A 106376-nucleotide genomic window follows, 5' to 3' on the forward strand; every position below is an offset into this window, starting at 1 on the left:
AGGTAGTTCAGCGAGAGGCCCACCGCCTCGGGCGCGAATTCGGCCATCTCGCGGTCGAGCAACGAGCGGGAGAGTACCTGCAGGTCCACCACGCGGACCTCGTGGCCCGCGTTGCGGACCGCGGCGGCGACCCGTTCCAGGCCCAGCGGCTCAAGCCGCAAAAAGATCTCCGAGTACATCAGCGCACTCGGGTGGACGAGCATCACGCGCATCTCAGTTCTCCAGCCACAGGCAACGAAATGACCACATCCGTGCATTTCATCCCTGTTCGGCCGTCAGATCTCAGCGGCGCGCCGCAGGGCCCTCACCGAGCGTCGAGGCCCGGCCGTCGCAAGCGGGGGCGCCGCCGCACGCGCGCGCCTGGGGATCGAGAGGCACGCCGTTGCTGCGCAGCACCTCTCGGAGGTCGAGGATCAGCGGGAAGATCTCGTGGTTCAGGTCCCGGCCCTGCTCGTCCCACGCCCGCTGCTCGGCCTCGACGGCCAGCCGGTCCTCGGCGAACACCCGCTCGGTGAAGCGCCTGATGAGCGGCCAGGCCAGCTGGAGGGCGCCGGGGATACCGGGCTTCTCGATCATGAGCAGGCCGTACGCGTGACACCGGCGCTGCTCGGCGTCCTCGGGCACGTAGGCGACCCAGAGGCGGAAGGCCGGATGGTCGGCGGCCTCGGGGACCAGGTCGAGTGTCTGGTAGGGATACCCGGTGCGGATGGTCATGACGTCGCTGGAGTCGCTCCCGCCGATCCCCTCGTTGGCGAGCAGGCCGGCGCCACGGTTCCGCTTCCCCCCGGTGTGGGTGAACAGGTACCTGGCCTCCACCGACCGTGCGTCGGTCTCGTACCCCAGCAGCTCGGGGTGGAGCTTGCCGACGACGCCGCGGTGGAGGAACTGGTGGTTCATGTCGAGCAGGTTCTCGTGCATGAACGAGTAGTGGCAGCGCACGGTCCGGGAGAAGGTCATGGTCTTGTACTTCGGTGAGCCGAAGGCCGGCAGCTCGGGCAGTGGGGTGGCCACCGCTCTCGCCGGATCGCCGGGGAAGACGAACACCAGGCCGTACGCCTCACGGACGGGATAACCCCGTACGCCACGCGGCGGACGCCCGTCCCCCTTGGAGAGATACGGGATCTGCGAGATACGGCCGTCGCCCCGGTAGGCCCACGCGTGGTAGCAGCAGCGGAGCTTCTCGCCCTCCACAACGCCCATGCTGAGCGGCACCTGACGGTGGGCGCACCGGTCCTCGATCGCGTAGACGGTGCCGCTGTCGCCGCGGTAGAGCGCGATGCGTTCGCCGGCGAACGTGGCCGCGAGCACGCGTCTCCTGCGCACCTTCTTGGACAGTGCGACGGGGTACCAGAAGTCCGGGTTGGCGCCGACGAGCCGCAGGTCACGTACGGGGGCGGGACTGGGGTGCGCCGAGGGCAGACCGTTCCCGGCCGTCTCGGATTCGGTCTCGGTCATACCTCTCCCTCGCACGGGGAACACCGGCACGGACGGTCACGCGTACGCCGGGCGTCGCCGACCTCGCCCGTGCGGCGGGAGGGGCCCAGCACGCTCCATCCTGGCGGCGCGGGCCCGCCGGGGCCCTGCCCAACGCGTCCGGTCGGGTGATCGGCTCCGACCGCGCGGGCCGGCCGCCGGGAAGGCCCGGCAGCCGCCGCCCGGATCTCACACGTCGCCGCCGGGCCCGTCGTCGCGCAGGTCGGGGAATCGTTCGATGTTCGCCTCGACCCAGGAGAGCAGCGCCCCCAGCGGGACGACCGCGTCCTTGCCCAGGTCGGTCAGTTCGTACTCCACGCGCAGCGGGACCTCCGGGTAGACGGTCCGGGTGATGAGGTCGTGTTCCTGGAGCTTGCGCAGCACCCCGACAGGACCTTGGGGCTGATCCCGTCGAGCCGCGTCCGGATGACGCCGAATCCGACCGGCCCCTCCGCCTCGGGAGTGGGGTTCGCGGTGGCCGAGGCGGCCGCCGACGAGAACGCGTCGGTCGTGGTCGCCTCAAGACGCCGCGACGGCGTCGGCAGGGCGGTCGCGGCGCTGCCCGCCGGCGCCGAGGGACGCACCGTCGACGTCACCGACGAGAACGGGGTCCGCGCCCTCTTCGACGAGCTCGGCGCCTTCGACCACCTCGTCTACACGGCGGCCGAGCCCCTGCTCAGCAGCGCACTGGCGGACACGGAGATCGATGTGGTCCGCCGGTTCTTCGAACTGCGCCACTTCGGCGCGCTCACCGCCGTGAAGTACGGCGCCCCGCACATCCGGCCCGGTGGTTCGGTGGGCCTCGTCGGAGGCACCGCCGCCGGCCGGCCGGAGCCCGGGACGACGGCGGTCTCCAGTGTCCTCGCCGCGATGGAGGGGCCGGCCCGTGCGCTGGCCGTGGAGCTCTCCCCGCTGCGGGTGAACGTCGTGGTGCCCGGGATCCTCCGTTCGCAGATGTGGAGCGGGCTGCCGCAGGCGGCGCGGGAGGCGATGTACCAGGCGCTGGAGGACACGCTCCTGGTCGGCCCGCGGGTCGGCGAGCCCACCGATGTCGCCGATGCTTTCGTCTTCCTCATGCGCAACAGGCACATGACCGGCTCCACGCTCACCATCGACGGCGGACAGACCCTGACCTGAGGGTCCGGGTACCGAATCTGAAGGGAACAACGCGCATGGCGATGACCGCTCTGGACTACGAGGAAATCCGCCAGTTGCTGGCGCGCTACAGCCACGGACTGGACTTCACGGACATCCGGGCCTTCGGGGAGTGCTTCGCACCGGACGCCGTCTTCTCCGAGAAGGGGCTGCCGCCGGCTTCACCGGGCGGAGCGCCGACGGAGATGCGCTTCGAAGGGCGGGCGAGCATCGTCGAGTTCGCCGCCGGGTTCACCGCCCGCGCGGGCGGGCACCTGCGGCACTGGTCGTCGCCGCCGGTGATCGAGGGCGACGGGCGGAGCGCGACGGGGACCAGCTTCCTGATGGTCCTGCGCCCGGGGGCCGCGCCCGGCTCGGGAGTCATTCTGACGGGCGTCTACCACGACACGTACACCAAGACCGACGGCAAGTGGTACTTCGCCCACCGGGAGTTCACCGCCGATCCGGGGCCCGGCGACGCCCCGGAATCGGGCGATCCGCTGGTGGCCCGGTTCGACGCGTTCGTCGCCGGCCTGATCCGACAGGGAGCCGACCGATGAGTGACACCGAGGAGAGCCGGGCGGCCATCGCCGTGGTCCGGCGGTGCATCGAAGAAGTCGAGCCGACCGGCCGGAAGATGCGCTTCGAGGCGATCGACGCCATGCGTGTGGTCGACGGCAGGATCATCGCGCACTGGGGAGTGGGCAATCTCTACTCCCTGGCCAGTCAGCTCGGCGGGATCCCCGAGTCGGGGCAGTCCATCTGACGGGGCGACGTCAGATTCCGGAGCCGTGAGCCGGGTCTCCGTGCCGTGGAGTCCACCACTCCGTGAGTCCCCAGATCCCGAGCGCCAGCGCGGCCACACCCACGAGTACCGCCACCCAGGGCCTGCCCGACCAGCGCCGGGTCAGCGCCCAGGCCAGGAGAGGTGTCAGAGCGCCGCCGAGCGCGATGAGCGGGAGGTCGACGTAGAGCACGCTCAGATCACGGGCGTTGCCCTCGAACCCGCCGCCGATACTCAGCCGGGCCCGTGGTGCCCATACGAGCGGGGCGGTCGCCGCGCCGAGGACGGCAAGGAGGCATCCGGCGCCACCGGTCGTCCGTGAAGAGGTACTCATGTCCCGTCCAGCCACATATCCGCGCATGCCAGCGACAGACGCATCCGGCGGGTGATCGGTTCCGCCGGGGCGGTCAGTGCGTGCCGCGGCACGGGCGCGTTGGCGGTGCGGACGGACTCGTTGCCGGAAGACCCGGGTGGCGGACAGGGCCACCCGGGTCTTCCGTCGGCGTACGGTCTCCCCGCTGCCCAAGGGGCTCAGCCGGAGCTCAGTGGAGCTTGGTCCGGGACGCGTGCACGGCGCCGTCGCCGGCGAACGTCACCCGCGAGCCACGCCAGTTGACGGCCGGCACGGTCGCGCAGCCGCCGTCGGCGGTGACCAGGTCGAGCTGCTTCTTCCAGCCCTTGGTGAGCCGCACCGTCTTGCCGGGGAATCCGAGCCCGTTGTCGGCGTTGACCAGGCAGACCTCGCTGGAGTGGCCGCCCTTGGCCCGGCGGACCCGGAGCCGGGAGTCGACCGCCTCTCCGGCCGCCGCGACGACGAGGGCGGGCTGGTTGGTCTGCACACCGTCCGCGCCCATCTCCCGGGCGAGCTCGAACTGGGCGACCTCCTGGTCGCCGCCGGCGTCGTAGGCGTGCGGCATGACGATCCCGCACGAGTCGTGCGCCGCGACGATGGACTCCGGGGTGTACTCGTCGAGGCGTGACCCGTACACCTTGGAGACCTGACCGATCTCGTACAGGAGGTAGTTCGGCTCCCAGGAGTCGCGGTTGTAGATGGTCCGGGCGCCGGGTTCGGCCTGGAAGACACGCGGGTCGGCGGAGTTCCAGATCGACTCCTCGATGAGGCCGTACCTGCCGACGAGTTCGGCGAGCTCACCCTCCTCGGTCACCGAGCCCTTGACGTCGAGCTCGACGCCGGCGCCGACCCGCTTCGCCAGAGCGAGGATCTCTTCGAGGGAGGCGATCTGCGCCGGGTCGTACTCGCCGCCCTTCCAGGGCTCGTAGTCCGCGGCGTTGAGGGCCCGGACCTGCTGGTAGGTCAGGTCCGTGATGTTTCCGGTGCCGTTGGTCGTCCGGTCGACGGTGGAGTCGTGCAGCGCCACGAAACGTCCGTCCTTGGTCTGCTGGACATCGACCTCCACGAGGTCCACGCCGTAGGCGAAGGCGTACTCGTAGGACTTCAGGGTGTTCTCGGGCGCGAGGGTGTTGGCTCCGCGGTGGGCGGAGATCACCACGTTGGAGGAACCCTTGTCCGGTGTCCCGGCGTCGAGCCACCGTTCCGGCTCCGGCACCTGGTCGCACGGCGGCTGCTGCACCAGCGGCTTGAGCGCCGCTATCGCCTGCCGGATCTCCTCGACGCGGGGGTCGTCCTCGGCGTGTGCCGTGGCGTTGCCGGCGATCAGGCCCGCCGTCACCACGGCGGTGGTGAGCAGCGTCCGCGCGGTGCGACGGCTGGTTCGGTACGTCATGTCCGGTCCCCTCGACGATCTTGCTGACCGGTCGAGTATTCGGGCCGTTCAGGACTTTCCGGTGAATGGCTCCTGACGGACTGGAGGACAGGTGTCGGGCATCGCTTCCACCGCGACGGAGCCCTCGGGGGTGGTTGCCCCGAGGGCTCCGCCGGTGGACTCACCGGCTCACGCCGCGGACTGGACCCGGTAACTCAGGGCCGGGAAGGGGAAGCCCGCGGTGTGGAGGCTGCCGAGTACGTAGTAGGTGTCGCCGGGCGCGGCGGGTGTTCCGGTCTCGCAGCCGGGGCGGAAGAAGACGTCGATGTTCTGGGCGGAGAGATTGACCGCCGACCGGGCCGACCGCGGCAGTGACTGGCAGACGCCGACAGCGTCCAGGTCGACCGCCGTCTCGTCCCCGGTCTGCTGGGCTCCCGTGTAGAAGGAGGCCTCGCCGACCGGTGCGCTCGCCGTGGCGGAGGGTGCCACGCCCAGCAGGCCGAGCAGAGCGCCGGCCGTCACGGCGGCGGCTGTTCCGGGGAGTCGCAGCATACGCAGGGTCATGTCATCCGCCTTCGTGGGGAGATGGGGAGGGCGCTCGGACCGTCGGCCCGAGACCGGGCAATGGTTGCACTTTCAACAAGGCAGCGGGAGCCTGTAACCAGCCAACGCGTCGAACGTGACCACTCACCGAAGTCCCCCGCCCGGCCCGTCGGTTGACCTCCGCACCCCCCGGGGAGAGAGCGCCGCCCCAGGCGCTATTTAGGTTAGGCTAAGCTAACGAAAGCATGGGCGGGGCCTCCCGCGGCCTTCTCCCGCACCGTGCGCGGGGAGCCGAAGAACGCATGACGCACGGACACCACTGGAGACGGAGACCATGACCGAACGGGCCACGACGACCGTGCCGGAGCACGTACAGCTCGTGAACGACACGAGTTCCGGACCTCGCCCCGTCGGCGCCGTCGTCGTCGTCAAGTTCGGCGGCAACGCCATGGTGGACGCCGGACTGCGGCGGACATTCGCCGAGGACGTCGTGGAGTTGTGGCACGCGGGCCTGCGCCCCGTCGTCGTGCACGGTGGCGGCCCGCAGATCAGCGCGATGCTCGACCGCCTCGGCCTGGAGACCCGGTTCGAGGCGGGCCTGCGGGTGACCACGCCGGAGACCATGGACGTCGTACGCATGGTGCTGGCCGGCCGGGTACAGCGGGAGTTGGTCGGCCACATCAACGCCTGCGGGCCTCCCTTCGCCGTGGGTATGACCGGTGAGGACGCGCACACGATGACGGCCGTACGACGGCCGGCCCGGGTGGACGGCCGGCCGGTCGACATCGGCCTCGTGGGCGACATCGTCGGCGTGAACCCGGGCATGGTCCACGCCCTCCTGGAGGACGGTCATATCCCGGTGGTCTCCCCCGTGGCACGCGGCGAGGGCGGAGAGGTCTACAACGTCAACGCCGATCTCGCGGCCTCGGCCCTGGCCGTGGCGCTCGGCGCCGAACGGCTGGTGATGCTCACCGACGTGGAGGGGCTGTACGCGAACTGGCCGCACAGCGCCGAGGTGATCGGGCGCTTGACGGCCGACGCGCTGGACGGGCTGCTGCCCGGACTGGCCGGCGGGATGCTGCCGAAGATGGAGGGTTGCCTGCGGGCCGTCCGAGGCGGTGTGCGCCGGGCCGACGTGCTCGACGGGCGCGTGCCGCACGCCGTCCTGCGGGGCGTCCTCGACGAGATCAGTCCCGGCACCACCGTGATTCCTGGCGCGGTCTGACCCCGGGCCCGCCGGCCGGGAAACCGAAGGCCCCAACCGGCGCGATCGTTTGGGGAGTTGGGCGGCCAGCGCCCCCGGGACCCGGCCCCGGGGGCGAGTGGAGAGATCAGAGGACCTTCGCGAGGATCCGCGCGTCGCGCCGGGGGTCCAGCGACTCGGCCCACGACGCGGGCGCCAGAAGCGCCGTCGTGGGCGCGAAGCCGTACCGGAGGAAGAGGCCGCCACCGCCGGTCGTCGCCGTGTAGAGCGCGCCGAGCGACCGGGCGCGGGCCACGGCCAGCACGGCGCGCAGAAGCGCGCCCCCCACTCCGTGTCCCTGCCGCTGCCCGGCCACGCAGAAGTTGTACAGAACGCCCACCGCTCCGCGACCGCCTTCCCCGAGACCCGCCGGGTGCACCCGCAGGCCCGCGCACCCGTCGAGCGGGCCCCCGGGCCGGCCTTGCGTCACCAGGAAGTCCGCGGCGTGGGTGGCGTAGAGCGAGGCGGGCCGCTCCCTCAACGCCCCCGAACGCACGAAGGGTTGGGACAGCTCGGCGAGTGCGGCCGCGTCCTCCGGGCGTGCGGAGCGTACGGGGGGCGCCGGCGCGAGGGGCGCGTACGGCGCATGCGGCAGCGGGGCGGGCGGCGTAGCCGTGATCAAGGCTTTCCTTCCTCGGTTCCACGATCGGAGAAACGGCTTGATGCCGTGCCACTCCGACAAACGAAATAAGGTTAGCCTTACCTTACTAACGAGTCCAGCGCGGGGAGGCCGGGTCCGGGGCCGTCTTCTCCGCCGGACTGCCGTCGACGTACGTCGCCACCACCTCGATGTCGCCGATTCGCGAGGTGTCGACGCGCCTGGGGTCGTCCCCGAGCACCACCAGATCGGCGGACTTGCCCGGGGTGAGACTACCCACCCGCTCCTCCCAGTGGCACGCGTAGGCACCGGCGACCGTGTAGGCGTGCAGGGCCTCGTCGACGGTGATGCCCTCGTCCGGGCCGATCAACCGGCCCGACTCGGAGGCGCGTTCGACCATGAACTGCACGGCTCGCAGCGGGGACCCGTCCGTGACGGGCCGGTCGGAGCTGCCGACGAGGGGGACGCCGTGGTCCAGGAACGCCCTGCCCCGGTAGAGCCACGGGGCCCGTCGCTCGCCCATGATCGCCGCGTAGTCGTCGCCGAAGTGGCGGAGGAAGTTGGGCTGGACGACGGCGCTGACGCCGAGCCGCGCGAAGCGTGGAAGCTGGTCGGGACGGATCAGTCCCGCGTGTTCGATACGGTGCCGGGCGCCGGGGCGCGGCCGTAGGCGCTGGGCCCGTTCCAGGGCGTCCAGGGCGAGTTGGGCCGCCCGGTCGCCGATGGCGTGGACGGCGAGCTGCCACCCGGCGAGATGGCCGTCCACGATCGTCCCGGCGAGCACGTCCGGGTCGTCCTGCAACTGGCCGCTGTGGTCGAGTCCTTCGTACGGCGCGCTGAGCGCGGCGGTCCGCGCCATCATCCCGCCGTCCGTGTAGATCTTCAGCGCGCCCACGGAGAGCCGGCCGTCGCCGAACCCGGTACGCAGGCCGAGGTCGAGCGCCCGGGGAATGCCGTCGGCCTCGTGCCCGGCCGCCGTGCGCAGCCGCTCGGCAGCCACCATGAGCTGCACCCGCAGCGGCAACAGACCTTGCTCGCGGGCGAGTTGGTAGGCGCCCAGCTCCACGGGACTGTGGCCGAAGAGAGTGCCGCCGATGCCGGCCTCGGCGCAGGCCGTGATCCCCTCGGCCAGACAGGTCCGGCCCGCGCGCCCGATCGCCTCGGCCAACTCCCCCTGGGAGTAGGGCGGCCGCAGGGCGCGGGCCGCGCCCATGGCGCCCTCGGCGAGGAAGCCGTTCTCGTGCGGAAGACCGGCGGGAAGGAGGCCGAGGACGGCGGAGTTGACGACGCAGCCGTGCCCGGAGTCGTGCAGCAGGAAGACCTTGTGCCCGTGGCTGACCGTGTCCAGTTCGGCGGCGGTCAGATGACGGCCCAGGGCCCGTTGGTCGTATCCCGCGACACTCACCCAGCCGCCGGGCGAGCCCTCCCGGGCGACGGCCTCCGCCACGACGGCGAGCACGTCGTCGATCCGTGTGAGGCCGGCGATGCTCGGGGTGTTCTCCTGGAGCCCCGCCCAGGCCAGATGGACATGGGCGTCGACGAAGCCGGGCAGCACGGTGGCGCCCTGAAGGTCGATCACCTCGCGGGCCGGCAGAGAGGTCACGGCCTCGTCCAGACCCACGATCCGGCCCCGCCAGATGCCCAGGTCGTGGGCGACGGGGTGGTCCGGATCCATGGTGAGGAAGCGGGCGTTCGTCAGTCTGGTGCTGAGCATGCCTGGCGTGCCCCTCTCCGAGAGGTCAGCCGTCCGTCGACGCCGCGAGGGACCGGGGACGCAGATCGGTCCAGTGGGTCTCGATGAACTCCAGGCACGCGTCACGGGAGTTCTCGCCCAGGACGGTCCTCCACCCCCCGGGCACCTCGGCGAACGACGGCCAGAGCGAGTGCTGCCCCTCGTCGTTCACCAGGACCAGGAAACGGCCTTCGGGGTCGTCGAAGGGGTTGGTGCTCATGTCTCAGTGCCTCCTAGGGTCCAGCAGAAGGGAGTCTAACGTTAGGTTAGGCTCGCCTAATTCCAGGGGAGCCTAACGTTTCCCCCTCCCTCTCACAAGGAGACGTCCATGCGCCTGGCGGCCGACGAGGACAACGCCTTCGTGGCTTTCGGACTGTCCGGCGAGCCGGGCACCGACGAGTTCTGGGCGGCGGCTCGTACGCCCGTGCCGGTGCCCGCCGACGACGGCGGCTGGCTGACCTTGTTCCTGTGGCGCGGATCTCCCGCGAGCATAGTCTTCGAGAGCTGGTCGGAGCCGGTTCCCCTGCGCAGATGGCGCGAGACGGACTGCTGGTACGCCGAGGTGCCCATGCCCGCACGGCTGCGGGTGACCTACCAACTCCTCGTGGGAGACGCCGCGTACGCCGACCCGTTCAACCCGGACGGCGCCGGCGGTGACCGGTCCCTGGCCGCGACTCCGGACAGCCCTCCTCAGCCGCACTGGCCGGCCGTCGGCGGCGATGACGTGCTCCCGCTCCCCCGCACCCGGCTCCGCTGGAGCAGCGAACGGCTCGGCGGACGGCGCACGGTACGGGTCCACCCGGTGGGCGGCGGTGGGCCGGTGGTCCTTCTGCTCGACGGGGACGACTGGCTGTATCTGCACCCGGCCATGGCCGCCTTCGACTCGGCCGTCGCCAGTGGCGAGATGCCCCCCGCCACCCTTGTCTTCCTGCCGGCCAAGGACAGGGAGGCCGAGTTCGGCTGCCGGCCCGAGCTGTGGGAGGCGGTACGGGACGAACTGCTGCCGCTGGTCGCGGAGACCGGCGTACCGGCCGGCCGGGAGGGGCTGGTGGTCGCCGGGCAGAGCCTCGGCGGGCTGAGCGCGATGTACGCGGCGCTGGAGTTCCCGGACCTGGTCTCCCGCATCGCCTGCCAGTCCCCTTCCTTCTGGTGGACGCCGGACGCCAGGGCTCTGCCGGACCCCTTGGGCGGCCCGGTCGGCGGCACCGTCGCGGCGCGTCTGCGGGAGGGCCCCGACCTGTCCGGTCTGCGGTGCGCGTTCGACGTGGGGGAACACGAGACGGGGATGCTGCCCCACTGCTCACTGACCGAGACCCTGGTCGAAGAGGCCGGTGCGACCGTGCGGGTCTCCAGGTCGCCGTCGGGACACGACCGGGTGGGCTGGCGGCACGCGCTGGTCAGGGATGTGGCCTGGGCGCTCGGCTGAGCCCAGGGGCTGTCCCGTCGTCGTGCGCCCGACGGGGATGACAGGACAGCCCGGGACACCGCTTCGCGAAGTCCCGGGCCGCTATCGGCCGTTCACCGCGCCACGGCCAGGCAGTAGTCCTCGTCCGTGGCGAGGAGGTTCCGGTGCGTGTCCTCGGCGGTGATTGTCCCGTCGTCCAGGACAAGCACACGGTCGGCGGCGTCCAGCAGCGCCGGGCTGCTGGTCAGCACGACGGTGGTGCGGCCCCGGCGCAGCTTCGCGACGTTGCGCGCGATGAGCTGCTCGGTGACAGCGTCCACGGCCGTCGTCGGATCGTGCAGGACCAGCACGTCGCTGTCGGTGGCCAGGGCGCGGGCCAGGGAGAGCCGTTGGCGCTGCCCGCCGGAGAGGTTCGCGCCGCGGTCGCGGACGCCGTAGTCCAGGCCGTCGCGGTGCAGTGCCACCACGTCGGTCAGCATGGACGCCTCGACGGCCTCGGGGACCATCGGGCTGGTGCCCGACGGGTCGATGTTCGTACGGAGCGTGCCCGCGAAGATCTCCGCGTCGTACGGGTTCACCAGCATGTGCGCGCGGACGGCCTCGACCGACAGGTCCGTGATGGCCCGGCCGCCGACCCGTACCGTTCCCTCGTACGCGTCCGGCGGGACGTTGACCGCGAGGATCGACGCGAGGTCCGCGGCGGCGCGCGGCTGGTAGACGGCGATCGCCACGAACTCGCCCGCCGGCACCCGGAACTTGAGCTGACGCAGGGTCCCGTACCGTACGCAGTCGATCTCCAGGTCCCCGCCCGGGGCCGGGCGCTCCGCCCCCGGGGCCGTCACCGGCGGCGCGGACAGCACCAGCGCCATGCGCTCGGCCGACGCGCGCGCCATCATCACGTACTTCGGCATCTCCGAGAAGAGTTTGAGCGGTTCGATGATGAACTGCGCGAGGCCCACGGCCATGACGAGTTCCCCGATGGTGATCCGACCGCCGAACGCCAGCCAGCCCGCCGTCAGGGTCACCGCCCCGGCGAGGACCGCGTTGAGGGCCAGCGCGGTGCCCGCGTACACGCCGTTCACCCTTGCGACGGTGACCGCCTGACGCTTCGCGTCCGAGCTGACCCCGCGGTACGAGAGGAACGCCGCGTGGTTGCCGCCGAAGCCGTGCAGCGGGCGCAGTCCGGTGATCAGGTCGGCGACCTTCGCGCCCGCCCGCGCGACCCGGGCCTGCTGTTCCTGCGTACTGGCGCCGATGCGCCGTGACATCACGGCCAGGATCGACAGGATCGCGACGGTCCCCGCGATCACCAGCAGACCGAGCCGGATGTCGGCCAGGCCCAGCGCCACCGCCGCGACGAGCACCGCGACCAGGGAGCTGATCAGCAGCGGCACCACCTCGATGATGTCGGCGGTCTGGTCGGCGTCCTCGGTGGCGATGGTCAGCACCTCGCCGGACTTCAGGTCGACGTCCCTGGCCACCGGCTGGAGTCCGCACTCCGCCACCCGTACCCGCCAGCGGTGCGCCTCGGTCGTGTTGGCCTTCTGCAGGGTGCGCATGCCGAAGCGCCACGACAGCGACACGGTCGTGATGATCACGGCCAGCGCGGCGATCGACAGACCGAGCGCCCGGGGGCTCCGGTCCTGCATCGTGTGCTCGACGATCAGGCCGAGCGCGATGGGGAAGGCGGTCTCCCCCGCCTGGTACAGGCCCATGAGGACGGTGCCGCGGGTCATGGCTCCGACGTTGCGGCGCAGCGCGGTGCGGAGGATGTCGGCCCCGGGGCGGGGCCGCTGGGTGTCAGCTGTTTTCTTCAAGGTGGCGGGCAATCGCTTCCGGGGTTCGCAGGGTCAGCAGATCACGGATCGTGACCACAGGTCCGTACTCGCGGCGGAGCAGCCCGATCAGCCGCACCGCCAGCATGGAGTGCCCGCCGAGGGACACGAAGTCGCTCTCCGCGCTCACCTCGTCGTCGTCCAGGTCCAGTGCCTCGGCGAAGAACTCGCACACCGTGGTCTCGGTCTCGGTCTCCGGGCCGCGCTCGCGGGCCGTAGTCAGCGCGCCGAGCGGTCTGGCCTCCGGCAACGCCTTCGTGTCAGCCTTCCCGTTCACCGTCAGCGGGATGCCGTCGACCTGGGCGTAGTGCGTCGGGCGCAGGAAGTCCGGAAGCACGGCGCCGACTTCGCCGGCGACCTCCGCAAGGTCGGAGCCGTCCAGCACGAGATACGCGGCCAGCCGGTAGGCGCCGTCGACCTGGGGGTCGGGCTGGGCGACAGCGGCGGCGAACCGTACGGCCGGGTGCGCCGCGAACGCGGCCTCGACCTCGCCCAGTTCGACCCGGTGCCCCCGGATCTTGACCTGCTGGTCGGTGCGGCCCAGATACGTCAGGTTCCCGTCGGGCCGCCGGAGTACGAGGTCGCCGGTGCGGTACATGCGCTCGCCGGGTTCGCCGAACGGGCAGGCGACGAAGCGGTGCGCGGTCTGGGCGGGCTGTCCGAGATAGCCCCGCGCGATGCCGATGCCCGACACGTACAGCTCACCGGGGACTCCGTCCGGCAGGGGACGCAGCCACGGGTCCAGCACGTACACCTCGGTGTTGTCGATCGCCACCCCCACCACCGGGTCCTGGCACTCGAAGGTGCCGACGCCGAGGGTGTTGATGGTGTACTCGGTGGGTCCGTACAGGTTGTAGCCGGCCGTTCCCCCGGTGTCGGCGAGCCGCTGCCAGAGCGTCGGGGTGACGGCCTCGCCGCCGAGCAGCACCAGCGCCGGACGCCGGTCCGGGTTGTCGAGCAGCCCCTCGGCGACCAGTTGCTGCGCGTAGGTCGGGGTCACGTTGACGACGTCGATGCCGTGCGCGAGGCAGTACTCGACGAGACGGGGCGCGTCACGGCGCAGTTCCTCGTCGCAGATGTGCACCTCGTGGCCGTCGGCGAGCCACAGCAGCTCCTCCCACGACATGTCGAACGCGAAGGACACGGTGTGCGCGATCCGGAAGGTCCGGTGGCCGTGTTCCGCGAGGACGGGCTCGAAGATACGGCGCTGATGGTTGATCAGCATGTTGGTGAGCCCGGCGTATTCGGTCACCACGCCCTTGGGTTTGCCCGTCGATCCTGAGGTGTAGATCGTGTACACGGGGTGCCGCAGACGGTCCGGGTCGTCCGGTGCGAACGTCGTGTACGGCTCCGCCTCGGGCAGCGGGCGGTCCAGTTCGATCAGGTCGCCGGTGAGCCGGGGCGACACTCCGCTCACGGTGAGGGTCACGTCCGGGCGGGCGTCCGCGACGATCGCGGCGATCCGCTCGTCCGGGTGGTCCAGCTCCAGCGGCACATAGGCCGCGCCGACACGCAGTACGGCGAACAGCGCCACGATCGAGTCGAGCGAGCGCGGGATCGCGAGAGCCACGGTCGTCTCGGGGCCGATGCCCCGCCGGGCCAGTACGCCCGCGAGCGCACGGCTGCGGTCCCGGAGCCCCGCGAAGGTCATGGTGGAGCCCTGGGCGACGAGCGCGACCCGCCCCGGATCGCGGTCCGCCGCGAGGTCGAACCGGTCGACGACGGTGTCCGTGCCCACGTCCGTGCGCCCGGCGGGCCGGGGCTCGCGCCCGACCCCCCGCAGAGCGCCCACCGGACCGGTCGACCGGGCCAGGTCGTCGAGCACGCGCAGATAGTCGTCCAGGAGACGGCGGGCGTTGCCGGTGTCGCCGTCGCGGTGCTCCAGCTTGACCGTGAGCCGGTCGCCGGGGGTGACGACCCAGGTGAACGGGTAGTGCGTGGAGTCGTCGGCCTTCACCGACTCGATGCCGTGCCGGGCGTTCATCGCGGCGAAGGCGTCCATGTCCAGGAAGTTCTGGAGGACGAACAGATTGTCGAACAGGGTGTCGTGCCCGCTGGCCCGCTGGATCTCACCGAGTCCCAGATGCTCGTGCTCCATCGCCTCGACCCTGGCCGTCTGCACGGCCGCCAGGTAGTCGCGGACCGAGTCGTCCGGCCGTGCCCTCGTCCACATGGGCACGGTGTTGAGGAGCACGCCGACGATGTCGGACAGCCCCTCGCCCTCGCGGCCCGAGACGGTCACACCGAACACGGCGTCGGCGCGGCCCGTGTGCGCGCCGAGGAGAAGGCCGAAGGCACCGGTCAGCACCGAGTTCAGCGTGACGCCGTGCGCCTTTGCCGCGTCCCGGAGCCGGTCGGAGAGTTCGGCGGAGAGCGTACGCGTGAGCGCGTCCGGCAGGTCGTCCGAGAGGGACGGTGCCACACCGGCCAGCAGCGTCGGGCCGGGGAGGCCCGCCAGGTGCTCCGCCCAGAAGCGTTCCGATACGGCGGCGTCCTTGGCATCGAGGGCCCGGGCGTACTCCTCGAAGCTCGGCGTGGCCGGGGAGGCGTCCAGCGGCTCGCCCGCGACGACGGCCTCGTAGGCGTCGAACAGGTCCCGCAGCAGGATCTCGCGGGACCAGCCGTCCCACAGCAGCAGGTGGTAGCTCAGGAGCAGGCCGTCCCGCTCGCCGGGCAGCCGCACCACGGTCAGCCGGATCAGCGGCGGCTCGCCGGGGTCGAATCCCGTGTCCCGGTCCTTCTCGCGCACCGCGTCGACTTCGGCGTCCGTGGACAGCTGGACGGTGCGGACCGCGGCCCGGCGGCCGGCCCTGAGGATCTGGACAGGGTTGCCGTCGTCGTCGGTGGTGAAGCCGGCGCCCACGACCGGATGCCGCGCGATCACGTACGCCATGGCCTCGGCCAGCGCGTCGGAGTCCAGTCGCCGGTCGAAGGTGAAGTAGCTCTGCGCGACGTAGTGGCCGGCCTGGCCGGCCATCTGGGCCTGGAAGAACAGGCCCCGCTGGAGGGGGGTGACAGGCGCCGTGCGCTCGGCCGTCGCGGCGGCGTCGGCGACGTGCTCCAGCGCGCTCAGCCAGTGCCCGGTGATCTCGTCGGGGATGCCGTCGGTGAGGGTGAAGGCCGCGTGCAGGGACCCGGTGGTCTCGTCGGTCCAGGCGTTGACCTCGACGGCGTACGGGCTGCCCTGATCGCCGGGAGTGAGGTGCGGGGCCGCCGACTCGCCGCCCCGGCCGAGGTAGTTGAAGAGCACCTGCGGGCGGGAGTTGAGCAGCGGGGCCGTCTGCGGGTTGAGGTACCTGAGTTGGCCGTACGCCACATGTCCGCGCTCGTCGGGCTGGCGCTCGGCGACCTCGCGTGCCGCCGCGACCGGGTCGGTGTGCGCCGTGAGCCGTACGGGCGCGATGGACGTGAACCAGCCGACCGTACGGCTGTAGTCGTGGTGGTCGAGAGCGGGGACCCGGCCGTGCCGCTCCAGTTCGATCGCGAGATCGGTGGGCGCCGGCTGGATGTGTGTCAGCGCGGTACGCAGGGCGCCGCACAGCAACTCGGTGAGACCCACGCCGAGCGCCGAGGGCGCCGTACGGGTCACGAGGTCGCTCACAGCGGGCGGCAGTACGACGGTGGTCTCGCGCGGACTCCCGACCTCGGTCAGCAGCGCGGGGGCGTCGAGTGTGCTGATCCAGTGGCCGAGACCGTCGATCTCCTGGACCGACCGTGATGCCAGTGCTTCGGCGTACTCGGCGTACGAGGTGGTGGGCGGCGCGAGTTCCCTCCCGCTCATCGCGGTGGCCAGGTCGTCGAGGAGGACCAGCCAGGAGACGGAGTCGACCGCGGTGTGGTGGACGGTGACCACCAGGGTGCGGCTCGCCTCCAGCCACGAGAACGCGACGACGTCACCGGCCTCGGGGTCGAGCCGTCCGGCGGCTTCGTCGGCCGCGGCCGACGCGTCGGTGGTGTCCGCACGCAGGACGGTGACCTCGCGGGCGGGTTCGGTGCGCGGTGCCCACACACCGTGCTCGACACGCAGCCGGAGGCGGAGTACGGGGTGCGCCGCGACGACGGCGTTCGCGGCGCGCCGCGCGTCGGCGAAGCCGGTGCCCGGCGCCGCGACCAGCGTTCTGGCCTGGGCGAACCGGTCGAGGGATCCGCCCAGTTCGCGCTGGCGCAGGAAGATCGGTGTCGGTGTGAACGGGCCGTCCTCCCGGCGGGCGGGCGCGGGCGCCTCGGCCCGCGGTGCGCGCGTGGCCAGATGTCCGGCGAGGGCGCGCGGGGTCCGGAAGAGGAACACGTCACGGGGCGCGATCGGCAGGCCGAGAGCCCTCGCCCGGTTGATCACGGTGATGGCGACGATGCTGTCGCCCCCGGCCATGAAGAAGTCGGTGTCCGCGTCGACGGCGGTGCCGGGAAGCGCGCCGGGCAGCGTGTCGGCGAAGATGCCGACCAGAGCGGCGAGCGCGGAATCGGTCGGCGCCGGAGATGTGCCGTCCTGGGCCGGGGATCCGGTCAGGGCAGGCGTCCGGGCCTGGGGCCGCGCCGGGGCTTGCGCGGCGCGCTCGGCCAGGGCCTTACGGTCCAGTTTGCCGTTGACCGTCAGCGGCAGGGCGTCGACGGTCAGCACCCGGCCGGGCAGCATGTGCGCGGGCAGTTTCGTGGCCAGCAGACCGGCGGTATCGCCGGGCACCCGGCCCACCACGTGCGCGACGAGATGGTCGCCGCTGTCCGCGACGGTGACGGCCACATCGACCACACCGTCCAATTCCCTTACGGCGGACTCCACTTCACCCAGCTCGATTCGGAAGCCCTTGAGCTGCACCTGGTCGTCGGCGCGGCCGGTGAACTCCAGCTCGCCGTCCAGCGTGCGGCGGGCGAGGTCGCCCGTGTGGTACATCCGGGAGCCGTCGTCCGCGAACGGGTTCGCCACGAACCGGCCCGCGGTGAGGCCGGGCCTGCCCAGATAGCCGAGCGACACCTGGTCCCCGGCGACGTAGATGGCGCCCACCCGGCCCGGCGGCACCGGCCGCAACCACTCGTCCAGCAGATGGGTGACCAGCCCGGGGATCGGGCCGCCGATCGGGCTGACGTCGTCGCCGGGGCCGAAGTCCTCGTCGGTCAGGACCCGGTGGGTGACATGGACGGTGGTCTCGGTGATGCCGTACATGTTGACCAGCTCAGGCGAGCCGGTGCCGTGCCGCTCGACCCAGCCGCGCAGCCTGCCGGGGTCCAGTGCCTCGCCTCCGAAGATGATCCGGCGCAGGGCCGTGACCGGTTCGTCCGCGTGCCGGTCGGCCTCGATGAACTGGTAGAAGGCCGAAGGTGTCTGGTTGAGCACGGTCACCCCGCGCTCGCGGACCAGCCGGTGGAAGTCGACCGGGGAGCGGGTCAGCCCGTACTCCGGCACGAGCAGTTCGGCGCCGTGCGCCAGCGCGCCCCACAGCTCCCAGACAGCGAAGTCGAAGGAGAAGGAGTGGAACTGCACCCATACGTCGCGCGGGCCGAAGTCCATGTCCGGCCGGGTGTTCGCGAGCAGCGACACCACGCTGGAGTGCGGGACGACAACACCCTTGGGCCTGCCGGTCGATCCGGACGTGTAGATCACGTACGCGGGGTCGTGCCGGCCGGCCGGCGCTGACGCGGGCGGGCCGGTCTCGGCGCCGCTCGGCGGTGCCTCCCCCGGCTCCTCCCCGCGCACGAGTACGCGGGCGGGCACACCCGCGCGGGCGAGCAGGCCGGTGAAGCGGTCCCGCTGTTCGCGGTCGACGAGAACGACCTGCGGAGCGGCGTCGGCGAGGATGTACTCCAGCCGTTCGTCCGGGTACGCCAGGTCGAGCGGTACGTACGCGCCGCCCGCGGTGACGACGGCGACCAGCGCGACGACCTGCTCGACGGAGCGCGGGACGGCGACGGCGACCCGCTTGCCCGGGCCGACGCCCTCCGCACGCAGGACCGAGGCCAACTCGTCCTTGGCGTCTGACAGTTCGCCGTAGGTCAGGGAGCGCGTACCGCCGTCCAGGGCGCACTGGGTGACGGCGGTGGCGGCCGGGTCACGGTCCGCGGCGGCGTCGAAGAGCCCGCCGAGGGTCGTCGGGGTGAGCGGCGCGGGGAGCCGCCGGGTCCCGGATGCCGCCTCGGTGACAAGGGCGTCCGGCCGGCCGAGCAGGCCGGTGAGGGTCCGGGTGAACGTCCGCAGGATCGCCCGGGCGCCCCTCTCCCGCAGCAGTTCACCGTCGTAGATCAGATTGAAGCGCGGGCGTCCGTCGCCCGTGCGCTCCACGACCAGGGTCAACGGGTAGTGCGGGGCGCCCTCGTTGACGATGGCGGTGATGCCCAGCCCGTCTCCGGGGCCGCGCAGCGCGTCCACGTCGGTCGCGACGTCGAACACCACGAGGGTGTCGAACAGGGCGCCGACGCCTGCCTGTCGGCCGATCCGCGCCAGTGAGACGTGCTGGTGCGGCAGGACCGCGCTCTGGTGCTCCCGGACGGCGGCGAGCAGGTCGCGTCCCGTGTCGGCGGCTGTCCAGCGGGCGCGTACGGGAATCGTGTTGATGAACAGTCCGACCATGTCCCCGATGCCGGGCACTTCCGCGTCCCGCCCGGACACCGTGGAGCCGAACACGACGTCCCTGGTTTCCAGAATGCCGCCCAGCGTCACCGCCCAGGCGCTGTGCACGGCCGCGCTCAGCGGTACGCCGGCGGACCGGACGGCCGCGTCGATGTCGTCGCCGTCCGCGCCGGGGACCACGGCCGTGTCGGCGAACCGGTCGGACGGGGTGTGCCCCTCGGCGACCAGGGACGGGCCGGGCAGCCCGGCGAGCTCCTCGCGCCACACCCGGTCGCTCTCGTCCTCGTCACGACCGGCGAGCCAGCTCAGATAGTCGGAGAAGCCGCCGAGCGGGTGGACGGTGCCCGGCGCGTCGTACTCGGCCAGCAGCGCGCGCAGCATCGGCGGTACCGACCAGCCGTCGGCGATGATGTGGTGCACGGTCTGCACCAGGACGTCACGGCCGGCGCCGGCGCGGATGAGCGTGTAGCGCATCAGCGGCCCGGTGGCCAGGTCGAATCCGGCGAGGCGGTCCCGTTCGGCGTGGTCGCGGATTTCGTCCTCGGTGATACCGGGGCGGTCCAGCGTGGTGAAGGGCGCTTCCACACCGCTCTCCAGGACGGAGACCACGCGGCCGTCGGCGAGCGCGGTGAACCGTGCGGCCAGGTTGGGGAAGAGGGTGAGCAGACGGGTGGCGGCCGCCGCGAGCCTGTCGGCGTCCACGTCGCCGTCCAGCGTGAGCAGTTGCTGCTCGACATAGCTGCCCGTCGAGTCGTCGTCGAAGACCGAGTGGAAGTACAGGCCCTCCTGCAACGGGGTCAGCGGCAGGATGTCCCGCAGCGCCGGGCCGTCGAGGTCGTCGACATCGGCCTGGGTGAGCGGCACCAGGGGGAAGTCGCTGGGTGAGTGGCCGCCCTCGTCGAGTGCGGCGAGCCCGGTGAGGGCGCCCCGGAAGTACTCGCCGAGGGCCGAGACGGACTCGTCGGGGAACATTCCGTCGGGCCAGGAGACGGTGGTGACCAGCTCGTACTCGCCGGTGGCGGACGGTTCGGCGATCGCGTTGAACTCCAGGGCGCGCGGCAGGCGCATCCTCGGGTCGCGCTTCTCGCCCAACTGCCCTGTCGTGCGGGCCAGTTGCCAGTCCCCGGAGGCTCCGGCGTCGAAGCGGCCGAGGTAGTTGAAGAGCACCTGCGGCGCGGGCGCGTCGAACTCGGACCGGGCCAGATACCGCAGCGCGCCGTAGGAGACGCCGTTGTCCGGTACGTGGGCGAGGTCCTCCTTGACCGCCTTGAGCGCGGCGGCCAGATAGCCGGGCGCGGTGAAGTCGTCCGCCGTGCCGGGGTCGACGGTCACCGGGAAGAGGGTGGTGAACCAGCCCACGGTGCGCGAGAGTTCCGGCTCGAAGCCCGCGGATCCCGCGACGAACCGCCCCTCACGGCCGTGGCCTTCGAGTTCGATGTGCGCGTAGCTCTGGTCCTGCCCGAGATCGCGGCGCCACCGGGCGAGGGCGACGGCGAGGGCGGTCAACAGGACGTCGTTGACGCCCGCGTGGAACTTCGCGGGGATCTCCCCCAGCAGCGCGGCCGTGACCTCGGGTCCGGCCGTGACCGTCCTCGTACGCTCACGGGCGACGGTGTCGTCCCCGGACAGCGCCCGCGTGCTCAGCGGTCCGTCGGCTCCCGGCAGGGGACGCCGGAAGTAGGAGCTGTCCGCGTCGAAGGCGGCGCGCTCCAGCAGCTGGGTCCAGCGGCGGAACGAGGTGCCGACGGGGGGCAGTTCCACCCGCGCGCCGGAGCTGAACTGGCGCCAGGCGGTGGCGAGGTCGTCCATCAGGATCCGCCAGGAGACGCCGTCGACCACCACGTGGTGGACGGCGACGACCAGTTGCCGCGCCTCGCGGCGCCAGACCGCGCGCAGCATCACGCCGTTGTCCGGGGCGAGCCCGTCGGTGGCGAGTGCGACGCACTCGTCGAGCGGGAGGCCGCTCTCCTGCCATCCGGTGACGCCCTGGCCGGTCTCCTCGGCCGCCTGCGGGATGTCGAAGCTCCAGCTGTCGCCACGTACCAGCTTGGCGCGCAGCATGTCGTGACGTGCCACGACGGCGGCGAGGATCGTGTCGAGTGCTTCCGGGGTCAGGTCCGCCGGTGCGTTCAGCACCACGGACTGGACGAAGCCGTCGATCGCGTCCGTGGTCTCGCCGAGCCACTGCACGACGGGCGATCCCACGACGGGGCCGGTCGGAGTGTCGCGGTGGTCCACGGTGGTGACGTCCTCGCGGCTCGCGACCGCCGCCAGCGCCCGTACGTTGCTGTGGGCGAAGATCTGCCGGGCCGTGACGTAGAGGCCCGCCTCGCGCAGCGCGCTCAGCAGCGAGATCGCCAGAATGCTGTCTCCGCCGAGCTGGAAGAAGTCCTGGTCGACTCCGACCTCTTCGAGCCGCAGCAGCCCCGCGACCGCCTCGCACACCACGCGCTCGTCCTCGGTGGCGGGCGGGACGACCGCGCCCGTACCGATCACGGGCTCGGGCAGCGCGTTCCGGTCGAGCTTGCCGTTCGCGGTGAGCGGGAACTCCTTCATGACGACCGTGTGGGCGGGCACCATGTACTCGACCATGTGCTCGGTGGCCCATGCCTTGACCTGCTCGGCCCGCAGATCCTCGCTCCCGGCGGCCGGGATCACGTATCCCACCAGATAGGTGCCGCCGGCCGCGTTCTTCTTCGCGACGACGCAGGTGTGCCGTACGGCGGGGTGTTCCGCCAGACCGGCCTCGACGTCCTCGATCTCCAGCCGCATGCCGCGGATCTTGATCTGGTTGTCGGCCCGGCCGAGGAAGTCCAGCGAACCGTCGGGGGCGTACCGGGCGAGGTCGCCGGTGCGGTACAGCCGGGAGCCGTCGCCGGCGAACGGATTGGCCACGAACCGGGACGCCGTCAGACCGGGCGCGTTGACGTAACCGCGTCCCAGGAGGAAGCCTCCCGCGTACAGTTCGCCGCCGACCCCGACGGGGACCGGGCGCAGTTCGTCGTCGAGCACGTACAGCTGGGTGTTGGGGTTGGCCTTGCCGATCGATGTCGACAGGCGTTCCGCCTCGCCCCGGTAGATGACGTGCGAGACACCGATCGTCGTCTCGGCCGGGCCGTAGCCGTGGTAGAGGGGGATGTCGAGCTTGGTGCGGAAGCGCTCGTAGAGCTCCGGGGTCAGTACCTCACCGCCGCACCACACATGGCGCAGGCTGTCGAGGCGCCCGGAGTCGCCGGCCATCTCCAGCAGGACGTCCAGCATGGACGACACGAGGTAGGTGAAGGTGACGCGCTGTTCGGCGATCACGCTCAGCAGGTGGTGCGGGTCGCGTTCGCCGCCGGGGCGCAGGACGACGAGCCTGCCGCCGGACACCAGGGGCAGGAAGATCTCGTTGATGGAGATGTCGAAGGACAACGGGGCCTTGAACAGGGACGCGTCGTCGTGGCCGAAGCCGAGGATCTCGTTGATCTGCCACAGCAGGCGCTCGCTGATCGCCTCGTGCCGGATCATCGCGCCCTTGGGGCGGCCGGTCGAACCGGAGGTGAAGATCACATACGCCAGGGCCGCGCCGGACACGGATATTCCGGTGCCATCGGCGGGGTAGGACCCGTACTTCCAGGCGTCGAGGTCGACGGCCTCTGCCTCCGGCTCTCCGGAACCGGGCTCGCCCGTGGCGTCGAGTTGCAGTACGACCCGGGCGTCCTCGACAACGACGGCCCGGCGCGCGGCGGGCCACTGCGGATCGAGCGGGACGAAGGCGCAGCCCGCCTGGAGCACGGCGAGCAGCCCGATCACCATCTCGGCGGAGCGGCCCAGGGAGATGCCGACGACCTGTTCGGCGGTGAGCCCGCGTTCGATCAGACGGTGGGCCAACTGGCTTGAGAGCTCGGCTGTCTGACGGTATGTCAGGGATCGGTTGTCGTCCACGACGGCGACGGCGTCCGGCCTGGTACGCGCCTGCTCGCGGAACATCTCCACGATGGTGGGGCGGTGCCGGTCGGCGGTGGTGTCGTTCCACTCGGTCAGGGCCTGAATCCGCGCCGCCGCGCCGGACGGGGTGATGGTGCCGAGGGGCCGGTCGGGGAAGTCGGCGAGGTCGTCCAGGGCGAGTTGCGCGTCGGCCGGCGTGACACCGTCGGGAACGGCGACGGTCCAGGCACCCGTGCCGTCCGGGCCGGTCCTCCAACCGCCGGGCGCGGCGCCGCCGTTGTCCACCCGGCCGAGGACATCGGCGAACAGCGTGCCGGGGGTGAGGTCCATACCGTCGGGGCTTCCGCCCGTCGCCCAGTACGACAGGCCGACGGCGCACGCTTCGGCGATGGTCCGGTCGGAGTAGTCACCGGCCCGTCGGCGTACGTCGGCCAGATTCGCGGCGGAGAGCAGTACGAGACGAGCGCTCGGTTCCATCATCGAAGACTCAGCATCCCTTCCAGACATGAAAGTTAGCCTAACCTAACTTAGGCTCGCCTAATCAAGGCGGCCTAGCTACCTTCTCGCCACGCCCGCCACAGTCGTGCGTACCGGCCTCCCAGGGCCACCAGTTCGTCGTGGGTGCCACGCTCCACCACGCGCCCCGCGTCCAGCACCGCGATACTGTCCGCCGCCATCGCCTGGGTCAGCCGGTGCGCGACGAAGAGCGTGGTGCGGCCCGAACAGGCGGCCAGGACCGCCCGTTCCAGCTCGGCGGCGCCCTCGCTGCCCGCCTCGGCGGTCGACTCGTCGAGGACCACCACCGGCGACCGGCTCAACACCAGCCGGGCCAGGGCGATCTGGGCGACCTTGGTGACGTCCAGGCGTTCGCCGCCCTCGCCGACAAGGGTGTGCAGCCCCTCGGGCAGCCCGTCGACCCAGGCTCCGGCACCGACCGTCCGCAACGCGTCGACGAGTTGGGCATCGGTCGCCTCCGGCGCGGCGAGCCGCAGGTCGTCGGCGAGCGGACCGGAGAACACATGTGTCTCCTGCGTCAAAATGCTCACCAGGGCGCGGGAGCCCGCCTCGTCCAGAGAGGCGAGATCGTGGGACCCGATGCGCACCGACCCCGCCTGCGGGGTCCCGATACCGGCGATCAGCGCGGCCAGGGTGGACTTGCCGGCGCCGGTCGCCCCCACCAGGGCGAGCGAACCGCCCGCCGGAATCGTCAGGCTGACGTCCCGCAGGACCGGCTCGTCGGTGTCGGGATAACTGAACGTCAGCCCCTCCACCGTCACCGGATACGGCGCGGACCGGGCGGAGGCGACCGAACGGTCACCCACCAGCCGGTCCTCCGTGTCCTCCGCCAGCACCCCGACCAGCCGGGTCAGGCTCGCGCCCGACTTCTGCGCCTCGTCGAAGGTGAACATGATGGCGCCCAGCGGGGTGAAGAGCCGGTGGAACATCAGGGGGGCCGCCGACACCTCGCCCAGACTGGCGGCGTCCGCCTCCAGCAGGGCGTACCCCACGACGAGGATCAGGACGAGCCCGATGAACTCGGCGCGGTTCTCCCTGCCGACGAATCGGCCGAAGAACCGGAACACCTCGATACCGAGATCGCGCACCCGCCAGGACTCACGGGTCACGGTCTCGCGGACGGACTCCTCAAGGCGGTACGCCCGTACGGTGTCGATCCCGTTCAGTCCGCTGATCAGCGCCTGCGCGCGGTCGGCCTGGGCCACCCGCTGTTTCCGGTAGAGGGGGGCGGACCGCGGGAGATACCAGCGCAGGGCGAGCGCGTACGCGGGCAGGGCGCCGGCGCCCGCCAGGCCGAGCCGCCAGTCCAGTCCGAACATGCCGACGGTGGCGATGAAGACGAGCACGCCCGCCGAGAACACGGTGGGGATGGCCGTCCGGATGCCTCTGGAAAGCACGGCCACGTCGTCGCCGACGCGGGACAACACATCGCCCCTGCCCACCTGTTCGACCCGTGCGCTGGGCATTCCCAGGACCGCCCGGACCGCGTGTTCCCGCAGCCGTGCGAGCAGATCCGCGCCCAGCCGGCCGATCAGATAGGTCGATGCGGCGGTGGCCGCCGCGCCGAGCAGCGCGGCGGCACCCATCAGTACTCCGACGGTGACCAGGACCGAGCGGGATTCGCCTTCGACCACCGCGTCGACCACCCGGCCGAGCAGCAGCACCGGAAGCACCTGGAGCGCCGCGCCCGCCACCGTCGTGAGGACGGTGGCGAGCGTCAGCCATGGCGTTTCGCGGCAGTGCGCCACGACCCACCGGGTGGCCTCGCCTCCGCTCGCCGTACGCAGTGTCGCCGTACTCGGTGTCTCCGGGGCGACGGGGGTGCCGGTGGCGCTCACCCGGCGACCGGGCCGGACGGCGAAAGGGACAGGGACCGGGACAGGTTGACCACCGTCGTCATCTCTACTTGACCGACTTGACGAGCTCGTCGATCGCGTACGGCAGGGAGAGCAGGGTGCCCTGGGACATGGCGGCGCCGATCGCGGGGCCTTCACTGTCCAGCAGGTACGACACCTTCTTCTCCTTGACCGCGGGCAGGTTGGCGAACAGCTCGGACTTGTTCAACGCCTCCGTGTCCGCCTTGTCGTTGACCACGAAGATGCGGTCGACATCGATGAGATCGACGCGCTCGGGCGAGAGCTCGGTCGAGAAGTCGCCGCCGGCGATGTCGTCGATCTTGGTCTGGTACTTGAACCCGGAGCCCGTCACCAGCTGTCCGCGTACATCGGTGGAGGTGAAGGGGTAGATCGCGTTCTCGTACCAGGAGATGACGACCGCGGTCTGGTCGGCGAACTCGGGGTACGCCTTCTTGGTCGCGTCGAGCTTCTCCTGGATGCCCTGGACCAGTTCGGTGCCCTCGTCCTCCTTGCCGAGCGCCTTGGCGATGTGGACCGCGTTGTCCTGCCAGGGGGCGCTGAAGGGCTCCTTCTCGGCCTTCGTACGGCCCACGGTCGGGGCGATCTTGGAGAGCTTGTCGTAGGCGGCCTGGTCGATCTCGGAGTAGACCGCGATGATCAGGTCCGGGCGCAGGGCGGCGATCTTCTCGTAGTTCGGGCCCGAGTCACCGTTCTTCATGATGACTTCGGGGCGGGCGTCGCCCCACTTGTCCTTCACCCAGGGCCACTGGGTGTTGATGTCGGGGGACTTGCCCGCCGGGTTCGGGTACTGGTCGACCATGCCGACCGGCTTGATACCGAACGCCAGGATGGCCTGGTCGTCGGTGTAGCCGACGGAGACGACCCGCTTCGGGGCCTTGGTGACCTCCGTGGATCCGAACGCGTGCTCCACGGTGACCGGGAAAGCGCCGGAAGCGGCGGCGGGGGCGTCGTCGCTCGTCTTGTCCGCCGAGTCGTCGGAACCACATCCCGCGAGGAGGCCGACACCGAGCGCCGCGGCGGACAGTGTCGCCGCCAGTCGCCGCCACGGCGTCACGAGCGTCGTTCTATGGAGAAGCATCCGGAGTCCCTTTGCATTCGCGCTACCCGCTGCACCCTTGTCTTAGGGCAGCCAAACCTTAACCTGCGTTGGTGAGGTTAGCCTAGCCTAACCAAAGAATTCTCTTTACCTCGCCTTGGGTTGCCCCGGGGGACGCCAACGCCGGCCGGATCCACGGCGGTTCGGCCCGAGCCGAATGACCGGCCTCAGACGTGCGTGCGGCCCAGCGGCACGATGATCGGGCTGTCGCCCACCGGCGCGTCGATCACCTGGGCCCGCAGCCCGAACGCCTCGTGCAGCAGCTCGGCGGTGATCACGTCACGCGGGTGCCCCTGCGCGAGGATCGCCCCCTCCCGCATCACGACGAGGTTGTCGCTGTAACGCGTCGCCAGATTGAGATCGTGCAGCACCATGACCACGGTGCGCCCCGACTCGTGCAGATCGTCCACCAGGTCCAGCACGTCGATCGCGTGCGCCAGATCCAGATAGGTGGTCGGCTCGTCCAGCAGCAGCAGATCGGTGCCCTGGGCCAGCGTCATCGATATCCAGACACGCTGGCGTTGCCCGCCCGACAGCGAGTCGACCGGACGCTCGGCCAGATCGGCCACCCCGGTCATGGCCAGCGCGTGCTCGACGACATCGGCGTCGTCCGACGACCACTGCCGCAGCCAACTCTGGTGCGGATGGCGCCCCCTGGCGACCAGGTCGGCCACCGTCAGCCCCTCGGGCGCGACCGGCGCCTGCGGAAGCAGACCCAGCTTCTTCGCCACGTCCCTGGTCCTGAGCCGGGCGATGTCCTCGCCGTCCAGCACGACCGTCCCGCTGGCCGGCCTGAGCAGCCGGGTCAGGGTGCGCAACAGGGTCGACTTGCCACAGCCGTTGGGGCCGATGATCGTGGTGATCACTCCGGGCGGGATCGTCACGTCGAGACCGTCGATGACGGTCCGGCCGCCGTACCCGACCGTGACACCTCTGGCTGCCAGCCGTACGACCTCGTCGGCGCCGGAGCCGATCCCGGAGCCGGCCTCCGACCCGGTCTCTGTCTCGGTGATGTACTGAGCAGCCACAAGCCCCCCTTATTAGGTTTGCCTAACCTTTTTATCATCTATCTGTCTGTCTGAGGTTCGCCCTCACGAGCAGATAGACGAGGAAGGGTCCGCCGATCGCGGCGGTGACCACACCGACGGGGAGCGTGATCGGCAGCGCCGCACGCGCGACCAGGTCCGCGCCGATCAGCAGCAACGCGCCCACCAGGCCGGAGGCCATCAACGGCGGTGTCGGGCTTCGCATCAGACGCATCGCCACCTGCGGCGCCACCAGCGCGACGAACGCGACCGGGCCCGCCACGCTCACGCCCACCGCGGCCAGCAGAACGGCGCACAGCAGCAGAACCGCCCGTACGACCGTGTACCGCACCCCCAGTCCCGCGGCGACCTCGTCGCCGAGGTGCATCGGCTTGAACTGGAAAGCGGCGGCCGCGACGACCGCCATGAGGACGAGCGTGCACCAGAGCGCCACCCGCACGTCGTCCCACGACCGGTTGTCGAGCGAGCCGACCAGCCACACCTGGGCCCGCGCGACATCCCTGATGTCGGCCTTGACCAGCAGCCAGGTGGTGATCGCCTGCATCACCGCGCTCACCGAGATGCCGATGAGGATGAGGCGGAAGCCGTCGATCCCGCGCCGCCACGCCAGGAAGTAGACCAGAAGTCCCGTACCGAGGCCGCCCCCGAGCGCCGCCGCGGACAAGCCCACGGAGCTGACGACCGCCTCGGTCGTACCGCTCGACACCGTCACCAGGAACACCGCGACCGCGCCGGCGCCCCAGGTGATCCCCAGAATGTCCGGGCTGGCCAGCGGATTGCGCGCGACGGACTGCGTGATCGCCCCGGACACCCCCAGCGCGATCCCGACGACGAGGCCGGCGAGAGCACGCGGCAAGCGCAGATCCATGATCACGAACTCGTCGACCTGTTCACCCCGGCCGAGGATCGTGGCGATCACCCGGGAGAGGCCGATGGGGAAGTCGCCGACGCCGATGGACACGCAGAAGACCAGGAAGGCCGCCCCCGCGAGCAGCAGCGTGACCAGCACCATCCAGGGGCGCCACACGAACGACATCCGGCCCAGGCGCGCGCCCTGAGCCACCGACCGCCTCGCGTGCCGTACGTCGGTCCCGATGTCTTCCGGGCCGCCGGTCCGGGCGCCGGTCCCCGTTTCCGTCCCGCTCATGAGCTCTTGAACTTTCCACGCCACACGAGGCCCGCGAAGAACGGGGCGCCGAGGAGGGCGACGACGACGCCCGAGTCCAACTCGCCCGGCCGCACCACCAATCGCCCCACGGTGTCACTGACAAGAAGGATCAGGGCGCCGAGCACACCCGCGTACGGCACCAGCCAGCGGTAGTCCGGCCCGGTGAGATAGCGCGCCACGTGGGCCACCATGAGCCCGAGAAACGCGATGGGCCCGCACGCCGCCGTCGCCGCGCCCGCCAGCAGTGTGATGGCGACGATGCCGACGGTCCGGCTCAGCGCGATGTTCACACCCAGCCCGCGCGCCACGTCGTCACCGAGGTTGAGCAGGTTGAGAGCGGGCAGCGTGGTCAGCGCCAGCACCAGCCCGACCACGATGAACGCGGTCACCGGCCAGATGACGCCGAATCCCACACCGGACACGGAACCCGAGTTCCAGAACCGCAGCGCGTTCAGCGACTTCTGGTAGGAGAGGGAGATCGCCGTGGTCATCGCCGCGAGGAACACCGTGACCCCCTGCCCCGCCAGCGCGAGCGTCAGCGGGTTGCCGGCCCCTCTGCCGATGCTCGAAAGACCGAACACGACGACACCGGCGACACCGGCCCCCAGGAAGGCGAACCAGACGTACTGGAAGGGGTCGGTGAGCCCGAACAGGGCGATCGCCGTGACGACGGCGAACGAGGCGCCGGCGTTCACCCCGAGCAGGCCCGTGTCGGCGATCGGGTTACGGGTGTACCCCTGGATCAGCGCCCCGCCGACCCCCAGGGCGATGCCCGCCACGATCGCGAGCACGGTCCGCGGCACCCGCACGGTGTGCACGATCAGTCTGATCTCGGTGAGCCGCTGGTCGGATTCCGGCGCCGCGAACAGCCCGTGCCACACCTCGGTGGGGCTCAGCGCGCGGGCACCGACGGCCAGCGAGACCACCCCCACGACCAGGAGGATCACCACCAACGTGCCCAGCCCCAGGGCCCGGTGCCGACGGGCCTCTGTTCTCATCTTGGGTATGGGGCGCCCAACCGCAGTCGTGCTCATGTCGCCGTACGTTATCCCTTTGATCTACGAGGAGAGCTTGCCCGGTCGGGCCTCTCAGGCCCCACGAGCGGGCTGGCGGGCGGCGCCCGGGGCGGACTTGGCCGCGCGGTCGAGCAGCGAGTCCAGGATCTCACCGACCCGGATCGCGGTGTTCGACAGCAGGGACGACGTGATGCCGTGCGTGTGCTCCGTACCGCCCTGGAGATAGATGCCGCAGCTCAGACCGAGATCCGTCGCGACGCGGTAGTCGCGCTCGACACGGACACGGCCCTCGTCGTCCCTCAGGCATCGGTCCGCGACCTCGCCGAGAAGACCGACGGGGTCGGCGGGGCCGTAACCGGTGGCGAACACCACGACGTCGGCGTCCAGGAAGGTCTCCTCGCCCGTGACGAGGGACTTCACCGTGGCACGTGCCCTGTCCCCCGTCTCCTTCACGTCGACCAGCCGGGAGACGTTGATGAAGCGCAGCCGCTCCGTGCCGAGGACCTTCTCCCGGTACATCTGCCGGTAGAGGTCGTCGATCAAGTCGATGTCCACCACGGAGTAGTTGGTGTTCCCGTGGTAGTCCATGAGCCGGCCCTTGACGTCCTCGGGAGCCGCGAAGTACTGGTCGACGGCCTCGGGGTCGAAGATCCGGTTGGCGAACGCGCTGTCGTCGGCCGGGCTGTAGCCGTAGCGCGAGAAGACGGCGCAGATCTCGGCCTCGGGGAAGCGGCGGTGCAGGTAGGCGACATTCTCGGCGGCGCTCTGACCGGCGCCGACGACGACGAAGCGGGAGGGCGAGGAGCCCTCCAACTCGTCCACCCGCTTGAGCAGTTCGGAGTTGTGCCAGACGCGCTCGCCGCGCTCTACGCCCTCGGGCATCCGGGGACGCAGCCCGGTGCCGATGACGAGGTTGCGGGCGCGGTGGACCGCGAGCCCCTCGCCCGACCGGACGGTGACGTCCAGATACTCCGTGGCCCCGTCACGGACCACGGGCGTGACGCCGACGACCTCGTGGCCGTAGGAGGCCGAGTCGTCCACCTTGGCGGCGGCCCACTCGAAGTAGTCGTGGAACTCGACCCGCAGCGGGAAGAGGTTCTTGTGGTTGATGAAGTCGATCAAGCGCCCCTTGCTCTGCAGGTAGCAGAGGAAGCTGAACTCACTGGTCGGGTTCCTGAGCGTCACCAGGTCCTTGAGGAAGGACACCTGCATGGTCGCGTCGTCGATCAGCATCCCCCGGTGCCAGCCGAAGCGCGGCTGCTGCTCGAAGAAGTGAGCGGTGACCGGCTCCTGCCTGCCGACGCGTGCGTTGTGCTCGCTGACCGCGATCGACATCGCCACATTGGACGGCCCGAAGCCGATGCCTATGAGGTCGTAGACCGGTGCTGCGTCGCCAGGAAGAACCTGTGACATGTCACTCCCATTCATACGGGGGAAGCCGCCTGTCAGGCGTGGGGGTACGTGAGAACACACAGAAGGTGGGCACGCCGAGGAAGCGATCCCACCCTGAACTTAGGTGAGCCTAAGCTAATCCCGCACGGCTGTCGAGTGGGGCACCGGGCGTCGGCGCCCGCCGACTGGGCCGCCGGGCAGGCCAGTTGCACACTAAGGTAAGCCTTGCTTAACTACCTTCGGTCATTCCCTGCTCTGAGGAGGAACCCCCATGCGGGTCGTCATGTTCGGTTACCAGACCTGGGGCCACCGCACCCTGCAAGCCCTTCTGGACTCCGAGCACGACGTGGTGCTGGTCGTGACGCACCCCAAGAGCGAGCACGCGTACGAGAAGATCTGGAGCGACTCGGTCGCCGACCTCGCCGAGGAGCACGGCGTCCCGGTGCTGATCCGTAACCGCCCCGACGACGAGGAGCTGTTCGAACGCCTCAAGGCGGCCGACCCGGACATCATCGTGGCCAACAACTGGCGGACCTGGATCCCCCCGCGGATCTTCGGCCTGCCCCGGCACGGCACCCTGAACATCCACGACTCGCTGCTGCCGAAGTACGCGGGCTTCTCCCCGCTCATCTGGGCCCTGATCAACGGCGAACCCGAAGTGGGCGTCACCGCGCACATGATGGACGACGAACTCGACGCCGGCGACATCGTCCGGCAGGAGGCGGTTCCGGTCGGGCCGAAGGACACCGCGACCGACCTCTTCCACAAGACCGTCGACCTCATCGCGCCGGTCACCATCGGCGCGCTCGGCCTCATCGCGGCCGGACAGACGGAGTTCACCAAGCAGGACCGCTCGCGGGCGAGCTTCTTCCACAAGCGGTCCGCCGAGGACATCCGCATCGACTGGACCTGGCCGGCGGAGGACCTCGAACGCCTGGTCCGCGCCCAGTCGGAGCCGTACCCGAGCGCCTTCGCCTTCCACAAGGGCAAGCGGCTCGAAGTCCTCGCCGCGGTGGTGTCCGAGGGCCGCTACGGCGGTACGCCGGGCCGCGTCTTCTACCGCGAGGGCGAGGGCGTGGTGATAGTCGCCGGGGCCGACGCCCGTACCGGCCGCAACCACGGTCTGGCGATCACGCGCGTACGTACGGAGGACGGCCGGGAGCTGCCCGCGACGGAGTACTTCACCACCATGGGCGGCTATCTGACGAGCCGTCCCTGACACGTACGGCCCCCGGACCGCCGGGGGCCGCGGTGGCGCCACTCGCAGGCCCGGCCCCTCAAGGGCCGGGCCTGCGGCGATCGAGGGACGGTTCGAGACGCCGCGGCCGGCTTCGGCCGCGCGTCGAAGACCTCACGGCAGACCGAGGGCGGTGTCCGGCCGGCAGACCTCGCACGCCGTCAGGCCGCCGCGGGTGAGGGCGTCGATCGCCTGCTCCCGGCTGATCGCCTGGGCCACCGCGCCCAGGGTGCTGCGTACGGCGAAGCATCTGGGGTCCTGGTGGACGGCACGGAAGGCGCGCTTCCCGCCGTCGAGCGTCCACTCCGGCGACGGGGAGCCCGCCTCGGGAGCGGTCCCGGCGGCGGCCTCGTCGGCGCGTTCCTCCCGCTCCCCGGCACGTTCTTCTGCGCGCTCGATCCAGCGCCGGATCTGGGCGAGTTGCTGGAGCTGAACGCGTTCGAGGAAGCGCAGCATCTCGATACGTTCCGGGTCGCTCACACGTTCGATTCTAAGGCCCGCCGGTCCGGAGGGCACGCGGCGCCAATCACACCCTCGCCGAAAAGGGAAAAAACGGCCAAACCCCTCTCATCGGCCGTCTACTGTACGAACACACCCCGCCGCCACCCGTCGCGGCCGTCCGAGGAGGAATCCTGTGTCATCGCCCTACGGCCCCCAGAACGCTCCCGCCGGCGATGTGGGCACGGCACTCCTGATGGTCGATTCCAGGCTCAGGACCATCCACAGCGGCAAGACCGAGACGGACCCCGAACAGCGGGAGCTGATCAAGCAGTTCGCCGCCTCGCTCGGCCCGAAGGGGGCCAACGACGTCCTGGACGGCGCGTGCACGCTCATCTATCTGTTCATGACGTGGCTGCGGAAGGCCCACGAGGAGCACGACAAGGACGTCATCGAGTACGTGGTGCCCAACCTCGTGGCCACGATGCGCAGGATGCCCCAGAGTGTGAGCCCCGAGGCCGTGCCCACCATGGCCGGCCTGGTCATCGCCGCGGGCACGGGCCTGAGCCCCAACCTGTGGCGCAAGCAGTACGGCGACTGGACCAAGGCGGAGATGACTCCCCTGGAAGCCACCGCTTTCCTGCTCGCGGAGCAGATCAACCGCATCACCGAGGATCCCGACTTCGCCACCCGTATGGTCAGCGAGGCGCTGTCCGGGGCGGACCGGGAGTGAGACGCGTCAACACCTCGCGTCAGTGTATTGAGGCGAGGTCGACCCTCAAGGGTTGACCTCGGCCTCTCCATGAGGCCGGACAAGAACGCTCGAAGGGACAGAAGGCTTGCTGGCGAGTGGCACGTCTCTCCTGCCCGTCAACCTCACACTGGGCGTACTGCTCGCGGTACTTCTCGTTGTCGCGGCCGGGGCCGCCGCCCTCTTCCGGCTGGCACCGGACTCCGGCACGGGACGCTCGCGCCAGATCCTGACGGCGGGTCTGCGCGCCGCCGTTCAACTGGCCGTCGTCTCCGCGCTCATCACCTGGGTGATCCACCGCGCGCCGGCGACGGCGGCCTTCATCCTGCTGATGTTCGCCGTCGCCGTACGTACGGCCGGACGCCGCATCACCACCGACGACACCTGGTGGAAGACGGCCGCGCCCATCGCCGCCGGAGTGGCGCCGGTGGTGGGTGCCCTTCTGCTCACCGGGCTGGTACCGGTCAGGGGCATCGTCCTGATCCCGATCACCGGCATCCTCATCGGCGGCGCCCTGACCGCCACGGTCCTGGCCGGCCGCCGGGCGCTGGACGAACTGGAGCTGCGTCACGGGGAGGTGGAGGCGGGCATGGCCCTCGGTCTCCTGGAGCGGGAAGCCCGTATGGAGGTCGCTCGCCCGGCGGCCTCCGACGCGCTCCTCCCGGGCCTCGACCAGACGCGTACCGTCGGGCTGGTCACCCTTCCCGGCGCCTTCGTCGGCATGCTCCTGGGCGGCGCGGACCCGCTGTCGGCCGGGGCCGTTCAGCTCTTCGTCCTGATCGCGCTGATGGCGATCCAGGCGGTGGCGGTGGCCGTCACCGTCGAGCTGGTCACCCGGGGCCGGCTCCACCGTCCCGCGAGAGGTTCCGGAGGCACGGCCGAGCGCGCCACGCCACTGGATCGCCTGACCGGCTCCGTCAGGGCCGTCCTGACCGTCCGCCGACGGCGCCCCCGCGCACGGCGTTAGCAAGGGGCCACGCGAGCGGGGCCGGTCCGTCGCCGCGGTCGGGCTTTCAGCCCAGGTCGAGGAGTTCTTCGTAGAACCCGCCGAAGCCGCGCTCGCGGTCCACGAGGTGGATCTCAAGGATCCAGTGGCAGACGCGTCCGGCGCGGTCGGGCCGGCGCAGCCGGGTTCCGTTGCCGGGTGCGATGTACGACTCGATGTCGGCGCCGTCGATCTTCTCGTGCGGGAACTCCCCCACCGGATGCCCGGCGTGCCAGCCACCCAGCTCCCAGCCCCGTTCGCCGGCCAGCCGGCTGATCTCGGCGTAGAGGACGGCGCCGGTGATGTCCGGGTCGGCGTCGAAGGCGCGGCGTCCGGCGGCGAAGACCTCGGGCAGGTCGTCACGGAGCCGGTGCTTGACGGGGTCGTCGCCGAGGACGAACGTACGCCCGAAGTCGGCCTCCCACTCGTCGAAGATCGGGCCGAAGTCGGCGAAGGCGATGTCGTCCTGGCCGATGGGCCGGTCCGGCGGGTTCTCCCGGTACGGGTGGAGGGTGTTGGGTCCGGAGCGGACGATGCGCTTGTGCCAGTGACGGGTCGGGCCGAACAGTTCGTTGGCCAGATCGCGGATCCGGTCGCTGACCGCCTGCTCGCCGACGCCGGGTGCGACAAGCCCGCGCGACTCGATCTCGGCGAAGAGCTCGGCCGCCTTGGCCTGGGCGTGCAGCAGGCGCTCGGCGCGGGTCGTCTCCTCGGTCATCTGTCCCCCATCGTGCTGGACGCCGCTCGCGGTGAGCGGCGTTCTTCGTGGTGTGTGGTGCGGTCAGGGTTGAAGTCGCCGCCAGGGCCAGGCCGCCAGGGTGTCCGTACGGTCGTAGCGCAGGCGCCGGTGCGGACGGTCGAGTCTGCCGTACCAGAACTCGCGGAGGGGCGGGCGGCGAAGAGACGGTCCGACTCCTCGGCGGTGAGGGTCTCGACGGGGCCGGCGAGGGTGAGCTGCTGGAGGGTCTCCCGCCTGCCGGGCCGCGCTGTCCAGCCACTCCTTGAGGAGGATCGGCGGATCGGCGGGCGGGGCGTCGAATTCGGGCAGAGGCAACGAGGAATCGCCACTCGACGTCTCGGGCTCACGTGTGGTCATACGCGATCCGTCCCCTCTCGTTCAAGTGGCCAGCCTAAGGGCTGTCCCGGACGCCGCAGGAGCGTCGGGACGGGGACCGATGCCGTCAGCCGGTTCGGACGGCGCGGGTCAGGAAGTACGAGCGGGCGTCGTCGTAGCAGTCCGTACGCCAGCCAGCGGCGTCCAGCATCGGCCGCAGGTTCGCCTCGGCCAAGGGGTCGCCAGGGCTCAGGGGACGGCCGTGGCGGGCGGCGCGTTCGGCCCGGCCCGAGGGGTGGAAGAGGAGGAGGGTGCCGCCCGGTCTGACGACGCGGGCCCATTCGCGCAGTGCGGCGGGCGGGTCGGGGACGTGGTTGAGGAGCCCGGCGGAGAAGATCCCGTCGACCGTCTCCGAAGGCAGAGGAAGGCCCAGGCAGTCGGCGATCAGCAGATGCGCGAAGCCGCCGCGTCCTTCGCGGACCGCCGCCGCGAGCATGGCGCGGGTGACGTCCACGCCGAGGACCGTGCCCCGGTCCCCGACCTCCGCGCGCAGCGCGGGCAGGACGCGTCCGGTGCCACAGCCCAGGTCCAGCGCGGTCTGTCCGGGGCGCAGTCCCATGCGGGAGACGGCGGACGCGTACACCGGGGTGTCGGCGGCGAAGCGCTCCTCCCAGCGGTCCGCCCACGGGGTGAAGAAAGCGCGGCTCGCGGTGTGTCCGGCCCGCGCCACGACCAGCGCGGCGAACCGGGCGAGGACGCCGTCCCGGTGCGGAGCCAGCGCGGCCAGGGCGGCCGGCGTGGCCTCCCGCAGGCCGGGATCCGTGGCGGCTTCCGACGGGAACGCCGCCACGAAGGCGTCCACGGTCTCCTCGTCCGCCTCCAGATGGAACTGCAGTCCCCACGCGGCGGCGCCGACCCGGAACGCCTGCACGGGGTAGCGGTCGCACGAGGCGAGGAGGACCGCCCCGTCGGGCAGGTCCATGGTGTCGCCGTGCCAGTGGAGTACCCCCAGCCCCTCGGGCACTCCGGCGAACAGCGGATCCGTGGCGGCGGCACGTCGCGTACGGACCTCGCTCCATCCCACCTGGAATCCCGAGCCGGCACGGGCGCAGGCGCCCGCCGCCACGGCCAGCAGCTGCGCGCCCAGACACACTCCCAGCACGGGCACCTCGGCGGCCAAAGCCGCGCGCAGCAGCGCGAGTTCGGCGGAGCGGGTGGGGAAGCCGTCGGGCCCGTGGGCGGCCATCGGTCCGCCCATCACGACCAACGCCTCGACCCCGACGAGGCTTTCGGGCAGCGGATCCCCCGCCCACACCCGGCACAACCGCGTCCGCAGCCCGGCCGCGTCGAGCGCGGCGCCGATCGCGTACGGCCCCTCTCCCGGTACATGCTGCACCACCAGCACCGCCACGACCCGCCCCCTGTCCGCAGATGCGGCCCTGACCGCCGACATCAGACAGTACATCCAAGGCTGATATGGCCTGTTGGATCGCACCTGCGTTCACGCCATCGAGCTGCGCGGTAAAGGCGTCGAGCCGGGTTCGGGCCGGGCGGGTGTGCCGGCCGGCCCGTTGGCTTCCTACGCCTGTCGCGGAGGGATGTTGTGGTTCACACGGAACCTGTTCTCGGGGTCGTAGAGCGCCTTGGCCGCCTGGAGCCGTTCGTACACCGCCGGGTCGTAGGCCTCCCGGGTCCGCTGGACCGTGGCGTCGGCCGGTGCGAGAAAGCCGGGGTGTTTTCGCGGGCTCAGCCAGGGCCTGAGGATGTCGAACAGTTCCCGGCCCGAATTCGCGTACGAGGACACCTCCTGGCCCGGGGGGACCACGGCGATGGTGAGTACGGAGAACGCGGCGTCGCGTCCGCCCACCGCGTGGGGCGTCGCCGGCGGGCGGCTGTACGCGCCTTCCAGCTGCCGGATGTTGACCAGGTTGATCCGGCTTCCCGAGTCGGCGCCGACGGTGTCGATGATCACGCGGACGGTCTCGGGGGTCATCTCGTCGAGGAGCCCGAAGTGCTCCACGGCGGCGATGGGGTCGGTGGGATCCATGCCGATGGACCCGAACTCGGCGTAAGGGATGGTGGAAACGGTGTCCAGCAAAGGCGTGGCCGCCTGACGCAGGGGCGCGATCAGGCGCTCGCCCTCCGCCTCCTGGCCGACGTAGGAGAGCTGGACCGCCAGCGCCAGTCTGCCCCGCATGAATTCGGGAAGGTCAGGCAGCGGCGGAAAGTTGAGGAACGCGATTCCCGACGTCATGTCATCGGGAGCCGTCGAGGTGAAGCGCCGGTAAGCCTCAAGGACCGCACCGGCGTCCGAACCGGAGAAGAAGAGGGCGCCCGCGTAGAGGTGCGTCACGGGAAAGAGGCCGAACTCCATCGCGGTGACGACGCCGAAGTTGCTCTTGCCCCCGAGCAGGGCCGAGAACAGCTCGCTCTCCGATGTCGCCGAGGCGTGGCGAAGTTCGCCGTCCGCCGTGACGGCCTCGATGCGGGTGACATGGTCCGAGGCCCATCCGTACTTGCGGCCCATCGTGATGCTGCTCCCGCCGGCGAGCGTGTAGCCCACGACTCCGACGCCCGGCGAGGAGCCGGGGAGCGGAGCGAGGCCGTGCGCGGCGGCGTCGGTGACAAGCTGCCCGAAACGGGCTCCGGCCTGGACGCGCGCGGTCTGCGCGTCGGGGTCGATCGTGATGTCCGACATCCGCGACGTGGTGATCATCAGCGTGTCTTCGGTCGCGGGCAGGACGGGGCCGTGGCCCGTGTTGAGCACCGCGATGTTCAGCCCGAGCCTCCCGGCGCCGCGTACGGCCAGAGCCACGTCTTCAGGGCTCGTCGCACCGACGACCACCGCGGGGTGGTGTGTGACGGCCAGGTTGAAGACCGCCACCTCCTCCTCGTAACCCTCCTCGCCGGGCGTCAGGACCGGGCCGCCGGCCTCGGCGGCGAGGACGGCCAGCTCGCGTTCCCACAGGTCGCGGTCGGGTGCGCCGTTCGGTTCGCCTCGGGCCATGACAGTGCCTCTCCGCGCCGGGCTGCCGACGCTGTGCGTGCTCGACCGTTGATCCAGCGCGCACATTATCATCATATTTGTCCGAGTTTAACCGTGGGGATCGGTCGCTGCTCCTCGGTGGATGACGTGCGGGCCTACCACCCATGGCGTGCCTACCAGGCGGTAGAATCACCTGATCCTGATCAGAAAGGGATGCGTCCCGCGGGGGCGTGACGGAGGAAAAGATCGGTGAGTCGAGCAGTGCGCAATACGGCCGAGCCGGACCTCGGCGTGCTGGCCGGACGACTCCTGTTCGCGGCCCAGGGCGAACTCTTCCTGCGTCTTCGTGCACTCGGCTTCGACGACATCAAGCCCCGTCAGGGCGCCGTTCTCGCCTACCTTCAGCCTGACGGCATCCGGGCCACCGAACTGGCCCGGATATCCGGAACGCACAAGCAGGTGATCGGCACACTGGTCGACGAACTGACCGCGCTGGGCTACGTCGAGCGGCAGAGCGATCCCGCCGACCGGCGGGCCAAACTCGTCTGCCCGACCGAACGCGGTCGCGCCCAGATGGCAGCGGCGGATCAGATCATGGCGGAAATGCAGGTTCGCCACGCGCGGCGTCTCGGCGAGGATGTCTACGCCGAATTCAAACGGGTTTTCATGGACGTGGTCGAGCAGCAGCGGCGCGATCTGAGGAACGCGGGCGACGACGCGTCAGAATCCGTGGATTCCTCGCTCGAATGAGGGCCTTCGCACCGCTGAAGCACGCCTGACCTTCTGTTCGTCGGTCTCGTGGGCGCCGGATCCCGACCCTGTACGCCGTGTTTTCCGGATCCTTTTCCGCCGCAGGCCGCATTGCCCGCCCGTCGGCCATTCACGGTGGTACACGTTGGAGCGGCCAGTTCGGGACCGGGCAGGAGTGAACACCATGAGTGACCCGACCGCGGTCGATACCGGCTGGACCTGGTACCGGCCGATGAGGGCGCGCAGTACCGAGGAACAGGTCCGCAGTTCGACCGAGTTGGAGCTTCTCTTCGACCTGTGTTTCGTCATCGCGGTGGCCCAGGCCGCTGCCGCGTTCGAGCACGAGGTCGTGGCCGGGCGTATCGGCCACGGAGTGCTCGGTTACGCGATGGTGTTCTTCGCGATCTGGTGGGCGTGGATGAATTTCACCTGGTTCGCCTCCGCGTACGACACCGACGACGTCTTCTACCGGCTGCTGACGCTGGTTCAGATCGGTGGCGCGCTCATCGTGGCCGCCGGTGCGGCGCGGGCGCTCGAGGATTCCGACTTCGTCCTGGTCGCCGTGGGGTATGTGGTCATGCGGCTTGCCATGGTGGCCCAATGGCTGCGCGCCGCCTACTCCGACCGCGAACGGCGGAAATCCAGTCTGCGTTACGCGGTGGGTATCCTCATCGTTCAAGTCGGCTGGGTCATCGTCGCGTACGGCATCATTCCCGATCTGCCGGTGGCCTTCGCCGTCCTGGCGGTGGGCGAACTCACGATCCCCCCGTGGGCGGAGCGGCCGGCGCGGACCACCTGGCATCCTCAGCACATCGCGGAGCGCTTCGGCCTGTTCACCCTCATCGTTCTCGGTGAGACCGTGGCCGCGGCCGCCGCCGCGATGCGAGCCGCCCTCGACACGGACGTCTCCTTCGCCGACGTCGCGTCGTTGTCGATCGGCGGCCTCGTGACCGTCTTCGCCATGTGGTGGCTGTACTTCGCTTTCGACTCGCCCAGCCAGCTCACCTCGCTGGCGGCCTCGCTGCGCTGGGGATACGGCCACTACGTCGTGTTCTCCTCCGCGGCGGCGGTGGGCGCCGGGCTCACCGTGAACATCGCCGAGGCCACCGGTCATGTCGAGATCAGCCGGACCGCCGTGGCGGCCGCCTACACCATCCCGGTCGCCCTCTACATCACGGCGCTCGCTCTGCTGCGCCGTGCCTCGAAGCCCTCCAGGACCCTTGATGTGGTGTGGCTGCTCGCCCTGCTCGGTCTCCTCGGGTGCACCTTCGCGGACGACCCCGTCCTGTTCACCGGGCTTGTCACCGCCGCCCTGGTCGCGGCGGTGGTGACGGACCTTCAGCGGAACACGGCCCGCTGAGGCCCGCTGAGGACGCCCCGGGCCGAGAAGGCGCCCGGGGCGGGGACGCCCGAGACCTACAGGTCGATGACGACTCGTCCTTTCGCGCCCGTAGCCTCCGCGGCGTCCTGCGCGTCGGCGATCCGGTCGAGCGGGAACCGTGCGGCGATCGGGTACCGCAGGTCCCCCGCCGCCACGGCCGCCGTCAGGTCGGCTGCGGCCGATTCGTTGGCGGGCTCGGGGAAGTCGTCGTTGCTCAGGAAGTGGACGGCGATGTTCTTGGTGGCGAGGGTCCAGTAGGGAAGCGGCGCGTTGGCGTCGCCCGTCGCGTAGGTGGCGATCGCGCCGTTGTACTTGAGCACCTCTAGGTCCGCCTCGATGTTGCCGGCCAGATCCGTCTCCGCGATCCGGTCGACCCCTTCCGGGGCGATCTCCTTGATCTGCTCGACCACATCTCCGTCGTACAGCCCGACCACGTGGTGCGCTCCGGCGCTCAACGCCGCGTCGACCTGCTCGGCGTGCCGCACCGTCGCGATCACGGTGGCGCCGCCGCGCCTCGCGACAGCCGTCGCGGCCCGGCCCACTCCGCCGAGCGGCGCCGTGACGATCACCGTCAATCCGTCGACCGGACCACCGGCGAAGACAGCGCGGTGCCCGGTGATGCCCGCGATTCCCAGCAGAGCGCCCTGATCGAACCCGGCCCCTTCGGGCAGTTCGACCGCGTGATGGCCGGGGACGACCGTGTACTCCGCCGCCGTGCCGAACGGACGGTACGACTGGGCGAGATAGACCCACACCCGCTGACCCACTCTGGCCGTGTCCACGTCCGCGCCCACGGCATCGATGACCCCCGCTCCGTCACCGTGAGGAACGACGCGGGGGTACGCCATGGTGGACCCCCAGTAGCCCTGCCGCTTGCCGACATCACCCACGTGGATGCCCGAGACGGCGACGCGCACCCTGACCTCGTCCGGCGCCGGCTCGGGAACGGGCATCTCCCCGACCCGCAGGACCTCGTGGGCCGGCCCTTGTCTCTCGTAGTAGGCCGCCCGCATCATGGTCGGGTGAGTAGCCATGACGTGCCACCTTTCCGGTGTCGGATTCCTCGGTGAGGTTCGTTCCCATTCGTGGCTCGCGATGCCCGTGGCCTCAGCCGCGGTCGCGGTCGCGGTCGCGGTCGGCCAGCTTCTCCTGGATCCACTCCGTGACCGTCCGCCACCTGGGGTGGGCCGGGTTCATCGTGTCGAAGTGGGTGCCGCCCTCGACCTCGACGTAACGGGCACTCCCGCCCTCGGCGTCGGTCTTCTCCGCGTAGCGGCGGCTCCACTCGCCGGGCACGGACTCGTCCGCGCTGCCGTGGACGGCCAGGACGGGTACGCCGGCGCCGGGCAGTTCGACGGGGGACGCCCAGTCGTAGCGCTCGGGCCGTTCGGCGGAGTGCCCGCCGAGCAGGAGGTTCACGATCCCTTCGCCGACGGCGTCGGCGACCGCCGCCCTGGCTTCGGGGTTGCTGAGCCCGGGTGCGTCCTTCGGGTGCTCGGCGTCCGGGTCGCCGAGGGAGACGCCGAAGCTCGTGGCGTCGGCGGCCTTGAGGTCGAGTACGCCGGCGAGGGAGACGACGCCGACCGGGGTGATCCTGGGACCGGCGCCCGGTGCTTCGGGAGGCAGTACGCCGCGGTGCGCCGTCCACGTGGCCAGGTGGGCGCCCGACGAGTGGCCGAGGACGAGGGTGCGGCTCGTGTCGAGTGCGGGATCCATCCCGTCGAGGGCGTCCACAGCGGCCGCGACGTCGAGGAAGGTCCCGGGCCACCCGCCGCCGGGCTCCCCGACGCGACGGTATTCGACGTTCCAGACGGCGTACCCCCGGCCCACCAGGTCGTCCGCGACCCCGGTGATCTGACGGCGGTCCCACATCGCGGCCCAGTAACCCCCGTGGACAAGGACGACGACCGGGAACGGACCGTCGCCGTCGGGCAGATACAGCTCACCGACCTGCGACGGCGCGGGGCCGTAGGCGATGGTGCGGACCGGGCGGCGGCCGTCCTCGGAGTCGTCGTAGCGCACACCGCGCTCGGCCCCGACCAGCTTGCCGATCGTGCCGAAGAACGCCGCGATCGCCGGCAGGTTCGCCCCCTTGGCGATCGACTCGTCCCACGCGGAGTCGTCGGTCCACTCCACGACATCGAGCCAGGTGTCTTCGGCCACGCGCACCAGACGGGCGGAGACGAACCCGCGCCGGTCTGCCCGGAACGCCTCCACCATGCCGGGACGCGCGTCCAGCATCGCCCGCGTGTTCTCCGGGGCAACGGTGAACGTGGTCATCTCGATGACGGACATCTTCGAACTCCTTGATTCCTGCGTCGGACCGTCGGCCAAGCGGAGACCGGCCTCACTCAATACAGTAATGCATCGTGACTGTATATTTTCTTTACTAGTTCACGGGACGGCGCCAGAGCGCGGTGCCGCTTCACGACCCGAACCACCCACCTAGTTTCTGATAATCTGACCGATAGTCACCAATTGTGGGGTAATGGAGTGTTGTGCGCGATGATCTGACGTTCGGTGTCTCGTTGGCGCCGACCACCGATGTGGCGGGCAACCGCGCTCTCGCCCTGGCGGCGGACGAGAACGGCCTGGATCTGATCGGCATCCAGGACCACCCGTATGTACCCGACTATCTGGACACCTTCGTGCTGGCCGGCGACCTTCTGGCCGCCACGCGGAGGATCAGCGTGTTCCCGGACGTGGCGAATCTTCCGCTGAGGCCACCCGCGCTGCTGGCCAAGACCGCCGCGGCGCTCGACCTCGTGTCGGGCGGACGGTTCGAGCTGGCTCTCGGCGCGGGAGGCTACTGGGACGCCATCACCCGCCTCGGGGTGGACAGGCGCACCCCACGCGAAGCCAACGCCGCGCTTGCGGAGGCGATCACCGTGCTGCGCGCCCTGTGGGCCGACGGGACAACCCCGGTCCATCTGGAGGGCGAGTACTACTCGGTCTCGGGAGTACGCCCGGGCCCCTCTCCCGCGCACCCGATCGAGATCTGGACCGGCTCCCAGGGACCGAGGGCTCTGGCGCTCGCCGGGCGGACGGCCGACGGGTGGGCCGCGCCGATCGCCGCCTATCTGCCGTACGAGAAGTGGGCCGAGGCCAACCGGCTCATCGACGAGGCGGCCCTGGCCGCCGGCCGGGACCCCCGGTCGGTCCGCCGGATCGCGCAACTGGTCGGCACGATCACCGGAAAGCCGGGAAACGTGCGCGCCGACCGCGGCGCCGACCCCGTACGGGGCACCGCAGGACAGTGGACGCAGCTGCTGGCACGCCTGGGGCGCGAACAGCCGTTCACCGCTTTCGTCTTCTGGCCCGAGGAACAGTCCCTCCAGCAGGTGACCGCTTTCGCGCGAGAGGTCGCGCCCGAGGTACGCCGGCTGGCATCAGTGCGGTGAATCGCCGTCGTCCGGCCGGGGGGCACCTGCGTGGTGGGCCGATTCGGCCGCTCCCGCCGTCTCCCGCGCCTCGGCCGCTTCCGTCGTGATCACGACCACCTGGTCCTCCGCGCTCCACTCGCGCCGCTCCCCCTTGTGGGGGTTCAGCCGGACCCCGTGGTCGGGTGCCGCCGTGCGGCGGTCGGCCCGGCGGTAGCCGATGGCGCATTCACCCCGGTCGCGCGCGGCGGCCACGACAGTGGCGAACGTCGCCTCGCCGCCCGGCCGGACATAACTCCCGGCGGGCCGCAGACAGATCGAGCTGCCGTCGGCCGAGAACAGCTCGTCGAACACACTCGCCAGATGCCGGTTCTGCGCGATCTGTGCCATGAGCAGTCCGGTCAGTTCACCGCTGACGATGACGTCCGAGCCGGGGTTGACGGGTGCCAGGGGCCGGTTGCGGTCGTCGGTCAGCTCGCTGACCACCCGTAACTCCCTCCCTCCCGTGCGTTCTTGCGCCAGCCGCAGGGCGAGCAGGGTGACCAGTGTCCAGTCGTCGGGGCGGTCCGGGCCGTCGCCCGGATCGGGGCCGAGGACGATCAACCCGTCGTACGGGGCGAGGTCCGGCCCGAGCAGGGTCTCGGGACGGGACAGGGGCGCGGACCGGAGCCGTACGGCCAATCGGTCCTCGGCGGACGCGCCCGGCTCCGCCTCCGCCTCGCGTGGTCCGGGCACGGCCCTGTCCGTCACCACGTCCAGAACGGAACCGGGCCGGGCCGTACGCCGTAACTGCCCCACCACCAGCGGCGCACGCCGGTTCCAGCCGAGCATCAGCAGGCGCGCGGCGCCCTCCCCCGGGAGGCGGTCCGTGGCCTTCGCCGACGCGTCGACAAGGTGCCGGCAGTCCGCCGGCCGCGCCGTGCCGTCGTCGCGGGTGAGGACGATCAGCCGGCTCCCCGGCGCGACGACGGTGTCGGTCGGCGGATTGAGCAGCGTACGGCCCCGAGGGGTGAGCAGCCCGACCACACAGGAGTCGGCGTGGCCCAGCAGCGTGGCGCCGAAAGGGCGGCCGTGGAAGGCGGTCGCGTCGGCGAGGTGGAACTCGTCTCCGGCGAAGTCGAGCAGGTCGCGCAGGACGAGGGAGAGTCCGGGGCGGCCGACGCACTGCGCGATCAGCCGCGCCGTGACGGTGTCGGTCTCCAGGACCGTGCCGCGCGATCCGGCCGCCATCCGCGCCGCCGCGTGGTACCGGTCGTCCCGTACGGCCGCCAGCACCGGCGGCCCGGCCGTCCCCTCGCCGATGACCGCCCGCAGCGCGAGCAGGGTCCGCAGGACCTCGGCGTCCGCCCCCGGCTCCCCGGCGGGCAGCACCAGCACGGTGCTCGCCGTACCCGGGCTGACCAGCGCGAGTACGGCCGGGTCGCTCGCGGGGCCACTGCGGCAGATGAGGCGCGTACGTCCGGTCGGACCGATCCGGCCCCCCAGCGCCCGCTCCATCTCGGTCTTGTCCCGCTCCGCGAGCACGACGACGGCCCGTGGCCGGTGCGCCGCCTGGGCGGCGACCAACTCGCCCACCACCGTGCCGATCTGGTCCGACCAGCCGAGTACGACGACATGCCCCTGTTCCAGTACCGTCGACCGCCCACGGCTCAGCTCGGCCATCCGCTCGGCCAGGCTGTTGGTGATCACCCCGACCAGGGTCGACACGCACAGCAGGGCGACCAGCCCGAGGAGGGCGGACAGCATCATGCGCAGCGGCGTCCCGGTCATCGCACCCAGGCGAAGCGTCTCCGCGCTGGTCCGCCACGCCGCCGTCAGCCGGCCCGACAGCGACCGCGGCGAGCCGGGATCCGTCCACACCAGCAGCACGCTCACCGGTACGACGACGGCCAGGCAGGTGATCACCAGCCAGCCCATCAGCGTGCCCGTACTGCGGGCCAGCGTGCGGTCGAACCGGTAACTCGCCCGGTCCCGCAACGAGACCCGCCGCGGCCCCTTCCCTCGTCCCACTCCCCCGCCTCCCCCGTGCCCTGTGCGGCGGGCCGTGCGCTGGTCGGCCCGCCATCGCACCCTGCTGCCTGCGGCAACGGAACACGCCGTATTCAGCGGCCGGTTCACCCTTTCGGGCGGGCCGCAGGAAGGACATGCCGAGTTCGGCCCTGAGGAGCCGGGCATCGTCCGGACGGCGGACCGACGAGGTCTCCGCCTCAGGTCACCGCCGCCAGAACAGGTGGTGCGTCACCCCGCTCGGGCTGGGCACGACGTCCAGGTGGAAGCGGTCGAGAAGTTCGTCCGGTGACTCCCAGAGCCGTACGCCCGAACCGAGCTTCAAGGGCGAGACCGTCACATGCAGGGTGTCGACAAGATCCGCGTCGAGGAACTCCCGGATGGTGGTGGCCCCGCCGCCGAGCCGGACGTCCTTGCCCTGAGCCGCTTCCCGCGCCTGCGCGAGAACCGTGGCCGGGTCGCCGTCGACGAAGTGGAAGGTGGTGTCGGAGAGAGTGAACGACGGACGCCGGTGGTTGGTCATCACGAACACCGGCGTACGGAACGGGGGTTCGTCACCCCACCAGCCGAGCCACTCGTGGTCCTGCCACGGCCCGCGCTGGGGCCCGAACTTGTTACGGCCCATGATCTCGGCGCCGATGTTGCGGGCGTAGTCCCGCGTGAGGTAGTCGTCGAGGCCCCGGCTCCCCCCGGGGTCCGTCCGCATCGGCCAGCTCGCCGTGGCGCCGGCCCAGGCGAACAGCCTCTCGGGCTCGACATGGCCGAACGGTCTTTCGAGGGTCTGATCCTCGCCGGCGGCGATTCCGTCACTCGAGACGTTGAAGTTCTGGACTCTCAACAGCTGAACCACGTGTTCCTCCTGCTCATGGTGACAACAGTGGTGGGACTCCCCGGGCCCGAGAAACTCATCGCGGAACCCTAGGCGCCGTCCGAAGGCTGCTGGGCGAAGTCCTTGGTGCGGATCGTCGCGAAGGAGATCACGCCCGCGGCGATGGCGATGATCCCACCGACGAGGAGGATCTCGTTGAGGCCCGAGGTGAAGGCCGCCGCGGTGAGCTGTCTGACCGGGGCGCGGACCTCGGCCGGGAGGGAGGCGAGGATCTGGGAGACCGTTCCCGATTCGACAGCGGTGGAGATCCGCGGGGCGAGGTCGCTGAGGCCGGGGATGGCGCCGATGTGGTCGGCCACATAGGACTTGATCTTGCTGGAGAACAGGGTGCCGAGCAGCGCGATGCCGGTGGCGATGCCGATCTGGCGGAACGTCGAGTTGATGCCCGAGGCCATACCGGCGTGTGCGGGCTGGACGACACCCACGGCGGTCGACGCCAGCGGTGGATTGACCAGGCCGACTCCGGCGCCGGACATGATCATGCCGGGGATCAGATGGGTCCACTCGCTGGAGGCGTCCAGACCGCGCATCCACAGCAGCCCGCCGCCGGTCAGCAGCAGCCCGGGGCCGATCAGATACCGCACCGGCATCCTTGAGGAGAGCCGTCCCGACACCGTGGACACCACGAGGATGCCGGCGGAGATCAGCAGCAGCCGTACGCCCGCGCCCAGCGCGCTGAATCCGAGTACGTCCTGGAGATAGAGCACGAGGTAGAGCAGCATCGACAGGATCGACGCGCTGAGACCGAAGGCCGCCACCAGGCCGCCGGTGAAGGTCGGCTTCCGGAAGAGCGAGAGGTCGAACATCGCCTGCGTGGTGCGCAGCTCGACCGCCACGAAGACGGCCATCAAAACGACCGCCGCGGTCAGACACCCGATGACGACGGAGTCGGAGAACGAGTCGTGACTGGACTTGATGAGCGCGTACACCAGGCTCGACAGCGCGGCGGTGAAGAGCACGAAGCCCGCCCAGTCGGGGTGGCGGGCCCCGGGCTGGCGGGACTCGGCGACCTTGACCACGGTGATCGCGACGGCGATCACGCCGATGGGCAGGTTGACGTAGAAGATCCACTCCCAGGACAGACCCGTGGTGAGCGCGCCGCCGAGCAGCGGTCCGATGGCCACCGCCAGTCCGGTGATCGTGCCCCAGATCCCGAAGGCGACACCGCGGTCCTTGCCCCGGAAGGCGTCCGCGAGCAGAGCGAGTGAGACCGAGAACATGATGGAGCCGCCGATTCCCTGAAGGCCCCGGGAGAGTTGCAGCATCAGTGAACCGTCGGAGAGACCGCAGAGCAGCGAGGCGAGACTGAAGATCGACAGTCCGACCAGATAGAGCTTCCTGCGGCCGTACATGTCGGCGAGGCTGCCCGCGGTGAGCAGCAGCGCGGCCAGCGTGAGGGAGTAGGCGTCGACGACCCACTGGAGGTCGGAGAAGCTGGCGTGCAGGGACCGCTGGATGTCGGGCAGTGCCACGTTCACGATGGTGATGTCCAGCAGCAGCATGAACGTGCCGAGGCAGACGGCGGTCAGCGTCCACCACTTGTCCGGGGTGGGCGGCTTGCGGGCCGCCCGGGTCCGGCCGTGCGGAGCCTTCCCGGAGGTGTCGGCGACATCGGAACGGCCCACGTCGGAGCCGTCGGAGCCGTCGGGTCCGGAGCGGTCTCGTCCGGGGCGGTCCGGTCCGGACGCGTCGGGCTCGCTGCCACCCATGCGCGCTCCTCTTTCTTCGCCGGTCGGGCATATCGGTCGAACCGACTATCTCCTCCCCAGGGGCTCCGACCAGCTCTCACTGTGCGGGCCAGTCGGGCGAAACCCGGCACATGGCTCGACAGGTAAGAATCGGGGGGAATGGATGGAAAGGTAATGGGTGACGTCAGAGGGGTTCGTCCCGCAGCGGGAGCCCATGGTCGACGTCCTGTATCGGCGCGGCCCCCGAGGGGGCTCGAATCGTTCGGCGATTGCCCCGGTCGAAGGAGGAGCGCCGAAGTATGTCCCATCACCTCGATTCACCCCTCGCCCGCCAGGACCCGCGGCTGGACATCACCGACCTGTTCGTCTTCCGGGGGGGGCGTGGCACGGTCTTCGTCACCGATCACAGCCACTCGCTCGCCGGCGAGGGCATCCCGCGCGGGTTCCACCCCGAAGGCCGGTACGAGATCAAGATTGACGCGAACGGTGACGCCGTCGAGGACCTCACCTACCGTTTCACCTTCACCGAACAGGACGAGGCCGGCGAGCAGAGTTACGAGCTCCGCCAGCTGGCCGGACCCGAGGCCCACGATCCGACCGCCGAGGGAGCGGTGATCGCCCTGGGCCGTACCGGTGAGAGCGTCGAACTGCCCGACGGCGGGCGCGTCTGGGCCGGCAAGGCCGGTGACCCCTTCTGGATCGAGCCCAACGTGCTGCAGGCCGTCGGCCACGCCTTCCAGGACGGGACGACGGTCGACCTGTCCGGCTGGAACCCCGCCGAGGCGCAGAACCTCTTCGCGGGGCACACGGTCTACTCGCTGGTCCTGGAGGTCACGGACGCCGAACTGCTGCCCGTGGCCGGACCGGACCGCCGGATCGGGGTGTGGGCACTGGACTCCCTGGCCACCGACGCCGACGGCTGGCGGCCGATCAACCGCGCGGGCCTGCCGATGATCCACCCGCTGTTCACCCAGTTCGACGAGGACCTCGGCGATCGCCTCAACGGCAACCCGCCCCGAGGACCTGCACATCTACGGCAAGGCGCTCACCGAGTCCGTGGCGTCGGTGGTCCGTGCGTACGGCACCTCCCAGGACCCTGACGCGTACGCGAGCGTCGTGGTCGACGCGATCCTGCCGAATCTCCTGCCGTACACCATCGGCACCCCGGGCTGTCTCGGCTTCGCCGAGTGGAACGGCCGTGCCATGACCGACAACGCGCCGGAGGTGATGTTCTCGTTCGCGACCAACACTCCGTTCACGCTCGGCATCACGAAGGAGTCGGTCACATCGAACCCGTCCAGGACGTTCCCCTACGTCCCGGCCGCCTCCTGACCGGCGTCTCCCGCGCGCCCGCGAGGGATCGCGCCCGGTCGGGCCGGACGCGGAAACCTCGCGGGGGTTCGGGCGGTGGTGGGCGCGTGGGTCAGGTCTGCTGCGGGTGGAGGAGCACCTTGGAGTAGCCCGGCTCGCGCTTGTCGAAGCGGGCGTACGCGTCGGGCGCCGACATCAGGGGCAGTTCCTGGGAAACCACGAAGCTCGGCTTCGCCTTGCCCGCGATGATCATGTCGCGCAGTTGGTGGGCGTAGCGCTTGGCGTCGGTCTGGCCGGTGCCCATCCGCAAGCCCTTCTCGAAGAACCTGCCGATGTTGAAGAGCAGGAACCCCTTCGCCGAGTCCTGGTCGGGCGCGCCGGGGTCGGTGGGCACGTACAGCCCGACCGTGCCGATCGAGCCCGTCGGACGCACCGTCTCCACGAGCTGGTTGAGCACCAGCGCGGGCTGCTCCTGTCCCGCGGGCACCGTGGCCTGATAGCCGACGGCGTCGATGCCCCGGTCGACGCCCACGTCGCCGAGCGCGTCCTTGATCTGCTGGATCGGGTCGTCCACGGTGTAGTCGATCGGCGTGGCGCCCATCTGCTCGACGAGGTCGAGGCGGCTCTTGACGCGGTCGACGACGAAGACCCGGGCCGCGCCCTTGAGCATCGCCGAGTAGGCCGCCATCAGGCCGACCGGCCCGGCCCCGAAGACCGCGACGGTCTCTCCCGGCTGGACGCCCGCGAGCTCCGTGGCGTGGTAGCCGGTGGAGAAGATGTCGGCCAGCAGTGCGAAGTCGGCCTCGTGCTCCTCGCCGGGCGGCAGGGGTACGCAGTTGAAGTCCGCGTACGGCACCCTCAGGTACTCGGCCTGGCCGCCGGGGTACGGGCCCATCGCCACGTAACCGTAAGCGCCTCCGGCGAACCCCGGGTTGACCGTCTCGCAGAACGCCGTCTTGCCTGCCCGGCAGTTGCGGCAGAAGCCGCACGCGACGTTGAACGGGATGACCACCCGCTGGCCGGGCTTCAGGCTGGTGACACCCTCGCCCACCTCCTCGATGATGCCGAGGTTCTCGTGGCCGAACACCAGGCCGGACTCGGCGGCCGTACGCCCCTCGTACATATGCAGGTCGGAACCGCATATACAGGTGGTCGTCACCCGCAGCAACACGTCCTGCGGGGCCTCGATGCGGGGCTTCTCCACCTCGTCGACCGAGACCTCGTACGGACCGTGGAAAACCACTGCCTTCATGGTGCTCTCCCCTCTTCGTCCGGGCCTCCTGCTGACGGCCCACACCCCGAGTACCCCACGCTCGATACCCGTGACTCGATGGAGAAATCTCCGATTTCTTCCCTTTGTTTGGTTTGTCTTGGGCAGATGACGGAGGGGCGCACCTCGGCCACCAGGAGCGACCGCGGCCCGCCGACTCCGAAGGTGCGGAGTCCGGGCGGGCTTCCTGGCGGACACTTTATGTGGTTGTTCGCTTACTTTAAGCGATGTGCCAGTTGGCGCATCGTGCGGCTCCAGGCGGGCCGGGTGGTGGGCCTTGGCCGGGCTGGTGACGGTGTTGGCCGCGGTCTTCATATCTTCGTGTGCGCTCACGGGCCCCAGTCGCCCGGGGCGAGGGGTGTCGACTCCCTGAGTGCCGTACCGCCGATGGCGGCGGCGCCCGACCTGGTCGACCGGGCGACGGACGGGTCCCTCTTCGCGCACTGCCCCGGTGACGACCAGCCCGGCTGGATGCAGCAGGACTGCCGGCCAAGGCCCCCGGCCGCGGTTCATGGCGAGACCGTTCTCCTCTCGCCCGGCGTCTCCTCGACCGGTTCGCCGGCGGGTGCCGGCACCGGCAGGAGGGGGCCGCCGGGCGGCGGGCGGGCAGGGCTCGGGGTCTGGCGGATCCAGGAGGAGCCCGCCGCCCCGTGCGCGGAGCCGAGGACGACCACGTCCCCGGCCTGAGCGAGCGGAGCCGTACGGACCACCTCCTCTCCGATCTCAAGCGGCCGGTCCCGTCGATTGCCGGACGTTGAAAGAGAACCCGTTGAACACCATGACCTCCCTGACTCCCCCCTGCCCGCCCGCCGGGCTGCTCGCCGCGACCGCGCCGAGCGTACGGACCGCCGCCGGACTGGTCGGCAACACCCCGCCGCTGTGGGTGGGCGAGCCCTTCGCCGATCCGGGCCGTGGTTTCTGGGCCAAAATGGAGGGCGCCAACCCCGGCGGGATCAAGGACCGCACCGCCCCGCACATGGTCCGGGCCGCGCGAGGCAGGGGCGAACTGCTGCCCGGCGCCCCGATCGTGGAATCCACCTCCGGCACCCTGGGGCTCGGACTGGCCCTGGCGGGGAGCACCTTCGGCCACCCCGTCGACGTCGTCACCGACCCCGGCATGGAGCCGATGATGACCAGCCTGCTGGGGGCGTACGGAGCCACCGTGCACGTCGTGTCGCAGCCGCATCCGGTGGGCGGCTGGGCCGGGTGTGCGGCGGCGGTGGGCGCCCTGGCCCGCACCGGCCGACTCGCCGGGCCGCTGCCGCGACCGGCCAACGCCTGACCGGTCGGTGGGTAGAGCGCCTCGCCCTGATCGAGCCATGCCGCATCGCCGGCCTGCGCATTCGTGACTCCATCAGCATCGTGGCGCCACCTTCAGCACACCTCGCGCCACCAATGACTCCTCATGGCGCCATTTATGTGCCATGATAACGCCAAGGGGGGCGCACTCCTCGGCCTCGCAGCCGAGGAGTGCGCGTTTCGCGGAGTGAGCCGTCAAGCCAGTCAGTCGTCAAAGGGGTCGAACCATGGAGACAGCACAGAGCCGGCAGCAGCGGGAGCGGGGCGCCGTCACCGCGTTCGCACGCTTCGTGCTCTGCGGCGGCGGGGTGGGGCTCGCCTCCAGCTTCGCCGTGGCGGCCCTCGCCTCCTGGATGCCCTGGGTCTTCGCCAACGCTCTGATCACCGTGGTCTCCACGCTCCTCGCCACCGAACTGCACGCCCGCTTCACCTTCGGATCCGGCGGACGAGCGACCTGGAGCCAGCACGCCCAGTCAGCCGGATCCGCGGCGGCGGCGTACGCGGTGACCTGTGTGGCGATGCTGGTCCTGCACCAACTGGTGGCGGCGCCCGATGCGTTGCTCCAGCAGGTCGTCTATCTGTCCGCCTCCGCACTCGCCGGTGTCGCGCGGTTCGCGGTGTTGCGTCTCGTCGTCTTCGCACGGAACCGCTCGGGGGCCGCGGCCCCCGGCAACCCCGTGCGGGCGACCGTGGCCCGCGCCTCGACCCCGGCCGACCCCGCGATGCTCTGCCACGCCGCCTGACCGTTCGGGGTCGAGGTATCCGAGGGGCAGGATGCCGAGGCCCCACATGCTTCCGCCGGACAGGACGACGCCATCGCGTACCTCGTCGGCGGCCTGCATGGCCTCCGCCCCGAGGAACCACTCCAGGGCACCGGGCTCGGCTTCCGCGCGCTCGGCCTGCCGGTGAATGCGGTGCGCGGCATTCACCTGCCGCGCGGGACCAACTTACCGATCGCGGCGGCGACTTGAACGCGCGCAGCACACCCCCTGAACCTCCGCAAGAGCGCGCCTCCGGACGTATTCACGCCTCGTAGCGGACACGTTCTGGAGGCGGAGTCAAAGATTCGGCCATCTCGACCGCACGGGTAATTCACCAGAGACGACGCACATACCGCGGACGCGGAAGCTGCACCAACCGGCGCAGACACCCCATCAGACTCGGTACACACCAGCCGTACCGTGCGACCGACCGAGCCGTGAACGGTGTGTGTTCGCGATGTGAACCCGCCGCGACCTTTCGCAAAGGGACTGCAAACAGGCTCAAACCCGCGCCCAGCCACGGGAGTTCGGCGCGTGAGGCAGACAAGCCCCACGGCCCGCACACGTTTTGCAGCAAAGCCGGGACGCCGGGAGGTGCGCCCAGGTTCGGGGCCGGGAGCGCCCCCGCCGGCACCCGGAGCGGTTCTCCGCCCACGGTCCGGAAGTCGGCCTTGTATCCGGAGCCCTGGCCGTCAACGATTCCAACCGCACAGCTTGACAGGTCCACGTCCAGCTACCGCCGGCCCCGGACCTGCACGCACCGACTGCCCGCCCAACCGGTGGGCTGTCCATCCCCCATGCCTACGGAGGATCTCGTGATCTTCAAGCGCTTTTCCCCCCTCAGCGGTACGTCGAGACGGGCTCGGCTCCTCGCCGTGACATCCGGTCTCGTGACCGCCGTCGCGCTCGCGGCCCCCTCGGCCGTCGCCGCCCCGGCCCCCGAGGTCAAGGCGACCGCCTCGCAGCTCGCCGACGCCAGCTCCGCCGTTCTCGAAGCGGACGTGGCCGGCACCGCCTGGTACACCGACGCGAGCACCGGCAAGATCGTCCTCACCATCGACAGCACCGTGTCGACGGCCGAACTGGCTGAGGTCAAGGGCGCGTTGGCGGACTCCAAGGCGGACCTGACGGTCAAGCGCACCAACGGCAAGTTCAGCCCGCTGATCGCCGGCGGCGAGGCCATCACCACGAGCGGCAGCCGCTGTTCGCTCGGCTTCAACGTCTCGGTCCGCGGTGTGGCCCACGCGCTGACCGCCGGCCACTGCACCAACATCGGCAGCAGCTGGTCCATCGGCACGCGCACCGGCACCAGCTTCCCGACCAACGACTACGGCATCATCCGCCACTCCAACCCGTCGGCGGCCGACGGCCGGGTCTACCTGTACAACGGCTCGTACCAGGACATCACGTCCGCGGGCAACGCGTCCGTGGGCCAGTCCGTGCGCCGCAGCGGCAGCACCACCGGCTTGCACAGCGGTACGGTCACCGGCCTCAACGCCACCGTCAACTACGGTGCCAGCGGCATCGTGTACGGCATGATCCAGACCAACGTCTGCGCCGAGCCCGGCGACAGCGGTGGCGCGCTCTTCGCCGGCAGCACGGCCCTGGGCCTCACCTCCGGCGGCAGCGGCAACTGCCGCACCGGTGGCACCACGTTCTACCAGCCCGTCACCGAAGCCCTGAGCGCGTACGGCGCGACGGTCCTCTAGACCGTGACCTCGGAGTCCCGCCCGGCCCGCGACACGGCGCCTCCCTGCGGGCGGACGGCGCTACTTTGAGGACAGGACCTGACAGCACCTCTCACCGGTGCTCCGGTGGCAACGGCCGGCCGACCCCCCGGAGCACCGCTCGGTGACGTACCACCGGCGGACCGCGCCTCGCGCGCGGTCCGCCGTCGCCGTACCGACCCGACACCGCCGGGGAGTTCCACCGGCCCCGGACCCGGGGCGTACGACGCGTGCGACACCGCGAGCGGCGTCCGGAAGGCCGGACCGCTACGACCGGGCGTCGCTCACCCGGGCGTTGTGGGCACGCAGCGTCAGCGCTGCCGCTTCCAGGCGGGGCACGGTGAGGCCGAGGGCGGCGGCTCGGTCGATCAGGTCTCCGAGTACGTTCTCGACCTCGGTCTCCCGGCCCGCGACGAGTTCACGCGACAGCGACGAGGTCGTCGACGACCCCTCGGCGGTCACCAGTCCACGAAGGCCGTCGAGTTCATCCGCACCGACTGGATGTCCGGCCGCCGCGGCGATCGAGGCCGCTTCCTCAAGGGTCCCCGCCGCGAAGCCCGCGCCGTCCCGCACGGCGACGGCCCCACCGATCGGGCCCCGCACCAGGGTGGTGACCGCGCCGATCGTCGCGATCATCACCCACTTCGACCACATCGCGTCGACGATGTTCGCGGGCGCCGTCACGGTGAAGCCCGGTACGGACAAGGCCGTCGTGACCGCAGTGACCCGGCCGGAAGGCGCGCCGTCGAGTTCGCCGACCTGGATCTGGCCTCCCGGGGCGAACTGACGGATGTCGCCGTTCGGGTCGAGCTGCGTGACGACTTTCAGTACGCCCCCGAGAATCGCGTCGCCGAATCGCCCGGTGAGCAGGTCCACATGGGCCATTCCATTGAGGAACGGCACGATCGCCGTGTCCCTCTCGACGGCGGGCTCGATGTCATCCATGACCGAGGACAGGGCGGCGGGCTTGACGGAGAGCAGAATGAGTCCGTACGGACCCGCCAGGCTCCCCGCGCCGACGCAGCTGACGTCGACGGCCTCGACCTCCGCGCCATCGACGATGCGCAGTCCCCGCTCACGCAGCTGAGCGGCACGTCCGGCCCGGACGAGGAAGTCGACCTCCCGTCCGGCTCCCACCAGCCGCCCACCCACGAAGCCGCCTACGGCACCGGCGCCGACCACCAGAATCTTCATGGCACTCCCGCTTCCAGCAACGGACGGTCGACGGGCGGACGTGGGAAGACCGCCCGCGGATCAGCGGATGTAGCGGGCCGCGAGTTCGGCTCCGGAGAAGTGCGGGGAGACTGCCCTCAGGGTCTCCTCCAGCGTGGCCCACTCCGAGTCGGGCAGCGAGGGGACCGTCACGCTCTCCCCGGCGTCAAGGCCGGCGAAGGCCGCGGTCACCGCGTCGTCCAGCGACATGATCGCCCGATCGGGAAGGGCGGAGAGTTCGAGGCCCGAGCCGTCCCAGAACTTGGTGCGCGTCGCGCCCGGCATGAAGGTCTGCACCCTGACCCCGGTGTCGGCGAACTCCTGCCGGAGGGCCTGGCTGAAACTCACCACGTACGCCTTCGTACCGCTGTACACCGCGCTGACCGGCAGAATACCCACCGCCAGGCCCGACGAGACGTTGAGGATGACGCCGTCGTCGCGGGCGGAGAACGCGGCGGCGGCCGCCGTCGCCAGCCGGGTGAAGGCCGTGACGTTCAGCTTGATCAGCTCGTCGGCGGCGGCCGGATCGGCCGTGACGATCGGCCCGAACAGTCCACCGCCGGCGTTGTTGACCAGTACGTGAACGGCGTCGTCGGTACGCAGCCGCTTCTCGACACTCGCGAGGTCTTTGTCGCGCGTCAGATCGGCCGCGAGAGTCTCCGCGCGCCGGCCGGTTCGTTCGGTGATGCCGGCGGCGAGGGTGTCCAGCCGCTCCTTGTTCCGGGCCACCAGGACCAGGTCGTATCCACGGTCGGCCAGCCGCTGCGCGAATGCCGCACCCATACCGCCGGACGCTCCGGTGACAAGGGCGGTCTTGGTGTCCTGAGGGGGCATCGGGTCTCATTTCTCGACGATGGGGATGTCGGGGTGTGCGCGGACCACCCGGTCGACCGGTACCGAACACCACCGCGGCTTTCCCCCCGAGCGTGCAAGGTAGATCCTCTCCTCCGGTCCGCCGGAGAACCGGGAAGCGCGGGGGTCGTGTCGCCCTTCCCCACGGCATCGGTCCGCGATCCCCGTGCTTCCCGCGACTCCCGGTGTCCCCGGGGGAAGCCTGCTTCGCCGTTGTGCTCGGATCCTCAGACGGACCGGCGGTGCCGCTCCCACCAGTCGGCGACCAGCGCCGCGTATTCAGCGGGTTTCTCCTCCCAGCAGAAGTGGCCCGCGTCGAGGTAATCCACCTGGCTGTGCGGAAGGCGCTCATGGAGGTATTCGGCGTTCGCCCTCGGCACCACCTGGTCGTGATCGCCCTGGATGATGCGTACGGGTGTCTGGATCCCGGAAAGCAGATCACCGAGGATCGGGAGCTGCTCGGGATAGGCGCGGGCGTATCGCATGGATTCGGCGAATCCGTCGCCCTCGTACGAAGTCCGGTAGTCGTCGCGGATATGGTCCGGCGGCTGGTACCCCTCGATGGTCGAGAGCGCAATATCCACGATGTCCCGGCCGTCCATTCGGCGGTAGGGCTCCAGATCGGCGGCCTCGACCCAGTCCTTGAGGACTCCTGTCAGATTGAGTGGCACGGCCGCTCCCCCACTGCCCACGACAACACTCCTGAACCGGCCCGGCCGCGAGGCAGCGGCGAACAGCGTCGAAGAGGTGCCGATGTCCGGCCCTACGAGATGCGGCTGCTCCAATTCGAAAATGTCGGCGACGCGGACGATGAAATCGCCCATCGCCCGCGGAGACAACAGAGCCCGGGTGCGTTCGGACCGGCCGAATCCCGGCGGATCGATCGCGAGGAGGTGAGTGTCCTGACCGAGCCGGGCCCACACCTGGTCGAAGGCATAGATACTCTCCGGCCACGGACTGAGCAGAATGGCGTCCTGACTTCCCGCCCCGCTCTCCGCGAAACGGATGGTCAAACCATCGACGGTCGTGGTCCGGGGACGGATGAGGCCCTGCTCACTCCTGGCCATAACGACCTTCCCTCGTTTATCGCCGCGCGCTTTCCGAGTCGTCTTTGGCGACAATACCCACACCATTCCGCCCCCCGCCGTCCGGACGGCTCCGACGGCGAACCCACGGAGGACCGACCCGCTCGACCGGCTCCGGAACCCGGCGAATTCAGGTCATCCGGTGTTCACCAGCTGATTCCGGCCGCCACCGGCAGGTGGTCGCTGCCGGTGGCCGGCAGTACCCAGGAGCTCCGCGGCTCCACGCCGCGGACGAGTATGTGGTCGATCCGGGCCACCGGGAACGCGGTCGGCCAGCTGAGGCCGAAGCCGTCCCCGGCGGTCTCCTGGGCCGAGCGCAGCTGTGAGGTGATGCCGTCGAAGGCGCGGTCGTCCATCGTGCCGTTCAGATCGCCGAGCAGCACCACCCGCTCGTTCGGCTCGGCGGCGATCGCCCGGCCGAGTGCCTGCGCTCCGGCGTCCCGCTGCCCCGTCGAAAGGCCCGCCCTGGGATTCACCCGTACGGAACCCAGATGGGCCACGTACACCGCCAGCGGCCCCCGGTCCGTGGCCACCGTGGTCCGCAGCCCCCGGTTGTACGCCATCTTGACGTCGGCGGGCTTCGTGGCCGCCAGCGGCCCCTGGTCCATCTTGACGTCGACCGGCCGGGTGTCCGACAGCGGCAGCTTGCTCCACAGCCCGACCGTGCCCCGCACCGTGTGGTGCGGGTACGTCTTCGCCAGCACCTTCTCGTAGGTGTCCCGGGCCTCCGCGGTGATCTCCTCCAGCGCCAGCACGTCCGCTCCGGAGGCGGCCAGGTCGCGCGCGGTGCCGGCCGGATCGGGGTTGTCGGCGCCGACGTTGTGGCCGGCCACGGTGAGGTCGCCGCCCGGTCGGGACTTGTCGCCGAGCAGCCCGCCGAAGAGGCTCAGCCACGCCACGACCGGCAGCAGCAGCGCGACCACCGCGGAGGCGGAGCGGCGCAGCAGCGCCCCGGTCAGCAGGACCGGCACGAACAGGCCGAACCACGGCAGGAAGGTCTCCACCAGGCTGCCGGCGTTCCCGATCCGGTTGGGGATCCTCGCGTGCAGCAGCAGGAGCAGGCCGAGCAGCGACGCCAGCGCCGCGAGCACGGGGCCGCGCTTCCAGGGCTCGGGCCGGAAGCCGGCGCGGATCGCCCGGCGGACGCCCGCGTGCCATGTCCCGTCGCCGGTGTCCCGGCGCTCGGCGTCGGCGTCGGCGTCGGCGTCGGCAACAGGGCGCCCTGGTGCTGATGGTGCGGTTCGGGTCATGCCGCGATTCAAGGCAGCGTGGTGTTGTCAGCACGTATGAGGATTTCAATACGCGGACGATATGCGCCGCCTCGTAGCATCAACGGAATGCGTGTGCTGATCGTCGAGGACGAGCCCTACATGGCGGAGGCCATCCGCGACGGTCTGCGCCTGGAGGCGATCGCGGCCGACATCGCGGGTGACGGTGACACCGCCCTGGAACTCCTCGGTGTCAACGCCTACGACATCGCCGTCCTCGACCGCGACATCCCCGGACCTTCCGGTGACGAGATCGCCGAACGCATCGTCGCCTCCGGCAGCGGCATGCCGATCCTCATGCTCACCGCGGCCGACCGTCTCGACGACAAGGCCTCCGGGTTCGAACTCGGCGCCGACGACTACCTCACGAAACCCTTCGAGCTCCTGGAACTCGTCCTCAGGCTCAGAGCACTCGACCGCAGGCGCGCGCACAACAGGGCGCCGGTGCGGGAGATCGCGGATCTGCGGCTGGATCCGTTCCGCAGAGAGGTCTACCGGGAGGGCCGGTACGTCGCGCTGACCAGGAAGCAGTTCGCGGTACTCGAAGTCCTCGTCGCCGCCGAGGGCGGTGTCGTCAGCGCCGAGGAGTTGCTGGAGCGGGCATGGGACGAGAACGCCGACCCGTTCACCAACGCCGTACGCATCACGGTCTCGGCGCTGCGCAAGCGTCTCGGTGAACCCTGGATCATCGCCACGGTGCCGGGCGTCGGCTACCGCATCGACACACGACCAGGGGCGGCACATGACGGAGCGGACCGTGGATAGGGCGCCCGGTATGAGTGTTCGCCTCAAACTCACCCTCAGCTACGCCGGATTCCTCATGCTCGTCGGCGCTCTGCTGCTCGCGGCGGTGTGGGTGTTCCTTCTGCGTTACGTCCCCGAGCGCGCGCTCATCATCCCCGGGAGCACCGACACCCATGGTGTCTTTCCCGTGCGGTCCAGCCTTCTGCACGTCTTCGCTCCGAGGGCCGCCGCGGTGTTGGCGTTCCTGCTGGTGTTCGCCTTCGTGGGAGGGTGGATACTCGCCGGCCGGATGCTCGCCCCGCTGACCCGCATCACGGACGCCACCCGCCTGGCCACGAACGGATCCCTCTCCCACCGGATCCGGTTGCCGGGCCGCAAGGACGAGTTCCGCGAACTCGCCGACGCCTTCGACGCGATGCTCACCCGACTCGAAGCGCACGTCGCCGAACAGGGGAGATTCGCGGCCAACGCCTCCCACGAGTTGCGCACCCCGCTGGCGATCTCGAAGACACTTCTCGACGTGGCCCGCACCGATCCGAACCACGACACCGGCGAACTCGTCGACCGGCTCCACGCCGTCAATACCCGGGCCATCGACCTCACCGAGGCACTGCTCCTGCTCAGCCGCGCCGAACAGCGGTCGTTCGCCCGGGAACACGTCGACCTGTCCCTCATGGCGGAGGAAGCCACCGAGACACTCCTCCCGCTCGCGGAGAAGCACGGCGTCACCGTCGAGACCTCCGGCGACATCACTCCCACGACCGGATCGGGGGCGCTCCTGCTGCAACTGACCACGAACCTCCTGCACAACGCGATCGTCCACAACGTGCCCGACCGGGGCACCGTGTGGGTCAGTACCGGCGTCCGCCCCAAGACCGTGGTGCTCACCGTCGAGAACACCGGCGAGAAGCTCACCCCACAGCTGGCCTCGACACTCACCGACCCGTTCCAGCGCGGCTCCGAACGCCTGCACACCGCCGAGGCCCACGCGGGCGCCGGCCTGGGCCTGGCGATCGTCAAGACCATCACCCACGCGCACGAAGGCACCCTCACCGTCACCCCGCGCGCCGCCGGCGGGATCCGCGTCACGGTGGAACTGCCCGCGACAACCGCGCACGGCGAAAGGTGACGCGAGGCCCCTTCCTGAAGGGGTGAACCCGGCACGTTCCCGTGGGATCGGGGTCTCGGGCCCGCAAGTCGGTGCGTCCGAAGGGCACTTGTGCGTCCCTCGCGCCCCGCCCGAATCCCGGCTGTGGCAAAGTCCTACAGGTGGATGAGCTGCGACCCCAAGACCCCGCGCGAATAGGCGCCTGGCAGATTCTCGCCCGGCTCGGCGCCGGCGGTATGGGACAGGTGTATCTCGGCCGCTCGCCCGGCGGCCGGCTGGTGGCCGTGAAGGTGATCCGGGACGAGATCAGCGACCATCCCGAGTCGCTGGCCCGGTTCCGGCGAGAAGCCGCGACGATGGAGACCGTACGCAGCCCGTACACCGCCCAGTTGATCGAGGCGTCGCTCGACGCGTCGCCGTACTGGCTGGCCACCGAGTACGTGCCGGGACCCACGCTGCGCGAAGCGGTGCGCGCGAGCGGGCCGTTCCCGCCCGAGAGTGCGCTGCGGCTGTTCGCCGCGCTCGCCGAGGGGCTGGCCACCGTCCATCGTCATGGGGTGACGCACCGCGATCTGAAGCCGCAGAACGTCATCCTCGCGCCGCAAGGACCGCAGCTGATCGACTTCGGCATCGCCCGAGGGCATGAGTGGACGACCCTCACCCAGGTCGGAATGGCGCCGGGCACACCCGGGTACGCCGCGCCCGAGGTGCTCCTCCGTAACGAGGTCGGCCCCGCTGCGGACATCTTCGCGCTGGGAGCGGCGATCGCCTACGCAGCGACCGGCCGGCCCCCGTTCGGCGGCGGGGACGCCTCGGCGGTGAGCTTCCGGACCGTGCACGAGGACATCGACCTGACGGGCGTACGGGACGACCTGGCCGCGCTGATCCGGCGCTGCGTCGCCAAGGAGCCGGGGGAACGGCCCGAGTTGGCCGCCGTGATCGCCGGGTGCGCGGTGGACTCGGCGTTGACCGCGGACGCGCACTACCGGTCGGTGACCCGCGACGCCGAAGCCGTACCCGAGCGGACGAGTGAGGCTCCGGCATCCTCCGGAGAGGGTCGCGGCCGGCCGGAGGCCGTGTCCACCGAGCAGCCGGCCGAACCCAGGCGCTGGGGAGACCCCGAGACCACCCCCTACGCCGTGCCGGACCGGCAGCCGCCGCCCGCCGCTCGGCGCGGGCGTCGTAAGGGCCTGCTCGCGGCGTGCGCGGTGGCACTCGTCGTACCCGTGGCGCTCTGGCTGTTCCCCGAACAGGGCGACAAGGATCAGGACACCGACGCGGCGCCCACCACCGAGACCAGCGCCGAGACCAGCGCTGAGCCCACCACACCCCCGCCGGCGGCCAAGGACGATCCGGCGGAGGGCCCACCGGACCACATCGCCAACGACCGTGTGTCGCACGACCGTTGGGCCCTCTCGGAGGATCCGGAACAGGCCGCCCAGGGCATCGGCACCTGCGACTTGGCCAGTCTCACCGACACATTGCCACCTTCGGGCCTCCGGTCCTCCGTCTCGCACACCACCGGCTCGGGCACCGCGTCGGTGGCCGTCCGCCCCAAGTCGGCAGGGAGCGGAAAGCGTCCCGCGCCGTACTACGTGTCCGTCGGGATACGCCCACCGCACGAGACCGACCGCACCACCGGTCGCCCCCTCAAGTCGGCTGGGAAGGGTATCGGCTTCACCAGCGAACCCGTCGACCTCTACTCCCGATGGTCCTCGGGAGGAACCGTCAAGTGGGAGTATCCCGACGACTTCCGGGCCCACTTCGAGGGCGGGTCAATCGACGCGATCCCGGTGAGCGACGACCCGGGCGACTGGACGGTGGTGCTCTACCACGTCGAAGGCGGGCCCAAGGAGTTCAGCACCATCGGGTGCAACGGCTTCCATGCCTGAGCCCTGCCTCCTAGGTCCGGTAGCGGGAGTGGTGGATGTGCCACACGTAGGAGGACGCGACGGACTTGAGAGCTCCCGCGTGATCGGAGAGCGGGCCTCCACCGGCGGACAGTTCGACGATCCGGGCGGCGGCCACCGCCGCCCGCTCTTCGCACATACGGGAGGCCAGCCGGAACGCCTCTTCGGTGTCGCAGTCGTGCTCCCGCATCAGCAGTGCGGGCAGATTGAGCGTCCCGGCCCCGCCGTGGGCTGTTTCCTTCGCGTACGAGGCGAGGTCGTTGATCCAGCCGGCGAGATCCGCGACAGCCGTCTGGAGTTCCCGGACCGGCTCCAAGGCCCTGTCGCTCTCCCTCAGTTCGTACCCGAGAACGACCTCCGCCATGGCGATGACGGTCCGCACGAAGACCGTGTGCGGACGCATCGCGCGATAGTCGGGCATGGTGATGTGATCGGGCCTGTGGACGTGGTGGGCCTCCCAGAGGATGCCGAAAAGGTTGTCCCGCACGTGTGCGGTGAGCCGCAGATACTGAAGGGGCGTGGCCCGTTCCCTGAATCGGCCCAGGAGATCACGTAGCGCGGCGGTGAAGGCGCCGGCGCTGCCCGGTGGCTCGTCGTGGCCGGCGAGGAGATGGACGAAGTCACCGATCGTGCGGGCCAGGAGGGCCGGGTCGCGGGCCCCGGTCGCCTCGCCGTGCGCGTCGTCGAACGCGGTGAGCCACAGGAAGAGGTCGGCGCAGAGAAAGAGGTCGTCCCGCTCGGCCGTCGGGAAGGTACGGGCCACCCCCTGGCCGGTGATCTGCGACAGTGCGCTCAGCGCGCGCTCCGAACCGACGAGCGGGAACGTCCGAAGCCACCGCCCGGCATGCCGCTCGATGTCATCGGCGTACGCGCTGACCTCGAAGGGACCGGGGAAGGAGTCCCGCAGGTCGGGCATCGGCAGAGCCCGCGAGTCCGTGGTGACCGCGTCGTTCATCGGGTCTTCCCCGCGACGGCGTGGTGCCGGAGCTCGGGCACCATGTGGAGGGACGAGGGGTGTGTGGTGATCGCTCCGACCGGGCGTACGGTGCCGGGCGTCGGCCGCAGCCGCCAGCGGTTCGCGATCAGCGCGGTGATGATCGTCGCCTCGGTCCAGGCGAACGCGTCCCCCATGCACATGCGTTTACCGGAACCGAAGGGGATGAAGGCGCCCTTCGGTGGCTGGGGGCGCTCGGGGAGCCAGCGGTCGGGGTCGAAGCGCAGGGGGTCGGGGTAGATGTCGGGATCGCGGTGCAGCGCGTAGGCGCTCCAGATCACGTCCGAGCCGGCGGGCAGGGTGAACTCGCCGAGTGTCACGTCCGAGATGGCCTGTCGGGTCACGAGCCACGCGGGGCTGTACAGCCGCAGGGTTTCGCTGACGAGCCTGCGGGTGTGGACGAGGCGGGGAACGCGCTCCGCGGTGAGCGGACCTTCCGCGAGCACGGAGTCGACCTCCTCGTGGAGTTGGCGCTCCATGTCCGGGTTGCGGCCCAGTTCGTGGAAGAGCCAGGCGAGGACGACCGCGGTGGTCTCGGAGCCCGCGGCGAGCAGTCCGGTGACCTCCGAGAGGATCTCGTCGTCGGGCAGCGTCGCGCCGGTTTCGTCCTGTGCGGTCAGGAGCAGCGACACGATGTCGTCGTACGCGTCGGGGTGCGCACGGTGTTCCGCGATGATGCCGGTCACCGCGGTGCGCAGCGCGATGCCGGCGGCGTCGGCCCTCCGGTTGCGCCGGGTGGGCAGCCGCTCCAGGGCTGATATCGGCAACAGGGCTCGTCGCAGGGCGGTCTTGAAGACGGTGTCGACGCTGTTGAGGATCTCGTGGGCGGGTTCGCGCCGGGGCGTCGAGGAGAACAGGGCCGACATGACGACGCCCTGCGTCATGAGTTGCATCTCGGTCTTCAGGTCGAGTGGCGTTCCGCCGTCCCAGGCCGTGATGTACGGCTGCACGGTCTCCCGCATCGTTGTGACGTAGCCGGCGATCTGCTCGCGGTGGAAGGCCGGCTGCATCAGGCGCCGCCGGCGCAGGTGCGGCTTGCCTTCCGCGACAGGCAGGGCGTCCTTGCCGAAGAGTTTGAGCTTCTCGAAGAGCAGCCCTTTGGTGAATTCGTCCGCCTGGCTGGTGAGCATCTGGTGGATCAGCTCGGCCGAGTTGACCACCGTCAGCGTCTTCGGGCCGACGGTGACGCGGACGATGGGGCCGTGCGCGCGCAGGCTCTGGACGAAAGCGAGACGGTCCTTGATCAGAGGTACGGCGTGTCCGATGAGCGGCAGCTTCCCGGGCGCGATCGGTGGAACGTGTCTGCTGGTCACGTGTCTGTCCTACCTTTCCGCATCTGTGGGTGTGTTGGTCTCCCGCCCGGGCCGGCCGTCACGTGTCCGCAGCAGCTCCCGCACGGCGAGGACCTCGGCTTCGATCATGGCGCCGGGGGCGTACAGGGTTTTGTCGTGCCAGAGCGCCGGGTGGTGACCGGTACTCGTTCCGCCGTTCAGGTAGGTCTCCGCGCGGTGCAGGGCGCGGTCATGGCGCGGCTGGCGCTCGGCGGTGGAGAGCAGGATCTGCGCGGCGTACGCGGTCTCTTCCGCGGTACCGCCCCACACCCCCCAGGAGCCGTCGTCCCGCTGGGTGTCGACGGCCCAGGCCACGGCGGCCTCGACCGCCGCGGCCGCGTGGTCCTCGCCGTACTGCCTGAGCGCGGACACACACCGTGCGGTGGCGTAGTAGGGGGAGGCGTGCCATTTGTCGGGCCACGTCCCTTCGGGCCGCTGCCTGCCGATGAGCCAGTCGCGCAGCTTGTTCGTCCGGGGAGCGTAGATGTGCCGGGTCTCGGGGTGGCGGCGCTGGTAGTCGCCGAGCGCTTGGAGGGCGTGGGCGTTCGCGGTGATGGACCCGGTGTCCTCGCCGATGTAGCAGTCGTAGTGGCTGCCGTTGTGAAACAGGTCGAGCGGCTCCGGGCTGTGCGGCAGACCGACCAGTGAGGACACCAGGACGGCCATGGCGGTGTCGTCGGCGTCCGTCATGAGCCCGGGTGCGCCGCGTACTCCCCGGGGATCGTAGATGTCGGCGGCCCATCTGCGGACGGTCGGGAGGCTGGCTGCCGGCAGGTTCGCGCGAGCCAGTGCGGCGGCGACCCACAGGCGCTCGAAGACGAGGATCGGGGCGGCCTCGGGGAAGCTACCCGCGTAGCGCCGCGCCACCGATTCGAGGGCGGCGACGGTCTCCGCCGCGGGTGACGCCGGGACCCGCGCGGCCCGGGCGGCTGTCGCGGCCGGTGAACTGCCCAGCAGGTCGGGCCTGTCCGGTATGAGGGCCCCCGGTATGTATCCGGCTATCCCTTCGAACGTGTGGTGCAGCTTGACGGGGAGGCTGCCCGCCGAAACGTACCGCTTCGCCGCGTACTCGGGCACGGCTTGGTCGTAGCCACGGGGCAGCGCGAGTCCGGGCCCGGGGCGCCACCCGTCGATGACACGTGTCTTGTCGTCGGCGATGAGCGGGAGCTGCTCGTTGATCCTCGCGACCAGGCCGGGGACGAGGATCTCGGCCGCGGCGGTGTCGGGCCATGGTCCCGCCGGGGGCAGCGCGCGCAGCGCGGCGAGGCCTCTGTCCACCGCCGTGGCGAGTCGCCTGGTGGTCTCCTCGGGCATGGCGCCCCGCCGGAGGACCGCCAGCGCGGCTTCCACGGCGCTGAGTGTCGGCAGCAGCCGGTAGCGCTCCGGCCCTTCGCCCCAACTGCCGTCGGGCGCCTGCTCGTTCAGCAGATACGCGATCCGGCCCGGTTCCCCCGGCAGCCAGGGGGCCGCCGAGATGACCCGGGCGGTCTCGTACAAGGAGGGGCGGACGCTGCCCCACCGGTCCCGGTCGACCCTCGCCACCAGGTGCGCCGCCTGTTGGGAGTAGGTCGCGTTCACGACCGTGTCGCTCATGGGCTGTTCCCACCTCTCGGTTGCGGTGACGGCATGGGGGCGGGCGGTCATGTCCGGCGGTCCGTCGCGGCCAGCGCGATCTGGCGCAGCTGGGCGGAGGCCGCTTCCGGGAAGGGCGCCTCGTCCAGTGCGGTGAGGGCCGCGTCCCGGCGTTCGGTGATCATTTCCTCCACGGTCCGCCGGGCGCCGGTGGACTCCAGGACGGCGCGCACCTCGGCGGCCTGGTCCTCGTCGAGGTCGCTCCGGCCGACGAGACCGCGCAGGGTCTCGCGCTCGGTGGGAGAGGCTCGTTGGACGGCGAGGGCCATCAGTACGGTGGCCTTGCCCTCGCGCAGATCGTCCAGTACCGGTTTGCCCGTCTCGGCGGGATCCCCGAACACACCGAGCAGGTCGTCGCGGAGCTGAAACGCTTCTCCTAGCGGTATACCGAACGCGGTGCAGGCATCCAGCACGGCCGGGGCGGCCCCGGCCACCGCCGCCCCGATATGAAGGGGGCGTTCAACGGTGTATTTGGCGGTCTTGTACCGGATCACGTGCAGGGCCGTTTCGATGTCGCCGGTCAGCCGCCCGGTCGTCTGAAGGTCCAGCAGTTGGCCGTACATGACTTCGCTGCGCATGTCGGCCACCAGGGGCATCACCTGGGCGAGCGTGCCCGGGTCGAGGCCGGCCGAGTGGAGGAGCTCGTCGGACCACACGAGTGCCAGATCGCCGAGGAGGACGGCCGCGCCGAGCCCGTGTGCCTCGGCACGGCCGCGGGGACCGCCACCTTCGGTGTACGCGGCGGCCAGCGCCCGGTGCGCGGACGGCTGGCCGCGGCGGACATCGCTGTTGTCCATCACGTCGTCGTGCACCAGGGCGAACACCTGGAACAGTTCGAGGCTCGCGGCCGCGCGCAGGGCGGCCGTCATCTCGCCGTCCCCTCTGGCGGCCTGCCATCCGTAGACGCACAGCACGGACCGCAGCCATTTCCCGCTGGTGAGGAACGTACGCAGGGTTGTGGTCAGATAGAGCAGCTCTGTTCCTGGCGCGGCCTCGTCCTTGGCGTCGAGGAAGCCGGTCAGAGCCGCCCCCACCTTGTGCCGTACGGACGAGAAGCCCGGCGCACTGGTGCCGGGACGTGTGTTGGTCATGGTGATTGATCCCCTTTCGGTCGAGAACCGTCTTGGCGGTTCCGTTCGGGCAGAGGACAGGGCCAGGACATTGCTGTCCCAGCGGTGTCACGGTGGTGCGGGTCCTTGGCCGACGGCACCACCGCGACACGGCATGGGAGGACGGACCAGGAAGCTGTTACGACGCGCGGTCGCCCGCGGCCGAGGGCGACCCGGTGTCCGTCTTCGGACTGGCGGAACCGCGGCTCCAGGGGGTGACGCCCTTGGCGTCGGGGGTCAGCGGAGTGAACTGGGCGGGAAGCGACGTGAGCGTCCGGTGGATGGGCCCGTCGCGATAGGTCAACTGATCCGGTGCGACGGCCAGTTCGATGTCCGGCAGATAGCTGGCGAGCCTTTCGATCGCGGCGGTGGCGATCATCAGAGCGAGATCACGAGCCGGGCAGGCGTGCGGCCCGGCGGCGAACGCCAGGTGCGCCTTGGTGCCCGAGCGGTAGCCGTCGGCCGGTATCCCGGCGTGAGGGCAGGTGTTCGCGGCGGCGTACGAGACCATGACCGGGGAGCCGGCGGGGATGTGCGTACCGTGGAAAGTGACGTCCTTCCTGGGGAAGTGGAAGCTGTAGTTGGCCAGCGGCGAGTCGTGCCACAGCGCGTCGTCGATGGCGTGCTGGACAGGCAGACTTCCGGTGGTGAGCGTGCCGAAGTACCGGTCGTCGCTGAGCATTCGGACGCACGTGTTCGCTATGAGGTTGGCCGTCGTCTCGTTCCCCGCGCCGAAGACGATGATGACCTGATTCATCACCTCTTCCTGGTTCAGCCCGTTGGGGTGGTCGATGAACCAGGACGTCAGATCGTGGCCGCGCTGTTCGACCTTGGTCTGGTAGAGGGTCCCCAGGTAGGCGCCGAACGCCTGGGCGCCGGCCGCCTTCCGTGCCGGATCGGTGTCCACCATGGCGGCGAGAGCCCCCACCAGCGGGGGCCCGTGTTCGTCATCCATACCGAACAGGCCGTTGAAGACCATCAGCGGCAGCTGCTGTGCGTACTGGCTGACGAGGTCGACCTTCCCGGTGTCCGCGAAGTCCTGGAGGAGCTTGTCGGCGTGACGGAACGTCAGGACCCGCACGTCGTTGGGATCGAGGAGCGAGAAGCTGTCGGTGATCACCTTGCGCAGATGCGCGTGCTCGTCCCCGTCGGCGAAGAAGAGACTGGGCCGCCACTCCACCAGAGGTCTGATCGGGCTGTTCTCCGGAACCTGGGACAGCCAACTGCGGGTGTCCTTGGTCCAGGTGGCCGTGTCCTGGAGAAGTTCGAGCGCCGCGCGGTAGTCGGTGACCAGATGGACGACGAGACCGGTGTCGATCTCCGCGACGCCGACCGGCCCCTGGAGGCGCAGCAGTTCATAGCTGCGCTGCGGATCGGCCGCGTGCTCGGGCCCGTGCAGCGGCACGGCTGTGACGGCTGGTGGTGTGATACTCACGAGGCTCCGACTCCGGCCGAGGATATGGAATGGGCGGTCAGTGCGATGAGTGCGCTGAGAGTGCTGTCCATCTCGCGGGCATCACAGGTGACGAGTGGGGTGTCTGGGGCGAGGTCGAGCTTCTTGCGCACGATCTCCAGGTCGTAGTCAGGCGAGTCAGGAAAGGTATTGACTGCCACGGCGTACGGCAAACCGCGCTCCTCGATGAGATCCATCACCTCGAAGGATTCGTCCAGGCGCCGGGTGTCGACCAGGACGAGCGCACCGAGCGCCCCGAAGGCGATGCCCTCCCACAGAGGAAGGAAGCGGCGCTGCCCCGGAGTTCCGTACAGATACAGGACAACTCGCCCGCCCGGCAGTGTCAGTCGACCGAAGTCGATGGCGACCGTGGTGGTCGTCTTGTCCCGCAGGCCGACGAAACTGAGATCGTCGGCGCCGGCCGCCGCGTCCGTCATGACTTCGTCGGTGTGCAGCGTGGGTATCTGTGAAAGCGTCTTGATCGCGGTCGTCTTGCCGACGCCGAGAGGACCCGCGACAAGGATCTTGGCTCTCTGGTGCTCCCCCTCGGGGAGGTACACGGGACGCGGGCTAGGCGACACGGAGTGACTGGAGTCCACTCAGCACCTCTTCCATGAGTTGCATCGACGGCCGGCCGGCGCGCGAGGGGGCGAGGGCATCCGGCACCGGCACGCTGGCTTTTAACAGTCCGTCACTGACAAGTTGTTCGGCGAGCATCAGACCGACGCTGGCCGGCAGTCCGAGATAGGCGGCTATCTCGACGGCCGTGAGGGAACCGTCCGTCACCAGCTCGACGACCCGGTGGTGCACCGGCGTGTGGTAAGCGGCGAGCGGAAGCCCGCTGGCACGCAGGGCCGTGAGCGTGTCGAGGGTGGTGGGCAACGGGGCACCGCCGGCTCCGGTCGCCAGATACGCCGGAAGAAGGCGCCGCTGATGACCGCGGCTCATGACGCGCTGTCATGGCTACGGGCGGAGACGGACATGTGCTGCTCCCCGAGCTTCTTCGCCTGGCGCGCCATCATGTGGACGACCACGCCCATATGCATCGAGTCGTCACCCGCGGCCGCGATCAGGGTGTTGGCCCCGGCCGGCATGACCATGTAAGTGCCCTCGGCGATCTTCACCGTGACGGTCTCGATGGGGGTGTCCGGCGCGGCACCCAGCGCCGGGATGACGGCGGCGCGAGAAGCGGCGTGCAGGGCGGAGGTCATCGCGGCCACGCCGTCCGCGTCGTCCGCCGAAAGGTTCTCGGACCGGGCCTGGACCATCCCGTCGAGGGTCATGAGCAGGGCGTGGCGGACTCCTGGGATCTCGGTGATGGGGTCCAGGTACCAGGTCTCGTTCTCGCCGTTGGGAATGGTCACTGTGTTTCCTCCGAATCAGAACCGGTTCGGCCGCTTTCGAGGCCGTCCTGGAATTCACTCCAGGCCTTGCGAGACCGCTCCGGGTCCGGGGCACGGTACGAGGGAACGGTGAGTCCGCCGGTGGATCCCGCCGGCCCGCGGCGGCGGCGCTGCGGCAGACCGTCCGCACTGTCCGGTGCGGAGGCTCGCGACTTCTCGTCGTCCGCGGCGGGGGTTTCGGTCGCCGCGGGGGGCCGTCGCTCCGCCTTCGGCGCCACGGGCGGCTGGGGAGCCATCGCGGACGGCGGCTCGGCCTCCTCGTCGATCGAGGCCAGAAGGTTCGGGGGAATGGTCACCACAGCGCGCACCCCGCCATAGGGAGACGGATTGTCGACGGAGACATGAAAGCCGTAGTCGGCGACGAGCCGGCCGATGGCGACGAAACCCTGGGACGGCGGGTCGCCCAGCTCGGTGAGCATGACATCTTTGCTGTCGGCCGACACCAGCCGTACACCCCGCGCGGCCGCTTCCGCGGTCATGCCCTTGCCTGCGTCGTCAACCGTGATGCTGACGTTGCCGTTTCCGGTCTGGATCAGGCTGACATCCACCGCGAGGTCGTCACGGGAGTGCTCCAGCGCGTTGGCCATCAGCTCCGCGCAGGCCACGGCGACCGGCTCGGCGGCACGGCCGACGATCCCGACGTTGGAGGCTATTCGCGAGTTGATCTTTATTCGGTCGAAGCCGCGCAGTCGGGAAGAGGCACCCGTGACGAGTTCGGCCACGTAGGTGTCCTTGCGGACGTGTCCCGGCCACGCCCCGCACACGATGGCGGTCCGCTGGATGAGCCGCAGATTCTGCTCGTTGAGATGGTCGGCGGCGAGCATACGGTGCGTCAGTTGCCGTGATCCCGTGAACTCCCTCTGCAGGGCGTCGAGTTCCGACTGCAGCCGGTACGACAGCGCCTGCGAGTCCTGGCTCGCGCCCCGCAGGGCAGCCCTGGCGGCGGCGTCGACGCGACGACGCTCGGTCAGGACCATCTCCGACACCTTGGTGAGTACGGAGTCGAGGAGCTCCGCGTCCTCGGGTCCCGCCTTCTTCTCATGGAGCAGCCCGGGGACCGGATGGTGGGAGCTGATCAGATTGAGCTTGAGGGCCGGAAGCCGGGCGGAGACGAGATGACTCACCTCGGCGCGGAACCGGTCCTCGCGGGCCTCCGCGTCGTCCGTGCGGGATTCGGCGGAGCGCGTGCGCGCCTCGGCGCTCTTCAGGGCTGCGTCCATTTCTCTGCACCGTCGCATCTGTTTGCGACGTGAGAGCGCCAGCAGCAGTGCGACGACAGCCATGACGACCGTCATGGCGCCGAGCACAATGGCGGGTTCTGAGGGAGAGGTCACGGAAAAAGGGTCCTAGGGGTTCGAGGGGGGAATGGGCGGGATAAACGACGCTCCCCGCCCGCGGGGTGGTCACGTCGGACAGCGCTGCGGGCCCGGCATACCAAGGCGCCGACGATTCGGGGAAGTTCGGGGAACCGGAATCGCGAGGCCGCCCGGACCGAGAGGGACGCATGCCTGTCTACCCTTGGCGGCTCCACGCGAGACCACGCGAAGGAGATCTCCATGCGGTACACAGCAAACCTCCCCTTTCTGCGCGTCACAGTTGCCGGGCTTCGACACGTAGCACCCGGACCGGTCATGATCGCCCAGGTTCATCGTCGAGACTCCACGCCGGACAGAGGGCGACACAGTCGCCTCCGCCATCAAGTGGAACCGCACCTCGGTGAGGGATCACGCCAAAGCGACGCCAGCTTAAGGGAGTTGACCGCCAACTTTCAGCGCCAGTGTCCAGGCCGTAATGATCATGCGGGAGAAACTGGGCCAGGTGGGGAGCAACCGCCGACCAGGAGCCGGCCGCATCTCAAAACCCGGGCCGGCGGACGGGCAGACGGGCGGACCGCCCGGAGGGGCCCGACGGCGCCGCCTGTCGCGGTCGTCACCCGCTTGCGCCACATCGGCACGTGCCGCGTCGCAGGGGCCCGGACGCCGATGTTGAGTGGGTGGCGGGGCCCCGAGCCGCTGGTCGTAGAGAGGGAACCGCCATGGCGTCGTTCAAGGACAACCTGGCCGACGACGTCACCCTTGAGGGCGTGGTGATGAACGGTGTGCTCAGGGACCGGGACGCCGTGCTGGCACAACTCGCGGTCGTGAGCGGGTTCTACCGCGACCGGGTGGACGACTTCAGCTTCGACGCCGGCGACTACCACGTGGAGGAGTACACCGCGGTCGTCGCGGGGCGGCCGATCAAGGCCACGGCGACGATGCACCGCAACGCGGACGGAAAGATCGACGCGGTCGTCGTCAACCACCGGCCGCTGGCCGCGGCGCTGACGTTCTCGCGCCTGATCGCCGAGTCGCCGATCGGCGCCGAGTGGGACAGGAACCGCTTCTACCGCCCGGAGGGGCAGACCTACCAGGACCTCCTGGACTACTCGGACACGCCGGAAGGCTCACCGCCGGTGTGAGCCGCGACCGTGGACTCGGTCGCTAGGCCGCCGCACCCGGGGTCGCTTCCGGTGTCGCCCCTTCGTCCGACGCGTCGGCCCGGGGGGATCCTCTGTTGATCATGATGGCGCCGATGACCGCGGCGGCGAGGAGGATGATCGCCGCCCAGGTGATGGCGACGGTGAAACCGTGGACCGTGCCCGTGTTCACGATGCGTGTCCGCTCCGCCCGCGTCAGAGGTCCCTCGCGCGCCGCCGCGGCCAGATGGCTGGTCAGATACGTGGCCGTGGCCGTCGTCGCGATCGTGTTCAACAGGGACGTACCGATGGAACCGCCCACCTGCTGCGCGGTGTTGACCGACGCGGAAGTGACTCCTGAGTCCCGTGGGGCGACTCCCATCGTGGCCGTGGAGACGACGGGCAGGAAGGTCAGTCCGAGCCCGAAGCCCAGCAGGATCGTGCCGGGCAGGATGTGCCCCGCGTAGCTGGAGTGCGTGTCGAGAAAGGTCAGCGAGTACATTCCCCCGGCGCTCAGCAGCAGTCCGGGGACCAGCAGGAAGCGCGGCGGTACGAGGGGAAGCAGCCGGGCCGAGATCTGGGTCGAGCCGATGATGACTCCGGCCGACAGCGGCAGGAAGGCGAGTCCGGCGCTGAGTGGCGAGTACCCGAGGATGTTCTGCAGGAAGAACGTGAGGAACAGGAAGGCGCCGAACAGGCCGATCGTCGTCAGCGCCATCACGATGACCGAGCCGCCACGGTTGCGCTCCCCGATGATGTGCAGCGGCAGCAGCGGATCGGATGACTTCGTCTGCCACCAGGTGAACGCCGCGAGCAGGGCGATGCCGATGCTCAGCACCGCCAGGACCTCCGCGGAGGTCCACCCGTCGGACTCGGCCCTGCTGAACCCGTACACGATCGCGACGAGGCCCCCGCTGCCCAGGACGACCCCCGGGATGTCGAGGTGCGCGCCCTTGGCTCCCGCCCGGTCCTTGAGCAGCGTGAGGGCGCCGACGACGGCGAGAAGGGCGATGAGGACGTTCACGTACAGGCACCAGCGCCAGCTGAGCCATTCGGTGAGGATGCCGCCCAGCAGGAGTCCGATGGCGGAGCCGCCGCCCGCGATGGCGCTGAAGACACCGAAGGCCTTGGCGCGTTCCCTGCCCGACGGGAAGGTCGTGGTGAGCAGGGAGAGCGCGGAGGGCGCCAGGAGGGCGGCGAAGACGCCCTGCAGCGCGCGGGAGAGATAGAGCATCTCCTGCCCGAAGGACGCGCCACCGAGCGCGGAGGCGCCCGCGAAACCGATGAGGCCGATGATGAACGTGCGCTTACGGCCGACCAGGTCGGCGACCCGGCCACCGAGCAGCAGCAGTCCGCCGAAGGCCAGGGTGTACGCGGTGATCACCCACTGGCGGTTTCCGTTGCTGATGCCGAGGTCGCGCTGTGCGGACGGAAGGGCGATGTTCACGATCGTCGCGTCGAGCACCACCATGAGCTGCGCGGTCGCGATGACGGCCAGGGCCCACCAGCGATTCGGATCGGGTTCGTCCACCACGGGGCCGACGTCGCCGGTCCGCGAACCGCCGTTCGTCCCGCTTCCTGTTCCGTCCGGCGGGTCGGGGGTCGACGGCTCACTCATCGTTGGCTTCCTTCGCAGTGGACCTCTGCTGTGCGCGTCAGCAGCTCACTATTCAGGACAGAACATCACAAACAGTAACTCTTTTGCCGCGCCGGGCCGGATCGCGCGCGAGGGAGCTTGGTGTGTGTCCCGTAGAGGGAGCTTGGCGTGTCTCGTAGGCGGACCGTGCGACTCAGACCTCGGGAAGGGATGGATCGGGTGTCCAGGGGGTCGGTGCGCTGATGGACCAGCGTTCGTGGTCCCGCCAGTCCCCGTCGATGTAGAGGTACGCGGGCGAGACCCCTTCGTAGCGGAAGCCCAGCCGCTGGACCAGGGCCAGGGATGCCTTGTTCGCCGGCTGAATGTTGGCCTCCAGCCGGTGGAGCCGCAGGTCGGTGAAGGCGTGTCGCAGAGTGGCGACGAGCCCTTCGGTCATGTAGCCGCACCCCGCGGAAGGGGCGAAGGCGGCGTAGCCCAGGGACGCGCCCTGGTAGCGGCCACGGATGATCGAGTTGATGTTGACCATGCCTGCGGCCGCGCCGGTCTCCCGGACACGGACCAGATAACCCCGGTTGGTGCCGTCCTCGAAGCGGTGCATCCAGGCCTGGAACTCCTCCGCCGTCCCGGGCAGCCGCATCCACGGCAGGTGCAGCTCGGAACTGGCCTGTACGAGCGTGCAGAACTCGTCCTGGTCGGAGAGGGTGAGCGGGCGTAGTTCGACTCGCTGCGGCATCTTCGGCATGGGCCAACGTTAGGCCTGGTGAGTGACGGCAGCCGCATCGGCGGTCGACAGCCCCGCCGTCCGTAAATCTCTCGCGCGTGCCGTCGTCCGGATGATGGGGTGGCACGGTGACCGACGACGAGGCGACGGCCGTCCGGCCGTTGACACTGGCCTGGGTGGGCCGGCAGCTGGGGGCCGGCGAACGGATCGTCAGGACCGAGGCGCTGCACGGCGGCATCACCGCCGAAATGCGGAGGCTGACCATCAGCACGCGGGACGCGGGCACCCGTGACCTGGTGCTGCGGACCTTCGTCGACGTGGAGCACGCCGAGGACGCGCTGAACAGGGAGGCCGGCGCCCTGGCCCTGCTGGCGGGGACCGACGTGCCCGCTCCTGAACTGGTCGCGGTCGATCCGGCCGCCGCGCACTGCGAGTATCCCTCGCTCCTGATGACACATCTGGCGGGCCGGACGGTCCTCGACGACGAGGGACTGGAGGCACGTATCCCTCTGCTGGCCCGTCAACTCGTCGCTGTCCACGCGCTGCGGCCCGCCGGCCGGCCCCGGACGTATGCGACGTTGACGACCGCCGACACCGTCGTGACTCCGAAGGGCGCCGACGCGGCGGCATGGGCCGCGGCGATCGACGTGATCCGCGGGCCCGCACCCGCCTACGAAGGCCGGTTCCTGCACCGCGACTTCCACCCCGGCAACGTGCTGTTCGACATGTCGCCCCCGAACCAGGCGGGTCCCCGGATCACCGGCGTCGTCGACTGGGCAGGGACATCCTGGGGCCCGGCGGACCTCGACGTGGCGCACTGCTCCACCAATCTCGCGCTGCTGCACGGCCCGGCGTGGGGTGCGCGGTTCGCCGAGGCCTACGAGGAGGCCGGTGGAACCCTGGCCGCGGCCGCGAGCGAGCGGCTGTACTGGCGGGTGCGGGACGGGCTCGCGTTCTCGGAAGAAGTGCGGGCGGTGTCGCGGCCGTGGCGGGAGGCAGGGAGAACAGAGCTGACGGCGCGAGCCGTGGAGGAGCGACTGGACGCCTATGTCACCACCCTGATGGACACGCCGGGCTGAGCCAAGGCAGTCCGGAGACCTCACCAGCGGTCAGGTCGAAGCCCCGCGAGCGGCGAAGGCACGGCGCGGGCACGGAGGACCATGAGGGAGTCCTCCATCGTGGCCACCATGGCGAAGGGGAACCGGTCGAGCTCAAGACAGAGCGCGACGTCATCAGGGTGGACTCCTTCACGCACACCCTCCGCCAACTCGTGGGCGGCCCGGGACTCGCCCGCGCGGCGGAGAAACTCGGCAGCGTCCGTCCCAGCCTCGGTGGCCCTCCGGGCGATGTACTGCGCGCACGCCAGATCCTCATCCGCTCGGCCGTCTTCACCGGTGACCACGAACGTGGCGCTGTCACACTCGTACGTCCGCAGGAGCCTTGCCGTCGCCTCGGCGACCACGAAGCCGGCGCACAGCACCAGCGACGCCTCCTTGACCGCGAGGGCGCCGACCGTCCCCGCCGTGGTCTTCTGCACGACGGTCCGTCCGCCAAGGTCGATGGACCGCAGCAGACCCGGGGAGTTGACGGTGTCGAACCCGGGTGCGGGCGGACCGTCCTTGACCGCCACCCAGTCCGGGTGGCGAGCCTTGAGCGCGAGGGCGTCGTCCGGCGACTCGGCGAGGACGATCTTCTCCGCCCCCTGGGCGAAGGCCCAGGCGGCCACCGTGAAAGCGCGCATGACGTCGACCACGACCGCCACGGACGGGGCTTCGACCAGCTCAGCGATACCAAGGAAACGAGCGTCCATCCGGTCATGATCGCGTACGCCCGACCCTTGGCACCCGGACAGTGCCACACGTCACAGCGGTCAGGATGCCTCGACAGCCTTCTTGATGCGCTCGCCGAAGGCCGGTGCGTCCTTACGGGCCGCGCCGAGCGCCAGACCCACCAGCACCTTTCCGACGCCGTGGCCCTCAAGGGCGTTGTAGAGACGTACCTGCGTGCTTCCGTTCGCGGCTTCCTGCAGGTCGTAGCCACCCTCGGAGGCGGTTACCGAATTCTTGCTGGTCTCCCTCCAGCGGATCTTCCGGGGGGCTTCCATTTCGGTGATCACCATTTCGCGGTTCGACTTCATACCCGCGTCCTTCACGGTGGTCCGAAAAACCGTCCCGACCGATGTGGGGCCTGCCGGGACCTTGTCGATCCGCTGTACGCGCGGGCTGAACTCAGGGTCGTTCGTGCCATCCGCGAGGTAGGCGAAGACCTCTTCGATGGGCCGGTCAATCTCGGTAACCGTTTCAAACGTGCCGCTCATGGCTGATCGCTCCTTGATTCCAGTACACCGTTCAATCCAGGACCAGAGTCCTGGAGCCGACGGCGCTCAACGGAATTCGCTTGCGACTGCAGACCATCGAAATGTCTGCGCCTTGGTGCTGGCCGGTCCAGAAAATTAGATCATGAATTCCACAAGATCGCAGTGGAGCGGAAACGACACGTTCGCCGCCTCTTCCGTAAATCCCGGCTCCGTGCGCCGGGGATTACGGGACAGCCCTACGGGACAGCCCTCAGCTCGCGTCTTCGGGGCGGGCGGGCCCGGTGAGTCCGATCGCGTACGCCGCGAGCGCGCGGTCGAGCCGTGGAGCGAAGTCGAGCGCGACATGACCCCAGCGGGGCACCTCCTCGTACAACGCGGCCAGAGTGGGGGTCGGATGGGACACCTGCCAGAATCCCGCGGCGAGCGTGATCGCCACGGCCAGCAGGCCGCTGATCTGTTCGGCCGTCATGCCGCTCACGCGGTCCAGAGCGGTCACGATCTCGTCGTGGGCGGCGAAGGCATTCGTCTTGTACCGGCGGGCCCGTTCGATGTCGACATCGCCTTCGAGATTCAACGGGACGTGGGTCAAGAGGTCGCAGAACACCGGCAGTGCGACCAAGGTCTCGCTGACCACCGCCGCGATCCGGGTGGGGCTGAGCCCGTCGCGGTCGACCACCTCGTCCTGCACCGCGTCGCGCCACTGGCCCCATCCCCGCTCGGCCAGTTCGAGGAGCAGCTCCTCCTTGCTGGCGTAGTAGCGCCGGACGCCGGTGCGGTGCAGCCCGGCCCGCTCGGTGACCCGGGCCAGCGTGATGTACCGGACGCCGCCGAGTTCGACCGCGAGCGCCTCCGCCGCGTCCAGCAGGTCCGCCGCGCGCCGTGACTTGTCTTCGACCGATCGGGCCCTCTGACGCATTCCAGAAGTTTAACACACACGGCGATGCGCTAACCGACGCCTCGTGCTACGTTCGAGATAACGCATCACGACGTGCGTTATAAGTGGAAGGGGATCTTCATGAAAGCCGTACAGGTAAGCCGGTTCGGCGAACCGGGCGTGCTCGTACCCGCCGATCTGCCGGATCCGACTCCGGGTCCGGGCCGGCTCGCCATCGACGTCACCCACGCCGCCGTCGGGCTCATCGACGTCTACATCCGCCAGGGCCTGTTCAGGGACGCCGCAGGGCTGCCACAACCGCCCTATGTCCCCGGTCTCGAAGTCGCCGGCACCGTACGCGCGCTCGGCGAGGGGGTCACCGGCTTCGCCGTCGGCGAGCAGGTGGTGGCACTTCCCGCCGGTGGGACGGGAGGGTACGCGTCGGTGTACATCAGCGACCAGGCACGAACCGTGTCCACCGAGGGCCACGACATCGATCCGGCTCTCGCCGTCGCTGTCGTCCCCAACGCGATCATGGCCCACGCCGCGCTCACCGGCGCGATCCGTATGTCCGCGGGCGACAGCGTCCTCGTCCACGGAGCGCTGGGCGCCTTCGCGGCCGCCTTTCCCGGCATCGCCCGACAGCTCGGCGCCTCACGGGTGGTCGGAACGGTCCGCACCGAGCGGATGGGTGCGGCATCCGCCACCAGGCTGCCGTACGACACCGTCGTCGACTCCGCCCTGCTGCCGGATGCCCTCGACGGCGAGAAATTCGACATCATCGTCGACCCCGTGGGCGGCCTCGTCCGCACGCAGAGCCTGGACCTGCTCGCGCCGTCCGGCCGCCTCCTGCTGGTCGGAAACGCCAGCGGCGACTGGGACCACCGCATCGACAGCAACCGCATCTGGCAGAGCAACGCCACCGTCACCGGCTTCAACGCCGGCGCCTACATGCCGGCACACCCCGAGGCCGTCCGGCCCGCGGCCGAGGCCGCGCTGAAGGCGGTCGCGGACGGCCTGGCCGGCACCGAGATCGAGATCCACTCCCTGGCCGACGCCGCGACCGCACACGAACGGCTGGAGAGCCACGCGGCGAACGGCCGCATCGTCCTCACCCCGTGAGCGAGCTTCTTCGCCAGGCGCTGAAGTGACGTCCCTTCGGTGCTCCGCCCCCGGGGCGGGGTCAGTCCGGTACGAGCACGGCGGCGCCGTTGACACGGCCGGCCGCGAGGTCGGCGAGCGCCTGGTCCGCCCGGCCCAGCGGATACGGACTCACGGTGACCTGAATGCCGATCCGCTCCGCGAGGGCCAGGAAGTCGCGTCCGTCCTGGCGGGTGTTGGACGTGACGCTGCGCAGGTCGCGCTCCTGGAAGAGATGACGCTCATAGTTCAGCGAGGGGATGTCCGTGAGGTGGATGCCCGCGATGGCGAGCGTGCCCGAACGGTCCAGCGCTTCCAGGGCCACCGGGACCAGGTCGCCCACCGGAGCGAACAGGACGGCCGAGTCCAGTGGTTCGGGCGGGCGTTCGTACGCGCCGCCGGCCGAAGCGGCGCCGAGGCTCAGCGCGAGTTCCCGTGCCCGCGCCGACCGGGTCAGCACATGGACGGTGGCCCCCTCGGCCACGGCGACCTGGGCCGCCAGATGGGCCGAGGCGCCGAAACCGTAGATGCCGAGACGCCCGCCCTCGGGCAGTGCGCTGCGGCGGAGCGCGCGGTAGCCGATGATCCCGGCACACAGGAGGGGCGCGAGCGAGGCGGCGTCCCGGATCTCCGGGAGGGGATACGCGAAGGCAGCCGGGACCAGCGCCATGTCGGCGAAGCCGCCGTCCTCGTCCCAGCCCGTGTAGGTGGACCAGGGGCAGAGGTTCTCCCGCCCCGCCCGGCAGTAGCGGCACTTCCCGCAGGTCCCGCGCAGCCAGGCGCCGCCGGCGCGGTCGCCGATACGGAACGAGGTCACCGCCTCCCCGACGGCGACGACGCGGCCGACGATCTCATGGCCGGGGACGGTCGAAGGGCGCCGGGGCGCGAGATCCCCCTCGGCGAGGTGCAGATCCGTACGGCAGACGCCGCACGCCTCCACCCGCAGCAGCAGGTCGCCCGGGCCCGGGGCTGCCGTGCGCCGGGCGATCCGGGCCAGGGGGCGGGTCTCGATCGGTCCGGGCCTCTCGACGGCCCAGCTGTGCTGTGCCTCTGCGGCAGGGACGGCGGACATCATGTCTCCAGCCTGCGGCGGGTGCACCACCGGGGCAAACGAAGCGGGTCGGCGCCGGTGTGCGAGCCGCCCGGACCGTCCACTGCCCCGAAACGGCATGGCCGGATACGCCGAAGTGCCTTGCCCACGGCCCGAAGTCATCCGGATCTACGGCCTTGAAGCCCTCCGCGCACCGCCGGCGGCCCCGCCCACACGGGCCTCCACACACTCCCGTCCGCCGTCGGCCGACACGGGCTTGAAGCAGGCCCGGACGGCGCTGCCGGGGTGGACCGCGGTCATCTCGGTGTAGACGTAGGTCTCCATGTCGACGGTGTCCTCGATGCGTACGTCGCGGGTCGGGCCGGCCGCGGTGACCTCCACCCGGTCGCCGATCCGGGCGCCCCAGACCCGGGCCCAGGTGGCGCCGCACTTCTCGCTGTAGCGCAGCTCCACGTTGGCGCCGGTGGAAGTGCGGTACGTGGTGAGGGTGTCGGGGCCGATGGCGCAGACCAGGCGCATCGGGTCCCGGCCCTCACAGGCGGCTCCACGACATTGGGGGGCGAGGGAGTACGGTGCCGAGCCCGCCGGTGTTCCGCCGTCGTCCGGGATCTCCCGGTCCGACAGCAGGAAGAACACCAGAGCCACACCACCGACGATCACCGCGTACGCCGACACCAGCACCACCATGAGCCGGCCCCCGCGGCTCCTGCGGCCACGCGGCTGCCCGGCCTCGGAGGGCCGGGGCAGTTCCTCGGGCTGTGATCGCGATTCCTCGGACGGGGCGGGGGCCGCGGCGCGTCCGCTCCACCCCGACTCGGCGATCTCCCACAGGGCCGACACCCGCCCGTAGGGCTCGTTCGCGAGCCTGCACAACTCCCGTACGGCCTGACGAGGGGGCAGGCTCTTGCCGTTGAGATAGCGCTCCCACGAGGACTTGCTGTACGCGGTTCGTTCCGACAGCGCCGCCAGGCTCAATCCGGTACGGGCCCGCAACTCCCGCAGCACCACGGCCAACCGGGCGTGTTCCGCGGTCACTTCGCCGCCGCCTCCCGCAGGGCCTTCCAGGTGTGCGGCCCGATGACACCGTCCACGACGAGCCCGTCCCGCTTCTGGACGCGCACGACCGCACGCTGCGTCTGGGGGCCGAAGACGCCGTCGATGTCCCCCGTCGAGATACCCGCCCGGCGCAGCAGGCACTGCGCCTCGGCCACCACCGGCCCCACGTGGGTGTACGCCACGATGGTGTCGCTGGTGCGGCTGAGGCCCGCGTACCAGCGGCCCTCACGCTCCTCCAGCCGGCAGGTGTAGACGACCGGCACCAAGGTCTCCGAGACGATGGCCGGGGTCGCCGGGGGCGTATCGGCACGGTTCGCGAGTTCGGCGCGGGCGTCGGCCAGCTGCACGGCCAGCAGGAGCGCCGCGGAGACGGACAGCACCAGGGCCACCGCTCCGAACGCGACCGCGGCGCGCGTATGACGCCCGTACGGCTGCCGCTCCGTGGGAGCGTGGAGCGGCGTCACCGAAGAGCCCTCCGGGGCGCTCTCCGGGGCAGCGGTGGTGACCGTACGTCCCTCCGCCCAGCGTTCGGCGGCCGTCTCGTGCAGCGCCAGCAGCCGAGTCGGGTCCTCGCCGCCGATGCGGGCCATCACCTCGACGGCCTCCCGGGGCGGCAGCGACCTGCCGTTCAGATACCGCTGCCACGATCTCGCGCTGTACCCGGATTTCGCGGCCAGTTGACGCGCGCTCAGTTCCCCGCGGTCCTTCAGTCCGCGCAGTCGCACGATCAACTGACGGACGTGTGGGTGCAGTTCGGCGGGCAGCGGCTTCCAACGCGACATGTTCCCCCCATTCGCGTTCGGGACCCCTGGTCCGGCCCCGTCTTCCGGCCTCATTCTCCATCATCGGGGCGCTCACGGAACGCGGGCCCCGCCCTGCCGCGGAATCGCCGTCCACGCTCGCGGTCGTCCCGCCGTACGGACCGCGCGGGCGATGTTCCAGCAGGTCAGCGAGTGGGACGTCCCAGGATGACGTCACTTGTGTGTCAGCTGTGGCGCTGCGTCGCGGCGAACCCGCAGGCTCGTGACGGAACCGGCCGGTACGGCCGCCGGCTCAGCCTGTCCCAGGAAGGCGCTCGGTGTCACGACCGCCGTCAGCCGCTGAGCCGGCCCGCCGACCGTACCGACCGCTGGACACAGACACGCGAGAAGGAGCCCATCGGGTGACCAGTACTTTGAGCCTGCGAGCCCTGCGGAGCCTGCGGACCACCCCCGGCGGGCAGTTCGACTGCGAGATCCTCTTCTCCGACGGAACGGGAACCCCGCGGACGGTCGCCTACGTGGAACGCGAACTTCCGCCGGGCGGCATATCCGCCTACCTCGCGGCCCGCAAGAGTGGCTCCCGCTCGTTCGTCCTGTGGGCGGACGACCACCGGCAGGCGCGGGTCGCCACCCTCGTCACCCTCACCGGAGGCCGGCGGGCGCGGTTCCATGTGCTCGGTCCCCAGGGCGAACCGCTCGGCATGGTCACACGCGACAAGGCTTTCAGCCGGGGCATACGCACACGCTGGACGGTGAGCCGCCCAGCCGCCCCCGACGCCGTGGGGTACAAGGGCCGGCTCTTCTGGTGGTGCGTGTGGTGGTTCTTCGCGCCCCTACTGCCGTTCGTCATCATCTCCGTGCTGTTCGGCGGCGGCACCGGTGGTGACTTCCCCCGCGGACCCCGCCGCATCAAGTGGCGCGCCGGCGGACAAGTACCTCTGGAGTTCCGGTCGTCGGGCGACAAGGTGCATGTGAACGCGCCCGACCTGGACTGGCGGCTCGGAGCCGCCCTCGCGGCGCTCATCCCCTCGTTCGACGGCTGGATCGGGAATCCATGGGACAGCCGGAAGGACTGAAACGGGGGCTCCTCTCTCCGGGGCGACTGCGGCACGACCATTGAGTGACCCACGTCACACCCGGCTTCTGTCAGCAATCGGAGCGCCGTCTCGTTCAAGGGCCACGCGAACGAGACAGGAGCAACGCCATGAAGCACCGCATCGTCGTACTCGGCGCCGGATACGCCGGGGCCTTCGCCGCCGGAAACCTGGCCCGCCGCCTCTCCCCCGCCGACACTGAGATCACCGTCGTCAACGCCGTGCCCGACTTCGTCGAGCGGATGCGGCTCCACCAGCTCGCGGCCGGCCAGGACCTCGCGTTCCGCAAGCTCACGGACGTGTTCGCGGGCACCGGGGTACGGCTGCGCCTGGCGCGCGTCACCGGCGTCGACCCCGAGCGCCGTACCGTCGCCGTGACCGGCGAGGACCGGGAGGACGCGAAGGGCGGCGCGCGCGGCGACGGTGAGCTCGCGTACGACACGCTTCTCTACGCGCTCGGCAGTTCCGTGGCCCACCACGGCGTCCCCGGCGTGGCCGAGTACGCCTTCGATGTGACCGGCCGGGCCTCGGCGCTGCGTCTGCGCGAGCGCCTGGCCGGCCTGGGCGGGGGCGGCACTGTGCTGGTCGTCGGCGAGGGTCTGACCGGCATCGAGACCGTCACCGAGCTCGCCGAGTCCCGGCCCGACCTCTCGGTCGCGCTCGCCGCCCGCGGCCAACTGGGCACGTGGCTCTCCCCGAAGGCCCACCGCCATCTGCACCAGGCCTTCGACCGGCTCGGCATCACCGTCCACGAGAACACCGGCATCGCAGCCGTCGAGCCGTCTTGGGCGATCACCGCCGACGGTAGGTCCATCCCGGCCGACGTGACCGTGTGGTCGGCCGGCTTCGCCGTACACCCCATCGCGGCCGCCAGCGGTCTGGAGGTCGCCGGGACCGGCCAGATCGTCGTCGACCGCACCATGCGCTCGGTCTCGCACCCGGACGTCTACGCCGCCGGTGACTGCGCCTACGCGATCGGCGACAACGGCCGGCCGCTGCCGATGTCCTGCGCCTCGGCCGGCTTCACCAACATGCAGGCGACCGCCGCCATCATCGCGCGCCTGACGGGCAGTGAGGTCCCGACCACCGGGCTGGAGTACTACGGCAACCACATCAGCCTCGGGCGGCGGGACGCGATCATCCAGATGGTGGACGGGGACGTCAGGTCGAAGTCCTGGTACCTGGGCGGCCGGACCGCCGCGCGGATCAAGTCGGGCGTGCTCAGGGGGGCCGGGTGGGGCATCGCCCACCCGACCTTCGGCATGCCGAAGCGCAAGCGCCGCCTGGCCACCGCGACCGAACCGGCCGGTGCGAAGGTCGCCGCATAGGCTGTCACGCATGGACATCGCGGCCATCGATCGGTTCGAGGCCAGCCGGGGCCGGCTGGCCTCACTCGCGTACCGTCTGCTCGGCTCGGCCGCCGACGCCGAGGACGCCGTGCAGGACACCTTCCTGCGCTGGCAGGCCGCCGACCGCGAACGGGTCGAGGTGCCGGAAGCGTGGCTGACCAAGGTCGCCACCAATCTCTGCCTCGACCGGCTCCGCTCGGCGCAGGCGCGCCACGAGCGAGCGGCCGGCGCCTGGCTGCCCGAGCCGCTCCTCGACGGCGACCCGATGCTCGGCCCTGCCGACACCTTCGAGCAGCGTGAATCGGTGTCGCTGGCCGTACTGACCCTCTTGGAGCGCCTCTCACCGGTCGAGCGTGCTGTCTACGTCCTGCGTGAAGCCTTCTCGTACAGCCACGCCGAGATCGCCGGAATCCTCGACATCACCGCGTCCGCGAGCCAGCAGCACGTCCACCGGGCCCGGATCCGGGTCACCGCCGAGCGCCGCCGCGGCGGCGGGACCGACCCCGCGTCCGCGCGCCGGGTCGTCGAGGAGTTCCTCGCCGCCGCCGCGTCGGGACGCACCGAACGGCTGGTGGCGCTGCTCACCGACGACGTGACGGCGATCTCGGACGGCGCGGGACTGGCCAAGCGCACGGTGCGGTACACGACGCGCGAGCGGGTCGCCTCCTACGTACGGGTGGGCTTCAAGCCCACGCCGGCGAAGCGGCGGCTGGTCGGCGGCTCGCCCGTGTTCCATGTCGCACTGGTCAACGGCTCCCCCGCCGTGCTCGCCGTGGTCGAGGACCGGGTCGTGGGCGCGGTGGCGTTCGAGATCAGCGACGGCAAGGTCGCGTTTCTGCGCGGCATCGCCGCCGCGGGCCGGCTCGCGCGCCTCAACGAGGTCTGGCGGCAGCGCGAACCCGACGCGCCGGTCATCAACGCCTGGTGACCGGGAAGGGCCGGCCACTCAACCGGCTCCCGCGCGAGCAATCTTCCTCCGGCGGCGGCCAGTACGGAATAAACCGTGACGTCTTCATCCTTTACGTGTCATGGCGACTGTATCCGCCCGTGAGGCGGCAACTGATCTGTTCGAACAGGTACTTTCCGGCGCCCCGCCGAGCGAGCTGGCGGAGCGTTTCGACGAGAACGTGGACTGGTTCATCTCCGGCGACGAGTCCGTCGTGCCGTGGATCGGCCGCAAGACCGGCCGGGCGGGCGTCGCCGATTTCTACACCCAGCTCGGACAGGGGGCCAGGGTGGAGCACTTCGAGATCGAAACGATCGTCGGCGACGGCGACCGCTGTGTCGTCCTCGGCACCCTGCGAACCAAGGTCCTGGCGACGGGCCGCGACATCGAGAGCGACTTCGCTTTCGACATCAAGGTCCGCGACGGGTTCATCACGCGCTACCGCATGTTCGAGGACACGTGGGCAGTCGCCGCGGCGTTCGAGCCGGCGCGGTGAGGGCGGCGCGGTGAGGGCGGCGGCGCCCTCACCGCGCGGGCTGCGGGAAGACCGCGCGAACAAGACGCGCGGCGGAGAATGCCGTTCAGGGGTGGGAGTCCAGCGGGTTCTCCGCCATTCGCGCGCTGAGGCCGGACCGTACGGCGCCTGCGGCCGAGCTGTCCGGCTTGCGCTCCGCCTGGATCTGGAAGCACGCCAGGAAGTCCTTGGCGAGATCGAGCCGGGGATGGCCTTCCAGTACCTGGGACCTGAAAGCGGGAGTGAAGTCGTCCAGATCGCTGCCGATGATCTCCGTGCTGGTGGCGCGGGCCAGAAGGTACCCCTCCGGGTCGGCCGACACGTCCACCTCGGACGACATGTGCCGGATGATCACTTCCGACAGACGTTCGCGGCGCTCCGCCGGCCACCCGGCGCCGGCCGCGAACACCCGTGCCACATGCCCGCCGGCCTCCTCGAAGGAGACGGTATGGCTGTCGAACTCCGGCACCGGGCCGAGGTCGTGGAACAGCGCCGCCACATAGAGCAGTTCCGGGTCGAAGGGAATGCCGCGTGCCGTGCCGTGGGCCGCAGCCCACACGTAAGCGCGCAGGGAATGGTTGAGCAGCGCGGGTGAGTGGTAGGCGGACGCCACTTCGAGGGCGGCGGCCGACGTCGCGGTGTCCGGCACCACGAGGTCATCGAGGGTCATATTTCCCACCTGGTGGCAGTCCTAGGGGATGTGAATGATCGTCTTGCCGGCGGTGCGCCGGTCCGGGGCGAAAGCGGCGGGGGTCTCGGACAACGGCCGCACGGCCCCGACAACGGGCTTGAGCCGTCCGTCTCGGAGCCGCCGGGCGAGGTCCGTGAGCCGGGCGCGATCGGGTTCCACGACGAAGAAGACGGCCCGCCCGTCGGCGGGCTGGACCCTGGGTGGCATGGCGATGGTGACGAGCGTCCCGCCGGCGCGGACCAGAGTGGTGGAGCGGTCGAGGATCTCCCCGCCGATCACGTCGAACACCACGTCGACCTCGCCCGCGTCCTCCAGGCGGTCGGCCTGGAGGTCCAGGAAGGCGTCCGCGCCGAGACCCAGTGCCGTGTCCCTGTCGGCGGCCCGACCGGTGCCGATCACGCGGGCTCCCCTCTCGTGTGCCAGCTGCACCGCGATGGACCCGACACCGCCCGCGGCGCCATGGATCAGAACGGTCTGTCCTGTCGTGAGCCGCCCGTGGTCGAAGAGACCCTGCCACGCGGTCAGTCCGGAGATCGGCAGCGCGGCGGCCACGGTGTGGTCGACGTCCGCCGGCAGTGGCGCGAGGTTGCGGGCCTCCACCGCGGCGTACTCGGCCAGTGATCCGTTTCGGCTCCAGTCGGTGAGTCCGAATACTCGCTGGCCGACGGTGAGGCCGGTGGTGCCGTACCCCAGTTCGGCGACGACACCTGACAGTTCGTGCCCGGGGACGCTCGGGGTCCGGTCACGGCCGGCGCGGTCGGACCAGGTTCCGGGCCAGTCGAGCTCGCCGGGGGTGAATCCGGCTGCGTGCACGCGCACGATGACGTCGTTCTCAGCGGCGTGCGGATAGGGCATGTCCGACAGGGAGAGTCCACCGACACCGGCGTCGCGGTCTCGGACAGTGATGGCTTGCATGGCAGATCCTTGCTCGGATGAAGGTCTTTCGAGAACGAGCACACAGACGCCCGTGAAGTACGGCCGGCCGGTCGAGCGATGACCGGCCATGACCCATCACACCTCCTGGTCGGCGACCGAGCCGCTCGACAGGGCAGGCGGTAGGTCATTTGCCGCCGTGATGTCGACCGTACGGTCAGGACCGCCCGGCTGTGTGGGCCATTTCGGCAGGGGTCCACCGGGCCACTTCGCCACCCCGCGAGGTCTTCCACGGGGCCGCTTCGCCACGTTGCGGACCCCGCCCGAATCGGAACCGCAGAGCCGCCGAGCACCGGCCGGAACCTTCTCGCGCGGCAGGTCCGCACCGGGTATCAGTGCGATTCCACGGCGACTTGACGTCAATGCCTGCCGATCCCTGCCGATCTCATCGGTATCATCGGCCTGATACCTCCCTCGCCGACCACCCGCTGAAGGGTGGCTCTGTCCTGTCGCCCCCGGCGGACTTCTCGTCGATCGCACGCATGGAGCGCGTGAACGGGGGCACAAGCCGGGCGGATGAGGTGGCGTCATCGAGGGTGCACGGCGCGCGAGATCGCATGCGCGGGCCGGGCTCCTCACCCACCGCTGAGATCCGGACCCGGCCGGGCCGGCCCCCACAGGGGCCGTGTCGCGAGGGTTCCGAAGACGACAGAACATCCGCAACGGCGCGGAACGGATCTGTCTGCCTTGTTGGCGAGAACCCAGACGAGGAAGGCACCTGCCCATGCAACTCCAGGCCGCAGCAGCTCCGGCGAAGGTCTTCACGTTCGACCGAATGCTTGAGACCGTGCGCTACGAAGGCGCCTACCCCACCCGCGAGCGGGCCGAGGAGTCGGTCACCCGTGTACTGACAGCCTTCGGACAGCAACTCGCCGATGGCGAACGCGCCTCCCTGGCGGCCCAGCTGCCCGCCGAGGCCGCGCGTCTGCTCGGCGCCGCCGCCCCGGCCGAGCCGCTGTCCGGCCAGGAGTTCGTGAAGGAGCTGGCTACTCGAACCGGCGGAACCCCGGCCACCACACGCTGGGACACCAGCACTGTGCTCACCCTCGTCGGGCACATCGCGGGGAGCGAGGTCCTCACTCGGGTTCTCGCGCAGCTGCCGCCCGGTTACGCCCTCCTGTTCGGCCGCGCCGAACTCACTCAGGTGGCACGGCAGAGGCGCGAGGGCATCGCACTGCCCGCCACCCGCCGAACGGTTCCCCTGACGTCGAAGTTCAAGCCGTCGAACGCGGGGGCAGAGGTCGCGACGGCGGGACGGTAGTACCAGGACGGTTGTCCAGGGAGGCCAATTGGGGTCGTGCGGTCCGCGGGGCCGCACGACCCCGCTCCAATGCCGCTCACTGAAAGGAAGTCGTATGACGCAGACCTCGGGTGCCGCGCCGGACGTGAAACCGGCCGCGACAGAGCCGGTGCTGGATATCCACCTGCAGATGCTTGTACAGCTGCTCGGGCAGGAACTTCGCTCCGCCCTCCCCGTGATACTGAACGTTCCCGGGGGCGTGCTGTCGGGAGACCTGATCAGTCACGAGGCCTGGAAGGCGGCCTGGGCACAGGATCTGCGCAAGATCGCGGGAGAGGGAGCCCGGACCATGGCGATCTTCCCGGAGACGGTGGACCAGGGCGTGGAGGAAGCCCGCGGCGGAGCCGGGCCGGAAGGACTTCCACGGTGGATTCACCTTCGTAACGCCACTATCCTGACCGGCTCCAGCGCTCCGGTCTGGTTGGCGTTGTGGCGTGCCCGGTTGGCCGACGTATCAGGATGGACACTCGGCAGGGCGGCGCCGGACGACCACCACGACCGCTGACTCACATCGCCGTCGCCGAGTGGAAGAGCGCCGCCGCCTCACCTCGTGAACCGAGCGAGAGCTTGGACAGGATGTTGGCGACGTGGAATTTCACGGTGGACTCGCTGATGTGCAGTTCCCGCGCGATGGTCCTGTTCCGCTCGCCGAGCGCGAGGCGCTCAAGCACTTCCAGCTCCCGCGCTCCCAGACCGGCCAGTGGGTCGGCGGCGCCCGCGGTCCCACCGTGCGTGGGAGAGGGCAGGGGCCTGGCGGTCCTGGTGGCCGCCGCCTCGGACAACGCCAGGGGCAGCGTCAGCTTGGCCGTCATCCCCCAGCCGGGCACGGCGTCCAGTTCGAAGGAGCCGCACTGGGCCTCCACCCGCTGGGCGATCCGGCTGACGCCGAGATCGTCCCGCGCTATGCCCGGTCCGTCGTCCCGTACGGTCGCCACCAGCTCGGCGAGCCCGAGCTGCCAGCCGACCCTGATCCGCCTGACCTCGCTCTGCCGCAGTGCCGCCAGGACAACGGCCCGCACGAACACTCTGGCCGCGTGCGCGGTGGCCGACGTCAGCGACCGGTCGTCCCCGGGCGGGTCGAGTTCCAGCCGCACCGCGCTGTGGCTGAGCAGCGTCTTGAGCGAGTCGGACAGATGACTGAAAGCCTGCCTGGCCGGCTCCTCCCACACCGGTGAGGTGCCCCACTGGGAATCGTTGCGCAGTTCGATGAGCGCGTTGACGGCCAGGTCGACGGCGGTCGACCGGGCGGCGGGGTCGTCCAGGCGGTGGCTGCGCAGGACGCCCAGGATCCCGGAGAGCGCGGTCGCGTGCGCCTCGCCCAGTTCGGCGACGACATGGGACCTGGCCTGCGCGACCGCGCGGGACTGGGCGAGCGTGCTCGGGGTGGCGTCCGTGACCAGTCGCTCCAGATGCGTGGTGAACAGGTCCACCAACGCCTGCACGGTCGAGACGATGTCCGCCGGGAGGGGAGTGGGAGTGTCCTCGTCGAGGACCATGACCAGGCCGGCGCCCCGGGGAGTGAGATCGCTCGCGACGACGAGGACAGGCCACGGCGCCCCAGCGAGTTCCGCCGTTCCCTGCCACGGGTGGCCCGGTGTGACCTGGGCGACAAGCGCGCCGAGATCACCGAGTTGCGCGGGAGCACGCTCGCCGTACACGTCACCGGGAGCGTGGACCGGCACCGCTTCGGCGTTTCCGGCAACCAGCTGGGCATGATCACCGGGCTCGCCGCCATCGACGTCGACGCGGGGTTCAGCAGGGCCTGAGCCCCGCCCGTAATCCGGGGGAACGACGTCCCGGGAGGCCCTAGGAACGGGGCAGGCGGGTGGCGGTTTCGAGGAAGAAGGCGTCGATTCCCTGCACGGCCTCGATGAACTCCGTGAGGTTGATGGGCTTGGCCACGTACGCGTTGGCATGCTGCCGATACGCGCCCGCGATGTCGTCCGGGGCGGCGGAGGTAGTGAGGACGACGACGGGGATGCTGCCCAGGTCCTGGTCCTTCTTGAGGGCCGCCAGCAGTTCCCTGCCGTTCATCCGCGGCATGTTCAGGTCGAGGATGATCAGGTCGGGGCGCTCGTTGGCGGTGTCGCGCAGGTGGTCGAGGGCCGCGAGGCCGTCGGGGACCTGCGCGATGCTGCGGGCCATGCCACGTTCGACGAGGGCATCCTCGATGAGCAGGGCATCCGCGGGATCGTCCTCGACCAGGAGCACGGTGTAGGGCCGGTCGGTGGTGAAGGCGTTCACGGTGGGACTCCTGTGCTCGGTGTGGGGCAGTGGGCGTGAGGCGGGCCGGGCGGTGAAGACGAGACCGGGCCAGCGCTGTCGCGCTCCCTGCCGGCTGATTCCCCACGCCGCACCGAGCTGGGGGTAGTTGGCGCCTGCTCGGGCGGCCGCGGCGGCCTCCTGCTGGGCACACCGGGTCACCGCCCGGCTGAGGTGGGCCAGAGCCCGCAGATGGTCCAGCGGACCGCCGGCAGCCGGTTCGGATCCTGTCAGATCCGTGGCCCCGTGCGGGCTGTCCGCCGTTGGGAGGCCGGGGAGTTGGGCGACCATACGGCGTACCAACTCGTTCACCGCCTCCTCTGCCAGTTCGGTCAGTTCCCGCCCCTCGGCGGAGGTGGTGACATCGGCGCCCATGGGACGCACTCTAGGCCCGCCGAACACCCGCGACAACTGTTGTTGTCAGGCAACGGTACACTCCGCTGACTCGGAGCCTCTCCGAGCCCTGGAGCAACGAGGAGAGCGCGTCGTGAGCAGCCGAGACCCGGACGGAATAAGACACCCCGGCAGTACCCGAGCCGTCCCGCTCCCCCGCTGGACCACCCGCCGCTGGGTGGCGGCGGGCACCGCGGTGGCACTGGTGCTCCTGATCGCGCTCGTCCTGTGCGGGTCGTGGATCTTCGCTCGCTCCACCGCCATCAACAACCGCCTGGTGGACCGCTCTTCGCCGGCCCTGATCGCCTCGGTCCGGTACGAGAGCGCACTGGTCGACCAGGAGACCGGCATCCGCGGCTTCGGCATGACGGCCCGCCCCGAGTTCCTCGCGCCGTACCGCACGGGACTGGCCCGCCAGGAGGCCGCCGAACGGCAGTTGCGGAAACTGGGCGCCGGGAACACCCAGACTCTGCGGGATCTCACCGAGGTGCGGCGGCTCGCCGACCGCTGGCGGTCCCGGATCGCCGGGCCCATCGCCACGTCGGAGACGCCCGCCCTGGTGGCACGGGAGCGGACGGAGGAAGCGAAGGTCCTCTTCGACTCGCTCCGTACCGCGATGTCCACACAGCAGCGGCATCTTGAGGATCAGCGAGTCGCCGCACGGGCGGACCTCCTTGACGCGCGCGCCTTGCGGAACTGGACCTTCGCGGCGATCGCTCTGGTGATCCTGACCCTGGCCGGCTCCGTCGTCGTCGCCCTGCGCCGGGGAGTCACCAACCATCTGGATCGGCTCTCCGACGACGTACGCACGGTGGCCGCGGGAGACTTCACCCACCCCGTCACCGGATCGGGCCCCGCGGACCTGCGGCTGCTCGCATCGGACATCGAGGCCATGCGCGCCCGGCTCGCGGCCGAACTGCTCCACCGTGAGGCGGCGAGCGCGGAACTCGCCGCCCAGGCCGAGGAGTTGAGCCGCTCCAACGCGGAGCTGGAACAGTTCGCGTACGTGGCCTCCCACGACCTCCAGGAGCCGCTGCGCAAGGTCGCCAGCTTCTGCCAGCTCCTGGAGCGCCGCTACTCCGACCAACTCGACGACCGCGCGCGGCAGTACATCGACTTCGCCGTGGACGGCGCCAACCGTATGCAGGGACTGATCAGCGATCTGCTGGCGTTCTCACGCGTCGGGCGGCTCCTCGCCGACCAGAGCACGGTGGACCTGGAGGATGTCTACGAGCGCACGCTCTACGCACTCAGCGAGAGCATCGAGGAGTCGGGCGCCGTGATCACCCATGACCCGCTGCCCGCCGTCGAGGGCGACCGCACCCAACTCGGCATGCTTTTCCAGAACTTGGTCGCCAACGCCGTCAAATTCCGCGACCCCCGACGCTCTCCGAACATCCACATCAGCGCCCGGCGGACGGACGGGGAGTGGGAGTTCGCCGTCGAGGACAACGGCATCGGCATCGCGCCCGAGTTCGCCGAACGTGTCTTCGTCGTCTTCCAGCGGCTGCACACCCGCGAGCAGTACTCGGGCAACGGCATCGGCCTCGCCCTGTGCAAGAAGATCGTCGAGTATCACGGCGGCACGATCAGCCTCGACCCCGATCACTCCCCGGGCGCCCGCCTCGTCTTCACCCTGCCCAAGAGTTCCTAGCCGCCGCTCAGGCCGACGGAAGGCGCTCCGTCACCGGCCCGGCACGGCCCGGCAGCGCCGCGGGGAGGACCCTTCAGGCGGTTGTGGGGCGGGAGCCCGCGCGGGCGGCGAGTTCCTTGAGGACGGTCTGTGCTGCCGCGGCGGCGGATGCGGGGTTCTGGCCGGTGACGAGGTTGCCGTCGACGATCACGTGCGAGGACCAGGCCGGTCCGGCGACGTAGTCGGCTCCGGCCGCCTTGAGGCGGGTGCCCAGCAGCCAGGGGGCGTTGGCGGCCAGGCCGGTCTGAGTCTCCTCCTCGTCGGTGAAGGACGTCATGCGGCGTCCCTTGAACAGCCATTGACCCTCGTCGTCGCCGGCGGTGAGGAAGGCCGCCTGGCCGTGGCACAGTGACGCGACGACCTTCGACCGGTCGGGGAGCAGGGTCCGCAGTACCCGGGCGGCGTCCTCGTTCACGGCCAGGTCCTGCATGGGGCCGTGACCGCCGGGGATGAACACACCGTCGTACGCGGTGGGGTCGACGTCCTCAAGGCGCTCAGGCGCGGCGAGCAGCTCCTTCACACCTTCCAGGTACGCGCGCAGTTCCGCGGCCTTCTCCTCGTCCCCGTTGTTGGCCTGTGCGGTCAGGCTCATCTCGTCCACGACGGCCGGGCGGCCTCCCGGCGTGGCCACGGTGAGCTCGATTCCCGCTTCGGTGAACACCTTGTGCGGTTCGGCGAACTCCTCGCTCCAGAACCCGGTGGGGCGCTGCGAGCCGTCCTGCTGGCTCCACTTCGTCGCTCCGCTGAGAATGACGAGCAGTGATGTCATGACTACCTCCGGTTGTGTGGGCGCGGCACCGCTGCCGGCCCGGCATGGGCCTCAACATCGCCCTGTTAGGACCGTAACACGTTAGCCAATGACGTAGAAAAGCGAGCAGCCTCGCCGAGTGCTTGGCTAACACACTTCCCACATGACGTACCGATGAGGGTGCTGTAGAGTGTCGATCCAGGAGAGAGGTGCGTGACCATGCAGCAGACCCCAGCGGACGACCGGTGCCCGCCATCCACGTGTGACAGCTCCGCACTGCTCCTGGGCCTCGTCAACACCGCACCCCTGGCGGGCGGCCGGGACCGTCTGACCGTGCCGGAGGACCTGTCCGCATGGCTGGCCCACGCGGGTCTGCCCGGCGCCGGCACGTCTGTGACCGGCGCGGACGTGGCCGCCGCGCGTGAGCTGCGAGACGCGTTCACGATGATTTTCCGGGCGCACTCGGGATGCGAGGACGGGGAGGCGGCACTGCCCGCCGCCGAGGAGTATCTCCAGCGCATAGCCCACCGCTACCCCCTCGTCCCACGGCTCGACGCGGACGGCTGCCACCTGGTCCCGGCGCAGGACGGGATCCTCGGCGGCTTCGGGGCGCTGTTCGCCGCGGCGGCGGACCTGGCGGCCCGCGGCGGCTGGGCACGCCTCAAGATGTGCAAGAACCCGACGTGCTACACGGGCTTCTTCGACAAGACACGTAACTCCTCGGGCCTGTACTGCAGTACGGCGTGCAGCACACGGATGGCGGCGCGCGCCTACCGCAGCCGCGTCAAGAACGCCTGACCCCGCCGAGGGACCCGCGCTCCGCCGGGGTCCCGGAAGGCTCTGTCCGTGAAGGTGCGCAAGCCGTACCGCTCAGCCGCGAGCGAGAACGGACAGGGGATCGGTGTGAGCCGGGGTCCAGCCCAGTTCGGCCTCGGCGCGTGCCGGTGTGAGCTGCTGATCCAGGGCGAAAGCGTCCGCGACCGGCCCCATCCGCTCACGTGCCTGCTCCAGTGAGATCGACGCGATCTTGCCCTCCATCCCCACCGCACGACTGAGGGCGAACGCGCAGTCCCTGGCAGTGGGGTTCACGCCACCCACACCGGCGTAGACCGAGCCTGCCTTCGCCTGGAGCGCGGCGGCATAGAGCTCCGCGACATCGTCGATGTGCACCAGAGCCCAGCGGTTCTCCCCGTCACCGATGTACGGGATGACGCCCGCTTCCTTGCCCGGAACGGTGTAGTAGGTGTTGATCAGACGGTTCTCACCGCCGTACAGCAGCCCCAGCCGCAGCACGACCGGCCGCCCGCCCCGCTGTGCCCTCCCCAGGACGGCGTCCTCGACCGGCTTGCGCCAGGCGACGAGGGGCGGCGGGCTCCAAGGGGCGGTCTCGTCGGCCACACCGCCGGTGTCGCCGTAGACCCAGGCGCCTCCGGTGTGCACGTAAGTGCCGGTCCCGACGCCGTCCTGCATGGCGGTCGCCGCCGCGAGGTCCTCGTCACCGGTCTCGGCCTGCGCCAGGTGCATGACCGCATCCGCGCGTGCCGCCGCGGCGTTGAGCACCCCGAGATCTCCGAGCCCACCGGTCAGTGGTGCCGCACCGAGGGCGGTGACCGTCTCGACCGCGCGCTCGTTACGAGCCAGAGCCTCCACGGCGTGGCCCTGCCGGACCAGCGTGCCGATTACGGCCTTGCCTATGTATCCGGATCCACCGGTGAGGAAGATTCTCATGATCGTGCCCCCTGACTTGTCGGTCGGGTCCCTACACATCCAGCATCCGCCCGGGGCGGAGCACGCGCCTGCCGCCGCCACACCAGGAGCGCCTGACGCCGGTGGACGGCCGGTCTCCGGCGCCTCGCGGCCCGCCGTGGCCCGGACCATCGACGCAGGGCCCATGCCAGGTGGTCTGAGTATCCTTGGTCCATGGTCAAGAAAAAGCCCGCCGCTGATCCCGCCCGACAGGGCGTGCTGCCGCTCCTGGAGCACCTGACCCGGCTGGGGAAGCGTGTCTACATCAGCGAGATGGCGCCGGGTGGTCTTCGTCCCCGGCACCTCATCACGCTCCGGCTCCTCGCGGATCGCGGGCCGCTGAGCCAGCAGGGCCTCGGCGAAGCGCTGAGCCTTGACCCGAGCAATGTCGTGGGCCTGCTCAATGACCTGGAGGAACGCGGTCTGATCGTGCGACGGCGCGACCCGGCCGACCGACGGCGCCACATCGTCGAGCTCTCGGCCTCCGGCGAGGAGGAGGTCGTCCTGTCCGACGAGCGAGCGGTCGTCGTCGAGGACCGGATCTTCGCCGCCCTGGACGCCGACGAGCGGACCACTCTCTACGAACTGCTGCAACGCGCGGTCGGTACGGCGGCGCTCAACTGCGAGGTCCCCGGCGACAAGACGCAGGACTGAGGCCGGTGGGCCGTCGGCATGCTGCCGTACGTCATGGGCGGCGCCGCCGAGCAGGCCGCCGCATCCCCCGAAGTCTCATCAGACGTAGTGCGGAGGCGTGGCCGTGCCGTAGACCCGCTTGGCGTGCGAGGCGTACGACCGGCGGCGGAGTCGGGCCGTCACCGGCCACAGCTACGACGGCATCGACTTCGACATGATCCGCCGCATCTCGGCGTCCGAGTCGTACAGGGTGATCCCCATGATCTGCGGCAGCTTCGACTTCGGGATCTTCTCCACGCCGCTGTGCACCACGGCGTCCCACTCCCGCTGGGAGAGATAACCGTCGATCAGCGGGAGGACCTTCGCCTCTTCGAGGTCGAGATGCTCGTGCAGCGGCGGGAGCAGCCGCTCGGCCGCGTCCACGACGGAGTCGCGGTCCGCGGCGGAGCCGGTGCCGGCCCAGCGCTGTGCCGAGGTCTCCAGTTCCCGCAAGTGCCGGTCCAGTGACAGGTGTTGCTCCGCCATGGTGACCACCAGCGGCTCCAACTCGGCCGGGCAGCGCTCGTGCAGTTTGGGCCAGACTCCGTCGTCCTCGCTGGTGTGGTGGGCGTGCAGCTGGTTCACGATGAGCTGGATGTGAGCCGCGACCACAGCCGCGCGAGCGGTGTCGTCGGCCGCGACGGCGGAGACGACCTGCGGGAGCGCCCCGAATTCGCGCCGATAGGACACGTGCGCCCCTATCATGTCGCGGCTGTCCGCCCCCGCCTGGATTGCGCTGTTCATTGGTGTTCCTCGATCGGCGACCGAAGATGGCTGTCGTTCGTACGTCACGTGTTCAGGGCGGCGGCATCTCGACAGACCTGCTATTACTCGGAATGCCTTTACGTCGCGCCTGAACGTCTTTCTCAGTTCGGACGTTACCAGGGCTTCAACCACCACCCTTGAAATTGTCCGGCAAGCGTCATTGACTATCCGCGAAGCGTCTTCAAGGGCGTCTGCCCGTACCTGGCTTCGTGCGCGGCGGCGAATCGACCCAGGTGATGGAAGCCCCAGCGGCGTGCCACTGCCGCAACGGAATCGACGAGAGGGTCGGCGGTCCGTAGGTCTTCGTTCGCCCGGCGCAGCCGGACCTCGCGCACATAGGCCATGGGCGACATTCCCAGGTGCCGGCGGAAGCCCTTCTGCAGCGTGCGTACAGTGACGTCGCAGTGCGTGGCCAGTGCGGCGACGGTCCAGGGCAGTCCCGGATCGGATTCGATGAGGTCGATCGCCCTGCGTACGACGGGTGGCCTCGCGCCGGGCACCGGTGATCTGATGACCTCGGAGTGCGAATGTGTCGTCGCGAGCAGGAAACCGTTCAGAATGCTCTCCGCCAAGGGGGTCGCGACCAAGGGCTGCGAAAGGAGGGTGCCGGTGTCAGGCTTCGCGAGTTGGCGGTTGACCGAATACACCAGGTCGGCCCAAGCGCGGCCGAAGCCGCCAGAGAGATTCATGGTTGGCGTGAAGGCGATTCGGCCCGTCTCCCGGTCACCCGCCAGCCTTTCCAGCGCCGTGGCATTCGGCACGCGCCGGACAATCGGGCCGCCGTCCGGAGCTTCCCGCTCTTCAGCCTCCACCCCTCGCGAGAATCACCCAGGGCGAGACCGGGGTTACATCCAGTCATGCCCGTGTGCCACTCAAGGGCACAATGATAGGCTCATAAAAGTGTAGCAAGTGACGAAGGCAAAGGGTTCAGCTAAATAGTCACTCACTAAGCCACAACGGCCATGACGGAACCCAGGCCGCCGACCATACCGACCGACATTACACAGCGTCACACATAGAAGAGTTGTGGTGAGTTTCGATGACACACGGCAGTGATCACGGCGATCGCGAGGCCTGTCAGCAGGTCGACCAGGGCATGGCCCGGGTCTTCGACCTGTTCGGGAAGCGCTGGACCGGACTGATCGTCGCCGTGCTCACCCAGCAGCCGGCGTACTACGCGGACCTGCGCCGGGCCATCCCCGGCATCAGTGAACGGATGCTCTCCGACCGCCTGACCGAGCTGGCGACGGCGGGACTCGTACTGCGCGAGGTGGACGCGGGTCCGCCGCTGCGCGTGGGCTACGGCCTCACCGAGTCGGGCAAGGCCCTCGAACCCGCGCTGAAGGAGCTGCTGATCTGGTCGCGGGCGCATCTCGCGCCGAACGACCCCGAGACCGCGGCCGACATCGAGGCCTGCGGGCGGCCATGAGGAAGTGAGCCGACCAGCTCCCCTCCACCGGCCGGCCGAACGGCCGGCCATTCGCCGTTTATCTCCAATTCGCCCGCAAACAAGTGGACTTCAACGAGATCCACCTCCATCAGACAGCGCACCCCCTCACCCCTGCGCCCGGCGAGCAACCGCCGCGCGGCCCCTTGGCGCGCCCGGAACACACAAGACATCTGTTTGACCAATCGATTGTGTAGTGCCTACGATTGGTACTACGCAATGCTTTGTGTGTGGCGGCTGCCCGGACCCGGGCAGCCAAGGGGCTCATGCCGGCTGTGGCCGGTTTCGGGGGCCTCATCAGCCGACCCGCTTGGTCGACACCGCCACCCCTGGCGCATATTCACCCAGCTATTGATCGACAGAGGAACGACATGACCCGCATCGGGATCATCATCGGCAGCACGCGGCCCGGCCGGAACAGCGAGCAGGTCGCCCACTGGGTACACGCCCAGGCCGTGCAGCGCACGGATGCGACCTACGAGCTGATCGATCTGGCCAAGCACCCCCTCCCCCATCTCGACGAGCCGATGTCGGCGATGAGCGGGCGCTACCAGAACGCTCATACCAAGGAATGGGCCGAGGTCATCGGCTCCTACGACGGCTTCGTGATCGTGACGCCCGAGTACAACCACTCCACCTCCGGAGTGCTGAAGAACGCCATCGACTACCTCTACGCGGAGTGGAACAACAAGGCGGTCGGTTTCGTCTCCTACGGCGTCGCCGGGGGCGTGGCGCCGTGGAACACCTGCGGCTGGTCGCCGGTGAACTGATGCTCGCCGACGTCAAGACCAATGTCGCCCTCTCGATGTTCCACGACTTCGAGGGATTCAGCCGCCTGACGCCGTCGGAGACGCAGAACGCCTCTCTGGCCAAGATGCTCGACGAACTGGTCGCCTGGACCAACGCTCTCCAGCCGCTCCGCGAGGCGACCCTGCGAACCGTGTGACCTGCAGGGACCGCCACTCGTACGCCGGCCCGCCGAGACGGGCCGGCGTACACCCCGTAGTTGCGAGCGGTCTGCAGGAGCTGACGGGCCCGCCCCGCGCCTTGGCACCCGCCGCCGATGAGGCCGAACTTCCTCTCTCTCAGCCCTTTTCTTAAGGACACCACTTCGTGAATGTCTTCCTCTGGGTTCTGCAGATCCAGCTGGCGCTCATCATGTTCGGCGCCGGCGCCGTGAAATGGGCGCAGCCGTACGAAAAGCTCGCGAGCTCGATGAGCTGGGTCACCCACTACACCCCTCGTCAGATCAAGGGGATATCCGCGCTGGAGATGCTGGCCGCCATCGGTCTGGTGGTTCCTGGAGCCGTCGACATCGCGACCGTACTCACGCCCCTGGCGGCCACCGGTCTGGCGCTGCTCATGGTCGGTGCGGCGTTGGCCCACACGCGAGAGCACGAGAGGGCGAACGCCGCCGTCAACGTGCTCTTCCTCGCCCTCGCGGTGGTCATCGCGTGGGGGCGATTCGGTCCTTATTCATTCTGACGACCGCCATGGCGCGCTGTCGGCGGGTGAGGGGGCGTCCCCTCACCCGCCGAGGCGTTCACAGCGCTCGCAGCACCCGGATGCGGTCCGTCTTCATACGCTGGGCCACCGCGCTGTCGAAGGCGATGGTCTCGAAGGCGTGCGGCACGGACGCGTGGACGTGGAGTTCGGCAGTGACTCCGGCGGCGGTCCGCCGCGCGTAGTCGATGTCCTCGTCCCGGAAGATGTCCAGTTCGAGAGCCTCCATGTAGAGCGGAGGCATGCCTGCGGCATCCCGCATCCGCGCCGGGGCCGCGTACGGCGACACGTCGGGGCCACCGCGGGCATCACCCAGCAGAGCCTGCCATCCGGTGATGTTGTCGTCGTAGGACCAGGTGATGAGCCCGGCGAGCGCCGGGTCGGGGCTGGTGTTGCGGTCGTCGAGCATCGGATAGAGCAGGATCTGCCGGGCGATCGGCGGCCCGCTCCTGTCACGCGCCAGCAGGGCCAGGCCGGCGGCCACCCCACCACCGCCGCTGTCCCCCATGACCGCGATACGAGCCGGATCGACACCGAGTTCCGCCGCGCGCTCCGCGAGCCAGACAAGTCCCGCGTAGGCGTCCTCGACCGGCGTGGGGTGCGGATGCTCCGGAGCGAGACGGTACTCGACCGACAGGAACGGGACTCCACTCGACGACACGTAGCGGGAGACCGTTCCGTCGTACAGCGCCACACTGCTGGCGATCATGCCGCTGCCGTGGAGGAAGAGCACGGCCGAGCCGGGCTCGGCCCCTTCCTTCGCGTACCAGCGCAACAGCAGCTTCGCCCCGTCGGCGGCGGTGGTCTCGAAATCCCTGACCTTCACATCGTCAGGTATCGGCTGTGCCACATCGAGCTGGGCGTGGACCGCGTCCACGACGGCCCTGCGGGTCGCCACGTCCCCGACCGGCGCGGAGGCGATCTCCACCGGCCCGCCGAAGAATTCAGCCGGGGCTGCGAGAACCTCAGGATCCCGGGAAAATGACACGTACGCGCCTTTCTTGTGAGGCGCCGGCACCTTGTCCCACATTCGGTGCGACTGCCGACACCTGTTGATCTACGGAGAAACCAAGAGCCCGTGCGGACTTGAGGAGATCCCTACGGGACGTCCTGGGCGGAACTCCCTCACCTGCGGGAGATCGGCACTCGTCCAGCGGTGCGAAGGCGGCCCGTCCGTAAAGCCGGACCGGGGGACACCACGACGGGAGATGTCTGACAAGTCCCGAAAGTTGACCGTCCGTAGAGGACTGGACACGGTCGCATTCCCGAGCACCCGGAGGTTCCCCATGCCGGCCACCCACGAGGTCACCAACCAGGTCCCACCCGTCATCGGCCGTGACCTGTCGACCTTTCCCGCGCTGCTGGAGGGCCTGCGGCGGGAAGGCGCGGGCTGGGCCGAGCAGGAGGTCCGCGACCTCGGCCTGCGGGCCGGAGGGGAGCAGGCCCAGACCTGGAGCAGGGTCGCGAACGACCACACACCGGTGCTGCGCACCCACGACCGGTATGGCTTCCGCGTCGACGAGGTCGAGTACGACGAGGCGTACCACCAGCTCATGCGCGTCGCCCTCGGGGCGGGCCTCGGCGGCACGGCCTGGGCGTCGGACCGGCCGGGGGCCCATGTGGCCAGGGCCGCCAAGATGATGGCGTGGAGCGCGACGGACTTCGGCAACCTCTGCCCTGTCGCGATGGTGTACGCGGTCGTCCCGGCGCTGCGGACGAATCCCGAACTGTCCGCCGCCTACGAACCTCTGCTGACCACCACCTCCTACGATCCGGACCTGCGCCCCCCGGAGGCGAAGAAGGCTCTGATCGCCGGGATGTCGATGACCGAGAAACAGGGCGGCTCGGACCTGCGGGCCAACACGACCACGGCCTCGCTCCAGACGGACGGTCGGTACCGGCTCACCGGGCACAAGTGGTTCACCTCGGCGCCGATGTCCGACTTCTTCCTCACCCTGGCGCAGGCGCCGGGAGGGCTGTCCTGCTTCCTGGTGCCAAGAGTGCTGCCCGACGGCACCCGCAACGCGATCTCGCTCCAGCGGCTGAAGGACAAACTGGGGAACCGGTCCAACGCGTCGGCCGAGATCGAGTACGACGGCGCGCTCGGTCTGCTGGTGGGCGAGGAGGGCCGTGGCGTACCCACCATCATCGAGATGGTCAACGTGACCCGCCTCGACTGCTCCCTGTGGGCCGCCGCGGGCATGCGAACGGGCACCGCCCAGGCTCTGCACCACGCCACCCATCGCAAGGCGTTCGGCGACCGGCTGATTCACAAGCCGGCCATGGCCAACGTGCTCGCCGACCTGGCGCTGGAGTCGGAGGCGGCCACCACCGTCGCCCTGCGGCTCGCCGGCGCCGTCGACCGGGCCGCGCGAGAACGTCGGACGCCTGATGTGGTGGCTGTCCCGGATTGCCCGGGGCGGTGATGTTCCGGCCCCCGGCCCCGCGGACATGAGCTTGCAGTACATCGACGTCCGCGACCTCGCCACCTGGACCCTGGACGCGGTCGAACGCGGGCTCAGCGGCCCGTACAACACGGCGAGCGAATACGGCCACGCCACCATGGGCCGGCTCCTGACCACCTGCGTCGAGGCGACCGGAAACAAGGCTCGACTGCGCTGGATCGATCCGGAGGACATCGCCGCGGTCGGGGTTACGCCCGACGCCGAGCTGCCGATCTGGCTGCCACCGGGGGCGTACCACGACGCCATTTTCAGGGGGGATGTGACCAGGGCGTACGAAACGGGGCTCCGTTGCCGCCCCGTCGAGGAGACGGTGAGGGACACCTGGCACTGGATGCTGAGCCCGGAGGGGCAGCGGACGCCCTTCCCGAACTACCGGCCCATCGGGCTGGATCCGGCGAAGGAGGAGCGGCTTCTGCGGCGGTGACGGGCGGGGGCGCGCGCGCCCGCGTGTCGGCCTGGCCCGCAGCGCCCGCGGAAACGGTCGCGAAGCCATCGCCACCGCCGTCGCCCTCGCCCTCGCCATCGGCATCGCCGACCATGGCGAACGGGCCTGCCACTCCCGGTCGATGTCGCCGCCCCGACCGGCCGGCACCGTGGACGGCCGGTACCGCCGCGATCGGGGCGGGTGTGCATCTGCGGGGCGCCGTCATCGAGTTGGGCCGGGCCCAGTTCTCGATGAGAGGCGTCCTGGCCGACGCCGCCTAGCGTCGGCTGTCGGCCTGACGGCCCGGCCTCACTTCAGGTGCCGGGCGAAGAACCGAGCCCCGGTGTCGAGCTCGAACCGCGGGACGCCGGTGTGCCCGCCGAGATTGGCGTGCAGGGTCTTCTCCTTGGAACCGAAGGCGTCGAACAGGTCCAGGGCCGCCTGCCGGTCGTTCCCTTCGTCGTCCCACTGCAGCAGGACGTGCAGGGGAATGGTGACCTGGCGGGCCTCCTCGAACATGGCGGCGGGCACGAGACTCCCGGCGAAGAACCCGGCTGCCGAGATGCGCGGCTCGACCACCGCGAGCCGGATGCCGATGGAGATCACTCCCCCCTCGTACCCGACCGGGCCGCCGATCCCGGGCAGCGAAAGGAGGGCGTCCAGGGTGGCCTGCCATTCCGGGACCGCCTCTTCGACCAGCGGCAGGACGAGGGCGTCGACGATCTCGTGGCCCACCGGCTCGCCGGCCCGCATCGCCCGGCGCAGGTCGGCGCGGGCCTGCTCGGCGGCGGCCCAACGGGGCCGGTCACCGCTCCCGGGGAGCTCGATGGTAGCCGCGGCGAAGCCGTACTCCGCCGCGTAGTACCGGGCCCGCCCCGCCAGCCGCGGGTACATCTTGCGCAGTCCGAGGGGAGGGTGGCCGATCAGGATCAGCGGCGCCGGTGCGGATACGGATGCGGATACGGGTGTCCACAGGATGCCGGGGATCTCGCCGAGGGTGAATTCGCGTTCGAGGACGCCGTCGCCGAGGGGCAGTTCGGAAGTGAATAGCATGGTCGTGCCTTTCGGGAGTGCTCTGAAACGGCGCTCCCGGACGACCTATCGCCCGACCGTGACCCCGGAGGGAAGCACCCATGTCGATACTGTGTTCACGGGTACCACCTCCTCGTTCTCTCGCACGGCCTCCGGAAAAGTAGCAGCGGTCTCCGTGGTCCGCCAACGGGTTTTTCGGGTCTCGCTCCACCTCCGCGGCGCTGTGGACATCACCCCTGATCCGCCGTGGGCGCCGGCCGAGTGGCGCTCCCGGTCAACTCGAAGTGCCAGATGATCTCCACGGGTACTCCAGCATTGGCCGCTGCCGCGGCCTCGGGCACCAGGTCGGCCAGGCTCCACGGCCAGACCTCCCACGGACCCACCCCGGGCACCCGTGGCGGATCTCGCACCTCGGACGGCTCCGGGAGCGGGATGAGTGGTTCCTCGCACCGTCGTACCTGGAACCCGGCCGGAAGCGCGGCACGCAGATAGTCCCCAACCGGATGACGGTAGGTCTCAAGGCGCCCCGGCGTCCCGTCGGGCAGGCGCACCGATGGAACCGAGCCCCGCGCCACCCGCTCGTGGTGAATGTCGGAGATCACCAGATTCCCGCCGGGCCGCAGCACCCTGGCGAACTCCGCCATCACCGGCCGCAGATCGGGAACGTGTGTCAGTGCCAGACAGCAGACGACGAGGTCCACGTCGTCGTCTGCCACGGGCAGCCGGGACAGTTCGCCGAGACGGAATTCGCCGCCGGGCACGCGAACGCGTGCCCGGTCGAGCATCTCCGGTGAGCTGTCGACCCCCAGTACCTGGTGGCCACGCTCTGACAGCACAGCCGCGATACGTCCGGTGCCGCACGCGGCGTCCAACGAGGTGCCCGTCGGCAGACCGTCGAGCATCTCCTCGATCACCGGCTCGTCAAAGGCGAAAGCCGTGTTGGGGCCGTCATACGTCCGCGACCACATCTGATATCCGTCGACCGTGCCGATCCGGGCGACCTCGACCGCCGCGTCCACCAGCGACTCGTCGTCGAGCAGGGCCCGGACCTCGGCGACGCGAGCCTCGACGAAGGCCCGGTCGTACTCACCGGTGAACGACCGCAGCAGCGCGAGGCCTTCAAGACCCAGGACGTAGGCCAGTGGATTCTCGTAAATCACGTCACGCGACGTTAACGACCCTCACGCGACAACGCCATTGAGTTACGGACGGCGAGGAAGCCGTAGATACCGGTCCGGAAGCGGACGTCGCACAACTGGCTCAGGCAGTTGCCAGGTAGGCGGTGAGGCCGTCGAGGAGCATGTTGCTGCCGAATTCGGACTGGTCGCGCTCCTCGGCGCT

96 protein-coding genes and 2 pseudogenes (1 of these 98 running past the window's edge) are annotated in these 106376 nt (G+C 70.3%); 39 read left to right on the forward strand and 59 right to left on the reverse strand.

The annotated features are described in order from the left end of the window. From hpnR to IEY79_RS37325, 3 genes are all read right to left on the reverse strand, one after another. Positions 1-212: the 5' portion of a hopanoid C-3 methylase HpnR gene (hpnR, locus tag IEY79_RS12030; RefSeq protein WP_189107399.1), read on the reverse strand. The gene continues 1300 nt to the left of window position 1, outside the view; 212 of the gene's 1512 nt are visible here — the first part of the coding sequence; it begins with the start codon at positions 210-212; its stop codon lies beyond the left edge, outside the window. Positions 213-282: 70 nt separating this feature from the next. Continuing rightward, positions 283-1455, reverse strand: coding sequence for a Rieske 2Fe-2S domain-containing protein (locus IEY79_RS12035; protein WP_189107400.1), 1173 nt, complete (start codon positions 1453-1455; stop codon positions 283-285). A 207-nt stretch (positions 1456-1662) separates the two neighbouring features. Continuing rightward, a complete protein-coding gene (locus IEY79_RS37325; protein ID WP_229700816.1) occupies positions 1663-1857 on the reverse strand; it encodes a winged helix-turn-helix transcriptional regulator in 195 nt (64 codons plus the stop codon). Positions 1858-1899: 42 nt separating this feature from the next. Between IEY79_RS37325 and IEY79_RS12045 the strand changes: the two genes are divergently transcribed. From IEY79_RS12045 to IEY79_RS12055, 3 genes are read left to right on the forward strand one after another with little or no spacing between them, the layout of a single operon-like run. After that, positions 1900-2610 (forward strand): SDR family oxidoreductase, encoded by a 711-nt coding sequence (locus tag IEY79_RS12045; protein ID WP_189107401.1) that lies wholly within the window; start codon positions 1900-1902, stop codon positions 2608-2610. A gap of 35 nt (positions 2611-2645) precedes the next feature. Continuing rightward, on the forward strand, positions 2646-3167 hold the full coding sequence (locus IEY79_RS12050) for a nuclear transport factor 2 family protein (protein WP_189107402.1): 522 nt from the start codon (positions 2646-2648) through the stop codon (positions 3165-3167). Continuing rightward, entirely contained in the window at positions 3164-3373 is a 210-nt protein-coding gene (locus IEY79_RS12055) for an ester cyclase (protein WP_189107403.1), read from the forward strand. The genes IEY79_RS12050 and IEY79_RS12055 overlap by 4 nt, the downstream gene beginning before the upstream one ends. Positions 3374-3383: 10 nt before the next feature. Here the strand turns inward: IEY79_RS12055 and IEY79_RS12060 are convergent, their stop codons facing one another. The 3 genes from IEY79_RS12060 to IEY79_RS12070 all read right to left on the reverse strand — a co-directional run bounded on the left by IEY79_RS12060 (position 3384) and on the right by IEY79_RS12070 (position 5679). Beyond that, entirely contained in the window at positions 3384-3725 is a 342-nt protein-coding gene (locus IEY79_RS12060; RefSeq protein ID WP_189107404.1) for a hypothetical protein, read from the reverse strand. Between the two features lie 208 nt (positions 3726-3933). After that, entirely contained in the window at positions 3934-5136 is a 1203-nt protein-coding gene (locus IEY79_RS12065) for a glycerophosphodiester phosphodiesterase (protein WP_189107405.1), read from the reverse strand. Positions 5137-5304: 168 nt separating this feature from the next. Further along, entirely contained in the window at positions 5305-5679 is a 375-nt protein-coding gene (locus tag IEY79_RS12070; protein WP_189107406.1) for a hypothetical protein, read from the reverse strand. Positions 5680-5992: 313 nt separating this feature from the next. On the opposite strand from IEY79_RS12070, the gene argB reads away from it, so the two are divergent. After that, the gene (argB, locus tag IEY79_RS12075) at positions 5993-6883 is read left to right on the forward strand and encodes an acetylglutamate kinase (protein WP_189107407.1); all 891 of its coding nucleotides are present in this window, start codon (positions 5993-5995) and stop codon (positions 6881-6883) included. 106 nt (positions 6884-6989) lie between these two features. On the opposite strand, the gene IEY79_RS12080 is transcribed toward argB, so the two are convergent. The 3 genes from IEY79_RS12080 to IEY79_RS12090 form a co-directional block, all read right to left on the reverse strand. Beyond that, positions 6990-7523: a GNAT family N-acetyltransferase gene (locus tag IEY79_RS12080; protein WP_229700817.1), complete on the reverse strand. Its 534-nt coding sequence runs from the start codon at positions 7521-7523 to the stop codon at positions 6990-6992. A gap of 85 nt (positions 7524-7608) precedes the next feature. Next, positions 7609-9213 (reverse strand): amidohydrolase, encoded by a 1605-nt coding sequence (locus IEY79_RS12085; RefSeq protein WP_189107408.1) that lies wholly within the window; start codon positions 9211-9213, stop codon positions 7609-7611. Between the two features lie 25 nt (positions 9214-9238). Then, entirely contained in the window at positions 9239-9451 is a 213-nt protein-coding gene (locus IEY79_RS12090) for an MbtH family protein (RefSeq protein ID WP_189107409.1), read from the reverse strand. Between the two features lie 108 nt (positions 9452-9559). On the opposite strand from IEY79_RS12090, the gene IEY79_RS12095 reads away from it, so the two are divergent. After that, positions 9560-10657 carry an alpha/beta hydrolase-fold protein gene (locus tag IEY79_RS12095; protein ID WP_189107410.1) on the forward strand — a complete coding sequence of 366 codons (1098 nt, stop codon included), beginning with the start codon at positions 9560-9562 and terminating at the stop codon, positions 10655-10657. 92 nt (positions 10658-10749) lie between these two features. Here the strand turns inward: IEY79_RS12095 and IEY79_RS12100 are convergent, their stop codons facing one another. The 8 genes from IEY79_RS12100 to IEY79_RS12135 all read right to left on the reverse strand — a co-directional run bounded on the left by IEY79_RS12100 (position 10750) and on the right by IEY79_RS12135 (position 31092). After that, positions 10750-12372, reverse strand: a complete 1623-nt coding sequence (locus IEY79_RS12100; RefSeq protein WP_229700834.1) for an ABC transporter ATP-binding protein — start codon at positions 12370-12372, stop codon at positions 10750-10752. Between the two features lie 64 nt (positions 12373-12436). Beyond that, positions 12437-23440, reverse strand: a complete 11004-nt coding sequence (locus tag IEY79_RS12105) for a non-ribosomal peptide synthetase (RefSeq protein ID WP_189107412.1) — start codon at positions 23438-23440, stop codon at positions 12437-12439. A gap of 71 nt (positions 23441-23511) precedes the next feature. After that, a complete protein-coding gene (locus IEY79_RS12110) occupies positions 23512-25314 on the reverse strand; it encodes an ABC transporter ATP-binding protein (RefSeq protein ID WP_189107413.1) in 1803 nt (600 codons plus the stop codon). A 64-nt stretch (positions 25315-25378) separates the two neighbouring features. Further along, entirely contained in the window at positions 25379-26431 is a 1053-nt protein-coding gene (locus tag IEY79_RS12115; RefSeq protein ID WP_189107414.1) for an iron-siderophore ABC transporter substrate-binding protein, read from the reverse strand. 185 nt (positions 26432-26616) lie between these two features. Further along, complete coding sequence (locus IEY79_RS12120) at positions 26617-27477, reverse strand: ABC transporter ATP-binding protein (RefSeq protein ID WP_373292521.1); 861 nt, start codon at positions 27475-27477, stop codon at positions 26617-26619. Between the two features lie 34 nt (positions 27478-27511). Further along, positions 27512-28642 carry a FecCD family ABC transporter permease gene (locus tag IEY79_RS12125; protein WP_189107415.1) on the reverse strand — a complete coding sequence of 377 codons (1131 nt, stop codon included), beginning with the start codon at positions 28640-28642 and terminating at the stop codon, positions 27512-27514. Next, on the reverse strand, positions 28639-29697 hold the full coding sequence (locus IEY79_RS12130; protein ID WP_189107416.1) for a FecCD family ABC transporter permease: 1059 nt from the start codon (positions 29695-29697) through the stop codon (positions 28639-28641). The genes IEY79_RS12125 and IEY79_RS12130 overlap by 4 nt, the downstream gene beginning before the upstream one ends. A gap of 54 nt (positions 29698-29751) precedes the next feature. Next, a complete protein-coding gene (locus tag IEY79_RS12135; RefSeq protein ID WP_189107417.1) occupies positions 29752-31092 on the reverse strand; it encodes a lysine N(6)-hydroxylase/L-ornithine N(5)-oxygenase family protein in 1341 nt (446 codons plus the stop codon). A gap of 250 nt (positions 31093-31342) precedes the next feature. Here IEY79_RS12135 and IEY79_RS12140 point away from each other — a divergent pair, with 250 nt between their 5' ends. After that, a complete protein-coding gene (locus tag IEY79_RS12140; protein WP_189107418.1) occupies positions 31343-32290 on the forward strand; it encodes a methionyl-tRNA formyltransferase in 948 nt (315 codons plus the stop codon). 132 nt (positions 32291-32422) lie between these two features. Here the strand turns inward: IEY79_RS12140 and IEY79_RS12145 are convergent, their stop codons facing one another. Beyond that, the gene (locus IEY79_RS12145; protein WP_189107419.1) at positions 32423-32788 is read right to left on the reverse strand and encodes a DUF6233 domain-containing protein; all 366 of its coding nucleotides are present in this window, start codon (positions 32786-32788) and stop codon (positions 32423-32425) included. A 154-nt stretch (positions 32789-32942) separates the two neighbouring features. Here IEY79_RS12145 and IEY79_RS12150 point away from each other — a divergent pair, with 154 nt between their 5' ends. Both IEY79_RS12150 and IEY79_RS12155 read left to right on the forward strand, forming a co-directional pair. Beyond that, complete coding sequence (locus tag IEY79_RS12150) at positions 32943-33479, forward strand: hypothetical protein (RefSeq protein ID WP_189107420.1); 537 nt, start codon at positions 32943-32945, stop codon at positions 33477-33479. A 106-nt stretch (positions 33480-33585) separates the two neighbouring features. After that, entirely contained in the window at positions 33586-34464 is an 879-nt protein-coding gene (locus IEY79_RS12155; RefSeq protein WP_189107421.1) for an ABC transporter permease, read from the forward strand. Positions 34465-34510: 46 nt separating this feature from the next. Here the strand turns inward: IEY79_RS12155 and IEY79_RS12160 are convergent, their stop codons facing one another. The 3 genes from IEY79_RS12160 to IEY79_RS12175 form a co-directional block, all read right to left on the reverse strand. Further along, the gene (locus IEY79_RS12160) at positions 34511-35200 is read right to left on the reverse strand and encodes a M24 family metallopeptidase (protein ID WP_189107422.1); all 690 of its coding nucleotides are present in this window, start codon (positions 35198-35200) and stop codon (positions 34511-34513) included. A gap of 463 nt (positions 35201-35663) precedes the next feature. Continuing rightward, a complete protein-coding gene (locus IEY79_RS12170; protein ID WP_229700818.1) occupies positions 35664-36947 on the reverse strand; it encodes a methyltransferase domain-containing protein in 1284 nt (427 codons plus the stop codon). 168 nt (positions 36948-37115) lie between these two features. Beyond that, positions 37116-38543: an FAD-binding oxidoreductase gene (locus IEY79_RS12175; RefSeq protein ID WP_189107423.1), complete on the reverse strand. Its 1428-nt coding sequence runs from the start codon at positions 38541-38543 to the stop codon at positions 37116-37118. A 228-nt stretch (positions 38544-38771) separates the two neighbouring features. Here IEY79_RS12175 and IEY79_RS12180 point away from each other — a divergent pair, with 228 nt between their 5' ends. Beyond that, positions 38772-39272, forward strand: coding sequence for a MarR family winged helix-turn-helix transcriptional regulator (locus IEY79_RS12180; protein ID WP_229700819.1), 501 nt, complete (start codon positions 38772-38774; stop codon positions 39270-39272). A gap of 184 nt (positions 39273-39456) precedes the next feature. Then, on the forward strand, positions 39457-40632 hold the full coding sequence (locus IEY79_RS12185; RefSeq protein ID WP_229700820.1) for a low temperature requirement protein A: 1176 nt from the start codon (positions 39457-39459) through the stop codon (positions 40630-40632). Between the two features lie 56 nt (positions 40633-40688). Here IEY79_RS12185 and IEY79_RS12190 read toward each other — a convergent pair whose 3' ends face one another. Together IEY79_RS12190 and IEY79_RS12195 are read right to left on the reverse strand one after the other, a co-directional pair. After that, positions 40689-41687, reverse strand: a complete 999-nt coding sequence (locus tag IEY79_RS12190) for an NADPH:quinone reductase (RefSeq protein ID WP_229700821.1) — start codon at positions 41685-41687, stop codon at positions 40689-40691. Positions 41688-41760: 73 nt separating this feature from the next. Next, positions 41761-42948 (reverse strand): alpha/beta hydrolase family protein, encoded by a 1188-nt coding sequence (locus IEY79_RS12195; protein WP_189107424.1) that lies wholly within the window; start codon positions 42946-42948, stop codon positions 41761-41763. Between the two features lie 203 nt (positions 42949-43151). On the opposite strand from IEY79_RS12195, the gene IEY79_RS12200 reads away from it, so the two are divergent. Then, positions 43152-44054: an LLM class flavin-dependent oxidoreductase gene (locus IEY79_RS12200; RefSeq protein WP_189107425.1), complete on the forward strand. Its 903-nt coding sequence runs from the start codon at positions 43152-43154 to the stop codon at positions 44052-44054. On the opposite strand, the gene IEY79_RS12205 is transcribed toward IEY79_RS12200, so the two are convergent. The 3 genes from IEY79_RS12205 to IEY79_RS12215 all read right to left on the reverse strand — a co-directional run bounded on the left by IEY79_RS12205 (position 44043) and on the right by IEY79_RS12215 (position 48638). Next, positions 44043-46043, reverse strand: coding sequence for a CASTOR/POLLUX-related putative ion channel (locus IEY79_RS12205; protein ID WP_373292522.1), 2001 nt, complete (start codon positions 46041-46043; stop codon positions 44043-44045). The two genes, IEY79_RS12200 and IEY79_RS12205, sit on opposite strands and share 12 nt — an antisense overlap. A gap of 202 nt (positions 46044-46245) precedes the next feature. Next, entirely contained in the window at positions 46246-46890 is a 645-nt protein-coding gene (locus IEY79_RS12210) for a dihydrofolate reductase family protein (protein ID WP_189107426.1), read from the reverse strand. 68 nt (positions 46891-46958) lie between these two features. Next, positions 46959-48638, reverse strand: a complete 1680-nt coding sequence (locus IEY79_RS12215; RefSeq protein WP_229700822.1) for an MFS transporter — start codon at positions 48636-48638, stop codon at positions 46959-46961. Between the two features lie 278 nt (positions 48639-48916). On the opposite strand from IEY79_RS12215, the gene IEY79_RS12220 reads away from it, so the two are divergent. After that, positions 48917-49717 carry a DUF4331 family protein gene (locus tag IEY79_RS12220; RefSeq protein ID WP_229700823.1) on the forward strand — a complete coding sequence of 267 codons (801 nt, stop codon included), beginning with the start codon at positions 48917-48919 and terminating at the stop codon, positions 49715-49717. Between the two features lie 16 nt (positions 49718-49733). Continuing rightward, complete coding sequence (locus tag IEY79_RS37330; protein WP_229700824.1) at positions 49734-49949, forward strand: hypothetical protein; 216 nt, start codon at positions 49734-49736, stop codon at positions 49947-49949. A gap of 91 nt (positions 49950-50040) precedes the next feature. Here IEY79_RS37330 and IEY79_RS12225 read toward each other — a convergent pair whose 3' ends face one another. Beyond that, positions 50041-51180, reverse strand: a complete 1140-nt coding sequence (locus IEY79_RS12225; protein ID WP_189107427.1) for a glutathione-independent formaldehyde dehydrogenase — start codon at positions 51178-51180, stop codon at positions 50041-50043. A 405-nt stretch (positions 51181-51585) separates the two neighbouring features. Here IEY79_RS12225 and IEY79_RS12230 point away from each other — a divergent pair, with 405 nt between their 5' ends. The 4 genes from IEY79_RS12230 to IEY79_RS12245 all read left to right on the forward strand — a co-directional run bounded on the left by IEY79_RS12230 (position 51586) and on the right by IEY79_RS12245 (position 54967). Then, positions 51586-51885 (forward strand): hypothetical protein, encoded by a 300-nt coding sequence (locus tag IEY79_RS12230; protein WP_189107428.1) that lies wholly within the window; start codon positions 51586-51588, stop codon positions 51883-51885. Positions 51886-51976: 91 nt separating this feature from the next. Beyond that, positions 51977-52480, forward strand: a complete 504-nt coding sequence (locus tag IEY79_RS12235) for a pyridoxal-phosphate dependent enzyme (RefSeq protein WP_189107505.1) — start codon at positions 51977-51979, stop codon at positions 52478-52480. 244 nt (positions 52481-52724) lie between these two features. Then, a complete protein-coding gene (locus tag IEY79_RS12240) occupies positions 52725-53240 on the forward strand; it encodes a GtrA family protein (RefSeq protein WP_189107429.1) in 516 nt (171 codons plus the stop codon). Positions 53241-54073: 833 nt separating this feature from the next. Beyond that, a complete protein-coding gene (locus IEY79_RS12245) occupies positions 54074-54967 on the forward strand; it encodes a S1 family peptidase (RefSeq protein ID WP_189107506.1) in 894 nt (297 codons plus the stop codon). A gap of 285 nt (positions 54968-55252) precedes the next feature. On the opposite strand, the gene IEY79_RS12250 is transcribed toward IEY79_RS12245, so the two are convergent. The 4 genes from IEY79_RS12250 to IEY79_RS12265 form a co-directional block, all read right to left on the reverse strand. Further along, positions 55253-56179, reverse strand: coding sequence for a ketopantoate reductase family protein (locus IEY79_RS12250; protein WP_189107430.1), 927 nt, complete (start codon positions 56177-56179; stop codon positions 55253-55255). 60 nt (positions 56180-56239) lie between these two features. Continuing rightward, positions 56240-57031, reverse strand: a complete 792-nt coding sequence (locus tag IEY79_RS12255; RefSeq protein WP_189107431.1) for an SDR family NAD(P)-dependent oxidoreductase — start codon at positions 57029-57031, stop codon at positions 56240-56242. A gap of 245 nt (positions 57032-57276) precedes the next feature. Beyond that, entirely contained in the window at positions 57277-58182 is a 906-nt protein-coding gene (locus IEY79_RS12260) for an alpha/beta fold hydrolase (protein ID WP_189107432.1), read from the reverse strand. 98 nt (positions 58183-58280) lie between these two features. After that, the gene (locus tag IEY79_RS12265; protein WP_189107433.1) at positions 58281-59384 is read right to left on the reverse strand and encodes an endonuclease/exonuclease/phosphatase family protein; all 1104 of its coding nucleotides are present in this window, start codon (positions 59382-59384) and stop codon (positions 58281-58283) included. A gap of 87 nt (positions 59385-59471) precedes the next feature. On the opposite strand from IEY79_RS12265, the gene IEY79_RS12270 reads away from it, so the two are divergent. The 3 genes from IEY79_RS12270 to IEY79_RS12280 all read left to right on the forward strand — a co-directional run bounded on the left by IEY79_RS12270 (position 59472) and on the right by IEY79_RS12280 (position 63146). Further along, positions 59472-60167 carry a response regulator transcription factor gene (locus tag IEY79_RS12270; protein WP_189107434.1) on the forward strand — a complete coding sequence of 232 codons (696 nt, stop codon included), beginning with the start codon at positions 59472-59474 and terminating at the stop codon, positions 60165-60167. 10 nt (positions 60168-60177) lie between these two features. Beyond that, a complete protein-coding gene (locus tag IEY79_RS12275; protein WP_308426663.1) occupies positions 60178-61275 on the forward strand; it encodes a sensor histidine kinase in 1098 nt (365 codons plus the stop codon). Positions 61276-61415: 140 nt separating this feature from the next. Beyond that, positions 61416-63146 carry a protein kinase domain-containing protein gene (locus tag IEY79_RS12280; RefSeq protein WP_229700825.1) on the forward strand — a complete coding sequence of 577 codons (1731 nt, stop codon included), beginning with the start codon at positions 61416-61418 and terminating at the stop codon, positions 63144-63146. 10 nt (positions 63147-63156) lie between these two features. On the opposite strand, the gene IEY79_RS12285 is transcribed toward IEY79_RS12280, so the two are convergent. The 9 genes from IEY79_RS12285 to IEY79_RS12325 all read right to left on the reverse strand — a co-directional run bounded on the left by IEY79_RS12285 (position 63157) and on the right by IEY79_RS12325 (position 72420). Further along, positions 63157-64119 carry a terpene synthase family protein gene (locus IEY79_RS12285; RefSeq protein WP_189107435.1) on the reverse strand — a complete coding sequence of 321 codons (963 nt, stop codon included), beginning with the start codon at positions 64117-64119 and terminating at the stop codon, positions 63157-63159. Next, on the reverse strand, positions 64116-65471 hold the full coding sequence (locus IEY79_RS12290) for a cytochrome P450 (protein ID WP_189107436.1): 1356 nt from the start codon (positions 65469-65471) through the stop codon (positions 64116-64118). Before IEY79_RS12290 ends, IEY79_RS12285 begins: the two co-directional genes overlap by 4 nt. Before the next feature lie 9 nt (positions 65472-65480). Continuing rightward, on the reverse strand, positions 65481-67082 hold the full coding sequence (locus IEY79_RS12295; RefSeq protein WP_189107437.1) for a prenyltransferase/squalene oxidase repeat-containing protein: 1602 nt from the start codon (positions 67080-67082) through the stop codon (positions 65481-65483). Between the two features lie 47 nt (positions 67083-67129). Beyond that, a complete protein-coding gene (locus tag IEY79_RS12300; protein ID WP_189107438.1) occupies positions 67130-68212 on the reverse strand; it encodes a polyprenyl synthetase family protein in 1083 nt (360 codons plus the stop codon). 157 nt (positions 68213-68369) lie between these two features. Beyond that, positions 68370-69665, reverse strand: a complete 1296-nt coding sequence (locus IEY79_RS12305; RefSeq protein WP_189107439.1) for a cytochrome P450 family protein — start codon at positions 69663-69665, stop codon at positions 68370-68372. After that, positions 69662-70243, reverse strand: a complete 582-nt coding sequence (locus tag IEY79_RS12310) for a GTP-binding protein (protein ID WP_189107440.1) — start codon at positions 70241-70243, stop codon at positions 69662-69664. The genes IEY79_RS12305 and IEY79_RS12310 overlap by 4 nt, the downstream gene beginning before the upstream one ends. A gap of 10 nt (positions 70244-70253) precedes the next feature. Further along, the gene (locus IEY79_RS12315) at positions 70254-70631 is read right to left on the reverse strand and encodes a DUF742 domain-containing protein (protein WP_189107441.1); all 378 of its coding nucleotides are present in this window, start codon (positions 70629-70631) and stop codon (positions 70254-70256) included. After that, positions 70628-71047: a roadblock/LC7 domain-containing protein gene (locus tag IEY79_RS12320; protein WP_189107442.1), complete on the reverse strand. Its 420-nt coding sequence runs from the start codon at positions 71045-71047 to the stop codon at positions 70628-70630. The genes IEY79_RS12315 and IEY79_RS12320 overlap by 4 nt, the downstream gene beginning before the upstream one ends. Beyond that, complete coding sequence (locus tag IEY79_RS12325) at positions 71044-72420, reverse strand: ATP-binding protein (RefSeq protein ID WP_189107443.1); 1377 nt, start codon at positions 72418-72420, stop codon at positions 71044-71046. Before IEY79_RS12325 ends, IEY79_RS12320 begins: the two co-directional genes overlap by 4 nt. A gap of 701 nt (positions 72421-73121) precedes the next feature. On the opposite strand from IEY79_RS12325, the gene IEY79_RS12330 reads away from it, so the two are divergent. Next, complete coding sequence (locus tag IEY79_RS12330) at positions 73122-73544, forward strand: hypothetical protein (protein ID WP_189107444.1); 423 nt, start codon at positions 73122-73124, stop codon at positions 73542-73544. 22 nt (positions 73545-73566) lie between these two features. Here the strand turns inward: IEY79_RS12330 and IEY79_RS12335 are convergent, their stop codons facing one another. After that, on the reverse strand, positions 73567-75159 hold the full coding sequence (locus IEY79_RS12335) for an MFS transporter (protein WP_189107445.1): 1593 nt from the start codon (positions 75157-75159) through the stop codon (positions 73567-73569). Positions 75160-75331: 172 nt separating this feature from the next. Next, complete coding sequence (locus IEY79_RS12340; RefSeq protein WP_189107446.1) at positions 75332-75880, reverse strand: GNAT family N-acetyltransferase; 549 nt, start codon at positions 75878-75880, stop codon at positions 75332-75334. 107 nt (positions 75881-75987) lie between these two features. Between IEY79_RS12340 and IEY79_RS12345 the strand changes: the two genes are divergently transcribed. Continuing rightward, positions 75988-76938 carry a phosphotransferase family protein gene (locus IEY79_RS12345; protein WP_229700826.1) on the forward strand — a complete coding sequence of 317 codons (951 nt, stop codon included), beginning with the start codon at positions 75988-75990 and terminating at the stop codon, positions 76936-76938. Positions 76939-76958: 20 nt separating this feature from the next. Here the strand turns inward: IEY79_RS12345 and IEY79_RS12350 are convergent, their stop codons facing one another. From IEY79_RS12350 to IEY79_RS12360, 3 genes are all read right to left on the reverse strand, one after another. Further along, a complete protein-coding gene (locus tag IEY79_RS12350; RefSeq protein ID WP_189107447.1) occupies positions 76959-77669 on the reverse strand; it encodes a 2-phosphosulfolactate phosphatase in 711 nt (236 codons plus the stop codon). Positions 77670-77729: 60 nt separating this feature from the next. Then, positions 77730-78176, reverse strand: a complete 447-nt coding sequence (locus IEY79_RS12355) for an SRPBCC family protein (protein WP_189107448.1) — start codon at positions 78174-78176, stop codon at positions 77730-77732. Positions 78177-78426: 250 nt separating this feature from the next. After that, a complete protein-coding gene (locus IEY79_RS12360) occupies positions 78427-79092 on the reverse strand; it encodes a TetR family transcriptional regulator (RefSeq protein WP_189107449.1) in 666 nt (221 codons plus the stop codon). A 99-nt stretch (positions 79093-79191) separates the two neighbouring features. Here IEY79_RS12360 and IEY79_RS12365 point away from each other — a divergent pair, with 99 nt between their 5' ends. Further along, positions 79192-80172, forward strand: coding sequence for a quinone oxidoreductase family protein (locus IEY79_RS12365; protein WP_189107450.1), 981 nt, complete (start codon positions 79192-79194; stop codon positions 80170-80172). 61 nt (positions 80173-80233) lie between these two features. On the opposite strand, the gene IEY79_RS12370 is transcribed toward IEY79_RS12365, so the two are convergent. From IEY79_RS12370 to IEY79_RS12380, 3 genes are all read right to left on the reverse strand, one after another. Continuing rightward, positions 80234-81262 (reverse strand): zinc-dependent alcohol dehydrogenase family protein, encoded by a 1029-nt coding sequence (locus IEY79_RS12370; RefSeq protein WP_189107510.1) that lies wholly within the window; start codon positions 81260-81262, stop codon positions 80234-80236. Positions 81263-81409: 147 nt separating this feature from the next. Continuing rightward, positions 81410-82276 (reverse strand): helix-turn-helix domain-containing protein, encoded by an 867-nt coding sequence (locus tag IEY79_RS12375; RefSeq protein ID WP_189107451.1) that lies wholly within the window; start codon positions 82274-82276, stop codon positions 81410-81412. Then, on the reverse strand, positions 82273-83079 hold the full coding sequence (locus IEY79_RS12380; RefSeq protein WP_189107452.1) for a peptidoglycan-binding protein: 807 nt from the start codon (positions 83077-83079) through the stop codon (positions 82273-82275). Before IEY79_RS12380 ends, IEY79_RS12375 begins: the two co-directional genes overlap by 4 nt. A 380-nt stretch (positions 83080-83459) precedes the next feature. On the opposite strand from IEY79_RS12380, the gene IEY79_RS12385 reads away from it, so the two are divergent. The 4 genes from IEY79_RS12385 (at position 83460) to IEY79_RS12400 (ending at position 86943) form a co-directional block, all read left to right on the forward strand. Continuing rightward, positions 83460-84134 carry a hypothetical protein gene (locus tag IEY79_RS12385; RefSeq protein WP_189107453.1) on the forward strand — a complete coding sequence of 225 codons (675 nt, stop codon included), beginning with the start codon at positions 83460-83462 and terminating at the stop codon, positions 84132-84134. Positions 84135-84262: 128 nt separating this feature from the next. Further along, entirely contained in the window at positions 84263-85480 is a 1218-nt protein-coding gene (locus IEY79_RS12390) for an NAD(P)/FAD-dependent oxidoreductase (RefSeq protein ID WP_189107454.1), read from the forward strand. 10 nt (positions 85481-85490) lie between these two features. Further along, positions 85491-86429 carry a sigma-70 family RNA polymerase sigma factor gene (locus IEY79_RS12395; RefSeq protein ID WP_189107455.1) on the forward strand — a complete coding sequence of 313 codons (939 nt, stop codon included), beginning with the start codon at positions 85491-85493 and terminating at the stop codon, positions 86427-86429. 100 nt (positions 86430-86529) lie between these two features. Beyond that, a complete protein-coding gene (locus tag IEY79_RS12400; protein WP_189107456.1) occupies positions 86530-86943 on the forward strand; it encodes a nuclear transport factor 2 family protein in 414 nt (137 codons plus the stop codon). A gap of 85 nt (positions 86944-87028) precedes the next feature. Here the strand turns inward: IEY79_RS12400 and IEY79_RS12405 are convergent, their stop codons facing one another. Together IEY79_RS12405 and IEY79_RS12410 are read right to left on the reverse strand one after the other, a co-directional pair. Beyond that, the gene (locus tag IEY79_RS12405) at positions 87029-87631 is read right to left on the reverse strand and encodes an HD domain-containing protein (protein WP_189107457.1); all 603 of its coding nucleotides are present in this window, start codon (positions 87629-87631) and stop codon (positions 87029-87031) included. 21 nt (positions 87632-87652) lie between these two features. After that, entirely contained in the window at positions 87653-88567 is a 915-nt protein-coding gene (locus IEY79_RS12410; protein WP_189107458.1) for an NADP-dependent oxidoreductase, read from the reverse strand. Between the two features lie 742 nt (positions 88568-89309). Between IEY79_RS12410 and IEY79_RS12415 the strand changes: the two genes are divergently transcribed. Together IEY79_RS12415 and IEY79_RS12420 are read left to right on the forward strand one after the other, a co-directional pair. After that, positions 89310-89846, forward strand: a complete 537-nt coding sequence (locus IEY79_RS12415; RefSeq protein WP_189107459.1) for a DUF2267 domain-containing protein — start codon at positions 89310-89312, stop codon at positions 89844-89846. 94 nt (positions 89847-89940) lie between these two features. Then, positions 89941-90390 carry a GvpU-like protein gene (locus tag IEY79_RS12420; RefSeq protein WP_189107460.1) on the forward strand — a complete coding sequence of 150 codons (450 nt, stop codon included), beginning with the start codon at positions 89941-89943 and terminating at the stop codon, positions 90388-90390. 1 nt (position 90391) lies between these two features. Here the strand turns inward: IEY79_RS12420 and IEY79_RS12425 are convergent, their stop codons facing one another. Further along, positions 90392-91381 carry a helix-turn-helix transcriptional regulator gene (locus IEY79_RS12425; protein ID WP_189107461.1) on the reverse strand — a complete coding sequence of 330 codons (990 nt, stop codon included), beginning with the start codon at positions 91379-91381 and terminating at the stop codon, positions 90392-90394. A gap of 90 nt (positions 91382-91471) precedes the next feature. On the opposite strand from IEY79_RS12425, the gene IEY79_RS12430 reads away from it, so the two are divergent. Beyond that, the gene (locus IEY79_RS12430; RefSeq protein WP_189107462.1) at positions 91472-91651 is read left to right on the forward strand and encodes a hypothetical protein; all 180 of its coding nucleotides are present in this window, start codon (positions 91472-91474) and stop codon (positions 91649-91651) included. Positions 91652-91691: 40 nt separating this feature from the next. Here IEY79_RS12430 and IEY79_RS12435 read toward each other — a convergent pair whose 3' ends face one another. Beyond that, a complete protein-coding gene (locus IEY79_RS12435) occupies positions 91692-92522 on the reverse strand; it encodes a response regulator (protein WP_189107463.1) in 831 nt (276 codons plus the stop codon). Positions 92523-92634: 112 nt separating this feature from the next. Between IEY79_RS12435 and IEY79_RS12440 the strand changes: the two genes are divergently transcribed. Then, the gene (locus IEY79_RS12440) at positions 92635-94194 is read left to right on the forward strand and encodes a sensor histidine kinase (RefSeq protein WP_229700827.1); all 1560 of its coding nucleotides are present in this window, start codon (positions 92635-92637) and stop codon (positions 94192-94194) included. Positions 94195-94267: 73 nt separating this feature from the next. Here the strand turns inward: IEY79_RS12440 and IEY79_RS12445 are convergent, their stop codons facing one another. Beyond that, positions 94268-95002, reverse strand: a complete 735-nt coding sequence (locus tag IEY79_RS12445; protein WP_189107465.1) for a type 1 glutamine amidotransferase domain-containing protein — start codon at positions 95000-95002, stop codon at positions 94268-94270. A 198-nt stretch (positions 95003-95200) separates the two neighbouring features. Between IEY79_RS12445 and IEY79_RS12450 the strand changes: the two genes are divergently transcribed. Next, positions 95201-95779: a CGNR zinc finger domain-containing protein gene (locus tag IEY79_RS12450; protein WP_189107466.1), complete on the forward strand. Its 579-nt coding sequence runs from the start codon at positions 95201-95203 to the stop codon at positions 95777-95779. 72 nt (positions 95780-95851) lie between these two features. Here IEY79_RS12450 and IEY79_RS12455 read toward each other — a convergent pair whose 3' ends face one another. Further along, a complete protein-coding gene (locus tag IEY79_RS12455; RefSeq protein WP_189107467.1) occupies positions 95852-96709 on the reverse strand; it encodes an NAD-dependent epimerase/dehydratase family protein in 858 nt (285 codons plus the stop codon). Between the two features lie 192 nt (positions 96710-96901). Between IEY79_RS12455 and IEY79_RS12460 the strand changes: the two genes are divergently transcribed. After that, a complete protein-coding gene (locus IEY79_RS12460) occupies positions 96902-97381 on the forward strand; it encodes a MarR family winged helix-turn-helix transcriptional regulator (protein WP_189107468.1) in 480 nt (159 codons plus the stop codon). Positions 97382-97552: 171 nt separating this feature from the next. Here IEY79_RS12460 and IEY79_RS12465 read toward each other — a convergent pair whose 3' ends face one another. Together IEY79_RS12465 and IEY79_RS12470 are read right to left on the reverse strand one after the other, a co-directional pair. Continuing rightward, positions 97553-98143: a hemerythrin domain-containing protein gene (locus tag IEY79_RS12465; protein WP_189107469.1), complete on the reverse strand. Its 591-nt coding sequence runs from the start codon at positions 98141-98143 to the stop codon at positions 97553-97555. A 185-nt stretch (positions 98144-98328) separates the two neighbouring features. After that, complete coding sequence (locus IEY79_RS12470) at positions 98329-98976, reverse strand: helix-turn-helix transcriptional regulator (RefSeq protein WP_189107470.1); 648 nt, start codon at positions 98974-98976, stop codon at positions 98329-98331. Positions 98977-99203: 227 nt separating this feature from the next. Here IEY79_RS12470 and IEY79_RS12475 point away from each other — a divergent pair, with 227 nt between their 5' ends. The 3 genes and pseudogenes from IEY79_RS12475 (at position 99204) to IEY79_RS12485 (ending at position 101096) form a co-directional block, all read left to right on the forward strand. Continuing rightward, positions 99204-99593 (forward strand): winged helix-turn-helix transcriptional regulator, encoded by a 390-nt coding sequence (locus IEY79_RS12475; protein WP_189107471.1) that lies wholly within the window; start codon positions 99204-99206, stop codon positions 99591-99593. Positions 99594-99982: 389 nt separating this feature from the next. Next, positions 99983-100557, forward strand: a pseudogene (locus IEY79_RS12480) (NADPH-dependent FMN reductase). Positions 100558-100724: 167 nt separating this feature from the next. Then, the gene (locus IEY79_RS12485) at positions 100725-101096 is read left to right on the forward strand and encodes a DoxX family protein (protein WP_189107472.1); all 372 of its coding nucleotides are present in this window, start codon (positions 100725-100727) and stop codon (positions 101094-101096) included. A 58-nt stretch (positions 101097-101154) separates the two neighbouring features. Here IEY79_RS12485 and IEY79_RS12490 read toward each other — a convergent pair whose 3' ends face one another. Continuing rightward, positions 101155-102102: an alpha/beta hydrolase gene (locus IEY79_RS12490; RefSeq protein WP_229700828.1), complete on the reverse strand. Its 948-nt coding sequence runs from the start codon at positions 102100-102102 to the stop codon at positions 101155-101157. A gap of 298 nt (positions 102103-102400) precedes the next feature. On the opposite strand from IEY79_RS12490, the pseudogene IEY79_RS12495 reads away from it, so the two are divergent. From IEY79_RS12495 to IEY79_RS12505, 3 genes and pseudogenes are all read left to right on the forward strand, one after another. Further along, positions 102401-103483: pseudogene (locus IEY79_RS12495) on the forward strand (acyl-CoA dehydrogenase family protein); the annotation flags it as partial. Positions 103484-103565: 82 nt separating this feature from the next. Next, the gene (locus IEY79_RS12500; RefSeq protein WP_189107475.1) at positions 103566-104003 is read left to right on the forward strand and encodes a Rossmann-fold NAD(P)-binding domain-containing protein; all 438 of its coding nucleotides are present in this window, start codon (positions 103566-103568) and stop codon (positions 104001-104003) included. 113 nt (positions 104004-104116) lie between these two features. Beyond that, on the forward strand, positions 104117-104284 hold the full coding sequence (locus IEY79_RS12505) for a hypothetical protein (protein ID WP_189107476.1): 168 nt from the start codon (positions 104117-104119) through the stop codon (positions 104282-104284). A gap of 28 nt (positions 104285-104312) precedes the next feature. Here the strand turns inward: IEY79_RS12505 and IEY79_RS12510 are convergent, their stop codons facing one another. Continuing rightward, positions 104313-105056, reverse strand: coding sequence for an alpha/beta hydrolase (locus tag IEY79_RS12510; protein WP_189107477.1), 744 nt, complete (start codon positions 105054-105056; stop codon positions 104313-104315). 209 nt (positions 105057-105265) lie between these two features. Then, the gene (locus IEY79_RS12515) at positions 105266-106195 is read right to left on the reverse strand and encodes a class I SAM-dependent methyltransferase (RefSeq protein WP_189107478.1); all 930 of its coding nucleotides are present in this window, start codon (positions 106193-106195) and stop codon (positions 105266-105268) included. Between the last annotated feature and the right edge of the window lie 181 nt (positions 106196-106376).

The organism is Streptomyces camponoticapitis (genome assembly GCF_014646115.1).
GTDB classification, from domain to species: Bacteria; Actinomycetota; Actinomycetes; order Streptomycetales; family Streptomycetaceae; genus Streptomyces; species Streptomyces camponoticapitis.

Bases quoted from the DNA above. Each gene is read 5' to 3' on its own strand.
- IEY79_RS12035 (WP_189107400.1), bottom strand. From the start codon at position 1,455: ATGACCGAGACCGAATCCGAGACGGCCGGGAACGGTCTGCCCTCGGCG.
- IEY79_RS12045 (WP_189107401.1), top strand. From the start codon at position 1,900: ATGACGCCGAATCCGACCGGCCCCTCCGCCTCGGGAGTGGGGTTCGCG.
- IEY79_RS12050 (WP_189107402.1), top strand. From the start codon at position 2,646: ATGGCGATGACCGCTCTGGACTACGAGGAAATCCGCCAGTTGCTGGCG.
- IEY79_RS12055 (WP_189107403.1), top strand. From the start codon at position 3,164: ATGAGTGACACCGAGGAGAGCCGGGCGGCCATCGCCGTGGTCCGGCGG.
- IEY79_RS12060 (WP_189107404.1), bottom strand. From the start codon at position 3,725: ATGAGTACCTCTTCACGGACGACCGGTGGCGCCGGATGCCTCCTTGCC.
- IEY79_RS12065 (WP_189107405.1), bottom strand. From the start codon at position 5,136: ATGACGTACCGAACCAGCCGTCGCACCGCGCGGACGCTGCTCACCACC.
- IEY79_RS12070 (WP_189107406.1), bottom strand. From the start codon at position 5,679: ATGACCCTGCGTATGCTGCGACTCCCCGGAACAGCCGCCGCCGTGACG.
- argB (WP_189107407.1), top strand. From the start codon at position 5,993: ATGACCGAACGGGCCACGACGACCGTGCCGGAGCACGTACAGCTCGTG.
- IEY79_RS12085 (WP_189107408.1), bottom strand. From the start codon at position 9,213: ATGCTCAGCACCAGACTGACGAACGCCCGCTTCCTCACCATGGATCCG.
- IEY79_RS12090 (WP_189107409.1), bottom strand. From the start codon at position 9,451: ATGAGCACCAACCCCTTCGACGACCCCGAAGGCCGTTTCCTGGTCCTG.
- IEY79_RS12095 (WP_189107410.1), top strand. From the start codon at position 9,560: ATGCGCCTGGCGGCCGACGAGGACAACGCCTTCGTGGCTTTCGGACTG.
- IEY79_RS12100 (WP_229700834.1), bottom strand. From the start codon at position 12,372: ATGACCCGCGGCACCGTCCTCATGGGCCTGTACCAGGCGGGGGAGACC.
- IEY79_RS12105 (WP_189107412.1), bottom strand. From the start codon at position 23,440: ATGATGGAACCGAGCGCTCGTCTCGTACTGCTCTCCGCCGCGAATCTG.
- IEY79_RS12115 (WP_189107414.1), bottom strand. From the start codon at position 26,431: ATGCTTCTCCATAGAACGACGCTCGTGACGCCGTGGCGGCGACTGGCG.
- IEY79_RS12125 (WP_189107415.1), bottom strand. From the start codon at position 28,642: ATGAGCGGGACGGAAACGGGGACCGGCGCCCGGACCGGCGGCCCGGAA.
- IEY79_RS12130 (WP_189107416.1), bottom strand. From the start codon at position 29,697: ATGAGCACGACTGCGGTTGGGCGCCCCATACCCAAGATGAGAACAGAG.
- IEY79_RS12135 (WP_189107417.1), bottom strand. From the start codon at position 31,092: ATGTCACAGGTTCTTCCTGGCGACGCAGCACCGGTCTACGACCTCATA.
- IEY79_RS12140 (WP_189107418.1), top strand. From the start codon at position 31,343: ATGCGGGTCGTCATGTTCGGTTACCAGACCTGGGGCCACCGCACCCTG.
- IEY79_RS12160 (WP_189107422.1), bottom strand. From the start codon at position 35,200: ATGACCGAGGAGACGACCCGCGCCGAGCGCCTGCTGCACGCCCAGGCC.
- IEY79_RS12175 (WP_189107423.1), bottom strand. From the start codon at position 38,543: ATGGCCCGAGGCGAACCGAACGGCGCACCCGACCGCGACCTGTGGGAA.
- IEY79_RS12185 (WP_229700820.1), top strand. From the start codon at position 39,457: ATGAGTGACCCGACCGCGGTCGATACCGGCTGGACCTGGTACCGGCCG.
- IEY79_RS12190 (WP_229700821.1), bottom strand. From the start codon at position 41,687: ATGGCTACTCACCCGACCATGATGCGGGCGGCCTACTACGAGAGACAA.
- IEY79_RS12195 (WP_189107424.1), bottom strand. From the start codon at position 42,948: ATGTCCGTCATCGAGATGACCACGTTCACCGTTGCCCCGGAGAACACG.
- IEY79_RS12215 (WP_229700822.1), bottom strand. From the start codon at position 48,638: ATGGGTGGCAGCGAGCCCGACGCGTCCGGACCGGACCGCCCCGGACGA.
- IEY79_RS12220 (WP_229700823.1), top strand. From the start codon at position 48,917: ATGTCCCATCACCTCGATTCACCCCTCGCCCGCCAGGACCCGCGGCTG.
- IEY79_RS12225 (WP_189107427.1), bottom strand. From the start codon at position 51,180: ATGAAGGCAGTGGTTTTCCACGGTCCGTACGAGGTCTCGGTCGACGAG.
- IEY79_RS12230 (WP_189107428.1), top strand. From the start codon at position 51,586: ATGGCGGCGGCGCCCGACCTGGTCGACCGGGCGACGGACGGGTCCCTC.
- IEY79_RS12235 (WP_189107505.1), top strand. From the start codon at position 51,977: ATGACCTCCCTGACTCCCCCCTGCCCGCCCGCCGGGCTGCTCGCCGCG.
- IEY79_RS12240 (WP_189107429.1), top strand. From the start codon at position 52,725: ATGGAGACAGCACAGAGCCGGCAGCAGCGGGAGCGGGGCGCCGTCACC.
- IEY79_RS12250 (WP_189107430.1), bottom strand. From the start codon at position 56,179: ATGAAGATTCTGGTGGTCGGCGCCGGTGCCGTAGGCGGCTTCGTGGGT.
- IEY79_RS12255 (WP_189107431.1), bottom strand. From the start codon at position 57,031: ATGCCCCCTCAGGACACCAAGACCGCCCTTGTCACCGGAGCGTCCGGC.
- IEY79_RS12260 (WP_189107432.1), bottom strand. From the start codon at position 58,182: ATGGTGTGGGTATTGTCGCCAAAGACGACTCGGAAAGCGCGCGGCGAT.
- IEY79_RS12265 (WP_189107433.1), bottom strand. From the start codon at position 59,384: ATGACCCGAACCGCACCATCAGCACCAGGGCGCCCTGTTGCCGACGCC.
- IEY79_RS12270 (WP_189107434.1), top strand. From the start codon at position 59,472: ATGCGTGTGCTGATCGTCGAGGACGAGCCCTACATGGCGGAGGCCATC.
- IEY79_RS12275 (WP_308426663.1), top strand. From the start codon at position 60,178: ATGAGTGTTCGCCTCAAACTCACCCTCAGCTACGCCGGATTCCTCATG.
- IEY79_RS12285 (WP_189107435.1), bottom strand. From the start codon at position 64,119: ATGAACGACGCGGTCACCACGGACTCGCGGGCTCTGCCGATGCCCGAC.
- IEY79_RS12295 (WP_189107437.1), bottom strand. From the start codon at position 67,082: ATGAGCGACACGGTCGTGAACGCGACCTACTCCCAACAGGCGGCGCAC.
- IEY79_RS12300 (WP_189107438.1), bottom strand. From the start codon at position 68,212: ATGACCAACACACGTCCCGGCACCAGTGCGCCGGGCTTCTCGTCCGTA.
- IEY79_RS12315 (WP_189107441.1), bottom strand. From the start codon at position 70,631: ATGAGCCGCGGTCATCAGCGGCGCCTTCTTCCGGCGTATCTGGCGACC.
- IEY79_RS12330 (WP_189107444.1), top strand. From the start codon at position 73,122: ATGGCGTCGTTCAAGGACAACCTGGCCGACGACGTCACCCTTGAGGGC.
- IEY79_RS12335 (WP_189107445.1), bottom strand. From the start codon at position 75,159: ATGAGTGAGCCGTCGACCCCCGACCCGCCGGACGGAACAGGAAGCGGG.
- IEY79_RS12340 (WP_189107446.1), bottom strand. From the start codon at position 75,880: ATGCCGAAGATGCCGCAGCGAGTCGAACTACGCCCGCTCACCCTCTCC.
- IEY79_RS12350 (WP_189107447.1), bottom strand. From the start codon at position 77,669: ATGGACGCTCGTTTCCTTGGTATCGCTGAGCTGGTCGAAGCCCCGTCC.
- IEY79_RS12355 (WP_189107448.1), bottom strand. From the start codon at position 78,176: ATGAGCGGCACGTTTGAAACGGTTACCGAGATTGACCGGCCCATCGAA.
- IEY79_RS12360 (WP_189107449.1), bottom strand. From the start codon at position 79,092: ATGCGTCAGAGGGCCCGATCGGTCGAAGACAAGTCACGGCGCGCGGCG.
- IEY79_RS12365 (WP_189107450.1), top strand. From the start codon at position 79,192: ATGAAAGCCGTACAGGTAAGCCGGTTCGGCGAACCGGGCGTGCTCGTA.
- IEY79_RS12370 (WP_189107510.1), bottom strand. From the start codon at position 81,262: ATGTCCGCCGTCCCTGCCGCAGAGGCACAGCACAGCTGGGCCGTCGAG.
- IEY79_RS12380 (WP_189107452.1), bottom strand. From the start codon at position 83,079: ATGTCGCGTTGGAAGCCGCTGCCCGCCGAACTGCACCCACACGTCCGT.
- IEY79_RS12390 (WP_189107454.1), top strand. From the start codon at position 84,263: ATGAAGCACCGCATCGTCGTACTCGGCGCCGGATACGCCGGGGCCTTC.
- IEY79_RS12395 (WP_189107455.1), top strand. From the start codon at position 85,491: ATGGACATCGCGGCCATCGATCGGTTCGAGGCCAGCCGGGGCCGGCTG.
- IEY79_RS12400 (WP_189107456.1), top strand. From the start codon at position 86,530: ATGGCGACTGTATCCGCCCGTGAGGCGGCAACTGATCTGTTCGAACAG.
- IEY79_RS12405 (WP_189107457.1), bottom strand. From the start codon at position 87,631: ATGACCCTCGATGACCTCGTGGTGCCGGACACCGCGACGTCGGCCGCC.
- IEY79_RS12410 (WP_189107458.1), bottom strand. From the start codon at position 88,567: ATGCAAGCCATCACTGTCCGAGACCGCGACGCCGGTGTCGGTGGACTC.
- IEY79_RS12415 (WP_189107459.1), top strand. From the start codon at position 89,310: ATGCAACTCCAGGCCGCAGCAGCTCCGGCGAAGGTCTTCACGTTCGAC.
- IEY79_RS12420 (WP_189107460.1), top strand. From the start codon at position 89,941: ATGACGCAGACCTCGGGTGCCGCGCCGGACGTGAAACCGGCCGCGACA.
- IEY79_RS12425 (WP_189107461.1), bottom strand. From the start codon at position 91,381: ATGGTCCTCGACGAGGACACTCCCACTCCCCTCCCGGCGGACATCGTC.
- IEY79_RS12435 (WP_189107463.1), bottom strand. From the start codon at position 92,522: ATGGGCGCCGATGTCACCACCTCCGCCGAGGGGCGGGAACTGACCGAA.
- IEY79_RS12445 (WP_189107465.1), bottom strand. From the start codon at position 95,002: ATGACATCACTGCTCGTCATTCTCAGCGGAGCGACGAAGTGGAGCCAG.
- IEY79_RS12450 (WP_189107466.1), top strand. From the start codon at position 95,201: ATGCAGCAGACCCCAGCGGACGACCGGTGCCCGCCATCCACGTGTGAC.
- IEY79_RS12455 (WP_189107467.1), bottom strand. From the start codon at position 96,709: ATGAGAATCTTCCTCACCGGTGGATCCGGATACATAGGCAAGGCCGTA.
- IEY79_RS12460 (WP_189107468.1), top strand. From the start codon at position 96,902: ATGGTCAAGAAAAAGCCCGCCGCTGATCCCGCCCGACAGGGCGTGCTG.
- IEY79_RS12465 (WP_189107469.1), bottom strand. From the start codon at position 98,143: ATGAACAGCGCAATCCAGGCGGGGGCGGACAGCCGCGACATGATAGGG.
- IEY79_RS12475 (WP_189107471.1), top strand. From the start codon at position 99,204: ATGACACACGGCAGTGATCACGGCGATCGCGAGGCCTGTCAGCAGGTC.
- IEY79_RS12500 (WP_189107475.1), top strand. From the start codon at position 103,566: ATGAGCTTGCAGTACATCGACGTCCGCGACCTCGCCACCTGGACCCTG.
- IEY79_RS12505 (WP_189107476.1), top strand. From the start codon at position 104,117: ATGGCGAACGGGCCTGCCACTCCCGGTCGATGTCGCCGCCCCGACCGG.
- IEY79_RS12510 (WP_189107477.1), bottom strand. From the start codon at position 105,056: ATGCTATTCACTTCCGAACTGCCCCTCGGCGACGGCGTCCTCGAACGC.